Raw genomic sequence first — 109,961 nt, forward strand, 5'->3', positions numbered from 1 at the left:
TGGCGGTCATGTGGGGATTTGCCTCGGTCGCCTATCGGGGCAGCCATATCAAGGTCGATCTGCTCGCCCATGGACTGCCGCCGCGCGTGCGGAAATGGCTCGATATTGCAGCCTGGCTGGCCCTGCTTGTCTTTACCGGCGCCATGACCTGGAAGATCGGCGGGCGACTGATCTCGCAATGGCCGCGTGGCGAACTGACCATGGATCTGCGACTTCCGCACTGGCCCTTCCTCGCCGCAATTCTCGTGGGGCTGATCATGGCGCTCGCCATGACGGTTGGCCGGCTCTGGCGGATCCTGCGCCATGGCGAGGGGCTCGAAGCCCATGAATCCTACGATGGTCAGGACGAGGGGGCTGGTCATGGCTGAGGCCGATCTTGTGGCGCTGTCAGGGTTTGCGGCGCTCTTTGTTCTGATGCTCATCCGCGTTCCGATTGGCGTTGCCATGGGTCTTGTCGGCGTCGGAGGGTTCGGGCTCATTGCCGGTTGGGCGCCGGCCCTCAACCTGTTGGCGACCTCGCCCCTGCGCACGGTTACAGATTTCAACCTCACCCTGATCCCGTTTTTCATCCTGATGGGCGTGTTGGCCACACGATCGGGCATGAGCCGTGAGCTGTTCCGGGCGGCCAGCGCCGTCACCGGCTCGATGAAGGGCGGGCTGGGCATGGCCACGATCGGCGCCTGTGCGGGGTTTGCCGCCATTTGCGGCTCGTCAGTTGCGACAGCGGCAACCATGACCAACATCGCCTATCCGGAAATGAAGCGGGCAGGCTACGGCGATGATGTTGCCACCGGGATCATCGCGGCCGGCGGCACCCTGGGCATTCTGATTCCGCCGTCCGTGGTGCTTGCGATCTACGGGTACATCACCGAGCAGGATATCGGCGCGCTTTTCATCGCCGGCATCGTCCCGGGGCTTCTCGCCGTCATCATGTATCTGGTGACCGTACGCTTGTGGTACGGGCGGCACTTGCCCAAGGGAAGCGCCTTTTCGTGGCGCGAAGCCCTGGCCGCGATGCGCGACGTATGGGCGATAGCGCTGTTGTTTGTTGCCGTCATCGTCTCGATCTATCTCGGCGTGGTCACCGCCACCGAAGCGGCAGCGGTAGGCGCGGTGCTCACCGGTCTGATCGGGTTCGTGAGGCGCCGCCTGGATATGCGCTCGTTGATGGAGAGCCTTGTCGAGGCGCTCAGGACCTCCGTCGCTGTTTACACAATTCTTATCGGGGCGATCATCTTCGGATATTTCCTGGCGGTCACCCAGGTGCCTCAAAAACTCACTCAGACCCTGGTTGATCTCGGTTTGGGAGCCTATGGCACACTTGGGTTCATTCTTGCCCTGTTCGTCGTGATGGGATGTTTCCTCGACGCCATGGCGATGATCATCCTCATGGTGCCAATCGTTTATCCCGTCATTATCGCCCTCGGCTTCGACCCGATCTGGTTCGGTGTGATTGTTGTCATGACCGTCGAGTTGGGCATGATCACGCCGCCCGTCGGGATGAACGTCTTCGTGATCAAATCGATTGCGCGTCAGGTCGGCCTGGTCCAGATATTCAAGGGTGTCCTTCCCTTTGTGGTCACCGACGTCCTTCGGCTGGTGCTCCTGGTTGCATTCCCGGCGATCGTCCTGTTTCTGCCCCAAACGATGGGATGAAGAGTGTGCCCGTTTGACGACTTCACGCGCTCTCGGCTCTGCCCTTGCGACACAACGGCCATGAGCAGGATAACGCGCCGGGCCGCGCGGAGGCGATGGGAAGCCGGCGGGCGATCTGACACAGACTTTCCTGTGCAGCTCTAGTGTGCACTTGCTGCCGGATAGCCGATGCAGATCAGAACAAGGGGCATGAGTGGGCTGGGCAGTCCGAGTATGTCGGCGCATGCTTCATCGTCGAAACCTCCCACCCAGACGCACCCAAGCCCCTCCGCCACGGCTTGAAGATGAAGGTTCTGGGCTGCGGCTCCGGCCTCCAGATACACATACCGCGTACCGCGGCTTCCGAACGGCCTCTGGTCGGCGAACGCACGGCTTGGAGCGACCATGTCCGCGCAGACCGCGACGATGCATGCCGCTTGGGTGATCCAGGACGGGGCATCAATACAAGCGTGTCTTAGCCTGTCGCGGAGATCATCTCGTGCATCGATGTGTCTAAGGTCCAGATCGCTCGAGTCAAGCTGATAGAGGCTCTGGGACAAGCCCTCTACGCGGTTTGGAAGGCAAAAAAGTTCAAGGGGATGGAGCGCATGGGCCGAAGGGGCCGTCCGCTTGCCGTCTGAAGATGTGATGCCTTGCGCTGCCCAAGCCAGCCGCTTCAAGGCCTCGAGAGGAATTTGCTCGTCGCTGAAGTCCCGAACGGTGCGGCGGCGGGCGAGGGCATCATTGATGGTAAGGTCGGTCATCGGTCCGTATAATGACGATCGCACTGCCAGACACAACCCCTGGCTGCAACATCGGTGAGAATGGGCCAAAGCGCACATTCAAACGGCGGCTGCGGGCATAAGGGGTCATCTCCCGCGTCGGGGTGGTCGGGCTTCCATGGGCAGAACGAGGCCCCACGGCGTTTGCTGTTCGGCGCCGACAATCTGAAATCCGAGCTTTTGATAGACCGCGATGGCCCTTGTGTTTAGCGGATGCGGATCGACGGCGATTATGGGAACGCCGGCGGCAAAGAGGTAATCCATCCTTTGTCCGATAAAGCCTGTGCCGTGACCGAGACCGATCATCGCCGGATCACCGATATACTGGTCTATCCCGCGCGACCGCGGAGGAAGGTGTCCGAAATGATGCCCTGGCCATCCATGAACCGAATAGTCCTGCATATATGCGAACGGGTTTCCATCCAGTTCGACAATCCATCTTGAAACGCGGGTGTCGCGCAACTGCTCCTCGTCGAAAGGCTCGTCGTTGCCCCACCATGCGCGGACGTGTGAAAAGCCCTGCCAGGTTACGAGCAGGGGCAAGTCGCTCATTGCCGCGGGTCGAAAACGATAATTGGCCAATGTCATGGGTTCACTTTACCAGGAGGTGTGACTTAGGTCAGCTTTGGCGCAAAGCAGGGCATTTGGGAGAGAAATGGATGAACCTTCTCGCGATTTCGGGCAGTGGCCGAAAAGCATCCACAAACACGGCGATGCTGCGGGCGGTGTCGGCGATTGCGCGACCGGGCCATGAGGTCACGGTGTTTGATGCGATTGCCGATCTGCCGGTCTTTTCGCCCGATCTCGAATCCGGCTCCCTGCCGGAGCCGGTTGAAAACTTTGCCGCCCTTGTGGCCCGCAGCGACGGGGTGATCATATCCAGTCCTGAATATGTCAGAGCAATTCCGGGCGGTCTGAAGAATGCCATCGACTGGCTGGTGTCGCGCGATGAGATCATCGACAAACCCATTGCTCTCATGCACGCCTCGCACCGTGGAGACGATATGCTGGGCCAGATCCGCACGGTTTTGTCGACTGTGAGCACACGTTTTTCCCAAGATCTGTTCGTGCGCTTCCAGCTCATGAAAAAGTCGCCCGAGGAGATCGCCGCCCATTTCGAACAGCCCGACAACCGCCAGGTGGTCGCCGCGTTTGTAGAGAGTTTCGCTCGATATTGCGGGCGCTAAAAAGTTCGAAGAAGACTTTCGACCGCCAGCAAAACAATGCCAGTTCTTGACAAAGCTAATATCATTAGGTTTTAACCTGATTGGATTAGCTTTGAGGTTGAACATGCCCCGAGCAGGGTTGAACAAGGACGTTCTGGTGCAGGCGGCGGCGGAGATGGCCGACGAGATTGGGTTTGGCAATCTCACGCTGGCCGCTCTGGCACGCCGGTTCGATGTCAAGCTGGCGAGCCTTTATTCGCACCTGGAAAACTCGGATGACCTCAAGGTGCGCGTGGCGCTGTTCGGGCTCGACCTGCTTGCAGATCGCGCCGAAGAGGCCGTGGCCGGCCGGGCGGGCAAGGACGCGCTGGTGGCGGTGGCCAATGTGCACCGCGATTTCGCCCACCATCATCCCGGCCTTTTCGAGGCGGCGCGCCATCGGCTGGACCAAAGCGCGGCCAGAGAGAGCGGCGGAGCGCGCGTTTCGCGTATCACCCGCAACCTCCTGCGCGGCTACGGGCTGAGCGAAACCGATCAGGTTCATGCGGTCCGCCTGCTGGGCAGTGTCTTTCTGGGGTATCCGATGCTCGAACTGGCCGGCAGTTTTGCTCACAGCGATCCCGACGCCCGGCTTTCCTGGCAGTACGCGCTCGATGCGCTCGATGCCGCCTTGCGAAGCTGGTCCAGAGCCTGAATGCGACGAACTTCCCTCAATTGCGAAGACCGAGAATGACCAAAGACCTGATTACAACGCCGCATTCGGATGTGTTCATCCGAGGGGCCATCGAGATTGAGCGCACCTCGGCGGGACTGTTGCCGCACCGTCTTCTGCAATGGGCGCGGGCCCAGTGCGCCGATGGACAGATCCTGATGGTGGAAGCCCAACCCTCGGGCGTGCGGCTTGTCTTTCGCACGACGGCGAGCATAATCGAACTCGACACGCTGCCCACCAAACGGGTTTATGTGGGCCTGCCGGCACGGCCCGACGGGGTGTACGATCTGGTCATCGATGGAAAGCTGGATCGTCAGGGGAGCGTTTCAGGCGGCAGGATCCTCAGGATCGATCCGGCCACCGGGGCCGCCAACCTGGAACAGGGCGGGCCGGGAACGCTGAGATTTTCGGGCCTTCCTGTGCGGGAAAAGATCGTGGAAATCTGGCTTCCCCATGACGAGACGACCGAGCTGGTTGGTCTAAGGACCGACGCGCCGGTCGAACCGGTGACAGATTTGAACCGCCCCGTCTGGCTGCATCATGGCAGTTCGATCAGTCAGGGATCCAACGCGGGGACGCCGACAGGAATATGGCCGGCGGTTGCGGCGCTGAGGGCCAAGGTGGATCTTGTGAATCTGGGCTTTGGCGGCGGTGCGCTGCTCGATCCGTTTACGGCGCGCACCATGCGGGACACGCCGGCCGACTTCATCAGCCTCAAGATCGGCATCAATATCGTCAATGCCGACCTCATGCGCCTGCGTGCCTTCGGGCCGGCGGTGCATGGGTTTCTCGATACGATCCGCGAAGGGCACAAGCATACCCCGCTGGTTGTTGTGTCTCCGATCTATTGCCCCATTCACGAGACAACGCCGGGGCCGGGGGCCTTTGACATGGAGGCGCTCGGTGAGGGCAGGGTGGCGTTTGTCGCTCGAGGCAATTGCGATGAGGTGGCGCAGGGCAAGCTCACGCTGTCGGTCATTCGCGAGCAGCTTGAAGCAATTGTTGCCCGGCGGGCGGCATCCGATCCCAATATCGTCTATCTCGATGGCAGGATGCTTTATGGCGAGGCCGACACCAAGATTTTGCCGTTGCCCGATGCGCTCCATCCCGATGGCGATACGCACAAAATGATGGGTGAGCGTTTTGCCGATGCCATGTTCTCTGAAGGCGGCATCTGGCGCGGTCAATTGAAATAGGCGCCCGATTTCAGACCGACAGGCGGTTATCTGGATGGTATCAAGGTTGCATGCTGTTTGATCTTCCAGACCATGAAACACTTTACCGGGCGCTGATTGAGCGCGATGCGCGGTTTGACGGGCAAGCTTTTGTCTGTGTGTCTTCGACCGGGATTTTCTGCCGGCTGACCTGTCCGGCGCGCAAGCCGTTATCGGAGAACTGCATTTTCCGGGCGAGCATCGGGGAATGTATCGAAGCGGGGTTTCGGCCCTGCAAGCGCTGCCACCCGATGCAGGCGGCAGCGGCGGACGATCCTGTGGTCAAGGGGCTGCTCGAAGCGCTCGATGGGCGGCCCGAGAGGCGCTGGACGGAGCGTCATGTTGTGGAGATGGGCTATGACCTTTCCACGGTGCGGCGCAGTTTCAAGCGGCATTTCGGCATGACGTTTCTCGAGATCGCCCGCCAGCGCAGGCTGCGCGAAGGGTTCGAGACGCTGGCCGAAGGCGGCAAGGTGGTGACGGCGCAGCACGAGGCCGGGTTTGATTCCCCCAGCGCGTTCCGCGCCGCCTTTGCCCGTATCCTTGGCTGCGCGCCGGGGGATCTGAGCCGGGACGGGCTGTTGCGGGCAAGCTGGATTGCGACCCCGCTGGGCGACATGATCGCGGTCGCGAGTTCGACCCATCTCCATCTTCTCGAATTTATCGACAGAAAGGCGTTGCCGGGAGAGCTCAAGCGACTGAGGGCAGCGGCCAAAGGGAGCATCGGGCTGGGCCGGACCGGGCCGATCGAGCAGGTGGCGGCCGAGCTGGGCGATTTTTTCGCGGGGCGCTCGGCGCGGTTCGAAACGCCGCTTCATCAGGAGGGCAGCGCGTTTACCCGGAAGGTGTGGGCGGCGTTGCGCGCCATACCGGCCGGGCAGACGCGGAGCTATGGGCAGATCGCCGAGGCAATCGGGCGGCCCTCGGCGGTGCGGGCGGTTGCGCGGGCCAATGGAGCCAATACCATTGCCCTGGTCGTGCCATGCCATCGGGTGATCGGGGCGGACGGGGCGCTGACCGGCTATGGCGGCGGGTTGTGGCGCAAGCAGCGGCTGCTCGAGATCGAGCGCCAGTACCGGGCGGAGCGGCGGGACGCCGAGAGGGAATCTGGGGCTAAAGCCCCACACCTATCGGTTTGAAGAGCATCCAGAGCGCCATGGCGACCATCATGAGATTCTCGGTGAGTGAAACAAAGCCCAGAGGCACGTTGCTGTCGCCACCGACGCAGGCGCATTTGAGCTCACGCTTGTCGACATAGACGGCCTTGAACACAGAGACCGCGCCGATGGTGCCGATGAACAGGGCGAGAGGAATGGAGAGCCACATGAGAGCGCCGGAAATCATCAGTATGCCGGCCAGACCCTCGGCGAAGGGATAGACCTTGCCATAGGGCACCCAGCGCTGGGCCAGCAAGTCGTAATTGAGGAACATTGTGGCAAAGCCATCGACATCGCGCAGCTTCTGAAGGGCCAGAAGACACATGGAAAAGGCGATGAACCATTCGGCGGCCTGGACGGTGACAAGGGAGCCGAACGCGGCCCAACTGGTGGCAAGGGCCATCAGCGCGGCCATGGCGAACAGCGCGATCACCGGGGTGTAGGTGGGCGCGTCCTTGTCCTTTGGCGCCTTGCCGAAGAATTCCTCAAGCTCTTCATAGCCGCCGATCCGCTGGTCGTTGATGAAGGCCTGGGGCGTGGTTTCAACGTTATGCTCGGACTTGAAGGCGTCGGTCTGCTCGCGTGAGGTCAGGCGGTGATCTTCGACCTCAAAGCCGTTGCGCTTGAGCAGGTCGAGGGATTTCAGACCCCACGGGCAGGTGTGCTCGGTGGTGTCCATGCGGTAGAGCTGGGCGGTTTTCGAGGTCATCTGAAAAACTTTCCTGCGGCTCAATGGCTGCGTTCGGCCAGCCATTGCCGCATTTTTTCGATTTCCGCTTCCTGTGCGGCAATCACCTGGATGGCCAAAGCGCGACCCCGCGGGTCGGTTCCCAAAAGGCAGTGACGGCCATGACGATGGGCGCGGGGGTTTTCGCCATCCTCGCCCCTGTCAGGATTTGGTTGCGGGATAGCCGGCGGCGGCCAGCGCGGCTTCGACGTCGGTGAGCCTGGCGGACGTCTTGATGGCGATGGTCTTTCGCTCCAGATCGGGGGTGACCTGGCTGGAGGCGTCGAGCGCCTTGAGGGCATCAGTGATGGTCTTTACGCAGCCATCGCAGGACATGCGCGCGATATGATACTCCATGAGAGCCTCCTTTGCCGTGTCTCATGGAGCAACCGATAGACCTTCCCATCATGGGAAGGTCAAGAGGCAATCGTCGCCGTGTCAGGCCGACGCCGGAGCGGTGGCCGTCGGGGATCCGTCCACCTGTCTGGGCGGCGGGAAGGCGAGGGCCATCAGGGCGGCGGCGACGCCGATGGCGGCCGAGGCGATATAGAGGAAATGATAGCTGCCATAGGTATCGTAGAGCCAGCCACCCCCGACAGGGCCGAGGGCCATGCCGATCGATGAGGTCATGACGGCTGCGCCCAGAACGGTGCCCATGACGTGGGCTCCGAAATAGTCGCGGGCCAGCACGGCATAGAGCGGCATCACCCCGCCATAGGCCATGCCGAGGACGACCGCCAGCATGTAGAAGTCGGTCAGCTGGGTGACGTAGATATAGGCGTAGATGCCGACCGATTGCAGCGCGAGGCCGGCGATGATGACTTTCTTGACCCCCAGCCGGTCGGCGGCAAGCCCGAAAAGGACGCGTCCAAAGAGACCCGCAAGACCTTCCACGCTGTAGATCGAGGCGGCGGCAAGGGCGGGCACGCCGCACAGCATGGCATAGCTCACCGTATGGAAGATCGGGCCCGAATGGGCGGCGCAGCACAAAAAGAAGGTGGCGGCGAGAACGATAAATTGCGGCGTGCGCAGGGCGGCAAAGGCTGTGGTTGGCGCGGGCTTTTGCGGGGCGACATCCTGGCCGGGAGCCGGTTCGGCGTTCTCGGAAGTTTGAGGTGCGCGGCGGATCAAAAGGCCGGCGGGCAACAGAAGCGCCGTGGCGCCGATGGCGGTCATCGACATGGCGCTGCGCCAGCCGAAGGCTTCGATCAGAACCGATGCAAACGGCGTCATGATCATGGGGGCGACACCGGCGCCCAGCGAGACCAGGGACACGGCGAGCGAGCGGTGCTTGTCGAACCAGCCGACGGTGGTTGCCATGAGCGGGGCAAAGAACGCGCCGCCCGCCATGCCGACAAGCCCGCCATAGGCGAGCTGGAAGACGACGAGATCGGATGTGGTGCTGGAAAGGAAAAGGCCACCGCCCAAGATCAGGGCGGCGATCAGGACGACGGGGCGGGCGCCGATCCGGTCGGTCAGGGTGCCCCAGACAAAGCCGGCGACGCCCATGACGACAAAGCCGATGGTCATGGCCATGGAAATGCCGGCGCGCGTCCAGCCGGTCTCGTCGGCGATGGGTTGAAGATAGACGGGCAGGGCAAACATCGCCCCCATTGCCACGCAGGTGATTATCGCGCCCGTGGCGACGATCACCCAGCCATAGTGCAGCCTTGCCATTTTGAGGTTCCCTCCATGCGACATTGAACCGAGGACGCATGGGATGAGCGGTCGCCGACAGGTCTTTTGAAAAAAAATATTGCACGGTCTTTCGGCAGCCAGCCGCAGTGTAACCGGTTTCAGCGATATGGTTAGGAATTCTTAAACGCTTCATGGACAAACTGCGGCCAATTAAACCACAGGGCGGGAGACGGCCGAAAAATGGCGAAATCGCAAGTTCAGTCCGTGGCGCTGCCCCGGATTGTCGATCTCGATGCGCTGGACGACGTTGCCGAAAAGCTGATCGGCGCATTGTCGGCAGGATCGGTCAATGTCGACGCCTCAGGTGTCGAACGCGTCTCCACCAATGCCCTGTTCATGCTTTTGAGCGCCGCAGAGACGGCCAAGAAAGCCAAATTTGCCTTCACAATCTCGGGCGCGAGCACCTCGGTTGTCGCGGCCATCGAAAAGCTGGGGCTAAACCCGGCGTTCGAACCCGTTCTCAAGGGATAGTATCGATATGCGCGTTCTTACTGTCGACGATTCGCGGACCATCCTCGCGATGCTGCACCACACGCTCACCAATGCCGGGTTCGAGGTGCTTCAGGCCGAGAATGGGCAGGTGGGGCTCGATGTCCTGGCGCGTGAGGCCGTCGATGTGGTGATCACCGACATCAACATGCCGGTGATGGACGGCATCGAATTCATCAAGAACGTCAGGGCGACCGGCAAGCACCAGAGCCTGCCGATCCTGATCCTGACCACCGAAACCAGCCAGGACAAGCGCGACCAGGGGCGCGCTGCGGGCGGGACCGGCTGGATCGTCAAGCCGTTCGATCCCGAAAAGCTCATTTCGGTCATCAACAAGGTCGTTCACTGAACGTGATCGCGATAACTTCGCCAATGGGGGCTGTGGCTACAAGATGAGTGACCTCGACGAATTCAAGGCCACATATTTCGACGAATGTTCCGAACTGCTGCTCGAACTCGAGGAGCAGTTTTCGGCCATCCAGGAGGGTGACCGGGACGGGGACAGGCTCAATGCCGTGTTCCGGGCCATCCACTCGATCAAGGGCGGTGGCGGGGCCTTCGGGTTCGACGCGCTGGTCAAGTTCGCCCACAGCTTTGAAACGCTGCTCGACTATGTGCGCGACGGAAGGGTGGAATTGAGCGAAGACGTCGTCGTTCTTTGCATCCGCTCCATCGACATCGTGGCCGATTTCGTGACGGCGGCGCGCGAGGGGGAAACACTGGCGGCCGATTACGGCGCCGTGGAAAAAGCCCAGTTCGACGCGTTGGCAAGGGGCGAAGCGGCTCCGGGCGCAGACCCGGCCCAGGACGAAGAACCGATGGACGATTTCGACATCGATTTCACGCCCGTCGCTGTCAATTTCGACGCCGACAAGCCCATGGCCTCGGTTGCGCCCTCTGCCGACGGGGCGAGCGTGTGGACGATCAAGTTCACGCCCTTTTCCACGCTCTACGAGCGGGCCAATGATCCGCTGCTGCTGTTCCGCGAACTGGGTTTGCTGGGCGAGATGAGCGTCGAGCCGAACCTCTCCCCGATCCCGGCGCTGTCGGCGTTCGAGCCGTTCGGGGTCTATTGCTCGTGGACGATAACGCTCGTTTCGGACAAGGCAAGCGAAGAAACGATCCGCGAGGTCTTCGAGTTCGTGGATGGCGATTGCGAAATCGTCATCGAAAAAGGCGGTGCCGCGCCCGTGATGATCGAGGATGACCTGCCCAGCTTTGCGGCGCTGGCCGAAGAGGCCAAATCCGAGCGCAAGTTCATTCCGAGCGGGGAACCCGACGATATCGTCGTGCCCGAGATTGCGGACTTGCCAGAGCCGCCGGTTTCAGAGGAGACCCGGGATGCACCGGCACCGTCCGCTGCACCCAATGTGGTGCCGATGGCGACCAAGCCGGCTGAACCTGCCGAAGAGTCCGGATCGGGACGCCCGGTGGGCATGAGCTCGATCCGCGTCGATCTCGACAAGGTGGACCGCGTGGTCAACATGGTGGGCGAACTTGTCATCACCCAGTCGATGTTGACCCAGCAGATGGATGACGCCATCCGTGACCGCTATCAGGAGCTGGTGCGGGGCATCGAGGTTCTGGCCCAGACAACCCGCGGGCTGCAGGACGCCGTGATGGCCATCCGTGCCCAGCCGGTCAAATCGGTGTTTTCACGCATGCCGCGCCTGGTGCGCGAGCTGGCGTCCAAGACCGGCAAGAAGATCAAGCTCGAAACCATCGGCGAGAACACCGAAATCGACAAGACGGTGATCGAGCAGCTTTCCGATCCGCTGACCCATATGGTGCGCAATTCGGCCGACCACGGGATCGAATCCCCCGAAAAGCGCATGGCGAGCGGCAAGCCCGAAATCGGCACCGTGCGGCTCTCAGCCGAACAGGCGGGCGGCAATATCCTGATCATCGTCGAAGATGACGGGGGCGGGATCAATCGCGAGCGGGTGCTCGAAATCGCCCGCGAGCGCGGCGTGGTCGGACCCGACCAGCAATTGACCGAGGAGCAGATCGACAACCTGATCTTTGCGCCGGGCTTTTCGACCGCGTCGGAGGTTTCCGACATTTCCGGCCGTGGCGTTGGCATGGACGTTGTCCTGTCCAACATCAAAAAGATCGGCGGTTCGGTGCATGTGAGAAGCTGGACCGGCAAGGGCACGCGGATGACGCTGCGCCTGCCCTTAACGCTGGCCGTGCTCGACGTCATGCTGGTCAAGGTGGCCGGCAGCCCCTATGTGATCCCGCTCTCTTCCATTGTCGAAACGATCCAGAATTCGCGCGCCGATTTCGGGTATATGCCCTCGGGCGGCAAGGTTTTGCAGGTGCGCGGGGAATATGTGCAGGTGGTCGATCTGGCCGACCGGTTCCAGATGGTCTCGCAAAAGGACGACGCGGAGGGGTTTGTCGTGCTGTGCGAGGCAGAAGGCAATTCCAAGATCGCGCTGGTTGTGGACGACATCATCGGCCAGCAACAGGTGGTCATCAAATCGCTTGAAGAGAATTTTGAACGCATCGACGGCATCGCGGGAGGCACGATCCTTGGCGATGGTAACGTTGCGTTGATTGTTGATGTGCAATCTCTCAAGTCGGGAAATGCGCATCAGAATGCTGCATAGATCATTTCACCGTTTCATGGAAACGGCGCAACGATCTAGGTCTTTGTTTTGTCGCGTTTCTTAAACCGGATAAGTGGGACCCACTTATCCAGGAAACGCTCTAGGGGCCGCAAGGCTCGACACCTTGGGGGGCAGAACGCTCCCCGTTCCAGTGAGGTCACGACATGGAAGCGCTTGGTCTTCGCGACGAATATTCGGACACAACGGCAGGAGCCAGCCAAAATTCGCTGCAGCTGATTGCCTTTTCCATCGACGAACAGATCTATGGCGTCGAAATTACCACAGTGCGCGAAATCCGCGCCTGGAACGGGGCGACGCCATTGCCCAATACGCGCGAATATGTGCGCGGGGTCATCAATCTGCGCGGCACCATCGTGCCGATCTTCGATCTGCGCGCCCGGTTCGGGGATGGCAAGACCAACCCCACAAAGAACCATGTCGTGGTGGTGATGAGCGTGGGGGAAAAGTGGATCGGCATCCTGGTCGATGCGGTCTCGGACATCCTGACGGTTTCCAAGGACGACATCCATGCGGTGCCCGAGGGCAATTCGGTCGATACCGAGCTCTTGAACGGGATCGTCACCCATGACAGCCGCATGGTCGGGCTGATCGACCTGGCCGCCGTTGTTTCGGGCGCCAAGATCGACGCCTGAGAGAGCAGCAAGAACGATTTGACGGACCCGCCTGCGCGAGCCGGCGGGTTTTTTCGTGTGGGAATGGTGGGCCATGAGGGGGTCGGGTCGGTCGGGCGGCGACTTTGCCGCCCGACAAACGTTAGCCGATCAGCCGTAAACGTGCATTTTCGAACGGGTAGCCTTCGTCGTCGATCAGGCGTCGAGAAAGCTCCTCAAAACCTAGCGCACGATAAAAGCCCATCGCCTGCTGGTTGCGCGTGTAGACTTCAAGCAAAAGCTCTCCCTTCAAGCCCAGCGCGTGCGCGATGAGATGGCGCCCGATGCCCATGCCTTGCCATTTCGGGGAAACAAACAATCCTCCGATGAAGGTTTCAAGCAGGCTGATGAAGCCGGTGGGTTGATCGCTCAAAGTCGCAACCCATGTTTCAGCACCCGGCAGATATTGCTCTTCAATAAGCGCGCGTTGTTCCATCAAACGGCTCTCGCCGATAAAAGGATGTGCAACCAGTGAGGCTTCGAGCCAGATGCGGGAGAGCTTGGTAGTGTCCGTCGCCTCGAAAGGCCGGATTACAACGTTCTCGTTTTTCATGAGAACTCCGAAGAAAACATATGCAAAGAGGTCCGGCGACCATTGTTTTGGTGCCGGGCGATACCGCTATTTGCGGCTACGATCACAAGCCTCTGCGCATAAATCTCCTTCTGCAGCCGGCTGGCTTTTAGGACGTCAAGGATAACCGATCAATAGCCGGGGCGGGGTGGAAGCCGAACCTGTTGGTGACTTTGGCAAATGCCGTGGGCGGCCGAGCGGTTAGTCCCGCCTTTCACCAAACCCCTAGAAAAACTCGACTTCGCCGGTATTGGTGCGGGCGGCGATGCCCGAGAGGGATTCGTCGCGCAACTCGTCGAGAGTGAGGGTCGACCAGACGCCCTCGGCGGCCTGGGCGTCGTTGCCATCGGAGAGATCGGCGATCTTGCGGGCGGCGTCGGCCATGTTGCGGCAGCGCTGTTCGATGCGGTCCTGCATCTGGAGGGCGACGACGATCTGGCGGATGGCGGTGGAGCGGGCGGCGCTGCAATCGATCGAGGTGTCGCCGAGCGTGAGGAGGCTGGCGGTGATGCCATCAACCATTTCCGCCGTCTGGCGAGCGGTTTCTTCCAGCTCTCTGGCCAGTTTGTGCAAGCTCATGCACGTAACCCCCGATTCACAATCATGGCGATCATAATGGCAGACTTCTAAACCGATGCTTGCCAATTTCCCCTATCCGTACTCATCGCCGGTTAGGGTTAGCAAATGGCTAACGAATGGCGCGATAGGTTCGGAAAAATTCCAATGGGAAACCCGGGCCATGCCGGGTTTTCGAAAAGCTCCAGGGAAGCGGTTAATGCCGTTTGAATTGTCTTGATGCCCGATACCTTCACCCGTGGCGTGGTGACCACCGTCCACCAGGGTGATTGTGTAATATCGAACGAGCCCGATGCGACGTTTTCGACGATTCTGGGATCGTGCATTTCGGCTTGCGTGCGCGACAGGGTGGCGCAAGTGGGGGGCATGAACCACTTTCTATTGGCCAGCCAGTCAGGATCGTCCAAGGACAGGTTCGGGGAATCGGCACGCTATGGCGCGTTCGCCATGGAGCAGCTCATCAACATGGTTTTGAGCAAGGGCACCGGGCGCAAGAGCAATCTCGAATTCAAGGTGTTCGGGGGCGGCAACATTCATGCGGGCATGCATGATGTGGGCATGAAGAACATCGAGTTCGTGCGCGAGTTCCTGAGCAATGAAGGCTATGTGCTTTCGAGCCAGGACATGGGGGGCAATTATGCCCGGCGGGTGATGTTCCAGCCCTTTGCCGGGCGGGCCTTTGTCAAACGGCTCGATTCAACCGACAACGCAAGGCTGGTGCGCGAAGAACTGGCGATCGCCAAACAGCAGCCCGCCAAGCCTGTGCTCGACGATATCGAATTGTTCTAGCCCTGAGCTGAATGTCGACTGGTCCTAACGGCAGTCACGCAAAGCGCCGGGCCAGGGCGACGCAGACGACGATGATGGCGGTGGCTGCCAGCATCGCGGCGGCGATGGGTTCGCCCAGAACCAGACCTGAAAGCGCCAGCCCGAAAAAGGGCTGGAGCAACTGGAGCTGGCCGACGCCGGCGATGCCGCCGAGCGCCAGGCCGCGATACCAGAAGACAAAGCCGACCAGCATGGAAAAGACCGAGACATAGGCAAGGCCAAGCCAGGCGGGCGTGCCGATGGCCTGCCAGGAGGACGGCAGGGTGGCGAACGCCAGAGCTGCCATGAGCGGAGCCGAAAGCACCAACGCCCAGCAGATGACCTGCCAGCCGCCCAGCCGCCGCGAAAGCCTGGCCCCTTCCGCATAGCCCAGGCCGCACACAATAATGGCGGCGATCATGTAGAGATCGCCGATCAGCGATCCCGCGCCGCCGCCGGAGATGGCAAAGGCGATGACGATGGCGCTGCCCAAGCCGGAAAACAGCCAGAAGGCGGGGCGAGGGTTTTCGCCGCCGCGCAGGACGGCAAACCCGGCGGTGGCGAGCGGGAGCAGGCCGATAAAGACGATCGAACGCGCCGAGGTGATGTGCTCGAGCGCCAGGGCCGTCAGCAACGGAAAGCCGACAACGACGCCGATGGCGACGATGGCCAGCGAGACGAGGTCGGCGGGCCGGGGGCGGGGCTGGCCGAGCGCGACAAGGCAGGCTGCAGCCAAAAGCGCGGCAATGGCGGCGCGGGCCGAGGTGAGAAACAGCGGAGTGAAATCGGCGACGGCGACGCGGGTGGCCGGCAGAGATCCGGAAAAGATGACGATGCCGAGCAGACCGCTGCCCCAGCCCTCAAGAGATGTTTTCACTGTTATGCCGACCTTTTGCACATGACCGCGCGACCCTAGGAGCGAAGGGCTGGTCAGGACAGACACAGATCAATACAATAGTGAAAAATTGTATTGGCAAGAGCAGGCATACATTGAACGCGATCGGGCAAATCGGCAGGCGGACGGAAACCGTGATGCAGGCGATCAGGGGGCGGGTGGCCAGCCGGGCGCTGGTGGCCGGCGACCGGTTGCCCTCGATCCGCGCGCTGGCCGCAGAGACGGGCGTTTCCCCATCGACGGTGGTCGAGGCCTATGACCGGCTGGTGGCCGACGGGGTGATCCGGGCGCGGCGGGGAGCGGGGTTTTTCGTTTGCGCCACGGCGCTGCCGCCGCTGGCGCTCGCTCAGGAGATCGCGCCGCAGGAACGCGATATCGATCCGTTCTGGGTGTCGCGGCAATCGCTCGATGGGGACGCCGAAGCGCTCAAGCCCGGTTGCGGCTGGCTTCCGGCGGACTGGATGCCGGTCGAGGCGATCCGCAAGGGGATGCGAGCTTTGGCGCGGGGTGGCGATGGAGCGCTTGTCGATTATGGTTCGACGCGGGGATCGGCGACGCTGCGGCGCATCATAAGGGGGCGTCTGGCGGCGGACGGCGTGGAGACGTCACCCGACCAGCTCATGCTGACCGCCTCGGGAACGAGCGCCATCGATCTGGTGTGCCGTCTCGTTTTGCGACCGGGCGACACAGTGGTGGTGGACGATCCGTGCTACTTCAACTTTCGGGCCCTGCTGCGCGCCCATCAGGTGAAAATCGTCGGTGTGCCTTATACGCCGAGCGGACCGGATATCGAGCGGTTCGAGGCGGTGCTGGCGGCCGAGCGGCCAAAGCTCTATGTCACCAACAGCGGCCTGCACAATCCGACGGGGGCGATGGTTACGGCCCAAACCGCCCACAGGGTGCTGTCGGCGGCGGCCCATGACGTCACGATCGTCGAAGACGACATTTTTACCGATTTCGCGCCTGAACCCTTGCCGCATCTGGCGGGGCTGGACGGGTTGGACCGGGTGGTTCGCATCGGGAGTTTTTCAAAGACGGTTTCGGCCTCGTTGCGCTGCGGGTACATCGCCGCGCGGCCCGACTGGATCGAGGGGCTGATCGACCTGCAAATCGCCGCGGGGTTCGGCGGACCGAGCCCGGTTGCCGCCGAAATCGTTGCCGGGGTCCTGGCCGGTGGTGGGTATCGTCGGCATATCGAGGAGGTGCGGCGCAGGCTGGCACGGTTACAGGGCGACACCGCGGCGGCGTTGCAGCGCATCGGGATAAAGCCCTGGATCGTGCCGCGCGGCGGGTTCAACCTCTGGGGGCAATTGCCCGAGGGGGTGGATTCGGCGCGGGTGGCGCGGACGGCGCTGGCGGACGCTATCGTTCTGGCGCCGGGCAATGTCTATAGCGCATCGCGCACCGCCGGGCGGTTCATGCGGTTCAATGTTGCGCAATGCAAGGACCCGACGATTTTCACGGTGCTGGAAAGAGCCATCAAGGACCAGCCGGGGTAGAGCGAAAACCTTCCCATAATGTTACCGGGATGGGGGGATGCTCACAAAGCATTAACCATAGGCTTTTAGGGTGGCGCGACGCTTTCTTATTGTCGGCAGACCATTGGCTCGAACCCGCCTCGTTACCGCATTACTGGCCCTCTGGTCGGCGACCCTCGCGGTCTGCCTGTTTCTTGCCGTCAATTTCTCGTCCCTTTCGTGGTGGCCGCTGGCGGTTGGCGGGATCTGGGTGGCGGCAATCGCCGTCAGTTTTGCGGTCGCGATCCTTGCCGACCGGGCACAGCGGCGTGTGCTCTCGAGCCTGGGCGAGGCGGTGGGGAGCGGGCCGATCGGCAAGAGCCGCGAAATCGAGCATATGCGGGCCATCACCGCCAATCTGTGCCTGCGGCTGGAACGCGCCATGACCTATTGCACAGCGTTCGAAACGCTGGCGCGTCCGGCCATGCTGGTCGATGGACAGGGCATTATCGTCAAGATGAGCGCGGGGCTGACGGCGCTTGCGCCTGAATGTGCCGAGACCGATACGGCGGCCGCGCTGCTGGGCATAGCCGTTGAGCTGGGGGAAACGCCGACAAGTCATGCGGTGGCGCTTTCAGGGCAACGCCATATCGCAATCGCCAGCCCGCTGGCTCCGGATCGCTGGCTGATCGAGTTCGACCGGCCGGGGCGCGTGGTTCCCGCGAGTGTGCTCGATGAGATCGGGCAGGCGCTGGCGGGAGGGCACACAGGCTATCGGATTGCTGCGGACGTCGTCGAGGACGTGCCTGAACTGGACCTGGTCAATGCGGGGCTGGCAACGCTCGATGCGGCGGCGGCGCGGCTCGATGCCCTGGCGCAGGGTGCCCCGATCGACGATGAGGGGGCCAATGACGGGCTGGCGGCGCGGATCACCGGGCTGGCGCGGCAGATCGAGGGAATCGATGCCGAACGCGAAACGGCGCTCGACATGCACAGGCGGGCCCGCGAGCGGCTGGAAAAGGTCGGAGCGCTTGTTGAGATCTGCCGTGAAGCGGCGCAGACCCTGACACGGTCGGCGGACGATGCGCGCAATCACATGGAAACGGTGCGCGGCGAGATCGATGCCGGACGCTCGCTTGCCGGACGCACAGCCGAGGGTGCGAGGGGCCTCAGCGCGGATTTTGAAAAGGCCAGGGCGTCGGCGGAAGAAACAAGCGAGCGGGTTGCGGCGGTAACCGGGCTGGTGGGCAAGATCGACAAGCTGGTGGCCGGGATCGAGGAAGTGGCTTTCCGCACCAATCTTTTGGCGCTGAACGCTGCCGTTGAAGCGGCGCGGGCCGGGGAAAAGGGCGCAGGGTTTGCCGTGGTGGCCAGCGAAGTGCGCGAGTTGGCTCAAGCCAGCGCCAAGACCTCCAAGGACATAAGGGCATTGGTCAAGACCGGGCTGGGGGAAGCCGATGCCGGGGCGCAAGGGGCGCAGGTGCTGGCCGAGACCATGAGCACCGTTACCGCTCATTTACTGAATTTAAGTGAGGAGACGGCAATGATCGGCTCCAGTCTCGCAAGCGGCCATGAAGCGCTTGCGGCGGCGCGCTCCGATGTCGATCTGATCGGGGAGCGGGCACAACAACAGGCCGAGGCGCTCCAAGCGCAGCCGGCGGGGAAATCGGTCGGCAGAGCCTAGGTTTTCTGGGCGTTAACCGGCATTGGGGAGTCGGAACTTGTATGGACAATGGTGAATTTCCACTCAGCGAAAGAGAATTTTCGCGAATCCGCGAGCGCGTCTATCGCGTAGCGGGCATTTCCCTTTCCGACGCCAAGCGCACGCTGGTGATTTCGCGTCTCTCCAAGATCGTGCGCAGCTTGTCGTTATCCGGGTTCGACGCCTATATCGATTTTCTCGAGACGCGGGGACAGGCCGAGGACGATCAGGATTTCGTCAACGCGCTCACCACCAACCTGACACGGTTCTTCCGCGAGGATCATCATTTCGATCATCTCACGAGCTATGTGGCCGGACTGATCGCCAAGCCGCAACGCGTGGGCAAGGGCGCCAGGCCGCGCTTGCGCATCTGGTCGGCGGGATGCTCGACCGGGCAGGAGCCCTATACGATCGCGTTGAGCCTTCTGGCCGCGTTTCCCGAGCTCAAGCGCTGGGATTTCCGCATCCTTGCCACCGATATCGATTCCAACGTCGTGAACAAGGCGGCGCGAGGCATCTATCCGGCGAGCGAGCTCAATGGGCTCTCTGCGCAACGGGCCGGGTTGTTTGAAAAGACGGCAACCGGGGACATCCTCATCCCGAGCGCGGCGCGGGAGCTTGTCACCTTCAAGCTGCTCAATCTCATCGAACCCTGGCCGGTCAGCGGCCCGTTCGATGCCATTTTCTGCCGGAACGTGGCGATCTATTTCGACAAGCCCACCCAAGGGATGCTGTTTGACCGGCTCGGCCAGGTGCTGGCCCCGGACGGGTTCTTGTATATCGGTCACTCAGAAAACCTTCAGGCCGTTTCCAAGGGCTTCAGACTGGTGGGCAAGACTGTCTATCAACGCAAGGCAAATGCCGATGCAAAGGATGCAGCATGAGCAATATCAGGGTCCTGGTCGTTGACGATTCGGCACTCATTCGGGACGTTCTTTCAAAAACGCTGGCGCAAGAGGGCGATATCACGGTGGTGGGCACCGCCCACGATCCGCTGGACGCACGCGACAAGATCAAGGCGCTCAACCCCGATGTCGTGACGCTCGATATCGAAATGCCCAACATGAACGGGCTGGCCTTTTTGCAAAAGATCATGCGGCTGCGACCGCTTCCCGTGGTGATGGTATCCACGCTGACCACCAAGGGCGCCTCGGAAACCATGCTGGCGCTTGAACTGGGCGCTGTCGATTTCGTTGCCAAGCCTGGCACCGAGGCCGCGGGCGGGCTCGATGCGTTCGGTGCGACGCTGCGTGAAAAGGTGCGCTTTGCGGCGCAGTCGGACGTGCAAGCCTCGGCGCATCGCGCCCCCGCGCCCGACCTTCCGCTCAAGACGGCGGCGGCGCCCGAGGGCGCGCTGATTGCCATTGGCGCTTCGACCGGTGGTGTGGAAGCGATCCGGCAGGTGCTCTCCTGGATCCCCGCCGATTGTCCGCCGATCGTGATTGCCCAGCACATGCCCAAGGGGTTTACCGGGCGGTTTGCCGCGCGGCTCAACGAGTTGGTGCCGGTGCGGGTGATCGAGGCCGCCGACAGGATGGCGCTCGAGCGGGGCACGGCTTATGTCGCGCCGGGCGATTTTCATCTGCGGGTGGAAAAGACTTCCGGCCAGCTCAAATGCCGGGTGACCCAGGACGAGGTGACTTCGGGGCACCGGCCGAGCGTGGATGTGCTTTTCAACTCGGTGGCGCGAGTGGTGGGACCGATGGCGGTGGGGGCGATCCTGACGGGCATGGGGCGCGACGGCGCGGCGGGTCTTAAGGCCATGCGCGAGGCCGGAGCGTTCACCATCGGGCAATCGCGCGGTTCGGCGCTGATCTATGGCATGCCCAAGGCGGCGTTCGAGATCGGCGCGGTGGTCGAGGAGGCGCCCGTGGAAAAGGTCGCCGGGCGGCTGGTCGCGGCCCTGATGAAGCTCAAGGCCGCAGCTTGATGGTTTGCATTGAGATTATTGTAACGGTTGTCGCCTAGTTTTGAAGGCTGATCATTCCGGAAGAAGACCGGATTTTAAGGCGGAGAATCCATGCCAAAGGCCAGCGCAGTCAGCGTCCTCATTGTCGATGACCAGCAATCGATGCGGGGCATCTGTAAATACATCCTCACTCAGCTCGGGTTCAAGGACATCGTGGAGGCTAAATCGGGCCGCGATGCGCTGACCAAGCTTGAAAAGACCAGTGTCGATCTGATCATTTCCGACTGGAACATGGACGATGTCGACGGGCTGACGCTGCTCAAGGTGATCCGCAAGCACCCGCGCACGCAAGGGATGCCCTTCATCATGGCGACCGGCCGCTCCGACAAGGAACAGGTCAAGGAAGCCATCGAGAGCGGCGTGAACAATTACATCATCAAGCCCTATGACGCCGGAACGATGAAGAAACGCATCGAGGCGGTTATCGGCGCGCTGAGCTGAACGACCGCGATATTTGCGTTTGCAGGGGCGTCCATCGGGGCGCCCTTTTGCTTGGGTGGGCTTGGCAAGGCCGCCAGCCCATGGTTGAAGAGCAAAACGGGTGAGGGCGGCAAAGGCCATGACCACAAAGACCATCGGGCTGGTGGCCCATGATGAAAAGAAGGACGACATGGTCGCCTTCGCGCAGGCGCACAAGGACCGGCTGAGCGGTTTCACGCTGGTGGGCACGGGCACGACGGGCGGGCGCGTGGCGCAGGAAACCGGGCTCGCCGTCCTGGCGCTCAAGAGCGGTCCGCTGGGCGGGGATGCGCAGATCGGGGCGATGATCGCCGAGGGGCGGCTGGACGCGCTGATCTTCTTTATCGATCCCATGAGCGCCCTGCCGCACGATGTGGACGTCAAGGCGTTGACGCGGCTTGCGACGCTCTATGACATCCCGGTTGCCTACAACAAGTCCACAGCAGAAGCGGTGCTCAAAGCGCTTTGAGTTGACCGGAAGGCGCTGTTGTGAACAGATGCCGCAATTCCGGGGCTTTTTGACCTTTTGGTCCAACAAAAATTTGAGGGGCTGAGCATAAGCGTGGCGTTTGACGCGGTAATCGAGGTGCGTTCCGTTTCCAAGCGGTTTGGCGGACTTCTGGCTGTTTCCAATTGCTCGCTCGAAGTCGAGCGCGGGTCGATCACCGGGTTGATCGGGCCGAACGGGGCGGGCAAATCCACCCTGTTCAACATGGTGGCCGGCAATTTCGCGCCCACCAGCGGGCAGATCATCTTTGACGGGCAGGATATTACGGGGCTCAAGCCTCATGAGCTGTTCAGGCTGGGCATGTTGCGCACCTTCCAGATCGCGCATGAATTTTCCCAGATGACGGCGCTGGAAAACCTGATGATGGTGCCGGGCGACCAGCCGGGCGAGAGTCTTTCGACCCTGTGGCTCCAGCCGGGCAAAGCGGCGGCGCGCGAGGCCGAGGTGCGGAGCAAGGCCCTCGATGTCATCGATTTTCTCAAACTCGGGCACGTCAAGAACGAGTTGGCCGGCAATCTTTCGGGCGGGCAGAAAAAGCTGCTCGAACTTGGCCGTACCATGATGGTGGACGCCAAGATCGTGCTGCTCGACGAGGTGGCGGCGGGGGTCAACAAGACCCTGCTCAACGATCTGGCCGCCAATATCGAGCGCATGAACAAAGAGCTCGGCTATACCTTCTTTGTCATCGAGCACGACATGGATCTGATCGCGCGGCTGTGCGATCCGGTGATCGTGATGGCGCAGGGCGAGGTGATCGCCAAGGGCAATATGGAAGAGCTGCGGGCCAACCCGATGATCGTCGAGGCCTATTTCGGCGGCCCGGTGGAGGCAACGAAATGAGCCTTATCGATCTTAAGGACATCGTGGCCGGCTATGGCGGCGCGCCGATCCTGAATGGCGTCAATATGGCGATCGACGCCTCCGATATCGGGGTGATCGTCGGGCCGAACGGGGCGGGCAAATCCACGACGCTGAAAGCGATCTTCGGGCTTATTACGGTTGCGGGGGGCACGGTGACGTTCGACGGGCAGGACGTGACCAATTTCGAGGCCGACCGGCTGGTGCCGATGGGGCTCTCGTTCGTGCCCCAGGAGCACAACGTGTTTACCTCCATGTCGGTGCATGAAAATTTCGAGATGGGCGCGTTCGTGCGGCGCGACGACATCACTGAAAGCCTCGATATGGTCTATGAGATGTTTCCCGACCTCAAAGCCAAGCGCAAACAGCCGGCGGGCGAATTGTCGGGCGGGCAGCGCCAGATGGTGGCCATGGGGCGGGCGCTGATGAGCAAGCCCAAACTGTTGATGCTCGATGAGCCATCGGCCGGGCTTTCGCCGCGCTACATGATGGAAATCTTTGAACAGGTGGTCAAGATCAACGCCGCGGGCGTGGGGATCCTGATGGTCGAGCAGAATGCGCGCCAGGCGCTGGCATTCGCGACCAAGGGGTTCGTTCTGACCAGTGGACAGAACAGGTTCACCGGGACCGGGCAGGAACTGCTCGACGATCCGGATGTGGCCAAGAGCTTTCTTGGGGGGTAGCCGGGGAGCGCGGCCGGCAAAAGTGGCAACCGGTTTTGCGGTTCGGTCGCGCGACGAGGACGAAAAGACATGAACGATCTGATCTTTTTCTTCAATCAGGCGGTGATCGGGGGCGTTGTCCTCGGTTCTATCTATGCGCTTGGCGCGGTCGGTGTGACGCTGATCTTCGGCATTCTGCGGTTTGCCCATTTCGCCCATGGCGACATGATGACCATGGGGGCGTTCATCGCTTTCGTTCTGGCCGGCGTTTTGGCCGCGATGGGGATCGTGACGCCGATTCCGACCGGCGTGCTGGTCGTGCCTTTGGCCATGGTGCTGGCGGCGGGACTGGCGCTGGGGATCGACAAGGGGTTTTATGCGCCGCTTCGGGCGCGGGGCGCCAAGCCGGTGACATTGCTGATCGCCTCGATCGGGGTCACCATGATGATCCAGGGGCTGATCCGGCTGTTTTTCGGGGTGGAAACGCGCTCGTTTTTCGATACCGAGCCCAAGCAGATTTTCCGGCTCGAATTGCCCTTCGAGGGCGTGACGCGGCCGATTACCTTTACCGAGCCGCAGGTCTGGCTGGTGGCTTCGACTGCCGTTGCGGTGATCGCGCTGCATTACTTTCTCACCCGCTCGCGGCTGGGCAAGGGGATGCGGGCCATGGCCGACAATCCCGATCTCGCCAAGGTTTCAGGCATCAACACCAAGCTCGTCGTGCGGGTGACGTGGGTGATTGCGGGCGCTTTGGCGTGCCTGGCGGGCACCATGCTGGCGCTCGATGTGACGCTGAAACCCGATCTGGCCTTCAATATCGTGTTGCCGATCTTTGCCGCCGCCATTCTGGGCGGGCTTGGACATGCCTATGGGGCGATCGCCGGCGGGTTCGTTCTGGGCTTTGCCGAAACGCTGGCGGTGTTCAACTGGTCGGTGCTGTTGCGCCCGTTCCGGGACGTCTTGTGGTTCGACATCCCCAGTTCGCTGACGCTGGTGCAGTCGGAATACAAACTCACCGTCGCCTTCGTGATCCTTGTCGTCGTGCTTCTGGTGCGGCCTACGGGCATCTTCAAGGGAGCCTCCACATGACCGCGCGCTATATCGGGCTGTTTGCGGCGCTCTTTGCGCTCATCGTTTTCGTGGGTGTGATGATGGGCACCCCGTTCACCGTGCGGCTGATGGTGGAAGCCTTCGCCTTTGCGCTGATCGCCATGGGGCTCAATATCCAGTGGGGCTTTGGCGGGCTGTTCAATTTCGGCATTCTGGGGATGCTGATGGTGGGCGGGTTTGCCGTTACCTTCATCTCGTTCCCGGTCAATATGGCGTTCTGGGAGTCCGAGGGGCCGATGCTGCTCGGGCGCTCGGCGATCGCCGCGGCCATCGGGGCGGTGCTGATCTTTTTCGCCCATCGGGTGCAGCGGTTCGGGATCAGGGGGAAATGGCGCGGGGCGGTGATCGTTGTCGCGTGGTTTGCCGCCTATGTGATCTTCCGCACGCAGATGGACCCGGCGGCCAACACCATCACTTCGACCGCTGGCTGGGTCGGCGGGCTGGGCCTGCCGGTGATCCTTGGCTGGGCGTTCGGAGGTGTTCTGGCCGGGCTGATCGGCTTTCTGGTCGGCAAGGTCAGCCTCGGGCTGCGGGCCGACTACCTGGCGATTGCCACCATCGGAATCGCCGAGATCCTGCGGGCGGTGATCCGCAACATGGAATGGCTGACGCGCGGCACACTGACGGTTTCGCCCATTCCCTGGCCGGTGCCCAATCCGCAATATTATCAGGAGCTGGGCGTTTCGATTTCCGACAGTTTCGTTTACGCGCGCGGCGGGTTCCTGGCGCTGGTGGTGCTGATCGTGATCGCCGGGCTGTTTCTGATCCACAGGGCCTATCAGGGGCCGTGGGGCCGCATGATGCGAGCCATCCGCGACAATCACATCTCGGCGGCCTCAATGGGCAAGGACGTGACGGGACGGCAACTGGAAATCTTCATTTTCGGCTCGGTGCTCATGGGCATCGGCGGGGCGATCCTTGTCTCGTTCGTGGGCATATTCGATCCCTCGAGCTACCAGCCGATCAATCACACCTTCATCATCTGGGTGATGCTGATCGTGGGCGGCGCGGGCAACAATTTCGGGGCGCTGTTTGGCGGGCTGTTCATCTATATCGTGTGGATGCTGTCCGAACAGCTGGCGACGGGCCTGTTCGGGGCGGTGAGCAGCTGGTCGTCCTCCATGGGTTGGGGTGAAATTCCCGATATCGAAACCCGCGCCGTGCAGATGCGGATTTTCGTTCTGGGGCTGGTGGTGACCATTGCCCTCCGGTTTGCGCCAAAGGGGCTGTTGCCCGAGCATATCAGCCGTAAGGACTGAAGCTGGGGCCAGTCTTTCCCGATCCCATTTCGCGGCGGCGCTGCGAGATGGATTCCGGGAATAAATCCCGGAATGACAGTGGGTTAAGGAGCGGTTGGAGAACCAACTGGCAGGAAAAGAAAAAGCCCGGGATCGCTCCCGGGCTTTTTGTATTGGGGTCCTGGTCGGCTTATTCGATGACGCCGACTTCGACGAAGGAGCCGCCTTCGACGGTCAATTCGACGATCACGCCATCAACGTCGCCCGCTTCGTCGAAATCAAGATCGCCGCCGGCGCCCTGATAGTCGATGTCGGTGCCGGCCGCGATGAGTTCCTTGGCCTTTTCCCACTCGCCCGGCAGGATGGTTTCACCCGGAGCCGAAGAGACTTCACGCAGGGCAGCCGAGAGGCCTTCACGGTCGGCCGAGCCATTCTTTTCGATGGCCAGCGCCAGAAGGAAGGCGGCGTCGTAGGACTGGGGAGCGTAAACGTCGTTGGGGGTCAGGCCTGCGGCGGTGGCCAGTTCGGCGTAAACCGTGGCGCTTTCGCCTTCGAACGCACCGGCGCGGGTGGCGATCATGCCTTCCACGCTGCCCGCATCGATACCGGTGAACAGATCGTCGCCGACCATGCCGTCACCGCCAACGAAGGTAAGGAAGTTGCCCGATTCCAGTGCCTGGCGCAGCAGGGTCTGGCCCGAGGAATTGGCATAGGCGAGAACGACAAGGGTTTCAGCGCCCGAGGACGCGAGGTTGCCCAGTTCGGCGCGGTAGTCGGCCTTGCCATCTTCATGGGCGAGGTTGGCCGCGACGGTGCCGCCGCCGGCTTCATAGGCCGAAACCACGGCATCGGCGAAACCCGAACCATAGTCGTTGTTGACATAGGTCAGCGCGATTTCGGTGATGTCCTTGGAGAGCAGCAGCTCGGCGAGCTTTTCGCCCTGGAAAGCATCGGAGGGGGTGGTGCGGAAGACAAGGTCGTTGTCTTCGAGCGTGGTCAGCGCCGGGGCCGTGGAGGCCGGCGAGATCATGACCACACCGCCGGGAATGGCAGCGGAATTGGCGCCGCCGATGGTTTCACCTGTACACAGGCCGCCCACAATGGCGGTAACCTGATCGGTGTTGACCAGACGGTCCGTGGCGTTGGCTGCCGCTGTCGCATCGCAGGCCCCGTCGGCCGAAACGATCGTGAGCGTGCCGCCATCAAGGATGCCGCCCTGATCGTTGATCTGCTGGACGGCGAGTTCGGCGCCAGCAAAGATCGGCGGGGTCAGGCTTTCGATGGGGCCGGTGAAGCCGCCGACAAAGCCGAGCGTGACGTCCTGTGCTACGGCGGGCGACGCGGCCGACAGAACACCCGCAGCGACCGCAAGGGTCAGAGATTTTTTGATATGACGCATGATATCCCTCAAAAGTTTGGTCGTGCCATGCCCCTCCCGTGCCGCTTGGCGATCTTTTCGGTTCGGGCAGCCCAACAGGAAAAAGGCCCACTCGCTGGACCCGCTCCAAGCGATACCATTGCACAGTTGCGTTTATGGAGTCATCAGGTTTTGGCAGGAATTTTCGTGAGCCTACAGTTGCTTAACGGGCGGGCTTTTGCCAGTTATGATCTTTGTCCATCCAGGGAGGCCGGGACAGCCGATGCGCGCTAAGAAGGTCCTGTTGCTTGTGGCGGCGCTGAATCTCGCACCGATGGCCGCTCCGGCGCAAATCCAGACGCTCGATACCACCGGCGGCGCGCGGGCGGGCGAGGAGCGCCCGGACGGGTCGGAACACACCGATGCCTCCGCTCCACCCGCGCCGTGCGGCACGGCCGAGATCACCATTGCCGAGATGGGCTGGCCCTCGGCGGCAATCTTAGCCAATATCCACGCCACGCTGCTGCGCGCCGAATATCAATGCGCGGTGCGGCTGGTGCCCGGCGAGCCCGAGGCAATGCTCTCGTCGATGGCGACGACGCAACAGCCGGCGGTGGCGCCGGAGTTGTGGGTGTCACGCCAGGCCGAAGTGTGGAACGGGGCGATGCAGGCGCGCAGCGCCAGGGCCGCAGCACCGGCCTTTAGCGGTGGGCCGCTCGAAGCGTGGTTCGTGCCCTCCTATGTCATCGAAAACAATCGTGGGCTGGATGGCGCAAGCGATATCCTGGATCACTGGCAGGTGTTCGTTCCGGCGGGCGAAAGCCGCGCCAAGCTCCACTCATGTCCGGCCGAGTGGGCCTGCGCAATCATCAACAGGAACATGGCGGCGGGGCTGGGCCTTGATGAGCGCTTCGATATCGTCGAGCCGCTTGACAGGTTCGCCATGGACGGGGCGCTGACCGATGCGGTGAGCCAGCGCCGGCCCGTTCTGACCTATTATTGGCAGCCCAACGCGTTGATCGACCGGCTCGATCTGGTGCCGCTCGACATGGGCGGGTTCGATGCCGGCAATGCCCAATGCATGGCGATCCGCGATTGCGTGCCGTTCGGCGGATCGGGATTTGCGCCCGACACGGTCGTGATCGCCGTGGCCGAATGGGTGTTTTCCGATACGCCCGACATTGCCGATTATTTGGCGCGGGCTTCGATGCCGCTTGATGAAATGAACCGGCTCTTGGCCTGGCAGGCCGAGAACGAGGCGAGCCCGGAGGCCGTGGCGCAGCATTTTCTCATCACGGGACAAGATATCTGGCAGGGCTGGGTGGGCAATGGCGCTGACACGGTGCCGGCAGGCGAGGATGAGACCCAATAAGAAAACGCTAACCATCAGGACGGCTGATCGCACCATTGTCGCAAGACTGTAACACAGCGGGCCGACACTGAAAGATTGCAGGGTTTTGTTCTCGTGCTAAGCTTAAGCTATTGATTTCATAGAAATATATCCAGCGGCGTTCACTCCCCGTTAAAGCCGGGCCCGTAAGGTCCGGTCGAACAAGTGGTCGTGGCGTTGCATGCGTACAGAACTTTCCCTCACCAATATCCTGGCCGTTTATCGTGGCACTGCGTTGGCCGCGGGTGGCGCCGGTTGCCTGATCGCGGTTGCTGCTGTTGAAGCGCTGATTGCCCGATGGCTGGGGCTGTCGCACGAGAGCGTGGCGCTGCCGGCGGTGGCGATGGGCGGGATGGCGCTTCTGGCCGTCGTGATCTGGGGCTATTTCTCCCTGCGCAGAGCACTGGTGCTTGCCGAAGCGCAGCGGCGCGAATTGCTGGCTTCGCTCAACCGCGACGCGCTGACGGGCGCTTTCAACCGCAAATATTTTCTCGACCGGCTGCGTGAGATGGTGCGGGCCGCCGAGCGGATGCCCGTGGCCTATATCCAGATCGACATGGATCATCTCAAAGCGATCAACGACGGAACGGGGCATGCGGCGGGGGACCAGGCGCTGGTGCGGCTGGTGCGCACGCTTGAGGACCTTGTGCCCGGAGCGGTGATCGGCCGGCTGGGCGGGGACGAATTCGCTCTCGCTCTGGCCGGGGTCAGCTCCAAGGCCGCGCTGAAGCGGCTGGGAGAGCGGGTGCTCGAAGCGCTCGACCGTCCGGCGCCGCTGGCCGGACGCGACACGCGGCTTTCGGCCACCATGGGCATTGCAACGGCGCCCGGCGACGCGGGGGATGCCGATACGCTGATCTCGAAGGCCGATCTGGCGCTTTACAAAGGTAAAAATGGCGGGCGCGGCAGAGTGATCGCCTTCGAGCGCGAATTGCTGAGCGAGGAACGCTATCAGCGATTTATCGAGCGCGAATTGCGGGCGGCGATCCTGATGGATGAGCTAGAAATCCATTATCAACCGGTTTTCGGCAGGGACGGACGCAAGCGATCGGTGGAGGCGCTGGTGCGCTGGCGCCATTCGGTGCGCGGGATGATTTCGCCGGGGGCGTTCGTGCCGATCGCCGAACAGTCCGATCTGATCGCCAAGCTGGGGCAATGGGTTTTGCGGCGGGTGTGCGCCGACGTTTCACGATTGCCGACCGACGTTGTGGCGATCAACGTTTCGGCGGCCGAATTGCGCCATCCCGACTATGCGGCGCGCTTTGCCGAGGAGATTGCCGCCGCCGGACTGCTGGGCGAACGGTTCATCGTCGAGATCACCGAGACGGCGCCCTTGCACAAGAATTCGGTCGAACGGACCAATCTGGAATTCCTGCGGGCGCTGGGGGTACGAATTGCGGTCGATGATTTCGGGGCCGGGCATGCCAGCCTTGGATATCTGCGCGATCTCTCCTTTGATATCCTGAAAATCGACAGGGCGTATGTGTCCGAGATCACCTCGCGGCCCGTGGATTCGATGATCGTTGAATCGATCTGCAAGATTGCCCAGGGGCTGGGGATCGAGGTGATTGCCGAGGGCGTGGAAACGCCCGAGCAGCATGCGGCACTGGTGGGGCTGGGCTGTACGGGGTTCCAGGGCTTTCTTTTGGGCCGGCCAGCGCCGCTTGAAGCTGCGATGGGTCCCCAGGACGCGGATGTCAAAGCAGCCTGACCCTTATGGGCTCTGTTGCGCACCGGTGGCCTTGATGGCTATAAGAGCGGTGAGTGATGGGAACTTTTCCGCGCCAGGGAGAACGGGTTTTGGATATCAGGAAGATAAATGACCGCGTGAGCGTTTCGGGGCAGATCCTGCCGTCCGATATAGAGACGATCAAACAGGCGGGCTTTGTCTCGATCATCAACAACCGCCCCGATGGCGAGGCGCCCGACCAGCCGGCGGGTGCCGAAATCGCGGCAGCGGCAAAGGCCGCGGGCCTTGGCTATTATGAAATTCCCATGGGCCGCGAGGGCGTGACCCCGGACATGGTGGCCGCCACCCGCGCCGCAATGGACGAGAGCGATGGGCCGGTGTTTGCGTTTTGCCGCTCGGGCACGCGCTCGACAACGCTGTGGGCGCTCAGCCAGGCGGGCACTGACCCTTCGGATGTGATCATCGATTCCGCTGCCAAGGCCGGCTACGACATGAGCCATCTGGCCGCCCATCTGGACAAACCGATCTCCTGATCGGGTGGCGGAAGGGATATTTTCCCTTCGGTCCGTCTTTCTTGCGGCCGGCCTGGTTAGGACATTACGATCAGCGGACGCGTATCCCGTGTATCTCAGGCCCGGCCGGAATGTTTCCGTCTTTCGTTCAATTGTGGAAATGATCCAAGTCGTTGTCTCATCGCGCGCCCGAACGGCAAAACCGGTTCCGCTTTTTGGCTGGAGGCGCTTATCCTAACCAATATAGTGTCCACCGATCCGGGCACGCTCTAGCAGGGGGTTTCCCAGTCCATGACGATCAAGAAGATTCTCGTCGCCAACCGCTCTGAGATTGCGATCCGGGTGTTCCGGGCCGCCAACGAGCTGGGGCTGAAAACGGTTGCGGTGTTTGCCGAGGAGGACAAGCTGGCGCTGCACCGGTTCAAGGCGGACGAGGCCTATCTGATCGGGCAGGGCAAGGGGCCGGTGGAAGCCTATCTGCAGATCGACGAATATATCCGCGTGGCGCGGATTTCGGGCGCCGATGCGATCCATCCCGGTTACGGGCTCCTGTCGGAAAGTCCCGAGTTTGCCGATGCGTGCGAAGATGCCGGGATCATCTTTATCGGGCCGAAAGCGCAGACCATGCGCGATCTGGGCAACAAGGTCGCGGCGCGCAACATGGCGATCAAGGCGGGCGTGCCGGTGGTTCCTGCCACGGACCCATTGCCCGACGATCTCGATGAAGTGGCCAAAATGGCCGATGCGATCGGTTATCCCCTGATGCTCAAGGCAAGCTGGGGCGGGGGCGGGCGCGGCATGCGGCGCATCACCGATCCCAAGCAGTTGCGGGCCGAAGTGTCCGAGGGCAAGCGCGAGGCCAAGGCGGCGTTCGGCAAGGACGAGATGTATCTCGAAAAGCTCGTCGAAAAGGCCCGGCACGTCGAGGTGCAATTGCTTGGCGACGATCATGGCAATCTGGTGCATCTGTTCGAGCGCGACTGTTCGGTGCAGCGGCGCAACCAGAAGGTGGTTGAGCGGGCGCCGGCGCCTTATCTTTCGGAAGAGACCCGCAAGGCGCTGACCGACGCGGCGCTGAAGCTGGGCAATGAAGCAAATTATCGTTGCGCGGGGACTGTCGAGTTCCTGATGGATGCCCAGACCGACGAGTTCTATTTCATCGAGGTCAATCCGCGCATCCAGGTCGAACATACCGTGACCGAAGAGGTGACGGGCATCGATATCGTCAAGGCCCAGATCAGGGTGATGGACGGGGCGGTGATCGGGACGCCACAATCGGGGGTGCCTGAGCAAAAAGACATTGTCTTGCACGGCCATGCGCTGCAATGCCGGGTGACCACCGAGGACCCCGAAGAAAACTTCATCCCCGATTACGGCCGGATCACCGCCTATCGCGGGGCGACCGGGTTCGGGGTGCGGCTCGATGGCGGGACGGCCTATTCGGGCGCGATCATCACGCGGTTCTACGACCCGCTCTTGGAAAAGGTGACCTGCTGGGCGCCGACGCCCGAGGAAGCGATTGCACGGATGGACCGGGCGCTGCGCGAGTTCCGCATTCGCGGGGTTTCGACCAATCTGGCGTTCCTCGAAAACATCATCTCGCACCCCAAATTCTGCGACAACACCTATACGACCCGGTTCATCGACACGACGCCCGAACTGTTCGATATCGAAAAGCGCAAGGACCGGGCGACCAAGCTTTTGACCTATATTGCCGATGTGACGGTGAACGGGCACCCCGAAGTGCGCGATCGGCCCAGGCCGCCGGCAAATGCGGCGGCGCCTGTGGTGCCGGAATATCCGCCGCTTTCGGTGGTCGAAGGCAGCCGGCAAATCCTCGAGCGCGACGGCGCCAAGGGGCTGGCCGACTGGATGAAGGCGCAAAGCCGGGTGCTGTTCACCGACACGACGATGCGCGACGGGCACCAGAGCCTTCTGGCCACGCGCATGCGCACGTTCGACATGGAAAAGATCGCCAAGGCCTATAGCCGCGGCTTGCCGGACCTGTTCTCGCTCGAATGCTGGGGCGGGGCAACGTTTGACGTTTCCATGCGGTTTCTGAACGAAGACCCCTGGGAGCGGCTGAAAAAGATCCGCGAGGGTGCGCCCAATATCCTGACCCAGATGCTGCTGCGTGGCGCCAATGGTGTGGGCTACACCAATTATCCCGACAATGTGGTGCAGTTCTTCGTCAAAAAGGCTGCCGAGGGCGGGATCGATATCTTCCGGGTGTTCGACTGCCTGAACTGGGTCGAGAACATGCGGGTGGCCATGGATGCGGTGATCGAGAGCGGCAAGGTCTGCGAGGGCGTTGTGTGCTACACCGGCGACATGCTCGACCCGGACCGGGCCAAATACGACCTCAAATATTACGTTGGGCTGGCCAAGGAACTCGAAGCTGCGGGCGCGCATGTGCTGGGCATCAAGGACATGGCCGGGGTGATGAAGGCGCCGGCGGCCAAAAAGCTGTTCGCGACGCTCAAGGACGAGATCGGGCTGCCGATCCATTTCCACACGCACGATACCTCGGGGGCTTCGGCGGCGACGGTTCTGGCGGCCTGCGAGGCGGGTGTGGATGCCGTGGATGCGGCGATGGACTCGTTTTCGGGCACCACGAGCCAGCCCACGCTTGGATCGCTGGTGGCCGCGCTTGAGGGAACCGAGCGCGATTCGCAGCTTTCGCCCAAGGCGATACGGGAAATCTCGTTTTACTGGGAAGCGGTGCGCACCCAGTATCGCGCCTTTGAGAGTGACTTGAAGGGCGGCGCTTCCGAGGTCTATCTGCACGAAATGCCGGGCGGGCAGTTCACCAATCTCAAGGAACAGGCCCGCTCGATGGGGCTGGAAACCCGCTGGCACGAGGTTGCCCAGACCTATGCCGACGTCAACCAGATGTTTGGCGATATCGTCAAGGTGACGCCAAGCTCGAAGGTTGTGGGCGACATGGCGCTGGCCATGGTGTCTTCGGGCCTCAAGCGCGCCGATGTGGAAAATCCCGACAAGGACGTCTCTTTCCCCGATTCGGTCGTGGGGTTCTTTGCCGGGGATCTGGGCCAGCCGACCGGCGGGTTTCCCGAGGCGCTGCAAAAGAAGGTCCTGAAAGGCAAGAAGGCTCTGACCGAGCGGCCCGGCAAGGGTCTCGCGCCGGCCGACCTTGAAGCGGAGCGCAAGAAGGCCGAGGAGGTCTCGGGGATGGAAATCGATGATTTCCGGCTCGCCTCGTATCTGATGTATCCGAAGGTTTTTGCCGAGTTCGCCAAGGCGCAGGAGCTTTACGGCCCGACCGAAGTGCTGCCGACCCCTGTCTATTTCTACGGGCTCAATCCGGCCGACGAGATTCTCGTCGATCTGGAAAAGGGCAAGACCATGGTGGTCCAGTTCCTCGGACAATCGGAAACCAATGAAAAGGGCATGGTGCGGGTGTTTTTCGACCTCAACGGTCAGCCGCGCGCCGTTGCCGTTCCCGATCGGCTCAAGGCCGGCGACATCGTTGCCCGGCCCAAGGCCGTAGCGGGGGATGCCAAGCAGGTCGGGGCGCCCATGCCGGGGGTCATCTCGTCACTGGCCGTTCAGGCCGGCCAGAGAGTTCAGGCGGGCGACGTGCTGCTCTCGATCGAGGCGATGAAGATGGAAACCGCCCTGCACGCCGAGGCGGACGGGACGGTGGCCGAAGTCCTGGTCAAGCCCGGCGATCAAATCGATGCAAAGGATCTTTTGGTCCGCATCGAATAGCCAAAACCTCTCATTGGGCCATGCTCCCGGCCAAGAAAAAGGACGGCGCGGAAATCCGGGCCGTCCAAGGCAAGGGGGAGGAGATCAATCATAAAGTCCGGACAAAACCGGGAAAGGACGACCCGCGCCGGAAGGAAACGCGGGTCGCCAAAGCGCTAGATCGTGCCCATCAGCATGAGGATGAGGACGACAACCAAAATGACGCCAAGAATGCCCGTGGGGCCGTAGCCCCAGGCGCGCGAATATCCCCAGGTGGGCAGGGCGCCGATCAAAAGCAAAATCAAAATGATAATCAGAATCGTCGAAAGGCCCATTTTTCAAATTCCCTCACAGTGACCATTATGGCCTGTAAAACTTACGTGAAGGGCAAATGGTTCCCGCGGACAGGCTTTTTCAGACTCTGCGCGCCGTTCCATCGATGATCGGCCCGTCTCTTCGGGCACGAACCGGCGCTGTAACCGGCAGGCGCGAAACGATCCAGCTGACGATGAGCGGCACCAGAATGAGGTCATCGATCCAGCCGAGAACCGGAATAAAATCGGTAATCAGATCGACGGGCCAGACCAGATAGGCCGCGGCCGCAACGGTCGCGAACTTGAGATAGAGCGGGGTGCCCGGCGACCAGAAGGCCTTCCAGAGCAGAAACGCTTCCTTGCGAAACCGCAGGAAGCGAGGCAGCAGGAGGGAAGCGAGATTTTTTATCATGGGTTTTAGATAGGGACCGGCGAACCCCTTTCAAGACCGCCAGAGCATTTCAGCGCTTCCTGGAATCGCTTCAATCGCTCGGGGTCTTTGCTGGTCGCGCTTCCGAACCGGATAAGTGGTGCCACTTGTCCTGGAAGCACTCTTGGTCGCATAGGCGCAACATTGCACTGATGTTTGCTAGGGCTTATGTGTTCGGCGAGAACAAAGAGTACGGGTCATGGCAGGTCCAGAGCAGCGCAAGAAAACGGTCGGAGTCGATGTCGGCGGGGTTGTGGTCGGGGGTGGCAATCCCATCGTCGTCCAATCGATGACCAATACCGACACCGCCGATATCGAATCCACGGTCCGGCAGGTGGCGGCGCTGGCCCGAGCCGGCTCGGAGATCGTCCGTATCACCGTGGACCGCGACGAGGCCGCCGCGGCTGTGCCTCATATCCGCGACCGGCTGATGGTGCGCGGCATCGACGTGCCGCTGGTGGGCGATTTCCACTATATCGGGCACAAGCTATTGTCCGACCATCCCGCCTGTGCAGAGGCCTTAGCCAAATACCGGATCAATCCGGGCAATGTGGGGTTCAAGGACAAGCGCGACAAGCAGTTTTCCCAGATGATCGAAATCGCCAACCGGTATGAAAAACCGGTGCGGATCGGGGTCAACTGGGGGTCGCTCGACCAGGAATTGCTGACCGTTCTGATGGATGAAAACGCAGGCCGCGCCGAGCCCTGGAGCGCGGCGCATGTGCAGCGCGAAGCAATCATCCGTTCGGCGATCCTTTCGGCCGAGCGGGCCGAAGAGCTGGGCATGGGGCGCGACAAGATCATCTTGTCGACCAAGGTGTCGGACGTCCAGCAACTGATTTCGGTCTATGAGGAGCTGGCGGCGCGCTGCGATTATGCGCTGCATCTGGGACTGACCGAGGCGGGGATGGGATCGAAAGGGATCGTTGCCTCCTCGGCTGCGCTGGGCATTCTGCTCCAGCAGGGGATCGGAGATACGATCCGCATTTCGCTGACGCCCGAGCCCGGCGGTGACCGGACGCTGGAAGTCAAAGTCGCTCAGGAACTGCTCCAGACCATGGGGTTCCGGCAGTTCGTGCCGGTGGTTGCCGCGTGTCCAGGCTGCGGGCGGACGACATCGACTACGTTCCAGACCCTGGCCAAGGACATTCAGGATCATCTTTCGACATCGATGCCGGAATGGCGGGAGAAATATCCCGGCGTCGAGGCGATGAGCGTTGCCGTGATGGGCTGCATCGTCAACGGGCCGGGGGAATCCAAACACGCCGATATCGGCATCTCGCTGCCCGGTACCGGTGAGGCGCCCTCGGCGCCGGTGTTTATCGAGGGCAAGAAGGTGACAACGCTCAAGGGGGCGGATGTGGCCGACCAGTTCAAGGCCATGGTGGCCGACTATATCGAAAACCGGTTCGGGGCGGGGCGAGCCAAACCGGCGGCGGAATGAGCGCCGTTCTCCTTGATGCCATCGTAGCGCTTGATGCGAGGGTTCTGGCTGGTCATACGGCACAGGCGGGCGACGCGTTTGATGCTGCGGACCATCGGCAAAAGGTTGCGGCATCGCTCGAGACGTCGCAACTGATCTGTGTCGAGCGGGATGGCCGGCACGTGGCTCACACCTATTTCAGGCCGCTGGCGGAGGGGCGCTGGTTTGTCGGTGCGTTCAGTGTCGATCCGGCGCATCGCAACGCTTCGGTTCTGGCCGAAATCGGGCGGCGGATGGCGGCGATCATGGAGGATGAGGGTATCGAGACGCTCGAAAGCCATGTCTATCGCACCAATGAATTGTCATTGGCTTTTCATGAAAAGCTGGGATTTGAGCGGTTCATGGAAAACGAGAAGGGGTTTGCCTTGCGCATCGAGCGGGCGCGTCTTGCAACATCGGCGCTCGGCAGGCGCCTGGGCGGGCGGCGATGAGCGCGATTTCCATTCGCCCGGCACTGGCGGGGGACGCTAAAGAGGCGGCCGCGCTTCTGCGGCGCTCGATTGTCGAGCTTTGCGTGCCCGACCATGGCAATGATGCCGAGCGGCTGGAGCACTGGCTTTCCAACAAGACGCCGGAACATTTTGTGAAGTGGATCGACGATCCGTTCAATACGATTTTTGTGGCTTTCGCCAACGGCCGGATGGTCAGTGCCGGAGGGGTTCGGGACGGGGAGGGGATCGTCCTCAACTATGTGCATCCCGAGAGCCGGTTCATGGGCGTATCGGGGGCGATGATGGTTCATCTCGAAGAGATGTTGCGGGGGCGGGGCGTTCCGGTGGCCAATCTTGTCAGCACGATTACGGCGCGCCGGTTTTACGAGGCGAGAGGTTATCGCGAGCGCGATCTGTTGCCCGAGCAGCGGCCGCCTTTCGGGATCGCGATGGAAAAGCGGCTGTAGGACCGATCGACATTCAACCGTCGGTGCCAAAAAGAACCGCTTGTCGATTGTTGAAATGCTGCTGGACCCCGGGAACAAGTCCCGGGGTGACAAGGAGGTGGGTATGAAGACGGCGTTGCCTCAAACTCACCCTGTCATTCCAGAATGCTCCGCAGGGCAATCGATCCACCGGATCGATTTCTGATCCTGCTCCAATCCCACAATCCGGTGTGGCGCCAACCAAAAGTGCCTGAATGCCGGTTCAGCCTAGAGCCTTCGCCATCGACCGCGGGGGGGTGCTGGTTGCCTCAAAACCGGATGTGCTAGGCTGCCGGTCATGGCAATGCCCGACCATACTCCCGATCCCCAAGTGGTGGCCGCGTCCGATGCAATGATCGCGGGCGTGCCGGGCGTTGTGCGCAAGGGCGCGCAGATGCCCTATGTCTCGATCAATGGCAATATGTACGCGTCTGTCTCCCAGGCCAATGTCATTGGACTGCGGCTTGGGAAGGCCGACCTTGCCAAATTTCTCGAGGCGTTCGAGACGACGTTGTTCGAGGGCGTGCCGGGTCATTTCATGAAGGAATATGGTGCGGTGCCTCACGCCCTCCTTGCCCAGCCGGATACGCTGCGCGCCTGGTTTGCAAGGAGCTACGCCCATGCGTCGGCCCTCAAGCCCAAGGCGACGAAGCGTTAGAGCCGTATTTAGCTTTGCCGCGCGGCGAAATGGCGGATCAGGGCACGCAGGGGATCGGCGCTGGGGCCGAATGGGAGGAGGGCGTCGATGCCGTTTGCCACGGCGCCATCGAGGACCTGACGGGCGGCGTCCAGGCCCTTGCGGGCGACGATTGTGGACTTGTTCTGTGCCACATCCTTTCCGGCGGTCTTGCCCAGAGCGTGGGAGGTGGCGGTGACGTCGAGGATGTCATCGGCGATCTGGAAGGCGAGCCCGGCGGCGGTGCCGAAGCGGGTCAGCCCGGATCGCTGGGCGGGGGAGGCGCCGCCCAGAATGGCGCCCATTTCAACCCCAGCCCGGATCAGGGCGCCGGTCTTTCTGGCCTGCATCGTGAAAATCGCTTCTTCGTCGAGCGGGCTTGTTTCGCCTTCGATATCGAGGACCTGTCCGCCCACCATGCCGGCGGGGCCGGCGGCATGGGCGAGGGTCAGAACCAGCTCGGCGCGGATGGCGGGATCGGGATGGGTGCGGGGATCGGACAGGAGCGCGAAGGCTTCGGTCAAAAGCGCGTCGCCGGCCAGGATGGCCAATGCGGGGTCGAAGGCTTTCCAGACCGTGGGTTTGCCGCGACGCAGCTCGTCATTGTCCATGTCGGGCAGATCGTCATGGACGAGGGAATAGCAATGGATCATTTCGAGCGCAGCGCCCGCAGCGAGGCTCTTTTCGTGCGGTACGGCGAACAGCGATGCGGACAGACGCACGAGGAAAGGGCGCAGTCGCTTGCCACCATCGAGCGCGCCATGGGCCATGGCGGCCAAAAGGTGCTCGGGGGCGTCGAGCGTTGCAAGGTGGGCGGCCAGAAACACTTCGGTTTCGATGGCGCAGTCGGCGAGCTGAGAATCGAATTGATCTTCGGTCATGGCAAGATTTGCTAAAGCCTCCCTGTCCATTCTACAAGCGCGCTCATTTGCGATTGAACCCACGAGACGATAGTGGCCGGACGGCGGAAAAAGCGGGGCTGGAAATTCTGGGTAGCGGTCCCGCTGATGCTGGCCGCAGCGCTGGTGGCCATTCCACTGGTGCTGGTGCCGCTCTATTGGGTGGTGCCGCCGGTCTCGACACTGATGATCGGGCGATATGTCACCGGCCAGCCCGTAACGCGCATATGGCGCGATCTCGATGAAATTTCCGACCGGCTCAAGACGGCGGTGGTGCTTTCAGAAGACGGGCAATTCTGCACCCATCATGGGATCGATGTTGCAGCGCTGCAGGCCGAGATCGACAATTTTCTGGCCGGGCGCGAGGCACGTGGGGCGTCCACCATCACCATGCAGGTGGCGCGGAACCTGTTTCTGACCAATTCGCGCTCGGTGGTGCGCAAGGCGCTCGAGGTGCCGCTGGCCATCTATATCGATCTTGTGTTGCCCAAGCGGCGGATCATGGAGATCTATCTCAACATTGCCGAATGGGGCCCTGACGGGCAGTTCGGGGTGGAGGCGGGCGCGCAGGCGGCGTTCGGGACGAGCGCTGAGAGCTTCACCTGGCGGCGGGCGGCGCTGATGACCGTGACGCTGCCCAATCCGCATGTGCGGCGCCCCGGAAACCCAACCAACGGGCTGTTGGCGGTGGCGGGAATCGTCGAGGGGCGGGCGCAGCGGTTTTCATCGCACGCCAATTGTCTTTTCGAGGGGGCACCTGCGCTATGAGCGCATACGATTTTCGTGATCGGCGGACTAGCCAAGGCCCCGGTGATCCTGTATAGAGCGCCACGATCCCGATAGGGTAAAACGGTTTTGGCGTGGCCGGCGCGGCAGGGTTCTATTGCCTGGGCAGGGTGCGCAGCATGAAAATGGAGTAGTCAAATGGCAGTCCCCAAAAGGAAGACGACGCCGATGAAGCGCGGGTTCCGCCGTTCGGCCGATGCGCTTAAAGGCGCAGCTTATGTTGAAGACAAGGACAGCGGCGAGCTTCGCCGTCCGCACCATGTGGACCTGAAGTCCGGCATGTATCGCGGCCGTCAGATTCTCGAGCCCAAGGGCAACTGATTGCCCAGAGGGTATGACGCTTAGACCAAAGCGCCATTGACGGGCATGCCCGTCCAGATTACGGCCAGTCCTTGAAAAAGGGGCTGGCTTTTTTCTTGGCCAATTCCAGACTTATCCCCGGAGGATTTCAGATGAGCACGCGGACCGAAACCGACTCGATGGGCCCGATCGAGGTTCCAAATGAGAAATATTACGGGGCCCAGACCGCGCGCTCGCTGATGAATTTCGATATTGGCGGCGAAAAGATGCCGCTCGAAATCGTCCATGCCTTCGGAATTCTGAAAAAGGCCGCGGCGGTCACCAATACCAAGCTCGGGCTCATGGACGAAGCGACCCGCGATCTGGTGGTGGCGGCGGCCGATGAGGTGATCGCGGGCAAGCTCGACGATCATTTCCCGCTGGTGGTATGGCAGACCGGGTCGGGTACCCAGTCGAACATGAACGTCAACGAGGTGATTTCCAACCGCGCCATCGAAATGGCCGGTGGGGAGATGGGCAGCAAGAAGCCCGTGCACCCCAATGACCACGTCAATATGAGTCAAAGCTCCAACGACACCTATCCCACCGCCATGCATATCGCGGCGGTGACGATTGTCGAGGACATGCTGTTTGCCAAGGTCAAGCTGTTGCGCGACACGCTGGCCAAAAAGTCCGAAGAGTTCATGGATGTGGTCAAGATCGGCCGCACCCATCTTCAGGATGCGACGCCTCTGACGCTGGGCCAGGAGATTTCGGGCTGGGTGGCCCAGATCGATCTGGCGCTCAAAGCGATTGAAGCGACGCTCCCGCAATTGCGTGAACTGGCGCTGGGCGGGACGGCGGTCGGGACCGGGCTTAACACCCATCCCGACTATGCGCGCATGGTGGCCGAGGAAATCTCGAGCCTTTCGGGGCATGAATTTGTGACCGCGCCGAACAAGTTTGCGGTTCTGGCCGGGCATGATGCGTTCGTTGGCGCTTCGGGGGCATTAAAGCAACTTGCCGTTGCGTTCATGAAGATCGCCAATGACGTGCGCTGGCTGGCCTCGGGGCCGCGCTCGGGGCTGGGCGAAATCACCATTCCGGAAAACGAGCCCGGCTCCTCGATCATGCCGGGCAAGGTCAACCCGACCCAATCGGAGGCCATGACCATGGTCGTGGCGCAGGTCATGGGCAACGACGCGACCATCGGGTTTGCGGCGAGCCAGGGCAATTTCGAGCTCAATGTCTATAAGCCGGTCATCGCTTTCAACTTCATCCAGTCGGTGCGGCTTCTGGCCGATGCGGCCAAATCGTTCAACGACAATTGCGCCATCGGGATCGAGCCGGACCGCAAGAAGATCAACGAGCATTTGAACAATTCGCTGATGCTGGTAACCGCGCTCAACCGCAAGATCGGTTACGACAACGCCGCCAAGATCGCCAAGACGGCGCACAAGAACGGCACGACCTTGCGCGAGGAGGCTATCGCGCTGGGGCTTTTGACCGGCGAAGAGTTCGATGCCGAGGTGCGGCCCGAACAGATGGTTGGGCCGATTTCGGTCAAGAAATAAGAGACGAGAGGGCCGGTCAATGACCGGCCTTTTTTCTGGTCAAATCGGGGGTTTTGAGGCAGGGTCGCGGTCATGAGACCTCCCATTGGACGGAACCCATCAATGTTCGTGCCGCCGCTTCTGGCCCTGCCTTTGATCGTTTACAATCTAATGGCGCTGTTCGGTTTTGCCGACGGTGCTGCCTGGATGTCGCCACTGACCACGATTTCGATGGTTTCGGGTGGCGTGTGGGTGCTGAGCGTTGGAGACGTTTTCGTTCTCGTCTCGCTGCTGCTGTTGTTTGGCGAAATCCTCAAATCGACGCGGTTCGGCAATGCATCGGTGGTCGATCACATGCTCTCTACTGCCGTGTTCGTCATCTGCCTCGTGGAATTCCTGCTTGTCGGTTATGCGGCCACGTCGGTGTTTTTTATCCTGATGGTGATGGCGCTTATCGACGTGATCGCCGGATTTACCGTTTCTATCCGCGCCGCGGCGCGGGACGTTCAGTTCGGTGGCGTCGAATAGATCAGGCCGAGACCGATTTGCGGTAGCCCATGGGGATGCGCTTGAGATCGCTGGTTTCGGCCGAGCGATAGAACCGGCTGGCCTGGGTTTCCCGAGATGCCGAAGCCGGCGTGCCGGCACGGGCGGATTCGATCAGCTGGGCGAGGAAGGCGGCCGGGGGCGCTGAGCCGGCCAGGGACGGCCGGGCGCGCGGAACGGAGAGGCTGACGGGGAGATGGTGTCCCGAAATCGTCCGTTTTTCTGGCTTGCTCGTGTCCACTTGCGCGGTTCCGTTTCAAAGTGGGACATGTGTCCCGTTCTGGCACGCACCCGGTGCCCTTCTTCCCCAGACGTCGCAATCGCCATGCCAGTTGGCAATGTTTTGTTAACGATTGCCACAGGCAAACCGGCATATGGTTAACGGCGGAGACGGGTTTTGGTTCTGGGCGGAGAGCGCGGTTAACGAACCGGTAAGGGATGCGCCGCAATTTCGCGGCTTTGTTGCGCTTTGAGGGGGCGAGAGTTTTCCCGGACGAGAGAGGCCGAACCCATGACCCCACAGATAGCTCCCGCCCGCCTGAGTGCCGCTGCGTTCCTATTGATCTGCATGGGCGCGCTGGCCGCCTGTTCGGGAGCTCCCTCGACGGGCGGCGGGCTGGCGCCCGGCCTTGTCGCCCAGATCAACGCGCCGGGGGCGCAGATGGACCGGTCGGCGGCGCTGGGGATCATCAACCAGTATCGCGCGACGCGCGGTGTGGCTCCGTTAAGCCCAGATCCGGCGCTCGATGCGCAGGCTCAGACCGTTGCGGCGCAATATGCGAGCACGGGCAACCCTCCGGCCCGCCCTGCAGGGGCAACCAATATGCGGCTATCGGCCGGCTATACCAATTTCGCGGAAACCTTCTCGGGCTGGCGCAACAGCCCGGCCGACGCAGACGTTCTGGCGCTGGCCGACGCGCGGCGTGCCGGGTTTGCCGCCGTATATGATCCCAATTCGGCCTATGGCACACATTGGGTGATGCTGCTGGGGCAATAGTGGCCCCCCCGACACACGAAGCGACCGGAAGCGCTGAAAGCCTCTAGGCGTTCTCGATGAGCCGCTTGCGCAGTTCGGACCGGGGACAGATGAGCTTGTTCTCGAGGCTGTCGAAATCGACTCGGGTCAGAAATTCTATGGCAAAGCCGGGGTCGAGCAAGCGCACGACGCGGCCGACCACTGTTCCCAGAGCCATCGGCATGCCGATGGTGACGTCGAGATCAGCGGAAATGGCGGCGCCGGTCATCGAGATGTCGATCACGAAGCAATCGATCATCACGCCATCGGCCAGGATAATGGTCGATTGGGGATCCTTGGGCGTGATACGCCGGTAGCGGCGGTTGTCGGAAACTTCGTAGTTCTTGTGCTTTTCGAGCCATTGGACGTGGGAGGCGAGGCGTTCGCGTTCCTCATCGGTCATATCGAGCGACATGGTAAAGCCAAAACCCATGGGCCGGGTGATCTGGCCGCGCAGGACGCCGAATTCGTCGAAATGGGCGGTCACCCAATCCCCAACCGCACCGCCGATCGGTGCCGCCATGGACATGGTCACTGGCGAAATGCGTTGCACGCGGCACGCGAAATAGGGTGTCTTGCCGTTTGCGCTCGTCCACTTTTCGAGGTGATATCGCCCGGGCATATTGGTCATGAGCCGCAGGCGATCGTCCATTCGGGGGCGGCTCATTGGAGCCGCGAGGTTTTTCCCCTGTGTCATGGTATTGCTCCGCCAAGAGGAACTTACCTTATAGTATTAATCCTTAATAAATATTGTCTTTAAGCATTTACCTATTATGGCAGTCGTCTTTCTGCCCCTGTTGAGCGTCCTTGGGAGAGTAAAGTTGTGAGTGATACTGTTGTCGATGCGCGCGGGCTCAAATGTCCGCTGCCGGTGCTCAAGCTTGAAAAGGCGTTGGTCGGGGTCGGGGCGGGGGAGACGATCGCCGTGCTTGCAACCGATCCCGTCGCACGGATCGACATACCGCTCTATTGCCGGCAGCAGGGGCTGGCGCTGGATATCAGCCAAGAGGGCGCAGCCGTTCGATATGTGGTGACCAAGTCGCCAGCCGCGGGGTAGTCGCGTCAGGGAGCGGGGGTCAGCGAGACGATCGAGGAATCGCCAAAACCTGTCGACAGGGTCTGATCGGGCAGGCTGTCGGCCGCCATGGCAGCCGTTCCGGGCCTTGGACGGGGCAGGGGCACATCGGCCAGCCGACCAAGGGTGGCAATGGTATGGGTGGGGGGAACGATGGTATCGTTAAGATAGGAAATCTGGCCATCGAGCCCGGCAGAAAAGATCTCGGCGCGTTGCTCGGAGTATTGGGATGCGTTGGCGCCGCAGATATCGGGGCGCATGTCGACGGGCAGAAGTCCGGGTTGGTTGACGACCGCGTTGACGGTTTTACCGGTGCCGCGATAGCCGCCGGCAAAACCGGAAAACAGCATCTGGGCGGTCATCTCCCCGCGTTCGCGCGAGGAACTGGCGCCCAAGGTTATGGCCATCAACTGGCGTCCGCCGCGGGTTACCGTGGCGACGATGTTGAGACCGGAGGCGCAGACATAGCCGGTCTTCATGCCATCGGTGCCGGCAAAGCCGGTCAAAAGCTCGTTGTTGGAATGGGACCGCGAATCGCCGAGCGCCACGGTGCGGGTGGAAAACAGCGCATCATACTGGGGAAAGCGCGCCTTGATGGTGAGCGCGATCATGGCGATGTCGCGCGCGGTGGTGACCTGGGCGGGGTCGTGCAGGCCGTGGGGATTGACGAAATGGGTGCCGCTCAGTCCCATGATCGCGGCGCGGGCGTTCATCATCTCGACAAAGGCCGGTTCGCTGCCGGCGATGGTTTCGCCTATGGCAACGGCAATGTCATTGGCCGATTTGACGACGAGCATATAGAGCGCGTCCTCGAGCGTGATTGCCGTACCTTCGGGCAGGCCCAGCCTGGAAGGCTCCACCGACAGAGCATTGGCTGAAGTGATGACCGGGGTGGAGAGCGTTGCCTGTCCGGTTTCAATCGCCTCAAAGGCGATGAGCGCGGTCATCAGCTTGGTGAGCGAAGCGGGATGCCAGGGAATACCGGCTTCGTTCTCGTACAGCACCTCGTTGGTGCGCATGTCGATGAGCAGTTGAGGAAGCGCGAAAGCGTTGACGGCGGTGGCGGCAAGAATACCGAAAACCAGAAGGCAAATGGACAGCAATCGCCGGACAGACTGCACCGCGCTCACTCCGTTATCGTTTCGCTGGAGCATGATCGGGCCCGATGGAATCGGTCCGGAGCTCCAAGGTTTTGCTTTGTCGTGCGGCCGAACCGAAAAAGTCCGCAACGCTTTCTGGCCGCACGCCGGTGATCGGATTGATCCATAACAGGGCAAATTTGGCTAAACAATGCCCGCCTGCCATGGCGGAGATTTCTTGCCCGGCCTTTTGCACCCGGCCAAGGGTTCCCTTTGGTAACCAGGGGTATTATATGTACCTTAAATCAATCTGGAAGGTCTTGTGGCCATGGCCAATGTCGAGCCTGACGAAGCAGCCGTATGCACGGCAATGGGGGACATCCTCAACCGGATCGGCGACAAATGGAGCGTGATGGTGGTGGGTCGGCTCAAGGGCGGCACCATGCGGTTTTCCGAGTTGCGCCGGGCCATCGACGGGGTTTCCCAGCGTATGCTGACACTCACCCTGCGCAATCTGGAGCGCGACGGGCTGGTAACGCGCACCGTTTACGCAGAAATCCCGCCGCGGGTGGAATATACGCTGACGGAAATGGGCTGCACGCTCACCGGACCGATCGGGGCGCTTTGGGACTGGGCCGCCGAGCACCAGGACCAGGTGGCGCAGGCGCGGGCCGTTTATGATCGTGCGCAAGCGGGGGCCGAGGAGCCTGAGCGCAGGCGGGCGTGAGCGCTCGACCGGTGCTTAACGGGACACGGCGATATGCAGGTGATCCTGGTGCAGCCGGTCGGTAAATGATCGGCCGCCGACGCCGTCGAGGGCCCAAGGGGAGCCGATCTGGCGGATTTCGGGTTGCTGGTAGAGCCATTGCACGGTCTGGTGGATCATTGATCCTTGCGCCCTGCCATCGATAACCAGCGTGTCGCCGAGCCTGTAGATATCGAAGGCCCGGCCTCTGGTGTGATCGGACTGACGATTGGTGCCGAACACTTCATAGGGGTGACCCTGGGAGAGCGTTACGACGCCGAAGGGCGTCCGGTCGGCGAGGCGCGCCATTATGGCGAGCAGATCGGGGGAGATGCTCCCCGAAAGAATGTCCCAACGGGCCGAGTCGGGCATTTCGATGCGGGGGTCATTGAGGACCGCAAGGGCCTGAGGCGAGGGCGCAGCGGGCTCGGTGACGAGCGTGCCGCCGATCGAGGCGAGCTCGGCAAACCGCCAGCTGGTGCCAGAGAGCACGAGCCTGATGTCGAGGGTGCGTATAAAGACCTGTATGCCCTCGGCCGTGCCGACCATCTGTTCGACCACAACCATAACCGAAGCGGCGTCGGCGCCCAGGCCACCCAGTTGGGGATAGATGATGCGTCCCCGCGACCAAGCACCCGGAACGTGAAAGATTGCCGCGAGTTCGGATGCGGCGGCGCCTGCAAACTCGAGTCGCGCGGCAATTTGCTGTGTCGTTTCGCCTGCCGAATAGGTGGTCAGCGCCAGCGCGGCCTGGCTGGCCAGGCGCTTGGCGTTGGGATGGGTTTCGTTGGGCGATAGGGGTTCGACACCGTTCTGATGGGTGGGCGGGGCGACAATCTCAGGGGCGTTCGGGAAGGATGCTGGCTGAGCCCAGCCGCTTTGGATAGGCGTGCACAACAGTATAAGCGCGGCGATCGCCTGCCAGATCCTCATAGGCACCTTCCTCATCCAGTATCAGCCTGTATTCCCTTAAAATTGCGCCATCGTGACTTTTGTGCTGACCGACCAGCCGGCAGCCCAGCCTTTCAAAGAACGGGGTGCCAAGTCCACCCTCCTCGGTGACCAGCAGCGCGCGGTGGACCCCGCGTGCGGTCGCGCGATTGGCAAAACCTTCGATAAGCCGCCGGCCGACACCCCGCCGGCGCATGGTTGCGTCGGTGACGATATGGCTGAGCACCGAAACCGGGCGGGACGCACGGGGCTGGGCGGCGGAGGCGGAGGCGGAGGGCAGCACGCCCATGTGGCGGGCGACGCCTCTGGCGTAACGCCCCATCCGGGTGCGGGCGAAATCGAGTGCCACCTGGGGGCGGGTGAGCATGGCGCCGCATCCGGCCAGCGCCAGTCTGGAGCCGAAATTGTGGGTCACCCAGCGGTAGTGCTCGGCGTTCGCGGTTGTGCCGAACAGGGCGCCGACGACGTGATCGTCATCGTCACGGGCGACAAGCGCGATGCCATAGGGAGAGCGGGCAAAGCTTTCCTGATAGAGACCGAGGAAATGCCGACCGAGCTTTGGAAACAGGCCCAGCCGCAGATTTTTCCGATGCAGGGACGCGGTCGCCTCAATGTCGGATGTGCGAAGCGGTTCAATCGACAGCATGGCCGGGGCCCCTGACGCGTTAAGTTTGGTTGCCGAAAGGTTAATGCCAAACCGGCTGAGCCGTTCCCGATTGCTCCAAAATGCATTTCATGTTCGGAATGGGCCTTTCCCGATCCGATGGAAATTGCGATGGGCAAGGAAATCGAACTCAAACTGCAGGTTGCCCCCGAGGCCGTGGGGCTGGCGCTTCAATGGGGCGAGGCGCAAGGAGAGATGAGCCGGCGGGACCTGCACTCGGTCTATTTCGATACGACAGGGCGCTCGCTGGCCATGGCGGGATTGTCGCTGAGGACGCGATATGACGGAGCGCGATACGTCCAGACCGTGAAGGCGGCGCAGGGCAGAGCGGCGGGGCTTTTCGCGCGCGAGGAGTGGGAAAAGGAGGTGGCGTCCGAGTGGCCCGAACTGGGATCGGACACACCGTTGGCCGGCCTGCCGCCGCAGACACTTGATGCGTTGGCGCCGCTTTTTTCTCTCGAGGTGGTGCGGAGGGGCATCGATATCGCGCGCGGGAGCAGCATTATCGAATTGGCGCTCGATACGGGTGTTGTGGTTGCCGACGACCGTAGGACCGAATTCTGCGAAATCGAACTCGAACTCAAATCGGGCGAACCGCATGCGCTTTTTGCGTTGGCGCGCGAGCTCGACGCGCTGGTCAGCCTGCGGCTTGAAGTGATGACTAAATCGGAGCGGGGGTATCGCCTGCTCGATGCGGCGGCGGAAAGCGCAAAGGCTGAATTCATACCCCTTTCGGCCGGCCAGGGCGTGCAGGAGGGCTTTGCCGCGATTGCGGCTGCGTGCATGCGGCAATACAGGCTCAACGAGGATATCGTGCTTCGGCGCCGTTCGCCCGAGGCGCTGCATCAGGTGCGGGTGGGGCTGCGCCGGCTGCGTTCGGCTCTTGCGCTGTTCAAGCCGGTGGTTGATGATGACCGATATGCCTATTTCCGGGACGAGCTGAAATGGCTGGCGGGAGAATTGGGCGATGTGCGCGATTTCGACGTCCTTTTCGGCCGGGCCCGCTCCAATCAATTGCGCATCGCGGTGGCCCGCCTGCGCGAGGAGGCCCATGACACGCTCGAGGAAATCCTGGCGTCGGCACGGGCGCGGGTGCTGATGATCGATCTGGCTGAATGGGTGGCGGTGGGGCCGTGGCGCAGCGCCGCCCAGCATGCGGATGGCGAAATTTCGGTCGGGGAATTTGCCGCCGATGCGTTGGAAAAATCGTTTCGGAAATTCAAAAACAGCAGCAAGGGGCTCGCTGGACTGGGCGAAGAGGACCGGCACGAGGCGCGCAAGCTGGCCAAGCGGTTGCGCTATGGCAGCGAATTTTTTGCCGGGCTCTATACCGGCAAGAAAGCCGCCAAACGTCATGGCCGGTTCATCGATGGACTGCAGGCGATCCAGGATCAGTTGGGCACGCTCAACGATGTTGCGGCGGCGCCGGGTCTTTTGGCAAAGAATGGGCTGGGCGACACCGAAGGCGCCGACGGTGTGCTTTCGGGAGCCGACACGACCGATACGCTCGAGAAAGCGGAAACGGCTCGTGACGGCCTGATTGGTCTCAAACCGTTCTGGCGCTAGCCCATTGCCGCCCGGTAGATGCCCAGAACGTCCTCCACGCTCATGGGGCGGGGATTGTTGTCCATGAGGCGGCGAATGGCGTGGGCTTCACTGGCCCAGGCAGGCAGGGCATCGGGCAATGCGCCGTGGCGGGAGAGATCCATTTCGACGCCGAGCTGTTTGCAAAAGCCATGGGCTGACTGGAGAACGCCGGCCGCACTGGTATCGGCGCCAAGGTTGAGCAGCGAGAGGATTTCGCCGGTTTTTTCGGTGCAAAATGAGGCGTTGAAGGCCAGAACATGGGGGAAGATGATGGCATTGGCCAGCCCGTGGGGGAGTTTGAGGCGGGTGCCGAGCGGGTAGGCGAGCGCGTGACCGCTGGCTGTGTTGACCGGACCGAGGCAAACCCCGCCATAGTATGAGGCCAGCATCATGCCGGCGCGGGCCTCTGTGTCGGTGCCATCGGCGACGGCGCGGGGCAGATAGCGTCCGACCAGTTCGATCCCCAAGCGGGCATAGCCATCGATCAGGGGGTGCGCCTTGATATTGGTGAAGGCCTCGACGCAATGGGCCAGGGCATCGACGCCGGTTGCCGCGGTGACGGCAGATGGCACCGAATGGGTCAGCTCAGGATCAAGAATGGCGATGTCGGCAAGCATGTGCTCGCTTTCGACGGCCAGCTTGGCGAGGGTTTCGGGGTCGGTCACCAGCGCGCGCGTTCCGGCTTCCGAGCCGGTGCCCGATGTGGTGGGAACCTGAACCAGCGCGGTGCGGCGTCCATTGATCTTGCCCGCGCCGACCACCTCGGGGACCGATTGTTCGGCATCCCAGAGGACGGCGACAAGCTTGGCAACATCCATGACCGAGCCGCCGCCCAGCCCGATCACGAGATCGGGGCGGAACTGGCGGGCCTCGGCAAGCACGGCCTCGACCGCGGGCAGGTCTGGCTCGGGGGGCAGGTCGAGATGGACATGGACCGAAGATTTGATGCCGATGCGGTCAACGAACGGTGCGGTGGGCGCCATGGCGACGACGAAGACACGGGAAAAGCCGTTGACGAAATCTTGCAGCCGGGACAATGCACCGGCGCCGATTTCAAGGCGCCTGGGCTGGGCGAGCGTTATGGGGCGGGCCATCGAGAGCATCGGTTCAGCCATTGTCCTGCTCCTCGAGCGCGGCCATCTGCGCCCAGACGTCGTTGCACTGGGCCTCGTCCAGCGGGACGAGGGGCGGGCGGACGCGCGTCCAGCCCTCATGGTTGCGGCGGCGGGCCAGCATGGCCTTGACGGTGGGGAGCTGAACATAAGCGTTGGAGAGATTGCGCCAGGCCTCGATACGGGACTGGGCGTGATCGACTTCGGCGGCGCGCGTCGCGTCGTGCCAATTGTCAAAGACCACCCGCAAATGGTTGGCGATCAGGTTCGAGCTCGAAGTGATGCAGCCGGCGCCGCCCGAACGCAGCAGCGGGAGCATGAAGGGATCGGCGCCCGCAAAAACCGAGAAGTTTTCAAAGGCATTGGCGAAGGCCTGCATGCTTTCGAGTTTGCCCGAGCTGTCCTTGATGCCGATCACCGTGCCGGGGAAGCTTTCGAGCAGCCGGCCCACGAGCTCGAGCGAAAGCCCGACCTGAGCGATGGGCGGGATATGATAGAGAACGATGCGCAGATCGTTGCTCGCCACGCCCTCGATCAGCTCGGCATAGAATCGGAACAGGCCCTCGTCGGTGACGCCCTTGTAATAGAAGGGCGGCAGGACGACCGTTGCGGCAACGCCCGCTTCGACCGCGTGCCGGATGAGGGCGACGCTATCGGCGACATTGGTCTGGGAGGTGCCGGGCATCAGGCGTTTGGGGTCGATGCCCGAAGCGATGACATGCTCGAGCAAAGCCTGGCGCTGGGCAATGGAAAAAGAATTGGCCTCGCCCGTGGTGCCCAGAAGCGCGATGCCGTCGCAGCCTTCTTCGAGCAGCGATTTGGCGTGGATCGCAAAGGCCGCGTGGTTGGGTTCGCCAGAGGCAAGGACCGGGGTTGCGGCGGCGCAATAGACGCCGCTTATGGGAAGATTGCGGGCGGGGTTCATCATTTGCTCCCGGCAGCCAGCCGGCGCGCATAGGCGATGGCGGCATTCATGTTGGTGTGGTTGGCCTTGCCGGTGCCGGCAATGTCGAAGGCCGTGCCGTGATCGACCGAGGTGCGGTCGATGGGCAGGCCGAGCGAGACATTGACCGCGGTATCGAAGGCAACGAGCTTGATGGGGATGTGGCCCTGGTCGTGATATTGGGCGACCACCAGATCGAAAGCGCCATTATAGGCCCGGTGATAGACGGTGTCGGCGGAAATGGGGCCGGTGACGTCGATCCCTTCGGCGCGAGCCATGTCGACGGCGGGGACAATCTGTTGGTCATCCTCGGTGCCGAACAGGCCGCTTTCGCCGCAATGGGGATTGATCCCGGCAACGGCGATGCGGGGCTTTTCGTATCCGATGCGCTTGAGATGATCGTTGCCGGCGCGGATGGTGTCGAGAATGCGGGCGGGGGTGGCGCGGTCGATAGCGGTCTTGAGCGAGACGTGGGTCGAGACGTGGATGACTTTCAGCCGCTCGGACGCCAGCAGCATGAAGGCCGATTTTTGCCCCGTCAGCGCGGCGAGCATTCCGGTGTGGCCGTCATAATGGTGGCCCGCGAGATTGAGGGCCTCCTTGTTGATCGGTGCGGTGACGATGCAGCCGATGGCATCGTCAAGGGCGTCGGTGACGGCCCCCGCGATAAAGCGGTAGGCGGCATCGCCGGCGCGGGCGTCGAGCTTGCCCCAGGGGAGGGCGCCGCCTTCAATTTCGAAATCGATGACCAGTGCATCTAGATCGAGGCTGACGCCGGTGGCGCGGGCCGCGGCTTCGAGGGTGGCGCGATGGCCGTAGATGCGGGTGCGTTCACGCCCGGCATCATCCATTTCGGCCACGGCGCGCACCGTGATCTCGGGGCCGACGCCGGCGGGGTCGCCCATTGTAATGCCGATGATGGCGCTCACGCTGTTTCTCCGTCGATCCAGCCCTTGGGCAGGTGGACATATTTGATGGCCCTGCGGAAATAGGTGTAGGCCACGTGCAAATCACCGTCCTCGCCTTCGAGAAGATAAGGGTAGGACAATTCCTTGTTGCGCCCGTCCTCGGAATTGTTCGAGAGGCAGGTTCCGGCGCTGTCATCGATGACGCGGCGGAGGGGAAAGGTCTTGCCGCCATCGGTCGAAATGCAAAGGCTGAGTGGCGCGCGCGGCACGCCCCAGACCGGAGCGCAACCGCCGGTCGCGTCTGGGCGGTCGTCGCCTTCTTCGATCTCGTCATAAAGGGAGGTCCGGCGGTCGGGCGAGGTGGCTGCGGACGCCGGGTTGCAGACCATGGCCAGCCGGCCGTCGGCGAGGCGGATGACGTTGATCGATGAATTGTTGTTGGGCACGTCGGTGGGGCGCGGTTCGGACCAGGTGTGTCCGCCATCCTGGCTTTCCGAGCGGTGCACGAAATCGGACTGGCGGCGGCGATAGAAGGCGACCATCTCGTTTCCGTCGAGTGGCACTATGGTCATGTGAACCGAGCCGATGGAGCCGGGGACCTCCTCGAGCGTCCATGTGTTTCCATCGTCGTGGCTCGTGGCGACGGCGGCGGTATCGTGGCTGCCGTTCCAGCGCTGACCGGGGCGGGGAATGCAGCGGAAGACCGGCATCATCCATGCGCCATCGGCGCGGCGAACGAAACGGGCACGGATGAAGCTGCCGAGCGGCAGATCGATGGTGCGCGGCTCACCGGCCGTGAGGATGCCGTCGGTCAAGGTGATGTTCCGGGCCCGCAGCAGGCATTCGTCCTGATTGCCGGCGGGCTGAGCCGTATGGAAGAGCTGCCAATGGTGCCCGTTATGGGCGAGCACCGGGTTCTGCTCGGAACGGTTCGGATCGTCCGACAGCCGGACCGGTGCGCTCCATGTGTCCGACCCTGGGGCGAGCGTGCTCGCAAAGATCGAAATGTCTGATTTGCCCTCGAGCGTCCCGCCAAACCACAGGCAGGCCAGCGTCCCGTCTTCGAAGCGCTCGATGAAGGCTGCATGGTTCTGTACCATTGGCGAGGGCAGAAGGGCTTGCCGGCCGCCATCAGGGCGATCCGAGAGCTGTCCTGTCATGTTCCTGGCGATGTCGTCGGGAGACATGGCTCCTCCTTGTTTTTCCCGTCATACCTCCACTGCCGCAATAAAGTTGTCAAGTTATCCAGCTATAAAAAGTTGTAAGATATTTTTGCAGATTTGCAAAATAGGTAATAAGAACAGAGATTTATATCAACGATATGCGTGAGCAAATATGACAATATGGATTTGCGTTTGACAAATTGGTGCGGGCTGTGAATAGTGGCGGCCGGTCCTTTCGGTACGGAAAGGTCCAAAAAATTGCGGCTGAGCGCCCGGCAGCGCCGGTCAGCCGCTCGATGAAGCTGCCAAGGGAGGAAGCCTTGACCCTGAGATATCTGATTGCCGGCGCGCTTGTTGCGTCTGTTGCGACAAGCCCGGCCCTGGCCCAGGACAATACCGACATTACGGTGGTTCTGAGCGAAGAACTCGATCTCGTCGAACCGTGCATGGCCACCCGCTCCAATATCGGGCGCGTCATCATGCAGAATGTGAGCGAAACGCTGACCGAACTCGACGTTCGCGGCGACGAGGGGCTGATGCCGCGTCTCGCCGAGAGCTGGGAAGACATGGGCGATGGCGTGTGGCGCTTCAATCTGCGTCCCGGCGTGACCTTTTCGGACGGCTCGGCTTTCGACGCCGAGGACGTCAAGCACTCGTTCGATCGGGTTTTCTCCGATCAGATCACCTGCGAGAGCGCCCGCTATTTCGCCGATACGGAGCTGACATTTGACGTCGTCGACGATCTGACAGTCGACGTGACGGCTGATCCGGCTCAGCCGATCCTGCCGCTGCTCATGACGCTGGTGACCATCGTTCCCTCGGAAACGCCGATGGAATTCGTGCGCGAGCCTGTTGGCACCGGTCCTTATGCCCTGACCGAATGGCAGGCGGGACAGCATATCCTGCTCGAGCGCCGCGATGATTACTGGGGCGAGATGCCGGAAGTGACTTCGGCGCGCTATGTGTTCCGGTCCGAGCCCGCGGTCCGCGCCGCAATGGTGGAAACCGGGGAAGCCGATATCGCTCCGCAGATCACCGAGCTTGAAGCCACCAACCCGGCGACCGATTTTTCCTATCCCAACTCGGAAACCGTTTATCTGCGCATCGACAGCTCCGACGCGCCGACCAACGACATCCGCGTGCGTCAGGCGCTCAATGCGGCGATCGACCGCGAGGCGTTCATTGGCACGCTGTTGTCGGAAGGAACCGATCTTGCCGTAGCGATAGTGCCGCCGACGACCCTGGGCTGGAATGGCGATCTCACCCCGCCCGCCTATGATCCCGACCTCGCACGGCAATTGCTGGCCGAGGCCGAAGCGGATGGCGTGGATGTGAGCCTGCCCATCGAAATCATCGCCCGCACGGAAAACTTCCCCAATGTGACCGAAGTCACCGAGGCGCTGACCCAGATGCTGACCGAAGTGGGGTTCAACGCATCGCTGCGCATGGTGGAAGTGGCTGAGCACGAGCAGTTCTACTCCAAGCCCTATCCCGAGAGCGAAGGCACGCGGCTGATCCTGGCCCAGCACGACAATGGTCGCGGCGATCCGGTGTTTTCGATGTACTTCAAGTACCACAGCGATGGGACGCAGTCGGGCATTGCCGATCCGCATGCCGACGATTTGATCGAGCGCGCAACTGCGGCGACCGGCGAAGAACGCGAAGCGCTCTGGTCTGAACTGTTCGCCTATGTGCAGGACGAAGTGGTGGCCGATGTGCTGCTGTTCCACATGGTCGGCCATAGCCGGGTCAGCGAGCGGCTGGACTTCATGCCCTCGATTGCCACCAACCAGCAATTGCAGCTGTCGCAAATCGGCTTCAACTAGAGGCTGGACATTGTGTCGGGCGGCGCGGGATCATCTCCCGCGCCGCCCTTTTTCTAAAATCGATTGGTGAACCGCAATGATGAAACTGATCGGCCAGAGAGCGATCGCCAGTCTGCTGTCGCTCATCGTCCTGATGGTGCTCGTGTTTTTTCTCTCGCGACTGACGGGTGATCCGGCGGCGCTGTTCCTGCCGATCGATGCGACCGAGGAGATGAAGCAGCAGTTCCGGGCGCTTAACGGGCTGGATCGTCCCATCATCGAACAGTTCGGGCTCTATGTCTGGGATCTGATCCATCTCGATTTCGGGGAATCGCTGCGACGGGCCCGTCCGGCCATCGATGTGGTGATCGAAGCCTATGCCTGGACCCTGCCGCTGGCGCTGATCACCATGACGCTGGTGATTGTCGCCGCCATCGTTTTGGGCTCGATTGCCGCGTTCAATGTCGGCGGGCTCATCGATCGCGGGATTTCGGTGGTTTCGCTGATCGGGGCGTCGGCTCCCGATTTCTGGATCGCCATTGTCGCCATCGTGCTGTTTGCGATCAACCTGGCGTGGCTGCCCACGTCGGGGGTGGGGACGCCCTGGCACTGGATCATGCCGGTCGCCGTGCTGTTCATCCGCCCGTTCGGGCTGATCGTGCAGGTGGTGCGCGGGTCCATGCTGCAGGCGCTATCGGCGCCCTATGTGAAGACGGCGCGGGCCAAGGGCGTCAAGAACCGGCCGCTCATTTTCGTGCACACGCTGCGCAACGCCATGCTGCCGGTGATCACGGTGATCGGGGATCAGGCCGCCGCGCTGCTCAATGGCGCCGTGATCGTCGAAACGATCTTCGGGTTTCCCGGAATCGGCAAGCTGATGATCGATTCGATCCTGCAGCGCGATTTCAACGTGGTGATGGCCGCGATCCTTGTGACCGCGATTGCCATTTTCATCATGAACATCCTGATCGACATCGCCTATTCGGTGCTCGATCCGCGCATCCGGCAATAGGAGGGATGTCCGTGACCGATATCACAGCTTCAAAATCCATTCCCGAAGAGCCAAGAAGCGGGGCGAGGGCACTGATTTCGATGGTCTGGCGCGACAAGTTCGCACTGGTTTCCGCATTGTTTCTGCTCGTGGTCATCGTGTGCGCGATCATCGGGCCGGCGCTGCTGGGCGATCTTGCGACCTCGCAGAATCTGCGGGGGCGCAACAGCCCGCCTTTCGACCTGACGCGTGGCTGGATCTTCGTTCTGGGAGGAGATTCGCTGGGGCGCCCCATGCTGGCCCGGCTGGTTGTCGCGGCGCAAAGCACAATGCTGGTCGCTGCCGGAGCCGTGGCGCTGGCGCTCAGTGTCGGGGCGCTGTTCGGGCTGATTGCCGGCTATATGGGAAAGAACGTCTCCCAGCTCATCATGCGGCTGGCCGACGTCATCATGAGTTTCCCCTCTCTGCTGTTGGCCGTGGTGGTGCTTTACGTTCTGGGGCCGTCGATCCCCAACATGATCCTGGTGCTGGCGATTACCCGCATTCCGATCTATCTGCGAACGACGCGCGCCGAGGTGCTCGAAGTGCGCGAGCGCATGTTCGTCCAGGCGGCGGTGGTGATGGGGGCGTCCAACATCCGGATCGTGCTGCGCCATATCCTGCCGGTGATCGCGCCGACGCTGGTGACCATTGCCACGCTTGATTTCGCCTTCGTGATGCTGGCCGAATCCTCACTGTCGTTTCTGGGTATCGGCATCCAGCCGCCCAATATCACCTGGGGCCTGATGGTCAGTCAGGGGCGGCCCTATCTCAATACCGCCTGGTGGCTTTCGTTCTGGCCCGGCCTGATGATCGTCCTGACGGCGCTGTCACTGAACCTGCTGTCCAACTGGATGCGCGTGGCGCTCGATCCCGCGCAGCGCTGGCGCCTCGAAAGCCGGAAGTCCGCCAATGACTGATGCCCTGCTTACCGTTCGTGACCTTTCGGTCGACTTTCACACGGTCCGCGGCACCGTGCATGCGGTGCGCAATGTGTCCTGGTCGGTCAACAAGGGCGAGACCCTGGCCATTCTTGGCGAAAGCGGATCGGGCAAATCGGTCTCCGCCTCGGCGGTGATGAATTTGCTCGATACCCCGCCAGCGGAAATAACCAGCGGGGAAATCCTGTTCGAGGGCAAGGATCTGCTCAAGGTCAGCTATGAGGAGCACCGCGCGCTCAACGGCAAGCGGATCGCCATGATCTTCCAGGATCCGCTGGGCCATCTTAATCCGGTCTATACGGTGGGCTGGCAGATCGTCGAGATGATGACAGCGCATGGTCGCCCACTCGATAGGGCCCGGGCAAGGGCGCTGGAGCTGGTGACGCGGGTGGGGATACCCGAGCCCGAAAAGGCGCTGAAGAAATATCCGCACCAGTTTTCGGGCGGCCAGCGCCAGAGGCTGATGATCGCCATGGCGCTGATGCTCAAGCCTGACATCCTGATCGCCGATGAGCCGACCACAGCGCTGGACGTGACAATCCAGGCCGAGGTGCTGGCGCTGCTCAAGGAATTGCAGGCGGAAACAGGCATGGGGCTGGTGCTGATTACCCACGATCTGGGCGTGGTGGCGGAGATCGCCGACCGGGTCGTGGTGATGAGCCAGGGCGAAATCGCCGAGCGCGGCACGGCCCGCGAGGTCTATCACAACCCCCAGCATCCCTACACCAAAAAGCTGATCGGGGCGGCGCCGGGCAAGGGCGCGATCAAGACGCTCCAAGCCGATGCGCCGGCGCTGCTGGAAATTTCCGAATTCGTGAAAACCTATGGCGAATTCACCGCGCTCAAGGGCGTATCGCTCACGCTGGCGCGCGGCCAGAGCCTGGCCGTGGTCGGGGAGAGCGGATCGGGCAAATCGACGCTGGCGCGGACTCTGTTGCGGCTCGAAAAGCCCGACAGCGGCAAGGCGCTCTGGAAGGGGCGCGATCTGGTCACCATGCCGGCGCGCGACCTTCTTGCGGTGCGGCGCGAAATCCAGATGGTGTTTCAGGACCCCACCCAATCGCTCAATCCGCGCATGTCCGTCTATCAGCTGATCTCTGAGGGCTGGGACATTCACAGGTTGATACCCGACCGCAGGGCAAGGCGCCAGCGGGTTGCCGAACTGCTCGAACAGGTCGGGCTGCTGGCTGAACACGCATCGCGCTATCCGCATCAGTTTTCGGGCGGGCAACGCCAGCGCATCGCCATTGCGCGGGCCCTGGCGCTGGAACCGGACCTTATCATCTGCGACGAGGCGGTTTCCGCGCTCGACGTTTCGGTGCAGGCACAAGTGATGGCGCTGCTAGACGACCTGCGGGAGCGGCTGGGCATTTCGTATCTGTTTATCGCTCACGACCTTGGTGTGGTGCGCGATTTTGCCGATACAGTCGTGGTGATGAAAGCGGGCGAGATCGTCGAGCGTGGGCCGACCGAGGCGATTTTTTCGGCGCCCCGGCATCCCTATACGCAGCGGCTTTTGGCCGCCAATCTCGATCCCGACCCCGATGTTCAGGCGCAGCGGCGGCTGGCCGGCGCCGCAACGCAATGACCGATCTGGCGATTATCGCCGATGATCTGACCGGGGCGCTCGATGCGGCAGCACCGTTTGCCATGCGGGGGCTCAAGACCGTGGTCGCGCTCTCACCCCACGGGTTGCCCGAGGCGCTTGCGGCGGGCGCATCGGTGGTCGGTGTTTCAACCGACAGCCGGGAGGTCGATCCCGATACGGCGAGGAGTCGCATGGGCGCGGTGCTTGAGGGGCTGCCCGAAACGGTGGGACTGTTCAAGAAAATCGATTCCCGCCTCAAGGGAAATGTTGCGGCCGAGCTCGATATGATTGGCTTTGAGCGCGCGCTGGTCGTCCCGGCCATCCCCGAATTCGGCCGCTGGGTGAAGGCCGGCAGGCTGGGCGGATTTGGCGTGGATACGCCAATCGATGTGCGTGAAAGGCTGGGTCGGCATGCACAAAGGGCGTTCGTGCCCGACGTGTCGGATCGGGCTGACATCGAGGCGGCGCTCGAGGTTGCGCCGGACGACCTTGCGGTGGGGGCGCGGGCGCTGGCCGAAGCGATGGCCGGGCGGATGGGGGGAGAACGCGTTCAGCCAGTTCCCGATATCTCCGCCAGGCGCGTGATTTTCGTTCTCGGATCGCGCGATCCGATCACGCTGGATCAGATCGGGCGGTTGCGCCAGGCGTGTCCGGAGGCGGCCTATGTCGCGGCGCCGGGCGGGGCGGTTGTTGATGGATCGGGAGCCGGGAGCGATGTCATCATTTTTCATGCCACGCAGGGGCAGCAGTCCGACGATCCGGCGGATGTGGCGCGGCGGCTGGCCGAGGGGCTTGCGAGTGCGGGACCGCTCGATGACACCCTTGTGGTGCTTTCGGGCGGCGCGACGGCACAGGCGGTGCTCGAGCATTTGGGGATCGGGATGATCGAGGTGCTCGGCGAGGTGCTGGCTGGCTTGCCTATTGCCCAGACTTTAGGGTTCAAGCTAATCACGAAGTCCGGGGGATTTGGAGAGCCCGATGCCTTGGTCAGGATTGTGAACAGGGGCATTCAGGCGCGGGGTAGGTCTTAGATGTCGATGTCGGATGGTCTCAATGTGCGGCGCAGTCTTTCAGACGCTGTGTTCGACCGCATCCAGAAGGCAATCAAATCTGGCGCCTATGGCGTCGATGAACGCCTGCCGACCGAGCACGCGCTGGCTGCCGAGTTCCAGGTGTCGCGCCCCGTTGTCCGTGACGCGCTGCAACGGCTTCGCGATCAGGGGCTGATCTATTCGCGGCGCGGGGCGGGCTCTTTTGTGCGCGAGCAGGGGATCAAGGAACCTCTGGGATTCGGGCAGATGGAAAATCTGTCGGATCTGGAGCACTGCTATGATTTTCGCCTCACGATCGAGCCTGAAGCGGCGGCCATGGCCGCGGCGCGACGGTCGGATGAGGCGCTGGTCAAGATCAAGACAGCGCTGGCGCTGCTGCGCGACGCCACGAACCGACAGGCGCACCGCGCCGATGCCGATTTCATGTTCCATCTGTCGATCGCTCAGGCTTCGGGCAATCCCTATTTTGCCACGGCGATGCAGGCGCTCGAGGACCACATCGCGGTTGGCATGCGATTTCACGGGCTGTCGCTGAAAAGCACCCATGACGGATTGCAGCATGTGTTTACCGAGCATACCGCCATTTACCAGGCGATCCTCAATCAGGATGCGGCAGGGGCGCGAGCGTTGATGCGCCAGCATATAACGGGATCACGGAACCGGTTGTTTGCCCCGCGCGATACGCAGGGAAGCTAGATCAAATCGTGGTGCGGGTGGCCGGAATCGAACCGGCACTCCTTTCGGAACTGGATTTTGAGTCCAGCGCGTCTACCAATTCCACCACACCCGCAGCAGATTTGTCGCGGCGGACTATAGGCAAACAGGACGCGGCGTCAATTGCCCTGATGCGCCCTTTTTGAACGTGATGGTGATTTTGTTGCCGGTGAGGACCGATCAGCGCGAGAGGGATCGGACTACCTTGGCGATGCGCTTTTGCTTTGCCGGCTGGGCGACAGATGTCACCCGCCTCTCAAGGATGGCAAGAAGCCGCGCGCGTTCGGGGCCGGCAACGACCGAGGCTGCAATCTCGGCATAGGCGGGCAATTGATTGACTGGGGCCGTTTCGATCCGATCGAGCATGATCGGGGCCGCTTTTTTGTACTGGCCGGAACGGGCCAGCCCCGCGAGAATCCCCATCGTTGCGTCTTTGGCAATGACCGACCCGGCGTCAGCGGCGGCCAGTATGGTATCGAGATGTTCGCTCAGCAATCGCGGTTCGAGCGGTGCCAGGGTTTCGAGGGCTTTCAAAGCGCCCCAGACTTGACGATTGGCGCCGGCATCGAGGCGGGAAAGAAATGCACCGGCGTGGGGCGCGATGAGCTCGGGTGCCCTGTAGCCGATTTCGTAAAGGACCTTGATGGCGTCATTTGCGACGGCCTTGCCGGCATTCTGCAGCGCATCGGCCAGCGTGGCGATTGCCGCGTGGTCCCTTTGCGCCACGAGCTGTTCGGCAAGAGCAATATTGGGTTGCTCGTCATTGCGGTCCAACGCACAGGCGAGCTGATCGAGAACGCCCAAGGCTAGCTCCGCCAGCGCTGCAGACGCGGCAGGGATCGGGTAAATGCCCACGCCATCACGCGTGGCATGCCCTGCTTGCGCAATTGGTCAATGCAATATTGCTGCATCTGCGCGACCGTAAAGCCGGGCTGGGTGAACGCCCCGTCCTCAAAGCACAGCGAACAATAAAGAGTAGAACGACTGCCATCGGCATTGGTGCCTCCGCCTTGGGGGTCCTTGCTCATGGGCATTGAGCAGCTCTGACAAATCGGTCCCACAGCGGTCTCCATTGTTTTTGGCCCGATCGGCCATCTTGACACCGTCGGGTGTGAACCATAGTAAAACCATGGAGTGCGGTCAATGGTTTTGGAGTCATGATGCGAGTCGGCGCCCTGGCAAAGCAAACAGGCATGACGCGGGATACGATCCGGTTTTATGAGCGCAGGGGACTGATTTCCTCCCGACCGTCCAGCGACCCTTCCAACAGCTATCGCGACTACCCCGACGACACCGTGGAACGGCTGGACATGATCGCGCAGGCTCGGGCTGCCGGGATGAGTATTTCCGAGCTTGAAATGCTGGTTCAGGTGATGGAAACCGGCGATCTCGAAGCGTTTGATGCCGACAGCTTTCTCGCGGAGAAAATCGGGGAAATCGAAGCCTCGATCGCCCGATCGCGGCGTTTTGTGGCGCTTCTGAGGGCAACCCGAACGGCGCTGGCGCGCGCGGTGCGATAAGAGAGCCTTGGCGCTTTTTGAACCTTTTGCCGATACAGATATCGAAGTGCTCGCAGAGTGCGCCGTAAATCCGGCGTGATCGCGATTGAAAAGTTGGTGCGGATGGAGCATGGCTTGCCGGCCCGCCCGCCCGCCAGTTGGGGACGACCAATATATGCTGCGCCGCCTTTATGACTGGGCCATGAAAATGGCCATGAGCCGACAGGCTCCCTATGCCTTGGCCGGGGTGAGTTTTGCCGAAAGTTCGTTTTTTCCGCTGCCCCCCGATGTGATGCTGATTCCCATGGTGGTCGCGGACCGCAAATCGGCCTGGTGGAACGCGACGATCTGTACGGTCGCCTCAGTGCTGGGGGGGATTTTCGGGTATGTGATCGGGGCGTTCCTGTTCGAGCCGCTGGCGCGACCGATCATCGATTTTTACCACTACGGGCCGGCCTTCGAGCAGCTTCAGCAGTGGTTTGCCGATTACGGGCTGCTGATCGTCTTTGTCGCCGGGTTCACACCGGTGCCCTACAAGGTCTTCACTATCACTTCGGGGTTTGCCGGGTTGTCGCTGCCGGTCTTCGTAATCGGCTCGATCATCTCGCGCGGCGCGCGGTTCTTTCTGGTGGCGACGCTTTTGTACTTTTTCGGCCCTCCGATCCGCGATTTCATCGAAAAGCGGCTCGGTCTGGTCACAATCGTCTTTACCGTGCTGTTGATCGGCGGTTTCGTCGCCATTCGGTATCTGAACTAGGATTTTCGCCTCATGTCGCAGACTTCTCAACTTTCACCGGCATCGGACCGGGCCAAGGCCGGCGCGGCGTTCGTTCTGGGGCTTGCCGCCATTCTCGGGGCGCTGGCGTTCCAGTTCATCGGCGGGCTTTATCCGTGTGAATTGTGCCTGACCCAGCGCTGGCCCTATTATATCGGCCTGCCGTTGCTGGCCCTGGCGCTGATCGTGTGGACCAAGCTTCCAACCCCGTTCCGGGTTGGGTTGATGGGCGTGGTTGCGGCGCTGTTTGCGTGGGGAACCTGGGTCGGGGGCTATCACGCGGGCGTTGAATGGGGCTGGTGGCCGGGGCCGCAAAGCTGCACCGGGGTCGGCGACGACGCGATCAGCCTCGATATGCTTTCAGACATGAGCGATGTGCGCATCGTGCCGTGCGACGCAATTCAGTGGGAGATGTTTGGCATCTCGCTGGCCGGGTTCAATGCGCTGATTTCGGCAGCCATCGTGGTGCTGCTGGTGCTGGCCATTATCGGGCAGTTGCGCAAGGCGTAAATCGGCTTACGGCTCCAGTTCGATATCCCAATAGAGATAATCGAGCCAGCTATCGTGGAGATAGTTGGGCGGGAAGGCCCTGCCGTTGTTGTGCAAATCGTGCACCGTGGGCTGGTAGGGCTTCTGGCGCGGGATCATGCCGATTTCGCGCGGGGTGCGATTGGCCTTGCGCAGGTTGCAGGGCGAGCAGGCGGCAACGATGTTTTCCCAGGTCGTGCGGCCACCCTTGGAGCGGGGCAGGACGTGATCGAAGGTCAGATCGTGACGCGAGCCGCAATACTGGCACTGGAAACGATCTCGCAGGAAAACGTTGAAGCGGGTAAAGGCGGGGTATTTGGCGGGCTGGACATAGTCTTTGAGCGAAATGACGCTCGGCAGGCGCATCTCGAAGCTCGGACTTCGGACCACCTTGTCATATTCGGAAACGATGTGCACACGGTCCAGGCACACGGCCTTTATGGCGTCCTGCCAGTTCCACAAGGACAATGGATAATAGCTGAGCGGCCTGAAATCAGCGTTCAGGACTAGAGCGGGACAGGCCTGAGGTGACACGTGGATTGTCACAAAATCCTCCGGGGCATGGACTTAACCTCCCCGCAACGCTTCCAATCCTGAATGCGCTCTGACCGCTGCCGGAAGCGCTCCGGCGATTCCATGGCTATATTCTACGCCTCTTGTGACAGGGCTGTGAAGAACTTTGTTGAAAAGCTGTGGGGAATCCAACTCGCTAGATCTAGTCCGCTTTTCTTCGAATCGCGGACTGGATCTAGGTCCTTGTTTCGTCGCGCGTCCGAACCGTAAAACCGTTTCCACTTTTGCTGGACGCGCTCTAGAGGATCCCGCGCAGGAACGTCGTGGCGGTCTCCAGCCCGTCCTGAGCGATGGTGTGACCGGAGCCTTGAGAAATATGGAGCCGCGCGTCTATTCCGAGATCGATGAGTTTGGGCAGCGCGGTTTCGCTGCCGATGACCGGGACCACATCGTCCAGATCGCCATGGATCAGCAGCACGGGCGGCTTTGAGGCGATTTCGGCCTCGAGCTTTTCCGGCGCGACGATGAGGCCGGAAAAGGCGATGATGGCCTTGACGGGTTCGGCAAGACGCAGGCCGGTATAGAGCGCCATCATGGCGCCCTGGGAGAAGCCCACGAGGATCGTGTCGGCGGGCCCCAGGCCGGTCTGGGCCCACAGGTCGGTGAGGAACGCGTCGATCACGGGCCGGGCGGTGTCGGCGCCGGAGAGGCGCGCAAGGGTGCGGTCTCCCTCAAGGTCGAGGGGAAACCATTCATAGCCGAACGGATTGCCGCCGCAGACATGGGGGGCGTTGGGCGCGACGAATATCGTATCGGGGAAACTGTCGCGCCAGAACTGGCCGAGGGCGATGAGGTCGCGGCCGTCCGAGCCATAGCCGTGCAGGAGCACGACGAGACTTTTCGCGGATCCCGAGGCAGCGGGAAGCATGGGGCCGGAGAGCTTTACGGGTTCGGTCATCAATGGTCCTTGGGGTTGGAAAAATTTAGAGCGCGTCCCAGGCGTCAGAATTTTTCATGGCCGAGAAATAGCGCCAGAACATCAGGGCGGCGGCGCCCCGATGCGGCGACCATTGGGCGGCCAGGGGGATCAATTCCTTGGGCAGTGGGCGAGCGGGAAGATTGAAGGCGTGCTCGACCGCCTTTTGCAGAGCGAGGTCGCCGGCGGGGAAGATGTCGGGGTGGCCGGCGCAGAACAGGAGGTAGATTTCCGCGGTCCAGGGGCCGATGCCCTTGAGGCGGGTGAGGGTTTCGATGGCGGCGTCGGGCTCCATTACATCGACCTGGGAAAAGTCCAGGCCCTGTTCGGTGATGGCCAGGGCGACGCCGCGAATGGTTTCGAATTTCCCCCGCGAGAGTCCGGTCTTGCGCAGGGTTTGCTCGTCGAATCCGAGATAGGCATCGGGGGTTATGGCGCCCAGCGCTTCGACCCGGCCCCAGATGGCGCGGGCCGAGGCGACCGAGAGTTGCTGGCCGCAAACGATCCGGGCCATGCCCTCGAACCCCGATGGAGAATTGCGCAGGGTGACTTCGCCGGCCCGGCTGATGGCAGCGGCAAGGCGCTCGTCGCGCTGGCTCAATCCCTCAAGATGGACAGCCAGCGCCTGGGCGCTGTCGAGCCGGGGTGGAGTGGCGAGGGCGCTCATGGTAGGGGCTTTCAACGAGGATTTGCGGTTGGTCATGTCGTTCCCATCTCAACGTATTTTCCGCTTCGCGCCAAGCCCGAACGGGCGGTTGCATCTGGGGCATGCCTATTCGGCGCTTTATACCGATCATTGGGCAAGAGCGCTGGGCGGAGCGTTTGTGCTGCGGATCGAAGACATCGACACGGTGCGGTGTCGACCCGAATTTGTCGAAGCGGTTTTTAAAGATTTGCAATGGCTTGGGCTTGAATGGCCCGAGCCGGTGCGGGTCCAATCGGCCCATTTCGATGACTACCGTGTGGCGGCCGATGCCCTGCGGAGCAAGGGTCTGCTCTATCCGTGCTTTTGTACGCGGGCCGAAATCCGGGCGGCGGCGGATGGGCGGACCGATCCGGACGGGGCACCGATCTATCCGGGGACCTGCCGGCATCTTCCGGGGGCTGAAAGACTGGAAAAGCTCGAGGCCGGCGTGCCGGTGCAGTGGCGGCTCGACGTGGGACGAGCGCTTGACGGAAAAGGGGAACTTTCTATCCGTGAGGCGATGCCCGACCCCGCCAGTGAAGTGGTCAAGCGCCGGGCAGAGCCCGAGCGGTGGGGGGATGTGGTGATCGTGCGCAAGGATACGCCGACCAGCTATCATCTCTCGGTGGTGGTCGACGATGCCATTCAGGGCATAACGCATGTAACGCGCGGCATGGATCTTTACGCCTCGACTGACATTCACGTCCTTTTGCAGGTTCTCTTGGATTTGCCGAGCCCGGTCTATACCCACCATCCGCTGATCGTCGGTGAGGATGCGGAAAAGCTGTCCAAATCTCGCGGCTCGGAAAGCCTGGCCGGGTTGCGGGCGCTGGGGATTGCGCCCGGGGAGATCAGGGCGCAGTTCACGTTCTGAATCCTGGCGCAAACCAGGCGTGGAAAGCTACGGCCCGGTGCGTTCGGGACCCCGATATCTGCAATCAATGCCGCGATGGGTGGAACGGGGCGACAAAATGGGGCATGACCCGATAGCGATGCCGTGTTCTACACATGCGTATCGAGACAGTTTAGGAAAGCGATCCCATGGAAACCTCCCTCAACATCCTGATCGTCCTGGCCGTGGCCGCAGTGGCGATCATTTTGGGCATGGGGCTCTACAACATGTTCAAGGGCGGGTCGGGCAACACCAGCCAGAAGCTGATGCGGGCCCGCGTCATCATGCAGGCCATAGCGGTAGCCTTGCTGATGGCGGCATTGTATTTCTTTGGTCCTCAACGCTGATCCCGCTCCCACACCGCAGGTACTTATTTATGGTCAAGCTCAACAAGATCTACACAAAGACCGGTGATGACGGGACGACGGGGCTGGTGGACGGGCCGCGGCGGCAAAAGGACGACCTGCGGGTCGAGGCCTATGGCACGGTGGACGAGGCCAACGCAGCGATCGGGCTGGCGCGGCTCAATACCAAGGACATGGCGCGGGTCGATCACGCGCTGGGGCGCATCCAGAACGATCTGTTCGATCTTGGGTCCGATCTTGCAACGCCCGGCCCCGATGAGGGGCGATCCTACACGGCGTTGCGGGTGACGGCGCGGCAGGTGGAATGGCTCGAGGGCCAGATCGATGCGTTCAACGAAGCGCTCACCCCGCTGACGTCGTTTGTCCTGCCGGGCGGGACGGCCCTTTCGGCGGCGCTGCATCTGGCGCGCACCATAACGCGGCGGGCCGAACGGGTGTGCGTTGCCACCAAAAGGGCCGAGCCCGACCTCAACCCCGAAGCGATCCGCTATCTCAACCGGCTTTCGGATCTGCTGTTCGTTCTGGGCCGGGTGGCCAATGGAAACGGGAGCAAGGACGTGTTGTGGGAGCCAGGGCGCAATACGGGGACGACCAAGGACGGGTAAGGGTCTGTATCGCCCGGTGAGCCTGGAATTATCGGCTTTTCCGAAGCAATTTTCAGGCGTATTGTTGGCACCAGGGCGGCGGAGACTTCGAGGGGAGGTTGAGTTCGCCCTGGAGGGTTTAAAAAATGCCCAAGGTCTCGCATCTGTTTTTCCAGAGCGGCATCGTCTTTCTCATTGTCGGCATCGGCATGGGGTTGCAGATGTCCATTTCCGGTGTCCACAACGTCACCGGCGCCCACGCCCATCTCAACCTGCTCGGCTGGGTGACCAGTGCGCTGTTTGGCGCCTATTACGCACTCAATCCGGCCAAGGCGGCGTTGCGTCTGGCGATGATTCACTACGGGGTCTATACGCTCGGGGTCATCGCCATGATCGTGGGGCTCTATTTCCTGCTTCAGGGGAACACCAGCTTTGAGCCTCTGGTCGTTGTGGGGTCGCTGGTGACTTTCGCCGGGGTGCTGATTTTCGCCTACACGGTTTTTGCGCCGTCCCGCACCGCTTCGCCGGCCCGACCCAGGCCCGCGGAATAGCCGAAGGGGCGGCGAGGCTGACGGAAAGCCTCTCGCCCCATGCGCAAATGGACATTTCGAGCGCCGGGCGCGGCACGCACCGGCCTGCGCGGATGGTCTTGTTTTTGCGCGCGCCCTGGGTGCAAAAATGGTATCGGGTGGTTCGAAGCGCTCCGGCACACCGGGCGCCAGCCCGGGGACTGCGCCGATGTTTCTGCCGCTCTATGACAGCAACAAGATCGCTCATATCGAGCGGCCCTTCGTCAATTACGGATTGATCGGGGTCAATATCGTCGTGTTCCTCATGCAATGGGCCGGCGGGCAGGACGGGCTCTATTTCGGCCAGATCACCTATGGGATGATCCCGGCGGTGGTGAGCGGGGTCGTGGAAGGGCCAGCGCCCTGGCTGCCCGATCAGGCGACGGTCTTCACCTATATGTTTTTGCATGCCGATTGGCTGCACCTTCTCTCCAACATGTTGTTTTTATGGGTGTTCGGCGACAATGTCGAAGACGCCATGGGGCATTGGAAATATCTGGTCTTTTATATTGCCTGCGGGGTGGTGAGCGGGCTGGCCCATCTGTGGCTGTTTCCAGAGGCGATGGGGCCGCTGGTGGGCGCGTCGGGCGCTGTGGCGGGGATCATCGGGGCGTATCTTGTGCTCTATCCGAAAGTGCGGGTGTTCGTTCTCAACCGACTGGTCATCACCTTTCCCCTGGCGCTGCCAGCCTGGGCGGTGCTGGGGCTGTGGGTGGCGACGCAGCTTTTCTATGTGTTCATCTGGGGCGATGACGGGGTGGCCTGGTGGGTGCACCTGGGCGGGGTTGTGGCCGGGGCGGCGCTGGTGGTGGTGTTCAAGCGGCGACAGGTGCCGCTTTGGGGCGGGTGAGGCGGTGCGTTTGAGCTGGCGCTCAAGGCGCCACGCTGGCTTGCTCTCTGCGATCATCCCGGGGTGACGGGTAGTGGATTGGGGAAGGGGACAGCCCCAATGCGAAATCAGAAAATACCGGAGGAGTGCCGCGGCGATGGCCGTCGGGCCAATGGTTAATTCGGGGTAAGGTTTTTTTAGGCGCTGGCGTTTAGATTGGGGCGTGAACGCAGAAGCGATGAGGATGGGCGAAAATGAGCGATATTGCCGCGACAGCGGTGGCCATGAAACAGGCCCAGACCGTTCAGACCGCCCAGATGCTGATGGTCAAAAAGCAGCACGAAATGGAAATGAGCATGATTTCCATGCTGACCGAGGCCGTCGAGAATGCTCCGGCGCCGGCGCCCGCCGGGATGGGAGCCAATGTCGACAAGCGGGCCTAGGTTGCATGGACAGTCAGGTGATGGCGGCCTGCAAGTGGCAATATTCGCTGACGTGGCCCTTCGGGTCTGCGCTTCCGGTGCTCACGTACCCAATGTACGCTCCGCTCATAGCCCGCGAGCTTAAGTTCGCCGGGCGTTCTTCCCTACAGAAGGTCCACTGGATCTTCTGTGGCCGGTCATCACTCTCGAAAATCGCCACTTTCGGCTCGCCCTGACCTGACTGTCCACGCAACCTAGAGCGTGAGCCGCGAGGGTATATTGATCCTGATCCAGCATTCGGCCGAAATCCTTTTGCACCGCATGGCCAGGATCGAGGCCGGCAATCTTGAGGCCACAACGGCGCTGATTGCCAGGGAGCGTGGGGCGATGATGATCGAGAAGGCTATCGAGCGGCTCGACGCGCCCGTGTCGGCCAAAGCCGAGCCAACCCATCAGATCGACAAGAGCGCCTAAGGTCGGTCTTCTTTTGCTCTGTCTTGCAGAGGTGAGGGGATTGGCTGGCGCCCAAGGCTCCCTCACCGGCCTGCCGGCCTTCTTTCTCCTTGGGTGTGAGGGGTTTTTGAGCGGCCGTGTACTGGATATGGCCCCTAGCCCGTCTCCACCGCCTGGCGCAGGGCGCGGACGAGGGCGGTTTCGAGCTTGCCGGCGACGCACATGTCTTCGAGGATGGCCAGCGCCTGGGCGGGAGGCATGGCGGGCTTGTAGGCGCGGCGTTCGCTGAGTGCGCCATAGATATCGCAGATGGTGACGATGCGGGTGAGATCGCCGATCTGGGAGGCCATGAGGCCATCGGGGTAGCCGCTGCCGTCGAGATATTCGTGGTGGCCCCGGACGGCGGCTAGAATATCGGGGCTGAGATCGGCGTGGGCGGTAAGATAGTCAAAGCCTTCGATCGGGTGGCGCGCGATCTCGGCAAATTCTTCAGCGGAGAGCTTGCCGGGTTTTTCGAGGATGGCGACGGGGATCGTGGCCTTGCCGATGTCGTGGAGGAGGCCGGCGGTGGTGAGCTTGGAGACATCGGCCTGGCTCATGCCGACTTTCTGGGCGAAATTGGTGAGGACGCCGGTGACCAGCAGGCAGTGCTGGTAGGTGCCCTGGTGATGGGCGCGCACCGTATCGAGCCATTGACCGAGCCCGCCCGCGCCGACACTGTCGACGATGTCGTTGCTGGCCCTGGCGACGGTGGTTGAATCAAGGGCGGTGTTGGACCGGAGTGATTCAAAGGCGCTGCCGAGGGCCCTGGAGGCCGCCCGAGCTATGGCAGCGCTTGACGTGTCGGCCGCCTCGTCGACGGGTTGGGGCAAGGTGCTCGAGAGCAGGCGCTTGAGCCCCTCGGCTGTTAGCGGCCGCGTTTCAGTGGCGTGGGCGCGGAGCACATTGGCCTGAACCATCTCCACGCGCCGACCCTCGGTGACGAGGAAGTAGCGTGGGATGTTGCGCTCGAGGGCCTGCAGGCTCTTTTTGAGCCGGTCGATGGTGGCGGTGCTGGAGAGATCGGCGTCGACCAGGATGGCCGAAAAGGCCGAAAGGTCGAGCGCACCGATTTCGCTCAGTGGCGCGACTCGCGCTATCGCCGACCAGTGGGCAGCCGGGTGCGGCTCCCTTGCAGGACTGTCGGTGACCATCAAAACGGCAACGCTCGAACCGGTCAAGCTGGTGATCCGCTGTTTCGCCGCCGCGGGTGGCGGCTCCTCCGCCAATCAGTGTGCGCCCGATCCCTCAATTTTTAGTAAGCAGAAATTCGGCCTTGCCCGGTCAGATTTCGAGAAGGGTTTCGACGACCCTGTGGCCGTCGGGGGTGTCCCAATGGGCGGGGCCCTGGAGGACGGCCAACTCGCACCCTTCATCATCGACGAGAATGGTAGCGGGGAGGCCCAGCGTTACCGCTTCATTTCGCAGGCGCTCGAAGAGTTTGTAGCTCGGATCGGCAAAGAGCTTGAGATTTTGCGCGCCGATCTCTTCAAGGAACAGGGCAGCGGCGGTGGGACCGTCGGCGCCGATATCGAGGCTGATGGCGACCACTTCGAAATCGTCCCCGCCATATTGGGCTTGGAGCGCATCGAGGAAGGGCATTTCCTCGCGGCAGGGCGCGCACCAGGTGGCCCAGAAATTGATCAGCAGCTTCTTACCGGCGAAATCGGCGAGCGTGACGGGGTTTCCATCCTCGTCCTGGAAGGCAAGATCGGAATAGTCGCGCCATTGGGACGAGGGTAAAAGAGCGGCGAGTTCGCCGGTTGCGGCATCGTCGATGGCTTGTGCGGCCTCGGCGCGCACCGGGCAGGTCGCGGCGTTGGCGCCGCCATTGCTAACCCAGACGGCCACGGCTATACCTACCGCCGCTGCGAAAAGGCCCGTGCCAAGGATGATGGGGCGGGGTGATTTTCGCTTTTCGTCCTGATCCATAAAACCATCACTCGCAAATTTATTTAAGTAAGAGGCGCCGATGAGCAATCGCATGTGGGGAGGCCGGTTTTCCTCCGGCCCCGACGCCATCATGGAAGAGATCAACGCTTCTATCGGCTTCGACAAGCGCCTTTACAAGCATGACATCGCCGGATCGATAGCGCATGCCACGATGCTGGAGGCAGCCGGCATTCTGACGCGCGACGATAAGGATGCCATCATCTCCGGTCTAGAGACAGTTCGGGGGGAAATCGAGGCGGGGGAGTTCACCTTCTCGCGAGCGCTCGAAGACATCCATATGAACGTGGAAAGCCGCCTCAAGGATCTGATCGGGGAGCCGGCCGGGCGACTGCACACGGCACGCTCGCGCAACGATCAGGTGGCGACCGATTTCAAGCTCTATGTGCGCGATGGGCTGGACATGCTGGCCGCGCAGGTCGAGACGCTGCAAAAGGTCTTGGTCGAGAAAGCCGAGGCCGAAGCGGACAGCGTGATGCCAGGGTTCACGCATCTGCAGAGCGCCCAGCCGGTGACCTTCGGGCATCATATGCTGGCCTATGTGGAAATGCTCGAGCGCGACAAGGGGCGGCTCCTCGATGCGCGGGCGCGGCTCAATGAAAGCCCGCTGGGGGCGGCAGCGCTTGCGGGGACTTCGTTTCCGATCGATCGGGAGATGACGGCGCAGGCGCTGGGGTTCGATCGGCCGATGGCCAATTCGCTCGATGCGGTCTCGGACCGCGACTTCATCCTCGAAACGCTTTCGGCGGCGTCGATCTGTGCGATGCATCTGTCGCGGCTTTCCGAAGAGCTGGTGATCTGGTCGTCGGCGCAGTTTGCGTTTGTGCGGCTTTCCGACAAGTTTTCCACCGGGTCTTCGATCATGCCGCAAAAGCGCAATCCGGACGCGGCAGAGCTGATCCGGGCCAAGGTGGGGCGGATTTTTGCGGCGTTCACATCGCTTTTGATGGTGATGAAGGGGCTGCCGCTGGCCTATTCAAAGGACATGCAGGAAGACAAGGAAATCGCGTTTGACGCGCTCGATAATTTCTCGCTGGCGCTGGCGGCGATGACCGGGATGATGGGCGATCTCACCGTCAATCGCGAAAAGATGGCGGCGGCGGCGGGGGCCGGGTTTTCGACGGCGACCGACCTGGCCGACTGGCTGGTGCGGGCGGCGAACGTTCCGTTCCGCGATGCGCACCACATCACCGGGCGCGCGGTGGCGACGGCCGAGGCCAAGGGCTGCGGGCTGGAAGGGTTGACCATCGAGGATTTCAAGGAAATCGACGAGCGCATCACCAGCCAGGTGTTCAAGGTGCTGGGGGTGGAAAATTCGGTCAAGTCGCGGACGAGTTTTGGCGGGACGTCGCCGGCAAACGTCAAGGCGCAGGTGACAGGCTGGCGCGAGCGGCTGGGGAATTAATCGGTGCATCATTTTACCTATCGCGGCGGCTGGATGTTTGCCGAGGATGTCGATCTGACGGCGGTGGCCGAGGAGATCGGCACGCCGTTCTATTGCTATTCGCGGGCGACGTTTACCCGGCATATCGACGTGATGATGGGGGCGTTTTCCGGCACCGACACGCTGGTCGCCTATGCCATGAAGGCCAATTCGAACCAGGCGATGCTGGCCATTGCCGCGCAAAAGGGCATCGGGGCGGATGTGGTGTCGCTCGGTGAGCTCGAGCGGGCGCTGCGGGCGGGGATCCCGGCGGAAAAAATCATCTTTTCGGGCGTCGGCAAGAGCCGGGCCGAGATGCGGCGGGCGTTGGACGTGGGGATCTTGTGCTTTAACGTCGAAAGCGAGCCCGAGCTGGAACGGCTCAACGCGGTGGCGGCCGAGATGGACAAAATCGCGCCGGTTTCGGTGCGGATCAATCCCGATGTGGACGCGAAAACCCACGCCAAGATTTCGACGGGCAAATCGGAGAACAAGTTCGGCATTCCCTACGCGCGGGCCGAGGCGGTCTATGAGCGGATCGCGGCGTGCAAGAATTTGAAGGCGGTGGGCGTCGATATGCATATCGGCAGCCAGATCACCGATCTCGATCCGTTCGACAACGCCTTTAAGCTGCTGGCCGAACTGGTTGAGCGGCTGCGGGCGGCGGGACATGCAATCGAGCATGTGGACGTCGGGGGCGGGCTGGGGATTCCCTATCAACAGGACAATTCGCCACCACCCGATCCGGTGGAATACGCCAAGCTGGTGCGCCGGCACACCGATGCTCTGGGGTGCCGGGTGATCCTTGAACCTGGCCGGCTGATCGCGGGCAATGCCGGGGTGATGGTGACGCGGGTCGAATACGTCAAAAAGACAGAGAAAAAGAGCTTTGTCATTGTCGATGCGGCGATGAACGATCTGATCCGCCCGACGCTTTATGAGGCTCATCACGATATTCTGCCCATGCAGGAAGCGGGCGCGGGGGCTGAGACCATCCGCGCCGATATCGTGGGGCCGGTGTGCGAGACGGGGGATTATCTCGGGCTGGATCGGGAGATGGCCGATGTGGGCGAGGGCGACCTGCTGGTTGTGATGAGCGCGGGCGCCTATGGCGCGGTGATGAGCTCGACCTACAACACCCGCCCGCTGATCGCCGAAGTTCTGGTGGATGGCGGCAAGTGGCACGCGGTGCGGCCGCGGCAGACGCTCGATGAGTTGATTGGGCTCGATAGTGTGCCGGAGTGGGTGAGGGCGGGCGACTGAGGGGGAGAGCCGATTTGAGGTGGGTTCCTGCCCGTCCGCTTCCGGGCGGCGGGCTTAGGAAAGCGGCCATTCAGGTGGTCGCTGAGCTTCGACAGCAGCGCGCCCTCTTTTAGGTCATCAACAACGCCTCTTGGATTCCCTGAATGCAGGCGGTCGGGGCAAGTCGAGGCGATGGCGATTTGGGGCAATTTCCGCCCGACGGCAGAATAAAATGGTGTCTATAGGGTAGACTAGAATTGCTCCCAATCAGCGGCGAGGGCGGTATTACCTGATATCTGCGATACGGGTCGAACAGCCTGTGCGGGTTTGGCCAACTTCTGCGACTGCGGTACCGACTGATCGGGACCGTTCAGTCGGAACACCGCCACAATCTGATCGAGTTCAATCGCCTGGGCTTCGTTCTGCTCAATGGCGGCATTGGTTTCTTCCACCAGCGCTGCATTGTGCTGGGTCATCTCGTCCATGGTCCGCACCGCGACGTTCACCTCTTCAAGCGCCTGCGACTGCTCGCCATTAGCCCTGGCAATGGCATCGATCAGCCCCGCGCTTTCCTCGGCACGGGTCTGGATATCGAGCAAGGTCTCGGCGGCGCGCGCAACCAACTGGGTGCCGTTGCGCACCTCGCCCGCGCTGGCGTCGATCAACTGCTTGACCTCGCTGGAGGCCTGGGCCGCGTTCTGCGCCAGGCGTCGCACTTCCACTGCCACCACGGCAAAGCCCTTGCCGGCTTCGCCGGCGCGCGCCGCTTCCACCGAAGCATTGAGCGCCAGCAGATTGGTCTGGAAGGCGATGTCGTCGATCATGCCGATGATATTGGAGATCTTGGCCGAGGAGGTTTCGATGGCGCTCATGGCCTGATTGGCTTCGCCCATCACCGCGCCGCCTTCGGTCGCGCTGCGCGACAATTGGCGAGCCGTGTCGCTGGCGGTTGCTGCCCGCCTGGCATTTTCCACTACCGCCGTGGAAAGCTGTTCAACCGATGCAGAGGTCTGCTCAATTGTCGCCGCCTGCCGCGTGGTGCGGTCGGCCAGATCATTGGCGCCGGCCAGAATTTCTCCGGTCGCCGTCTTGAGTGAGCGGGAGGTCTGCTGCAATTGCCCGACGATCTCGGTAAGCCGTTCCGCTACCGCATTGGTGTCCTGCTTGATCTGGTCGAATTCGGGGTCGAGGGCCTCGGTCACCCGGCTGGTGAGATTGCCCTGGGCCACATCACGGAGCACCGCCCCGGTCGCGGCGACGGCCTTGTCGATTTTTGCGCGCGCGGCGTCATCGGCCTCTCGGGCATCGGCCGTCAGTTTGTCGAAATAAGCGGATACGCCAATGTCGACATCGAGCAGCATGGATTTGAGCACGGCCACCAGCATGTCGGCCATGGCATCGGCATCAGCCAGCACGGCCTCGGCCGTGCGCGGCACGGAACGGCCGAAGCGGCCTTTTTCCGGCTCGAGCGCTGCCGCCATGGTGTCGTGCACCAATCCGCGCACCAGTGTTTCCATGATCAGGCCATAGCCGCCGATATGCCAGCGCGGCTCCAGCCCGATCTTGGCATGGCGGAGCCCCACCTTGCTGCTTGCCTCCATATAGGCTTGATCCAACTGCCCGGTCGCAATGGCCGACCAATGTCCTAGCTGCTTGGACTTGGCCCGATCCATCTGTGGCTTGCCATCAAAGAAGCGGGCCACGGCCGGCACCTCGGCGATCTTGGCGTAAAACCGGGTCAGGGCCGGTTCGAGATGAGCCTCGATCAGCGGCTGGGCGCGGGGATGCTGCCTCGCGCAGCGTCATCAAGACCGATAAAGTCGAGACGGGACTGGAGAAGATCGGCGGTATCGGAGGTCATGGTGAGAGGCTTCCAGATTGGCGTCTGTGATGTTCTATGCCAATCGAGATTCCCAAATCTTGATCTGGGTCATAGTCCCGGAGAACATAGCCAATCGTGGTAAAGGACCGGTTATCGCGTGTGGGGATAATCAGTTTTCCGTAAGGTTGGAGCGGGCAGCGCTTCGGTGTTTTTTCAGGTCGACGGCACGGCCCTGCGCTCCAGAATAGCTTAGGGTCGGCCTGCGTTCAGTTCTGCCATTCGGCGAAAGGTGAACGGCAGGTTTCGTCCTGCGACGGATACGCTCGGCATGACCGAAATGGCGTCGGAAGCCGCCCCCAAGCAGTGAGATCGGATCAGCTCACAGCGCTGATCTTGCCAGCGGGATGATCTCGGCGGGCTTTCCCGCCAGTGCGTCGTTAACTTTTTCAATCAATTGGGCGAGCGAGAAGGGTTTGCCCAGGACGTCATAGATCAGGGCGTCCAGGCCATGGGCGCGTTCGCGTTGGTCAGCGAAGCCGGTCATCAGGAGGATGGTCATGGCGGGGTATTGGGCGCCGATGGCGAGGGCCAGGCCGATGCCGTCCATGACGGGCATCTTGATGTCGGAGACCAACAGGTCGAAATTGCCATTGTGCTCGTTGGCGATTTCGAGGGTGAGGCCGCCATCGGACGCGTCGATCACTTCGTGGCCGCTCATTTCGAGGGCGCGGGTCACAAAGGCGCGGACGTTGTCGTCGTCTTCGGCCACCAGAATGCGTGCCATGGGGCTCTACCCTTATTCTTTGGAGCAATGGCTTGATTGCTCAATCTCGGTGTGTCGTGTTTCCGAACCGCAAAAGTGGTAGCCACTTTTTTCTGGAAACACGACCAGTCTCGGTTTGGTCTTTCAGTTGCCTGCCGCCGAACCGTTGGCGCCGTCGACAAAGCTCAGTCTAATATTTGTCACGCCTTGCGGCGGTCCGATCAGTTGCGCGTCGATTGCCAATGTATCACCGGGCAAAACGTTGCGTGTGGCGGGCGTTACCGTCCATTCGTAAACAATGGTGCCGGCGGAATCGAGCAGGCTTACCAGCACCGATGGCACGTAGGTTATGCGATTCGTGATGTTGGAAATCTTAGCGTTGACCACAATGGCGGGGTTTCCATTCTGCGTGGTTCGCAAAGTCTTAATTTCGGTGAAATCGAGCCCGACGACATTGGTTTTAAGCCCCACTAGGCGATAGAGCCCGTCGAGCTGGGGGATTGCGGAAACGATCTCTGTGCGCAGGGCGAAAGCGGCGACAACGCTGGCGATCATCAGGACAATGATGGCGAAGCGGAACATGCGGCGGAACCGGGCGATCGGGTGCGCGGCGAGCATGCCGTTGCGGCGGCGGGCCAGGGCCTCGATACGGGCCTGGTTGGCGGCGCTGTCGATCGGGGGGCGTTGATCTCCGGGATCGGGCAATGGCGCGGGGTCGTTTGGAAACGGGTGTTCGGGTCCGGGCTCTGCGGGCTGACGGGCAGGCTGGTTGCGCAGGAAGGAGGCGTCGAGCATCTCCTCGTCGGCGGCGGAAAACAGGGTATCGGTATCGGCGCGGAAGATCAGCTCGTCGTCTGTGGGTTCGGGATCGCGGCGCGGGGCAGAGGGCCCGGGAAAGCTCGGGGTGGCGTACCAGAGTTCGGAACACGCGGCGCACTGAACCTGCCTGCCTGCGGCGCTGAGCGCATCGGAGCCAAGCTTATAGCGCGTCTGGCAATTTGGGCAGGTGATGATCACGCGCGAGGAACCGAACGGGTTGAGCGAAAAATCGAAGTCCCGACCGTAAGCGGGCCGGGTTAAAACTCTTGAAACGCCGCCTTGATGCGGCCATTGGGAGGTGATGGCTGGTAGGATAGTGTCCAGCCAGATGATTCGCGGAGAAAAGCGGTTTGATCGCGTTCGAAAATGTGGGCCTTCGATACGGACACGGGCCGGAAATCCTCAAAGACCTGACCTTTGCGATCTCGCCGGGTTCGTTTCATTTTCTCACCGGACCCTCGGGGTCGGGCAAGACGTCGCTTTTGCGGTTGTTGCTGCTTTCGCTCAAGCCCACGCGTGGCTCGGTTTCGATGTTCGGGGAAGACGTCACCGCGCTCGACCGCGACAGGCTGTTGCAAATGCGGCGTCATATCGGGATCGTGTTCCAGGAATTTAGGCTGCTCGACCATCTGACCACCTTTGAAAACGTCGCCCTGCCGCTGCGCGTGCGCGGACAGGCCGAAGCAAGCTATCGCGGCAATGTTGAAGAACTGCTCGACTGGGTGGGGCTGGGCGACCGGATGGACGCGCACCCGGCGGTGCTTTCGGGCGGGGAAAAGCAGCGCGCGGCGATTGCCCGGGCGGTGATCGGCAATCCCGACATCCTTCTGGCCGACGAGCCGACGGGCAATGTGGACCCCGAACTGTCCGAGCGGTTGCTGCATCTGTTCGAGCAGCTCAACAAGATGGGCACGACGATAATCCTGGCCACCCACGAGGTGGCGTTGCTCGACAAGTTCGGCTATCCGCGCATGCTGCTAAACGAGGGGGAGCTGACCATCCATGAGTGAGGGGTTAAGGCTCAATTTTTCCCGTCCCAACCCAATCGTTCCAGCCCAATCGGTGGCGGGGCGCACCCTGATGCTTTTGATCGGCATCATGACGTTTTTGTCCTGCGTGACGTTTGGCGGCGTGCTTTTGGTCCAGAAGTCGGCGATGGGCTGGTCGGCCGATGTGGGGCGCGAGCTGACCATCCAGATCCGCCCGCTCGATGGCGAAGTGATCGATTCCAATCTGCGGCTTGCCGTCTCGCTGTCGGAAGCGGTGCCTGGCGTTGCGAGCGCGCGGGTGGTGTCGATCGAGGAAAGCGAAGAGTTGTTGCAGCCCTGGCTGGGCGAGGGGCTGGACCTTTCGGATCTGGCCATTCCGCGGCTGGTGATCGTGCAGCTTGCCGATCCCAACGCTGCCGACATCTCGCGGCTGGAAAGCGAGATTTCGGCCATTCCGGGGGCGACGCTGGAAACGCACGCGGCCTGGCGGGTGCAGCTTAACACAATGGCCGGTACGATCGTTGTTTCGGGGATATTGGTGCTCGCGCTGATCCTTGTGGCGACGGCGCTGGCGATTGTCTTTGCGACGCGTGGGACCATGTCGACCAACCGGGAAATCGTCGATGTGCTCCATTTCATCGGGGCGTCCAACACGTTCATCGCCGGGGAGTTCCAGGGGCGGTTTTTGCTGCTCGGGCTCAAGGGCGGACTGGTGGGCGGGGTGGCGGCCATCATCTTTTTCATCATAGCAGGAACGGCGATGAGCACGGTTGTGCCCGAACAGTCGAGCGCGCAGCTCGGGGTCTTGTTCGGGCAGTTCGCGCTGGGGATCAGCGGAATTCTGGGCATCATCGGGGTCGTTCTGGTGATTGCCGGACTAACCGCGATCACGTCGCGCTTGACGGTGCGGCGCTTCCTCTCGCAAATTTCCTGACGGTCCGGGGAGGACCTTGCCATGATCGTTCAGGCCATCCGCTCGGCGGTGTTCTATCTGCTGTTTTTCGCCCACACGATCATTCTGGCGATCATTATCGGATTAATGTCCAGGCTGACACCGAACCTCAAATCGGTGGGCTGGAGCCTGGCACAATACTGGAACAGTGCGAATCTGTTTTTCCTGCGCTGGATCGTGGGGATCAGAACCGAGGTGACCGGGGCTGAAAACATCCCTGCGGGCGGATGCATCATCGGCGCCAAGCACCAGTCGGACTGGGATATCTTTGCCGTCTTGCCCCATGTGGGGCACCCCGCATTCATCGCCAAAAAAGAACTGCTCGACATACCGCTTTTTGGCTGGGCGGCGCGCTGGATGGATACGATTTCGGTCGATCGCAAAAAGGGCAAGGATGCGTTGCCCGCCATGATGGACGAGGCCAGGGCGGCCCTGGGCAAGGGTTGCCGGGTGATCATATTCCCCGAAGGCACGCGCCGCGCGCCGCTCGATACGCCGGCCTACCGCTCGGGGATCGTGCGGATGTATCTGGCCATGGATGTGCCGGTGGTGCCCGTCGCGCTGACGTCGGGGCTCTATTGGGGGCGCAACAGCCCCGTTTTGTGGCCGGGGACGGCGCGGGCCAAATTTCTCGAGCCGATCCCGCCGGGGCTACCGGGGGATGAGTTTTTGAAAACTCTGATCGCGCGCATCGAAACCGAGACCGACGCCATGGTGCTCGAAGACGCGAGAAAGGGCCTTGCACGGCCGATCTCGCCACGGCTTCGCGCTCGGCTCAACGAACTTGAAGCCAAATCGGGCGCCTCGTCCTGACCTCTCGCGCTCATCGGTGTTCCAGTCATCAAAATGCGATAGATTGTGTTTTGCCGTAATCGGGACACAATATCTTGACATCGCTTATGAGGAATGGGACGATTTGGGAGTGCATGGGATTGACGCTTCCTCCATTTTGTTCTAATTTTGTTCTCATTGGGCCGGTTCGGTCGGAGTGACTGCCGGTCACCAAATGAATTTTTCGCCTTTGGTGGCGGGATAGCGCGGGGCCGTTTTCGAGGGGGCCATGATCGGATTGAACAGCATTGCGGAAGCCGGCATTGGCGAGAGCGCCAGTGTGCTTTGGACCGGACGGTCGGGCCGGCGTTATCTGATGGAGCGCGAGCGGGAGGCCGGGGTCGCCATGACGCCGACCCGGCTTTATGCGCTCGAAGACAACGGAGTGATCGGCTGGGCCGGCACCGCCGAAGATCTTATCGGCGACCATCGGGCACGCGAAAAATTCCGCCGGTTGAGCGCGAGCGGGGCCAGCATGCTCTCGCTTGCCGCTCCGAGCGATCCGCTGGCGGTGATGACGCTTGTGTGGGATCTCGAAGGCAGCCGGAGGGCGCTAGGCCGGGCTGCCTGAACCGGAATATCAAATCGAATCCATGATCGCATTAGCTGCAACACCGTTTGCTCAACGGTACGGTTTATGCTGGACGATTGCGTGTTTAGACGTTGTTTCTGCGAGGACGAAATAACGGCTTGGGACGACATGGGCCAGGGGAGTAATAGTGTCTTGCCGTGGTCAAATAAACAGTGCGGCTCGTGCGGTGAAGATGTGAATACAGTTACAGGTTTGCCAGATACAGTGAAATGCTCTTAAATACAAATGTGTGAGGGTCTTCGGGGGACGGGGCATGTTGCCGGAGGGTGTTCGTGCGGCAGTTGACGGGCTTTATGAGGCCGGATTCGAGCGCGGATTGTGGCAGGCAGGTCTGGCGCGATTGTGCGATGCCATTGGGGCGGATTCGGCCATCACCGTGCCGAGGGTGGCTACCGAGGACACGATCAACCTGCCGTTCTCGTCCGACCTCACCGAGTTCGCCGAGCGCTTTGTGGTTGATGGGTGGCATCTCGACGACTACCGCGCCAACCGAGGCTGGCCGCTGACGGACCGCGGACAAACCATCGTGCTCGAGCAGGATATCGCGACCGAGGAGGATCATCAGCGCGAGCCGATCTACCAGGAGCTCATGTTGCCTTACGGCAAAAAGTGGTGGGGCGGAATAACCTTCAAGTCGCCCAGCCGCCAATATGTGCTGTCGGTGTTTCGCGGTGCAAAGGGCGAAATGTTCTCGGAGGACGACCGGTTGCTGTTCGGGGCCATTTCAGGTCACCTAGCGCGAGTCGTTACGACGGCCGAGCGCGTGGGCTGGGTGCAGACGTCGCTTGGGCTGGGCATGCTTGATGCCCTCAACGATGCGGCCATCCTGCTCGACAGCCAGGGCCAGGTGATCGAGATGACACGCGGCGCAGAGCATATGATGGGAGATAGTCTAACTGTGCTCGGCCGCAAGGTGACCTCCCACAACCGGACCGTTGCCCGCAGCGTTTCGGCGGCGATAAGCAAGGTGGTTGCGGAGGGGCCGGATGCATCGGGACCGCTGCGCATCGAAAGACCCGGTCGGCGTCCATTGCTGCTCGATGTGCTGCCGGTGCCCACCCGGTTTGACGGCGTGTTCTTTTTTGCGCGATTCATCGTGTTGTTGACCGATCTTGACCGCCAGCCAATGCCCAGCGCCGCGCTGCTCAAACAGGCGTTCGGCCTTACCCCGGCCGAAGCGCGCGTCGCCCTTGAGCTTACATCGGGATTGAGTCTGTCCGAGGCAGCGGAGAAGTGCGGGATAGCCCGTGAGACCGCCAAAACCCATCTTAATTCGATATTCTTTAAAACCGACACTAACCGGCAAGGCGCCCTTGTCGGGCTGATCCGATCCGTTATGGCCCGGCGCTCCGGCTGACAATCGGTGCGGGTCTGACGTTTTTTCGCCGCCGCCGCCCAACCCTCCCCCGGGTGGGGGATACTGAGGTGTTCGACCGGTCGTTAGCGTCCCTTCTGACAGAAATCTGATCGCGCACCGGCACTGACCGCGGCGCTTTTGGAGACAACTTCAGGGGAACCCCATGCAGAGATATACTCCGTTTTTTGTTATCGGCCTTTCCGCAACGCTGTTGGCGGGATGCTCCTCGACCGGCAGCACAGGGGGCGGCGGAGGCGGGGGGACGCCTTCGCCGGCAGTGTTTGCCGTATCGGCTGGAACCGCGAGCGAGGCGTTGGCGGACGGCCAGACCCTGATGGCCTATAACAGCCTGATGAGCGCCGCTGTCGAACACGACTTCGACGCTTTAGAAACGAGGGCGCTCGAGGACACGGCATTTTCGATTGCCGCCAATGACCAGGGCGGCCTCGATGTGACCATCGACGGCCTCACCCACAGCTTTGCCGCCACCGATATCAGCGGCGGAACCCTTGAGTTTGATGGTCTCGGGCCGGGGCCATACTACAGGCTCGACAGTTGGCAGGGAGATGTCGTCGATGTGCTCGATGTGTCCAACGCCGCGCACCATCAGGTGTGGAGCTATTTCTGGGATCCTGCCGGAGAAGCGATCAGCGGGTTTGCGGTCGTGGGCACCGAAACCATGCCTGGCGATGTGCCAAGCACAGCAACCGCCACATACTCGGGCTTTGCGGGCGCAGCCCTGACCGACAGCGGCACGTTCAACGACACGACCCGCATTGTGGGGGACCTGACGATGTCGGCTGATTTCAATGCCGGTCAGATATCGGGGCTGGTCGACAATATCGAGGTGCTTGGCGGTTCTGCAGTCAGCGGCACCGTGGCCCTTGACAGTGCGGCGATCTCGGGCACGGGGTTCAGCGGGACAATCACCCCGGACAACGACCTTCTAACGGCGTTCACTCTCACCGATCTGGGGGGCACCTATAGCGGCAAATTCTATGGCGCGAGCGGCGAGGAAGTGGGCGGCGTAATGGCTATCAGTGGCGACGAAACGGTCGGCACCGGTGTTTTCTCGGCAATAAGGGACTGATTGCGAACCTCCAACCTGCAAAGGGTACGGCATCAGTGTGTCGTACCCGTCTTTTTGAGGGGACCTGGACGATGCGCATTCCGATCTTCTTCATGGCGCTTGTCCTGGGCATGGCAGGGACGGCAGCGGCTAGCGGACCGGACGGTAAGCTTCTGGCACGGCTTCTGGCGTGGGGTGACCACGACGGTGCGCGCGCCCATCTTGCCGCCACTGTCTCCGAACCGGCACTGCATGCCCTCCATCGCACCCATCTCGAAGGGCTGATCGCCCGGCAGCAAGGTCGGAACGCTGACGCCGTTGCGCTCTTTCGTTCCGTTTTGGTCATCGATCACGATTTCGTGGCGGCACGCGTTGAGTTGTCCAGAACTCTGCTTGCGATGCGCAATTTCGAGGGCGCGGCGCATCATCTCGACATTCTCGCACTCAATGCCAATGACGGGATCCACAGCCTTGCGCAGTCCGGTCTCGACCATATCAGGGCCAATCGGGGCTATGGCGCACAGATGCATTTTTCCATCGCGCCGTCGAGCAATCTCAATCGGGGAAGCGGCCACCAGACCTTCAACGCGGGTGGGCTGGCGTTTGCCATCGATCCGGGTTCACGCCAGACGGCCGGCATGGGCGTAACGATTGGGGCGAGTGCATATAACAGCTTTATTCTTGGCAACGGGCAGGCCCTCGTCGCAAGCGCCTCAGCCGATCTGACCACCGATATCGAGGGAAGCCGCGCCGAACAGATTTCGCTCAATGCCGGGCTCAGCTGGCAGGGCCGCGTCGGCGGCGCCCGATTTGCCATTGGTCCGATCATCAATGCAACATTTTCAGCCTTCGAGCCGCATCTGATGCGCTATGGACTAAGCGGAGACTTCGCCGCTTCCGCAGGTGCGCAAAATCTTGTGGGGTTGAGCTTTACCGCACTGGGGCAGGACTATGCATCCGAGACCTATCGCAACGGGTTTCGGGTTCTGGCGGGCGCGCAACTGACCCATGCGTTCATGCCTGCCTTGCGGGCAAGCGTTGAAACGGGCGTGGATATCGAACGCACTCAAAGCGCCCATCTCGACAGAAACGGAATTTATGGGGAAGTGAGGGTGGAGCGCGATTGGCGGGGCGGGTTCTCGACCTCGATCTTTGCGCGCTACGCCAGAGAACAGTATCTGGGAAATTACCCCGGCACCGGCGCCCCACGCGTCGATGACCGGCTAAGCGCAGGCGTCACCGTTTCGAACAGCCAGATCGATCTTGGCGGTTTTACGCCGACGCTGGGCTACAGTTATACGCGGCAGTTTTCCAATGTGAGCTTTTTCGATCATGACAGCCACGATGTCACGTTTGGGCTGACCAAAGCCTTTTAAGTCGTGATCCTGATCGTGCCCCCGCCGCAATTGCCGGTTCCCATCAACCTCCGATTTTGCTAAGCGAAACGCCGTGGTCCCGTAGCTCAGCAGGATAGAGCATCAGATTCCTAATCTGAGGGTCACTGGTTCGAATCCAGTCGGGATCACCATTTCCTGCCTCGCGGGCCGCATCGGCTTTTCATGACGCGCCGGCGCCATGAAAAAGCCCGGACCGCGGTCGCGGCCTTAAGCAGACCTGTCCGGGCTTGCGGTTTTGCCGCGGGCCGCCATCATTTTGCTCTGTCCCTGGAGACGCCTCATGTCCGCCCCCGCCCTGGCCAAACTGACCCGCGCTATCGAGGAGCTCGAGCGGACGGTGGCGGTCAACAGCTATACCGCTGCCCAGCGTATCGCGCTCAAATCCGAGCTTGAAACCCATATCCAGCGCATCGACGAGTTGCGGCAGGGGCTCTAACCGTTCGCAAGACCGCCGGCTTAGATTGGACGCCCGCTAGAAATTGTCCTTGGCCTTGCGGATGGCGCCGAAGATCTGCCAGGCGGGGGCATCTTCGTGGTTCATGGCGTGGGCCATTTCCGGCGTGTCGGCGCGCAGGAAGGGATTGGCGGCAAGATCCTCGCCCAGATTGAACGGGATCGTGGGCTGGCCGGCGTCGATCTGGTCCTGAGCCTGTTTTGCACGAGCCTGAAGAGCGGGGTTATCAGGATCGATCGATAGGGCGAACTTGGCGTTGGCCAGAGTATATTCGTGGCCGCAATAGACCATGGTTTCCGGCGGCAGCTTTTTGAGCCTTTCAAGACCGGCCCACATCGAGTGGGCGTCGCCCTCGAACATGCGGCCCACGCCCATCGAGAACAGCGCGTCGGCCGAGAACAGAACCTTTTCCTCGGGCGCGAAAAACGCGATGTGGCCCAGCGTATGACCGGGCACGTCGATCACTTCAAAAACTGTTTCACCCAAAGTCACCGTGTCGCCCCCGCCAACCAGCGTGTCGAGCCCGGCGATCTTACCCGCTTCGCCCTTGGGGCCGATGACGTTGCAATCGAAGCGCCGCTTGAGCGGGGCGATGGCGTCGGTGTGGTCGGAGTGATGGTGGGTGATGAAAATGTCGGTGAGGGTCCAGCCGCGCTTGTCGAGCTCGGCGAGAATAGGGGCCTGTTCGGGTGCATCGATGGCAGCGACCCGGCCTGACGCAGAATCGCGGACGAGATAGCCGAAATTGTCGCTGAGTGCAGGGAAAACGGCGATTTCGAGGGACATGAGCCAGGCCTCCTGTTTGATTTTGCGCCGAGGGTATGGCGGGGGCCCGTCACATGCAAGGTGTGAACGCATCGGGTTTGACCTTGTCGTGCAAACCGCCCACATAGAGATTGATCGTTCCGATTGAATCGGGACGGCGGCTCCAAGTCTTTGTCTTGGCGCGAGATCGAACCGGAAAACTCTGCAGCTATTCCCGATCTCACGCCAGGATGAATGTGTTTGCATCTGGCGCAAGTGAACCGAAATCGATGACACCTGACGTTGACGGGCTGATCCGCTTTTACAAATCGCCGCTGGGCCGGCTGACGCGGCAATCGATCCGTCAGCAGGTGAGCGAATTGGCCGGAGATGTCACCGGATTGCGGCTTTTGGGGCTGGGGTTTGCCACGCCCTATCTGCGCGGGGCGCTCAAGGGGGCGGAGCGGGTTCTGGCCTTCATGCCGGCTCGGCAGGGCGCTTCGAGCTGGCCGCGCGAAGGGCCTTCGCACACGGTGCTCTGCGATCCGCTGGAAATGCCGCTGACCGACGCAGCCATGGATATGGTCATCGTCATTCACGGTTTCGAGCACGTGGTGGACCCTGAAGATATGATGCGTGAGTTGTGGCGGATCTGTGCGCCCAATGCGAAGGTGATCATCGTCGTGCCGCGGCGGCGCGGCCTGTGGGCAGGGCTGGACACCAACCCGTTCGGATATGGCCAGCCCTATTCGCGCGGGCAGATGGACAAGCTGTTGCGCGATCATTCGTTTACGCCCGAAGTCTGGCGCGACGGCTTGTTTTTCCCCCCCATTCATTCCGGCCCCATCCTGCGCTCGGCGCGGATGATCGAAAAGGCCAGCAAGATGTTCGGCCCGACCTTTGCGGGGGCGATGTGTGTGCGGGCAAAGAAGGAACAGTTTCCCGCCATCGCGCGGCGCAAGCGGGCCGAAAAGGCGCTGGGGGCGCCGGAGCTGAGCCCACAGACTGCGCGGGAAGGGGTGTGAGGCAGCAGTCGGCGACAGGCAAACGTTCAGGATCGGCCGAACGACAGGGTCGACGTCATCGCTTCCATCAATTATCTATAATTTATGCCGACGCCCAAATCAGACACCATCGCCACACAGATAAGCAAAGCACTCGCCGGACGCATTATTGCCGGCGAGATCGAGGCCGGCGCCAAGCTGCGGCAGGACCAGATCGCCGAAGAGTTTGGCGCAAGCCATGTTCCGGTGCGTGAGGCGTTTCGACGGCTCGAGTCGCAAGGGTTGGTCGTGAGTGCGCCGCGCCGGGGCGTGCGGGTCGCCGGGTTCAGTCCGGCCGAAGTGCGCGAGGTGGCGGAGATGCGCGCCGCTCTCGAAACTTTGGCGCTGCGCAAGGCGATACCGCACTTGACGCGGGCCATTCTCGACCGGGCCGAGGAGGCCAACAGTGCGGCCGATCGGGCGCTCGACGTCGAAACCTGGGAAGAGGCAAATCGCACCTTTCATCGCACGATTCTGACCCCATGCGGCATGCCGCGCCTGCTCAGAACCATCGATGACCTGCACACGGCGAGTGCCCGGTTTCTGTTTTCGGGCTGGCGGGCCGAATGGGAAGCCCCGACCGACCGCGACCATCGCGCCATCCTTGACGCCCTGCGGGCCGGACAGACCGAGACGGCCGTGTCCGTGCTGGCCCGGCACGTCCAGACAATAGGCCAGAACGGTCCCAAATAGGCTTCCAACGCTCGCTCCAACCTCCGATCCAAGGAGGGCCGGTTCAACCGGCCTTGCCATGTTTGTACTTTTGTGGATTATTTAGCGATAGATTCTATAAATTATCTATAATTTATCATCAGGAGAAATATCGTGAACACTGTCAGCGCGCCCACAGCCAAATCTGTCTATAGTCCGCTCGATCTGGATCGCCGTTCGGTCGCCTGGCAAGTCGGAGCGGTGGTGGTGGGCACGCTGTTTCTGGCGCTGTGTTCGTATATCGAAGTGCCCATGGTGCCGGTTCCGGTCACCATGCAGACCTTCGGCGTCGCACTTATTGGTGCCCTTTTTGGCTGGCGGCTGGGTGCGATAACGGTCTGTGCCTGGCTGGCGGAGGCCGCTGTCGGCCTGCCGGTTCTGGCCGGGGGCGCTGGAGGGGTGCAGCATTTCGCCGGTCCGACCGCCGGCTATCTCCTGGCTTTCCCGGTTTGTGCCGCGCTGACGGGCTGGCTGGCGGAGAAAGGCTGGAACGGAAAACACCCCATCCTTGCCTTCGTCAGCATGCTGGCGAGCAATGGAGCGTGTCTTGTCATCGGTGCCGCGTGGCTTGCCGTCCTGATCGGCGGCGAACAGGCGGTCATCCACGGAGTCATGCCTTTCCTTTTGGGTGGCGTGCTGAAGTCGGGGCTCGGTGCCGCCGTGCTCGCCCTGGGCGAGCGGGGCAGCCGGCGCGCGGGCCAATGACGATAAGGCTTCGGCCCCATCACCTGCTTTGCGTGCTGGCCTATGTCGGCAAAGGTTATAGCGCCCGGTTTACGGCCAATTATGATTTGGTCGTACAACGCATCGCGGAGGGCGAAGACATCGTGATTGTCGGTGGGCCGGACGATATCTGCGCACCGCTCCTCGGTGATGCAGAACCCCATTGTTGGCGCGAAAGCGTCATCGAACGGGATCGCGCGGCGGCGCGCGATCTCTCCACGTTGCTGGGTACGCCCATCGACGCGGGAGTCTCGTTATCGCTCGAGAGCGGGCGTTTGAAGCGGATGCGGGCGGCATTTGCCGAACGCTCAATCCGTGGGGCCTGCGCAGGATGCGAATGGCAAGAAATGTGCAATGCGATCGCTGCCAGCGGTTTTGTTGACGTCGTGCTGCCCACCTCGCGGGAGTGAGGCCGGGCCGGCACGACAAACGGCCGCTATTGCTGTTTGCCGATACGGCCCAGATGGGTGACGGAAAAGCCTTCGGGGGATTTGAGCCCATAGCCGAACATGCGGTCGAGGCCGCAATGGGCCAGCCACAGGGCGCCGAGCACGGTCAGCAGCGGGATGGCGGCCAGAACGCCCACGGCCAAAAGGGCGGCGCCGAAGCCATAGATATGGACCAGATTGTAGCAGAATGCGCCAACGCGCGGGCCGAAGGCATAAGCGATAAAGCTCAGATCGGGGGCAAAAAAGATCAGCAGAGCGACCCACCAGGGCATGGTGTCGTTGAAATGGAAAAACAGTGCGAGCCCGGCGGCAAGGACGAGCAGTCCTTCGATGCGTTGCCAGAGAACGGCGTGGATCATTGGGGAGCCCTCCGGCGGATTTGATTTCCCAACTTATCGAACGCCATCCTCCGAGGCAATGTCGGGGTCCCGGAACCAGCCGCCGACGATGTCGCGATAGGTGCCGGCGCGGGTGAGACGCTCGGTGAGGGCATCGAGCTCGGGTTCGGTCCAGCCCTCGGGTTCGGTCACTTCGATCCAGGCCTTGAGATAGTGCTGGGGCGCATAGACATGACCGTAGCCGACCGGGGTGGCCTGGGCGAGGAGCAGATCGAAGGTCACCTGCAGGAAGGTGACCACCGGATACCAGTTGAGATCGGGCGAGACATCGGGCGCGCGCCGACCCTCCAGCCATGCGGGGCTGCGATAGACCATGCCGGGGTCGAAAAATACCACGGGGTCGGACCCATATTGCAGGTAGAACAGGCGCAGCGGCCCCCAATTCCCGGCCCCGGTCTCAAGGCCCTCAAACTGGTTGGCGTAGCGCACGATGGAGCCATCGCCCACTTGCGGCAGCCAGGCTGGGCTCAGGGGATTGCGGGCGCCGGTGACGTCGCGCCAGATCTGGCTGGCAAAGGGTGGGCCGACCCAGAGCGCGCCCGCTATGGGGTTGGACAGGATATCGAAAAGGTTGATCGAGGCTTGGGAAGAATAGGCGCCGAGGCTGAGGCCGTGGAGGTACAGTTCGGGCCGGGTATCGGGCGGCAGCTCGCTCCAATAGGCATAAACGATATCGAACAGGGCGCGGGCTGCCTCCACCCCGACATTGGGTTCGGACACCAAAGAGAGCGAGCTGGTGAGGTAGGAATATTGCAGGGCGACGCTGGCTACGTCGCCGCCGTGGAGAAATTCGAGCGTGTCGATGGCTGGCGGCTGCACCCAGCCGGTGCCCACCGGCATGATGATAACGAGAACTGAGCGCTCGAAGGCGCCGACGCGCAGCATTTCATCGAGCGCCAGCCTGGCGCGTTCCTCGACGGTTTCGGCCGAGCGCAAGCCCACATAGACGCGCAGCGGATCGATGGCGGGCTTGTTGGTGACTTCCTCGATTTCTGCGGCGGTGGGGCCGGACTGGACATAGACGCGGGCATCGAGCCCAATGGTCGACCAATCGACAAGCGAGGCCGCGCTGCCCGAGCGCAGGGGATTTTCGGGCTGTTCCTCGTAGGCGCCGGCCAGGGTATCGAGATTGGCATAGAACCTGTCGGCGGCTGCAAAGGCCCAGCGGGCGAGCACGCCATTGACGGTGATGTTGGTAAGGATAGTGACCACCACGATGCCGACCACCAGTGCGACGCGGGGCGGGATAATCGGCCGCAGCCAGCCCGAGATCAGCCGCACGCCCGAGACGAGCAGCGTGCCGAGCGCGATCAGGATCAGAGCCGGGAGGACAGCGATAGCGACGACATAAATAGGCTGGTTGGACTGGACCGAAGGCATGTCCATGACCGCGCGGATCGAATTCTGCCAGCCGGTCGAAAGCCACAGGCAAATGAATGTGAAGGCCACTCCAGCGCCAATCATCGCCCATTGGGCGTACCTCACCCAGCGGCGGCGGGATGGCGGCTTGAGGCCCATGAAATTCCAGAGCCACTCGAGAAACACCCCGATGCCATAGCCGGCGGCGAACACGCAGCCCGACAGGACGCCCTGGATTAAAAAATGGCGGGGGATGAGTGAGGGGGTGAGCGAGAGGGCGAAAAACACCAGCCCGAGAAACACCCCGCCAGCGGGCAGGTTCAGGATATACCGGCGAACCGGCCGTATGGGCCGGAAAACGGGCATCATTGCACGGCTCCCACAGCCGCGTTGGCCAGGTGCCAGACGCCCCAGATGGCAGCCGCAGCGATCGCGAGCCCCAACATTGCGATGACAATTCCGGCGATGATGACGACGGCGTCGCGGTTGATCCAGCCCAGGCACAGGATGCAGATGCCGGTGTTGGGGATCGCGTTGATAAAGGGGATGGGCAGCATCATGGGAAGGCTGACCGTGATGATGAACAGGGCCAGCAGCGGCTGCATGGACGGGGCGGAGATGAATGTGTAGCGGGGCCGGGAAAAGCGAGCCATGACCGCGGCCATGCGGGCAAAGAGCTTGGTCACGCGCGTCAGCGCCTTGGCCGGGAGCTTTCGGCGCCGGATCCATCCGGGGAGCGTCAGAGGCGCATTGAGCAGCATGGCAATGGAAAAGCCGATGATGGCAAAGGCGATCGTGCCGCCATAGCCGGGTGGGCCGGGCACCATGTTGAGGACGGAAAAGACCAAAATGACAACGATATGGGAATGAACGCCCAGCGCGGCGATGAGGCTGGCAACGGTGAAGCGCGGATCGGGCTTTTGCTGGGAGGCATGAAGGGCGTCGAGCAAGCCACCGATCTGAACTTCCACGGGCGTGGGTTCGGCTTCGGTGGATGTCATGGGCTTGCCTTGCGAAAGACGGTGGTTGCAGGTGAGGCGATCATGCCGTCATGCCGTGTTCCGATCAACCGGCAAAGGGCGCATTCCGGGTCCTTGCCGGAGGCGATTGCTTTACAGGTTGGGGTTCACTATGGTCCGCGCGGCCCCGTAACAGGGGGTACGCCAGTCTCAATTGTGTGAGCGCCATGAGTGACAAACCCGTTCCGCAACCGGGGATATTGACCATTGCCCCCTATGTGCCGGGCCGCTCGAGCGCGCCGGGCAAAAAGGCCGGCGATACGATCAAGCTCTCGGCCAATGAATCCCCGTTGGGGGCGAGCCCCAAGGCCATCGAGGCGGTAAGGGCGGCGGCCGAAAAGCTCGAGATTTATCCCGAGGGGTCTTCGCGCGATCTGCGCGCGGCGCTGGGGGAGGTGCATGGCATCGATCCGGAACGGATCGTCGTGGGTGCAGGATCGGACGAAGTGCTGCACCTTCTGGCCCAGACCTATATCGGGGATGGGGATGAGGCGGTGATGAGCCAATATGGCTTCATGGTCTATCCCATCATCACCCGCGCTGCGGGCGGCACCCCGGTGGTGGCGCCGGAAACCGATTATTGCGCCGATGTGGATGCGATCCTGGCGGCGGTGACGGACAAGACGAAAATCGTCTTTCTGGCCAATCCCAACAACCCCACCGGCACCTATCTGAGCGCCGAGGCACTGGATCGACTGCATGCCGGGCTGCCCTCGAACGTCTTGCTGGTGATCGATTCCGCCTATGCCGAATATGTAACGGCAGCGGACTACGGCGTGGGGATTTCGCTGGTCGAGCGCAGCGAAAACGTCGTCATGGTGCGCACCTTTTCCAAGATGGGACTGGCGGCGGCGCGGGTGGGCTGGCTTTTTGGCCCGGCTCATCTTGTCGATGCGGTCAACCGGATCCGCGGGCCGTTCAACGTTTCGGTACTGGGGCAGGTGGCGGCGGAAGCGGCAACGCGGGACGTGGCGTTTACCAAGGCGTTGCGCGAGCACAACGACAAGTGGCGGGTCTGGCTGAGCCAGGAGATCAGCTCGAACCGGCTGCGGGTTCTGCCCAGCCAGGGCAATTTCGTTCTCGTGCTGTTTGATGATGCGGAAGCGGCCAAGGCGGCCAACGGGGCGCTGCTCGAGCGCGGACTGGTGGTGCGGGAAATGGGCGGCTACGGGATCGCCAACGGCTTGCGCATTTCGATTGGCAGTGAAGCGGCGATGAAGGCTGTCGCCACGGCGTTTAAAGACTTTATGGAATCAAAATGATCGAGAAACTCGCCCTTATCGGTATCGGGCTGATCGGGTCGTCCATCGCGCTGGGCGCGCGGCGGGCCGGGCTGGCCAAGACCATCGCCATTTCGACGCGGCGGCAGGAAACGCTTGATGAGGCGCAGGCGCTCGGGCTGGGGGACATCTATACGATTGACGCAGCCGAAGCGGTCAGGGATGCGGACCTTGTGATCCTGTGCTCTCCTGTGGGGAGCTATGAGGCGATTGCAGCTAGAATCGCACCCCATCTCAAGCAGGGCGCGATCCTTTCCGATGTGGGTTCGGTCAAGGGGCATGTTGTCGATGTCGTGGGGCCGCATGTCCCCGAGGGCGTTCATTTCGTGCCCGGCCATCCGCTGGCGGGCACCGAGCATTCGGGGCCATCGGCGGGGTTTGCCGATCTGTTTGAAAACCGCTGGTGCGTTTTGACGCCACCCGAGGGAACCGACCCCAAGGCAGTGGAAACGCTGAAAGCGTTCTGGAAGGGGCTGGGGTCCGATGTCGAGGCAATGAGCCCGGCCCACCACGATATGGTGCTGGCGATCACCAGCCATGTGCCCCATCTGGTGGCCTACAATATCGTGGGGACCGTTGACGATCTCGAACAGCACACCAAATCGGAAGTCATCAAGTTCTCGGCTTCGGGGTTTCGCGATTTTACCCGTATCGCGGCGTCCGATCCGGTGATGTGGCGCGACGTGTTTCTGACCAATCGCGACGCGGTGCTCGAAATGCTGGGAAGATTCCTGGAAGACCTTTCAGTGCTCCAGCGTGCTGTGCGGGTTGGCGATGGCGAGGCGCTGGAAGCGCTCTTTACCCGCACACGTGCGGTGCGCCGTTCGATCATTGCCGCGGGGCAGGAAACCGAGGCGCCCGACTTCGGACGTCCGCATGGTGATGCCAGGCCCGCCGAGCCTGGCTCAGAATAGAGGCGGCAGGCTGGCGACCGGAATGATGCCGACAACAACGGTGCCGTCATCGATCCTCAGGGTCTGATGGGAAACGCCGTCTTCGCCGGGGCTGCCGAGCACGATCTGGGCGACCGATGGGTCTCCGACCAGCGCGGCGATGCGTTCGGCTACACCTCGGGACGCGATATCGAGCGTGCCGTTGACCAGTCCGGTATTGGTGAGGCTGGCGGCGCCCTCGGCGGTGAGTGAAAGCCCGTCGGCGTTCGCTTCGATGCCGCGCAGGACCAGTTCGCCCCCCAGCGCCTGCCAGAAGCCAAGCACTTGCGGATCGCTCCAGAGCGCGGGGTCGGGCAGGCCGGACAGTCTGGCGTCGATGACGAGACTGCCGTTGGCTATGGCGTGGTCCTGGCTGGTGACGTCTTCGAGCGTGGCGTAGGTGTCAAAGATGGCGCCGGCTCCGGGCTGTGCGTCCTGGGGTGTGGCGTCGAGCAGGTGGATTTCGCCATGGGTGGCGGTGCCGATGATTGTTTCCCCGATCAGCATGTCGGCATAGACCAGATCGTCGGCGAGGGCCGAAAAGCGTTCGATCATGCCGCCGTCGAGCCGCAGGCTGGCATGCAGGTTCGACCAGCGCATCTCCTGGGTGGCACCAGTGAAGGCATCTGTGATCTGCGCGGGGCCGGTGGCGAAAAGCTGGATGTGGGTGGGGCTGTAAAACAGCGCGGTGCCGCTCAGCTCGGTCAAAGTGATCGCCATATCGCCCGAGGTGATCTGCGCATTGGTGCAATGGGGGGAAAAGGAAAAGGGCGCGCCGCCCACATCGAGCCGGTCGCAGACCAGGCGCGGCTGGCTGACGCCATTAGCCAGGGCGAGATATTCGATCTCGGCGCGGATCTGGCCGGCGATGTAGAACCAGCCAACCATCCAGAGAACCGAGACGGCGACGACGGCGACGATCATTGTGACAAAGCGCTTCATAGGCGCTTCTTATAGGGTTCGCACGTGGCCGTCATGAGGCAATTGGTTTTAGCTGTTGATGAGACCGCATGCCGGTGGTTGCCGCCGCCGTCGCGCCTGTTACAAGGGCGGGCGGAGGACGCATGGAAGAATTTCTGCTCATCATCGTTATTGTGCTGGCCGCTGTGGTTTTCAGCGCGCATCGGAACATCAACAGGCTGAAAAAGCGGGTAGAGGCACTCGAGAACGGTGGGGGCGTTGCTGCGGCCCGGGCCAAGCCGGCGGCGGGGGCCGAACCCGCGATCGAGCCCATCGCGCGCGCGAAGGCGGGCAAAGACGACGATGACGAGGGCGATATCGGATGGGCGTCGAACGTGGCGCAGGGGCCCTGGATGCGGGCTCAGGCGAGTGAGGTTGCGGCCAACGACCGGTCTGAACGCGCGGCGGTAAATTGGGAGCACATGCTGGGGGTGCGCCTGCCGGTCTGGGGCGGGGCGGCGTTGCTGTTGTTCGCGGCGTTTCTGTTTGCCGCCTACGCCATGGAACAGGGTATCTTTACGCCGGCAGTGCGGGTGTGGGCGTGCGGGATCGGGTCCGGAGTCTTTCTGGCCGCGGCGGCGCTGGTGCGCTGGCGGGGAATCGCCAATTTCGAGCGGATTTCGGGGGCGCTGGCCGCCGTCGCCATCGGGTTGGGCTATGCCACCTGCTATCTGGCCACTTCGGTCTTCCACTTCTGGCCGGTGGCCTGGGGCGCTGTGGGAAGCGGGCTGGTGGCGCTTGTGGCCATCGCAATCGCGCTGGTGTTCGGCCGGATGGTGTTGGTGCTCGGCTTGCTGGGGGGCTATCTGGCCCCCGGCTTTCTGGGCGAACTGCCCGATGGATGGACGCTGCTGGGGTATCTTTGCATGGTGCTTGTTGCCTCTCACGCGGTGGCGGCATGGCGCGGGTGGTGGACGAGTGCGCTGTTTTCAAGCGGGCTGGCGCTGCTCTGGGGATTGGGCTGGGGCTGGCTTTCCTTCGGGTTTGGGCAATGGGCCGACGGCCTGCCGCTAACGCTCTGGCTGCTGGCCGTCGCGATGGTGCCGGTTGCAGCCGAATTGATAATGCCGTTGAGCGAAAAATCCGAAATCATGCGTCGCGACGGACCGATTGCGGCTGCGGGTGGATCGGTTCTGATGCTGATCCTTCTGGGAATTGAAAGCCAGATCGGAACCCCTTTCTGGCCGGGATTTGTCGCGTGGCTGGCTTTCAATTCCCTGGCATCGGTCTTGCGGCCAAGACGGATGGATCTGGCCGGTGTGGCCATGGTCGGGTTTGCTGCGGCGCTGGTGATCTGGCGCGATCCCGAACCGGGGGTGCGGGTGGGGGTTTTGATCCCGGCGCTGCCGATTTTGCTTGGTGCTGCGGTCATCCATATCGTGGCGGGGCGTGCGCCAAGGATCTGGGCGAGTGCCGGAATGGCGACGCTGATGGTGGCGCTTCTCACTGCGCTCGTCGATTTCGATGGCTGGGCGGGGGCGCGCGATGTTCCGCAAGTCTGGGCCGGCCTCTGCGGGGGGCTGGCGATTGTGGTTGTCGGTATCCTGTTTGCCGTGCGCAGGACGAGCGCCTCCACCCAGATAGCGCCGCCGCTGGCGGCGGGGGCGAGCGGGTTGGTATCGGTGGCGATCGGGCTTTTGGTCGAGCCGGGCTATTATGCGCTTTCGGCGGCGTTGCAAGTGGCGGGACTGGGGCTGGTGTTCTGGCGCTACGGGCTTCGCATACTGCTCTATCTTGCCGTTTTGTACCTGGTGGCGTATCTCGGCCTGATTGCGCTGGGGCATGCCATTGCCACCGATTTCGCGGCCGATGTGTCGCAATGGCCGTATGGCGAATTCGTTCCTGTTGTGGCGCTCGACGATGCGCCGTGGATGGTCTTGATCGTGCCGGGGCTGGCGCTTTTGGCTGGAGCGACGCTGTTTGCCTCGGCCGCCAGAGACAGGCTGATCGGAGCCATCGATTTTGTTGGCATATCGACACTGGCGCTCGGGGTGCATCTGGTTATCGCGCCGCTGGCGGGAGACGATCCGGTGCGCAATGTCTTTGAGTACGGGCCATTGTGGTTCCCGCTGCAATTGGGGATCGGCGCGGCGGGGCTTTGGGTGGCGGCGCGATCTGACCGGCAGGGGCTTTTTTTGGGCGGGTCGATCGTTGCCGTTCTGGCCGGGCTGGCGCTGGTGCGGCTGGCGATCGTGCCGGTCGCCGATTTCTGGCCGGTGATCGCAGTGCGCGGCATTGCGGCGTTTAACCTGGCGACTCTTACGCTGGTTTTGGCCAGTGCGCTGCTGGTGGCGATCGGAAGGCTGATGAGGCCGACCGGAGGGGCGGCGGGCCGCTGGGCCGGAAACGGGTTTCAGGCGCTTGGTGGGGTCACGGCATTTGTCGCGATGCTGATTGCCATCCGGCACGGGTTCCATCCCGATCTGTTGCAGGGCGAAACGCTGCGCGTCGAGCGCTATGCCTATACGGGCGGCATGCTGGCCTTTGCGTTCGGCCTGTTGTGGCTGGGCACGGTGCGCGATGCGCAGGCGATCCGCATCGCCTCGCTCGGCGTGGCGCTGGCGACCGTGGGCAAGCTGTTCATTTTCGATATGGGCGGGCTCGAAGGGCTTTGGAGGATCGGCTCGTTCCTTGGGCTCGGGTTGGCGCTTCTGGCCGTGAGCTGGTTTTACGCACGCTTCGTCTTCGGGGTGGGCGGGCATCAGACCGGCGGGGATGGCGCGGGTGGGCACATGGCACACGCTCGCCCGTAGGCGCATCTTGCGCGCTGGGAATGCGCGTGCCAAACCTTGAGCCATGTCCATACCTTTAGAACCATCCTCGCCCTGGGTTTTCGGCTACGGATCGCTGATCTGGCGGCCCGGCTTCGTGTTCGAGCGCGCTGAGCGGGCGCTGTTGCGCGGGGTGCATCGGCGGTTGTGCATCTATTCGCACCGCCACAGGGGCACCGAAGAGCGGCCGGGGCTTGTGTTCGGGCTCGAAAGGGGCGGGGCGTGCGTGGGCATGGCATTCAAGATCGCAGCAGCCGACTGGTCCGATGTGCGCGAATATCTGCGCGCGCGGGAGCAGGTGACCGGGGTTTATGTGGAGACCAATCGTCCCGCCAAGCTGGCCAATGGCGAAATTGTCGAAACGCTCACTTTCGTTGCCGATCCCAAACATCCCCAATATGCCGGGCGGCTGACACTCGAGGAACAGTTCGCGCTGGTCAATGGGGCGGTGGGAGAGGCGGGGCCCAATGTGGATTATGTGATCAACACGGCCCGACACCTCAAGGAAATGGGGATTGCCGACCGGCAGGTGCAGGCGCTGGCAGCAATGATCGGCAGAAGCCGGGCGCATACCGAGGACCAATCGGCATTGAGCTGATGGCGGCCAGCAAAAACGGCTTGCGCGGACAATAGTGATGATTTTTGCCGCAATTGAGTGCACAGTGGGGCACAGTCGAATCCGAAGCATCGCGGGGAATGTGGAGGGTCAGTCCGAAAAATTGCCGCTCGAGGCCGAATTTGCTCAGACGTTTGCTCGTGACGACACTTCTCATGACCGTGCCGGGCGTTGCGCCTGCCCTTTCCCAGACGTGCGATGAACTGCAAGCCGGGCCTTCGGGCCGGGTGGTTTCGATTTCGGACGGCGATACATTCGATCTCGACAGCGGACTGACCGTGCGGCTGGTGGGTATTCAGGCGCCCAAACTGCCGCTGGGACGGGAAGGGTTCGAGGCCTGGCCGCTGGGCGATGAGGCCAAGGCCACCATCCAAGACCTGGTGATGGGGCAAGAGGTTGCGCTCTATTACAGCGGGGAAAACCGCGATCGCCACGGGCGGGCGCTGGCCCATGTAATGGTTGAACGCGATGGGGAAATGATCTGGGTGCAGGCCGAAATGCTGCGTCTGGGCCTCGCTCGGGTTTATTCGTTCCCCGACAACCGCTCTTGCCTCGATGTCCTTTATGCCGCCGAGGCGCAGGGGCGGGCCGATCGGCTCGGCATCTGGCGCGATCCCTATTACGCGATCCGCAACGGCGCCGATCCGCAATCCCTGCTCGATCGGGTCGGCGGGTACGAACTGGTGGAAGGTCGGGTGCTCAACGCCGAACGGGTGGGCAGTCGGGTCTATCTCAATTTCGGGCGCATCTGGCGCGAAGATTTTACTGCCGTAATCGAGAGCCAAGGATTGCGGGTCTTTGAGCAAGCGGGTATCGATCCGCTTATGTTCGATAATGGCGTCATCCGGGTGCGCGGCTGGATCGAGAGCGCCGACGGGCCGCGCATTGATGTTACCCATCCCGAGCAGATCGAGGTTCTGGCAAGGCCATGAGCGAGAGGACACTGACACGTCGCGCCTTTCTGTCGGGCACGGGCCTTGTGCTTGTGGCTTCGGTCGCCGGCTGTTCGGGACTGATCGGTGGATCGGACATCGCCACGCGCCAGACGGGCGGCTCGGCACCGGCGGTGCCGGCGGGAACTGACCCCGAGGATGCCGTGATCGGGTTGCGAGAGCACCCGCGCATTATCGCTTCGTATGGCGGGGTGTATGAGCACCGCGCCACCGAACTGATGCTGGCGCGGATGGTCTCGAAACTTCTGGCGGCGGCGGGCCAGCCGGCGACGCAATTTACGATCACCATTCTCGACTCATCGGAAGTGAACGCCTTCGCCTTGCCCGGCGGGTTCATCTATGTGACTCGCGGCATTCTTGCCCTCGCCAACGACATGAGCGAACTGGCGGCGGTCATCGCCCACGAGATCGCCCATGTGACCCTGCGCCATGCGCGGGCTCGCTCGGCGCGGGTGCGGACCACCGAGCTTGTCGATCGGGTGATCACCGGGGTTCTGGGCGGGGTGATCGACGCCAATGCCACAGCGGAGCGCTCGGCGCAGAACCTTGCGGCGTTCTCGCAGAACCAAGAGCTCGAAGCCGACCGCGAGGGCATCAAGATCGCGGCGAGGGCCGGGTACGATCCGCATGCGGCGGCACGGTTCTTGACCGCAATGGGGCGGTTTGCGCAATTTGTGAGTGCGGCGAACGGAGGCGAAGATTTCCTCTCCACGCATCCTTCGACGCCCGACCGTATCCAGCGGGCGATCAACGAAGCGCGCAATTATGGCGAACCCGGCGTGGGGATTACTGACCGGCAGGGCTATCTTTCCGCCGTGGACGGGATCACCTTTGGGGATTCCAACAAGCAGGGTGCGATCGTCGGGCAGCGCTACATCTCGCCGCAATACCGGCTGACCTTCACCGTGCCGTCCGACTATACGCTGCAGATGTCCAATCAGGCCGTTGTGGCGGTGGCTGGCGATGGGGCGGCGTTGCGGTTCGACAGCGCGCAGGTGCCTTCTTCGACATCGCTGGCCGATTACCTGCGCTCGGGCTGGATTGCCGGGCTGCAGCCGGAAACGGTAACCACGCGCACCATCAACGGCATCGAAACGGCGACGGGGCGGGCCCAGACCGACGAATGGTACTTCGATGTGACCGTGGCGCGGATCGACGATGCCGTGTTCCGCTTCATCTTTGCGGGGCGCGCCGACACTTCGGCGTTCCGCAGCGCAGCGCAGCGCACCATCGAAAGCCTGCGGCGCACACAGCAAAGCGATCTTGCCGCCATACGCTCCATCAAACTGGGGCTGGTGCGGGCGGGCAGCAACGACAATGCCGATACGCTGGCGCAGCGCATGAGCCAGCTCAATCGCGGGCGCGAGCTGTTTTTAGTGCTCAACAATCTGCTGCCGGGCGATCCGGTGGAGACGGGTGCGTCCTACAAGGTCGTGCGGGTGGATTAGCGCAGGTCGCGCGGATGTGGCTCCCGGCCGGCCCGGGACTGCGATCCTGGCTTTGAAGACCGATGTGCCCGCCTCACCCATCAAGCACAAGACCTTAACCGAAATTTTGACATTACCCGATCAAGGGTTCTGCTGAAGGCGCATAAATTGCGCTTGTACCTTTTTGAGCCGGTTGGGGGCAAAGTGAAAAGAACAGTCATTGTCGGTCTCGCAGCGATCATTCTATCCGGATGCCAGACGGTTTCACCGGAAACGCGCCTGAAAAATCTTCGGCAACTCTGCGATATGAGCGGGTTCTCCGAAAAGAACCTCCCGCAGGCAAACGAGGTTTGCGTGGGGTATCTGGTGGAAGATGCGGGCCAAAAAGGTCAGATTTCGGCTGAAGACTACGCGACGCTGCGGGCCTTGATATCGGAGCCGCGATAGGCAGAAAAAAAGGCCGGTCGCTGGGACCGGCCTTTTTCGTATTGATCGCAAGCCTTGCAAATTACGCTGCGGCTTCCTCGGCGGGATCGGCTGCGTCGGATTTGCCGCGGCGCGGGCTCTTGGCGAGGTTCTTGGTGATGAGCTTGACCGCTTCGGTCAGCGTGATCTTGTTTACAGAAGCGATTTCGCGGCTCATGCGGTCCATGGCCTGCTCGAAGAGCTGGCGTTCGGAATAGGACTGCTCGGGCTGTTCCTCGGAACGGTAGAGGTCGCGGACCACTTCGGAGATCGCAATGAGATCGCCCGAATTGATCTTGGCCTCGTATTCCTGCGCGCGGCGGCTCCACATGGTGCGCTTGACGCGGGCACGGCCTGTGACGGTTTCGAGCGCCTTGGTGACTTCTTCAGGTTCGGCCAGCTTGCGCATGCCCACGGAGTTGATTTTGGCAACGGGCACGCGGAGCGTCAGCTTGTCCTGTTCGAAGCCGATGACGAACAGTTCGAGAGAAAGTCCTGCGACTTCCTGTTCCTCGATGGACTGGATCAGGCCAACACCGTGAGATGGATAAACGATATACTCGCCGGTCTTGAAGCCCGCGCGCTGCGTGGTCTTTTTAGTTGCCATATTGGCTACTCCTGTTGACGCCTTGTTCCGTTCAGCATTCAGGTGAAAGCTGAACGGACCCAATTCTTGTTTGTCGCGCTTCCGAAACGGAAAAGTGTTTCCACTTTTCCTGGAAGCGCTTTTGGCGGACGCGCTCATTGCGGCAGACGCGTCTCGCCCAATTTCCTGATCCCAGGTCAGGATCATTTTTCAGTCGCACAACTCTCCCGGCCGGTTCCGCTGGCTTCCGGTCGGTTGGTTATCTTTTTTTGGCTTGTTTCACAAAAAAGTGCCCTTCGGGGCACAGGTTAGCGTGAGGGCTGATGCAACTGGTTGTGGGCACAATACCACAGTTTGATGACAAAATCAAAAGTTACGAATCAACCGCCGCGCAGCGCCTATTCCTATGGCGTGCGGCTTGCAACGTCATATGGTGCGCCGGCGCGCAATTTTCAAGACAAGCGCCTGTTGACCGCCCGAAGCCGGCCACAGCTGATTTGCGCGGATGTCTTTATGGCCAGGGATAATCGGCGGTTTCGATACCCATGGTTTGCAGCAGAGCCGCCACTTGGCGACGGTTTTCCACAATGTCAGGTATGGCGATGGCGCGGCGTTCGGTCACCTCGGCCGCCGTGAAGGGTTCGTAGGGCTCGGGCAGGGAATCACCAGCCCAGGTTTCCATGACATAGTTCATGACAGCGGCGATCTCGGAATCGGACAGCCCCGATCCGGCGACGCCGGGGACGTGCATGAGATAGGTGCGGCCCTCATCGATGCCGGCAAAGGCGCCGACCATTCCGTTGAAGTCAAATATTCCGGCGGCAGGGGCGCCCGACCCGCTCATGCCGTGGCAGCCGGCGCAGCGCAGAACATAATTTGTGTGCGCCGATTTCTCCTGGGCCTGACCGATGGTGGCAAGGCTGAGCAGCGCGATTGTGGACAGCACGATGAGCTTCACTGGCTACCCTCTCGCATTGTTCTGAGGTCGGCGTGGGAGGGCGGGGCCTGGCGCAGCGCCGCAACCATCTCGATGTCCAGTTCAAGGCTGGTGCCGTTGATGGTTGTGAGCAGATAGGTGCCCAGCGCGGCGATCTGATTGTCCGAGAGATGGGTATGGGGCGGCATGACGAGACCGGCATAAATTTGACCGTTGACGGTGACGGTGCCGGCGAGGCCCGAAAGCATCACACCGGCAACGTAATGGGGTGCGTCATCGCCCAGGCTTTCAAACAGCGCGGGATCGTTGATCGGTGGGGCGAGCCCGGGCACGCCCGATCCATCAGGCATGTGGCAGGCGCCGCAGACCGCGCCGAACTGGCCCGCGAAATCGTCCTGGGAAAATCCCGGCGCCGCACAAAGCAGCGCCGGGAGCAGGACCAGGCTGGCAATCCTGATCACTCGGCAAGGCCCACGACGATGGCGACCGTGCAGTGATAGCCCTTCGACGCGTTGGCCATGCACCAGTTGATGTCGTTGTAGAGCCCCATGCGATAGCCCGGCCGTTCGCCTTCGGAGGTGAAGCAGAACGAGCCCGAGCAGGACGCCTTGCCGCAGCAATCGTTGTAGGAAACGAGGTAGTCACGGCCGTCATTGGGGTTGGCGCAGGTGCCGACCCAGGCAACCGAGGACGCTTCCGAGCCCGGCGGGCACTGGTCGATGGCACCGCCGCAATCATTGCACAGATTGCCGTCCAGCGCGCAGTACCGCCAGTATTCGCAAGCGGTCTGGTCGCCATCGGCAGAGGCGCCTTCCTGGCCGAATGCCATGCCGAAATTGCGGTCATAGGGCAGCATGGGCAACATGGTGCCGCCCACGACACCACCGACAACAGCGGCGCCGGCTTTGGCAAGGAAGTTGCGCCTGCCTGTCTTTTGGGCGACCTGACGGGCGGAGTTTTCGGCCCGCTTGTCCATCCAGGCCAGAAGAGAGTCGATCAAACCGTTCATATCTAGTGCTCCCTTAAGCGCGTTCAGTTGGTGGCCGGAATTGGGGCGTCGAGGTAGTTCTGGATTGAGCCGACGCCCATTTCGGAGGCGTTGAACAGGCTCTCGAGTTGTTCGCGATTGTTGATGAGACCCTTGGCCTTGATGGTGCCGTGCTCATCGAACAGCACGGCAAACGGCAGGCGCGAGACGCGATAGGCAAGGCCGAGCTCGGTGGACACCACATAGGGGAAGTCCGTGAGCTTTGCGGTGTCGATGAAGCGCTTGTGCTTGTCGACCTCGCCATCGCTGGCCAGCACCACATCGAGCCATTTGCCCTCGTCGGATTTGACCGAGCGCAGGATGGGCAGGAGCTTCTTGCACACCGGGCAGGTGGGCGAGACGAAAAAGACCAACGTGGAACGGTTGGGTTTGGGGCCGATGGTTACCGCGCCGCCATTGAGGTTGGGCAGGGTGTAAACCGGCGTTGTATCGCCGATTTTGGGGCCGGAATCGTTGACCAGGGCGCCCATGGGGGAAACGCGCTCAAACAGCACGCCTATCTGGCGGGCGAGGGCAAAGACGACGACGATCAGGGCGAGTACGATCACCCAGAGGACGCCAACGGCAAAAATCAGTGCATTCATGTCATTCATCCAAAAATTGGCCCTTTAGCGCTTCAAAGAAAAGCGCGCGGCGTTGGCCAGAAGCTGTTCGACGGCGATAAAGCCCAGCCAGAGCGTGAACCCGGCTCCGATCGCGGCAATTGCGCCTTCGAGATTGAGGGTGATGGGGGCGAACAGCGCGCTGGCCGCCAGCGCGGCAATTGCGATGTTGCGCCCGATCAGCGACCAGGAGAGCGGCTGTGCCGCGCCACCACAACCGCATTCGATCCGGTCCCTGCCCCGCCGCAGGTTGATCGCCATGCCGCCGGCATAGCCGAGCAGCAGGGCCATGGCGATCAGGGCGCCGAACGGTGCCCCGCCGGGTAGAAGGAAGGCGAGGACGACTGCGGTTTCGGTGGCAACGATGGCCGCCGAAACGGGCCGCACCATGCTCTCGGGCACCAACTGATAGTCAGCGACAAAGCCGGTGAACTCGGTGAAGTCGGCCAGCTTGTGCCATGCGGCGCGGGCAAAGAGCAGCGCGATAAAGGCGCCGGCCGTGCCCGCGAGCAGGGTCAGAAAATCGGCGCTGCTCATTGGGCCACCGACACAAGGGTCGCCCAACCGCGCGAGTCGGTGGAGGCCTCGTGCTTGAGGACGTATTTGGCTTCCGGGTCGGACGAGAAGATCTCAAGGGTCGCCTCGTGCTCGTTGACGGCATAGAGCATGGGAGCTTCCGCGTCGGTGGCGGAGAGCGAAATGACGCCTTCGACATGGGTGCGGTAGAGCACCGTGTCTTCGGAAACATCATAGGCCCAGATTTCCTCGGACGCGTTCTTGTGGGAACCGTCATAGGGCTCTGAGTGCATCGTCACGAACAGGATGTCTGCAGTGGGGCTGTAGGCGAACAGATCGTAGCCGCCAGGTGCCCAGGCATCCTCGACATCGTCGGTGATTGAAGCCGTGTCGAGCAGAGCAACCGCCTCGCCCGAATCGTCAACTGTAATCAGATCACCATGGTAGGTGATGAAGGCCAGGGCTTCGCCGATGCGTTTGCCGGGAATGAAGATGGGATTTTCGTCGGGATCGAATATGGCTTCGGAAACCGAACGGGTCGCCTCGCTGCCGTCGGCGCCCAGATCGAAGCTGGCAAAAGTGCCATCGCCGCAGGCGGTGGAAAAGCCATACCCTTCGAGGGTGGGATAGATGCCGAAGCAACCGGGCGTCGGGACTTCCTGGATCACTTCACCGGCCTCGACATCGACCACGGTGACCGATGTGGCAGGGGTGGCGTTCTGGACATAGACCAGTTTGCCGTCGGCGCTCATGGCCAGATATGGCGCGTAGGCTGCCACCATGGCCGCCTTGGCGGGCAGGATGATTTCGGACGTGATGGACAGGGTCGCGACGTCATAGATTTCGAGCACGTGCTCGATATCGCCATGGGTGATACGGGTCATGTAGGTGGACTGGCCGTAAGCGGTGGTCCCGTCGGGCGAGATCAGCATCTGGCCCATGGCGCCGGCGGTGAGGTTGCCCTTGTAGGTCAAATCTTCGGCCGACCAGACCTGAATCGACCCGGCACCATCCCAAGACTGGGCGTTGGAAAATATGTTTGGACCCGGATCGATCGTCTCCTTGACCGTAAGGGTCTCGGGAGCGATCGGTTCGGGCGTATCAGCATTGTCCTGCGCGTATGCCGGAAGCGTCAGGGCAGTGCCAAGAGCCAGTGCCAGAAGATAGGGTTGCCTCACCATGCGGGTCTCCATCGCGTTCAATGGCGGCAAGCTTAGGCAGGGCGTGCGCGCCGGCGCTATCCAGTTTGACTCTGATTGGTGCATAAATTTTGGGCAATAAAAGTCATTGACCAATTTGAAGGCTGGTGGCTAGCATGGCTGCGGATCAACCTCTGGTCGCCCGTCTATGCTTGCCTTCCATCACGCTGATTATGCCGACGCCTTCGAGCAGGAAACTGGACTCGTGGGCTGGTCGCAGCATTACGACCAGCTCGGGCGTGGCCGGTACTCAGGCAGTATCGATACGCTGGCCCTGCCAGGCATGACGATCTATCGCGAAAGGATCGGTGTTCCGATCCTGCAGGAATCGGCCGGACCAAAGGGACGGGTGCTGTTTGCCATTCCACTGGGGGCAGACGGGAGCTGGCGGGTGGAGGCAAGCGCGCTGGCCAGCCGGTCGCTGGCGATCGCGCCGGGCGGACAGGAGGTGGTGATCGTAGGCAGCGCGCCGTCGGACCTTTTGATCGTGAGCGTGGAAACCGAATTGCTCAAAGCCCATCTCCCCGAGATGGATTTTTCAACGCCAGCCATGCTCGAGCGGTGCCCGCAGGTGCAAGGGATGACCGACTGGCTGCTGTCGCTGCTTGAGGCGCATCGGACCGGGCGGGCACCGGCCGGTGCGCAATACGACCAGGTGCTCAAGGGCTTGCTGCTCGATCGCCTTGTGAGCTTGGCAGGAAGCGCCAAAGGCGCTGGCATATTGTTCTGCCCGACCGTCGCAAGCAACTACCGGCGTGTCCGCGACTATATCGCAACCCAGGCAGGCGAGCCGTTATCGGTGGGGGAAATGGCCCAAGCCATCGGGATGGAGCCGGTGCAATTGCGGGCGCTGTTCAGGCACGTCACCGGGTTGTCGCCGAGCGAATGGATACGGATCAAACGTCTCGACGCGGTACGGCGGGAATTGTCGAACGGCGTAGGGGCGGGCCAGACCGTATCTGATGTGGCGATGAACTGGGGGTTCTGGCATCTGGGACGATTTGCCCAGTATTACGCCGCCAAGTTTGGCGAGACGCCGTCCGAGACGCTGGCCCGAAGCCGGACCACCTGATTCCGGATCAATCGCCTTCGCCGGGCTCTTCGGAGAAATACTTCTCGAACTTGCCTTCGACGCCATCCATTTCCTTGGCTTCAGGCAATTCGTCCCGCTTTTCGGTCAGATTGGGCCAGACCGATGCGTATTTGGTGTTGATCTCAAGCCACTTTTCCAACCCCGGCTCGGTATCGGGCTTGATGGCGTCCGCGGGGCACTCAGGCTCGCACACCCCGCAGTCGATGCACTCGTCGGGGTGGATGACCAGCATGTTTTCACCTTCATAAAAACAATCGACCGGGCAGACTTCCACGCAGTCGGTGTATTTGCATTTGATGCAATTGTCGGTGACGACATAGGTCATGGGGCAATCCTGATAGCTGGCTGGTGTGAGGAAATGGCCAAGCGCATGCTTGCTAAACGGTTTTGGCGCGGCTTTCAAGGCACCCGCTTGCCAAGAAAGCGCGGCAAAAGCGATCAGGATTCCGGTTTTTCCAGGGTCGGCAGATTGTCGTTTCTTTCGAAACGCCGATCTGCCTCCCTTCTTAGTTTTCGGGCTTCCGAACCGAAAAAGTGGGAGCCACTTTTTCTGGAAGCCCTTGAGGCGAAATATCCTCGTAAAGGGTTGCCGCAACGGTTGCCGAACCGCGCCGATCGGCATTTGCCACGATGCGCAACACCCGCAATCTCGTGTGGATCTGGATCGTCAATCCGTCGCCTGCACCAACCTTGCGATCAGTGTCGAGAACGCGCTGGCCATTGACCCGCACGGCGCCGGATTCAATGAGTTTCTGGGCCAGTGTGCGGGTCTTGGTGATGCGGGCATGCCAGAGCCATTTGTCGAGGCGCTGGCGGTCCGGCGTCTCGGCAGGCATCGGCCCTATTTGCGGGTCTTGAGCGCGGCGAGCGCTGCAAAGGGCGAATCGGGATCGATGGGCTTTTCGCGGCGTTCGGGGCGGGGCCGATCGTTTCCACGGTTCTCATGGCCACGATTGTCATGATGTCCGCCCTTGCCGGGTTGGCCCGATTTTCCGCCCTTGCCCTTGAAACGCTGCTGGCCCCCGGGGCGCGGAGGACGATTGCCCTCACGCTTGCCGCGTTCGGGACGGGTGCGCTCGGGACGGCGACCGGCCGGGAACCACACTTCGTCGAACTCGGGTTCGGCGGGTGTCGCTGCATCAGATTCGGCAGGCACCGGTGCGGGTTCGGCATCGGCGGTTGCCTCGGGAGCGGGCACGGACTCGTCAGTGACGGCTTCGGTCACCGCCTCGACGGGAGCCCCTTCGAGCGCCGCTTCGGCCAGGGGTGTGGCAGGTGCGGCTTCGGCGTGAGCGACATCAGCAGAAGGCGTTTCTGGCGCCTCAGCGGGCGTTGTTTCGGCCGGCGCCTTGGGGGTGCGGCGAAGGCGGTAGCCCAAGGATTTCAGAATCGAGGCAAAGTCCTCGCCAGCACAGCCCAAAAGCGAGGTCATTTCGACGGTGACCCGGAAGCCGTTGGCCTCGGCGGCGCCTTCGGGCGGCGGCGTATCGACGGGGCGGTTGGCGTCATAGGCGACGAGCGGGCGAATGATGTCGGCGAGGCGCTCGAGGATATCGACGCGCACGATGCGCTCGCCGGCGACCTTGAAGCCCGCGACCTCGTATAGGCGGCGGTCGAAAGTGGGATCGATGGGGAAGGAGGTGCGGCCCGAGAGGATAATGTGGGGCAATTCGGAAATGCCCGGCTGGCGCACGCCGCCATGTTTGAGCCCCCAAAGGATCAGAGCCAGCTCACGCGGGGCGGGCTTGAGGGTCAGGGGCAGATAGATATGGTGGGCACCAAATTTCACGCCGAGCTTGCGCAGCTTGGCGCGGGTGTCCTGATCGAGACCTTTGACCTCTTCAGCGATTTCGGGGCGCGCAATGATGCCCAGATTTTCGGCCAGCCGGAAAGCAATGCCGCGGGCGGCGCCTTCGAGTTCGGCCGGTTCGAGCAGGGCAATGACCTGTTCAAGCTGGGTGTTGATGTGGTGGCGCAGCCAGAGCGAAAGCCGATCCTCGACCTTTTCGAGATCAGGGCTCGAAAGACTTTCATCGGCCAGGATGATGACGCGGGGGGCAAAAAGCGTTGCGCCTTCGGCCAGTTCGGCAACCAATTCACCGCGCCAGCGGATCACGCCATCGGTCGCCAGCACGAACTCCTCATTGGGAGCGCCAGCCAGGCGGTCCGCGCGCCGGGCGATTTCCGGAGCGACGACGGAGGTGGCCGCGGTGCGCAGGTTTTTGGAATCGGCTTCGCCGTCGATGCGCGAGAGCGTGAATCGGAACCCTTCGATCGTGCCGATGACATGGCCTTCGATCGCAAGTTCGCCTTTTTCGGTGATTTCTGGTGATACCATCTGCTTGTCTCTAAGATGACGCATCAGCACACTGGTCCGCCGGTCGACGAAACGCTGGATAAGCCTTTCGTGCAGGGCGTCGGACAAAGCGTCCTCGATCGCTCGGGTCGTTTTCTGCCAGTGAGTGGGGTCTTCCAGCCAGTTCCTGCGGTTAGAAATGAAGGTCCAGGTCCGAATCTGGCGGATTCGGTTGGACAGCGTATCGATGTCGCCAACCGTATTGTCGCAGAACCTGACCTGCTCGGCAATCCAATCAGCGTCTATCCGTCCAGCTAATGCAAGGCCGGAAAATACGCGGGTGACGATTTCCCCATGGGCGGCGGGAGAAATGTCGCGGAAATCGGGGATCTGGCAGCAAGCCCAGGCCATCTCGACCCGTTCACGCGAATTGGCCAGTTGTCCTTCTTCGCGGCG

Annotated in this window: 121 protein-coding genes and 2 tRNA genes (2 of these 123 running past the window's edge); 76 read left to right on the forward strand and 47 right to left on the reverse strand. The window is 62.0% G+C overall.

Features of this window, described 5'->3' with window-relative positions:
* Together OF122_RS02560 and OF122_RS02565 are read left to right on the forward strand one after the other, a co-directional pair.
* On the forward strand, positions 1–368 hold the 3' portion of the coding sequence (locus tag OF122_RS02560; protein ID WP_264226291.1) for a TRAP transporter small permease. Its footprint begins 151 nt before the window's first position; 368 of the gene's 519 nt are visible here — the last part of the coding sequence; the start codon falls outside the window, past its left edge; the stop codon is at positions 366–368.
* Positions 361–1,656 carry a TRAP transporter large permease gene (locus OF122_RS02565; RefSeq protein ID WP_264226292.1) on the forward strand — a complete coding sequence of 432 codons (1,296 nt, stop codon included), beginning with the start codon at positions 361–363 and terminating at the stop codon, positions 1,654–1,656. The genes OF122_RS02560 and OF122_RS02565 overlap by 8 nt, the downstream gene beginning before the upstream one ends.
* 140 nt (positions 1,657–1,796) lie before the next feature.
* On the opposite strand, the gene OF122_RS02570 is transcribed toward OF122_RS02565, so the two are convergent.
* Together OF122_RS02570 and OF122_RS02575 are read right to left on the reverse strand one after the other, a co-directional pair.
* A complete protein-coding gene (locus OF122_RS02570) occupies positions 1,797–2,399 on the reverse strand; it encodes a nitroreductase family protein (protein WP_264226293.1) in 603 nt (200 codons plus the stop codon).
* Positions 2,400–2,504: 105 nt separating this feature from the next.
* Entirely contained in the window at positions 2,505–2,969 is a 465-nt protein-coding gene (locus OF122_RS02575) for a GNAT family N-acetyltransferase (RefSeq protein ID WP_319019385.1), read from the reverse strand.
* A 107-nt stretch (positions 2,970–3,076) separates the two neighbouring features.
* On the opposite strand from OF122_RS02575, the gene OF122_RS02580 reads away from it, so the two are divergent.
* The 4 genes from OF122_RS02580 to OF122_RS02595 all read left to right on the forward strand — a co-directional run bounded on the left by OF122_RS02580 (position 3,077) and on the right by OF122_RS02595 (position 6,648).
* The gene (locus OF122_RS02580; protein WP_264226295.1) at positions 3,077–3,604 is read left to right on the forward strand and encodes an NADPH-dependent FMN reductase; all 528 of its coding nucleotides are present in this window, start codon (positions 3,077–3,079) and stop codon (positions 3,602–3,604) included.
* Between the two features lie 103 nt (positions 3,605–3,707).
* The gene (locus OF122_RS02585; RefSeq protein ID WP_264226296.1) at positions 3,708–4,277 is read left to right on the forward strand and encodes a TetR/AcrR family transcriptional regulator; all 570 of its coding nucleotides are present in this window, start codon (positions 3,708–3,710) and stop codon (positions 4,275–4,277) included.
* Positions 4,278–4,312: 35 nt separating this feature from the next.
* Entirely contained in the window at positions 4,313–5,491 is a 1,179-nt protein-coding gene (locus OF122_RS02590; protein ID WP_264226297.1) for an SGNH/GDSL hydrolase family protein, read from the forward strand.
* Positions 5,492–5,541: 50 nt separating this feature from the next.
* Positions 5,542–6,648, forward strand: coding sequence for a bifunctional transcriptional activator/DNA repair enzyme AdaA (locus OF122_RS02595; protein WP_264226298.1), 1,107 nt, complete (start codon positions 5,542–5,544; stop codon positions 6,646–6,648).
* On the opposite strand, the gene OF122_RS02600 is transcribed toward OF122_RS02595, so the two are convergent.
* The 3 genes from OF122_RS02600 to OF122_RS02615 all read right to left on the reverse strand — a co-directional run bounded on the left by OF122_RS02600 (position 6,623) and on the right by OF122_RS02615 (position 9,070).
* Positions 6,623–7,375 (reverse strand): glutaredoxin family protein, encoded by a 753-nt coding sequence (locus OF122_RS02600; protein WP_264226299.1) that lies wholly within the window; start codon positions 7,373–7,375, stop codon positions 6,623–6,625. The two genes, OF122_RS02595 and OF122_RS02600, sit on opposite strands and share 26 nt — an antisense overlap.
* Positions 7,376–7,555: 180 nt before the next feature.
* Positions 7,556–7,750 (reverse strand): heavy-metal-associated domain-containing protein, encoded by a 195-nt coding sequence (locus OF122_RS02610; RefSeq protein ID WP_264226301.1) that lies wholly within the window; start codon positions 7,748–7,750, stop codon positions 7,556–7,558.
* An 81-nt stretch (positions 7,751–7,831) separates the two neighbouring features.
* Positions 7,832–9,070, reverse strand: coding sequence for an MFS transporter (locus OF122_RS02615; protein ID WP_264226302.1), 1,239 nt, complete (start codon positions 9,068–9,070; stop codon positions 7,832–7,834).
* A 201-nt stretch (positions 9,071–9,271) separates the two neighbouring features.
* Between OF122_RS02615 and OF122_RS02620 the strand changes: the two genes are divergently transcribed.
* From OF122_RS02620 to OF122_RS02635, 4 genes are all read left to right on the forward strand, one after another.
* Positions 9,272–9,562, forward strand: a complete 291-nt coding sequence (locus tag OF122_RS02620) for an STAS domain-containing protein (RefSeq protein ID WP_264226303.1) — start codon at positions 9,272–9,274, stop codon at positions 9,560–9,562.
* Between the two features lies 1 nt (position 9,563).
* Positions 9,564–9,929, forward strand: coding sequence for a response regulator (locus OF122_RS02625; RefSeq protein ID WP_264227738.1), 366 nt, complete (start codon positions 9,564–9,566; stop codon positions 9,927–9,929).
* A 43-nt stretch (positions 9,930–9,972) separates the two neighbouring features.
* Positions 9,973–12,192 carry a chemotaxis protein CheA gene (locus tag OF122_RS02630; protein WP_264226304.1) on the forward strand — a complete coding sequence of 740 codons (2,220 nt, stop codon included), beginning with the start codon at positions 9,973–9,975 and terminating at the stop codon, positions 12,190–12,192.
* A 164-nt stretch (positions 12,193–12,356) separates the two neighbouring features.
* Positions 12,357–12,845 (forward strand): chemotaxis protein CheW, encoded by a 489-nt coding sequence (locus OF122_RS02635; protein ID WP_264226305.1) that lies wholly within the window; start codon positions 12,357–12,359, stop codon positions 12,843–12,845.
* Between the two features lie 121 nt (positions 12,846–12,966).
* Here OF122_RS02635 and OF122_RS02640 read toward each other — a convergent pair whose 3' ends face one another.
* A complete protein-coding gene (locus OF122_RS02640; protein WP_264226306.1) occupies positions 12,967–13,416 on the reverse strand; it encodes a GNAT family N-acetyltransferase in 450 nt (149 codons plus the stop codon).
* Positions 13,417–13,659: 243 nt separating this feature from the next.
* On the reverse strand, positions 13,660–14,013 hold the full coding sequence (locus OF122_RS02645) for a hypothetical protein (protein ID WP_264226307.1): 354 nt from the start codon (positions 14,011–14,013) through the stop codon (positions 13,660–13,662).
* 216 nt (positions 14,014–14,229) lie between these two features.
* On the opposite strand from OF122_RS02645, the gene OF122_RS02650 reads away from it, so the two are divergent.
* A complete protein-coding gene (locus OF122_RS02650; protein WP_264226308.1) occupies positions 14,230–14,799 on the forward strand; it encodes a chemotaxis protein CheD in 570 nt (189 codons plus the stop codon).
* A gap of 34 nt (positions 14,800–14,833) precedes the next feature.
* Here OF122_RS02650 and OF122_RS02655 read toward each other — a convergent pair whose 3' ends face one another.
* On the reverse strand, positions 14,834–15,694 hold the full coding sequence (locus tag OF122_RS02655) for a DMT family transporter (protein WP_264226309.1): 861 nt from the start codon (positions 15,692–15,694) through the stop codon (positions 14,834–14,836).
* A gap of 155 nt (positions 15,695–15,849) precedes the next feature.
* On the opposite strand from OF122_RS02655, the gene OF122_RS02660 reads away from it, so the two are divergent.
* The 10 genes from OF122_RS02660 (at position 15,850) to OF122_RS02705 (ending at position 25,696) form a co-directional block, all read left to right on the forward strand.
* The gene (locus OF122_RS02660) at positions 15,850–17,211 is read left to right on the forward strand and encodes an aminotransferase-like domain-containing protein (protein WP_264226310.1); all 1,362 of its coding nucleotides are present in this window, start codon (positions 15,850–15,852) and stop codon (positions 17,209–17,211) included.
* 103 nt (positions 17,212–17,314) lie between these two features.
* Positions 17,315–18,853, forward strand: coding sequence for a methyl-accepting chemotaxis protein (locus OF122_RS02665; protein WP_264226311.1), 1,539 nt, complete (start codon positions 17,315–17,317; stop codon positions 18,851–18,853).
* 41 nt (positions 18,854–18,894) lie between these two features.
* Positions 18,895–19,755: a CheR family methyltransferase gene (locus OF122_RS02670; RefSeq protein ID WP_264226312.1), complete on the forward strand. Its 861-nt coding sequence runs from the start codon at positions 18,895–18,897 to the stop codon at positions 19,753–19,755.
* A complete protein-coding gene (locus tag OF122_RS02675) occupies positions 19,752–20,801 on the forward strand; it encodes a protein-glutamate methylesterase/protein-glutamine glutaminase (RefSeq protein ID WP_264226313.1) in 1,050 nt (349 codons plus the stop codon). The genes OF122_RS02670 and OF122_RS02675 overlap by 4 nt, the downstream gene beginning before the upstream one ends.
* Positions 20,802–20,891: 90 nt before the next feature.
* A complete protein-coding gene (locus OF122_RS02680; protein WP_014132207.1) occupies positions 20,892–21,281 on the forward strand; it encodes a response regulator in 390 nt (129 codons plus the stop codon).
* Between the two features lie 118 nt (positions 21,282–21,399).
* Complete coding sequence (locus OF122_RS02685) at positions 21,400–21,768, forward strand: methylglyoxal synthase (protein WP_264226314.1); 369 nt, start codon at positions 21,400–21,402, stop codon at positions 21,766–21,768.
* Between the two features lie 93 nt (positions 21,769–21,861).
* Positions 21,862–22,647, forward strand: a complete 786-nt coding sequence (locus tag OF122_RS02690) for an ABC transporter ATP-binding protein (RefSeq protein WP_264226315.1) — start codon at positions 21,862–21,864, stop codon at positions 22,645–22,647.
* Positions 22,644–23,348, forward strand: coding sequence for an ABC transporter ATP-binding protein (locus OF122_RS02695; RefSeq protein WP_264226316.1), 705 nt, complete (start codon positions 22,644–22,646; stop codon positions 23,346–23,348). Before OF122_RS02690 ends, OF122_RS02695 begins: the two co-directional genes overlap by 4 nt.
* A 69-nt stretch (positions 23,349–23,417) precedes the next feature.
* Positions 23,418–24,416 carry a branched-chain amino acid ABC transporter permease gene (locus OF122_RS02700; RefSeq protein WP_264226317.1) on the forward strand — a complete coding sequence of 333 codons (999 nt, stop codon included), beginning with the start codon at positions 23,418–23,420 and terminating at the stop codon, positions 24,414–24,416.
* Positions 24,413–25,696, forward strand: a complete 1,284-nt coding sequence (locus OF122_RS02705) for a branched-chain amino acid ABC transporter permease (RefSeq protein WP_264226318.1) — start codon at positions 24,413–24,415, stop codon at positions 25,694–25,696. The genes OF122_RS02700 and OF122_RS02705 overlap by 4 nt, the downstream gene beginning before the upstream one ends.
* 169 nt (positions 25,697–25,865) lie before the next feature.
* Here OF122_RS02705 and OF122_RS02710 read toward each other — a convergent pair whose 3' ends face one another.
* Positions 25,866–27,074 (reverse strand): ABC transporter substrate-binding protein, encoded by a 1,209-nt coding sequence (locus OF122_RS02710; protein ID WP_264226319.1) that lies wholly within the window; start codon positions 27,072–27,074, stop codon positions 25,866–25,868.
* A 241-nt stretch (positions 27,075–27,315) separates the two neighbouring features.
* On the opposite strand from OF122_RS02710, the gene OF122_RS02715 reads away from it, so the two are divergent.
* From OF122_RS02715 to pyc, 4 genes are all read left to right on the forward strand, one after another.
* The gene (locus tag OF122_RS02715) at positions 27,316–28,404 is read left to right on the forward strand and encodes a glycine betaine ABC transporter substrate-binding protein (RefSeq protein WP_264226320.1); all 1,089 of its coding nucleotides are present in this window, start codon (positions 27,316–27,318) and stop codon (positions 28,402–28,404) included.
* A gap of 199 nt (positions 28,405–28,603) precedes the next feature.
* A complete protein-coding gene (locus tag OF122_RS02720) occupies positions 28,604–30,133 on the forward strand; it encodes a putative bifunctional diguanylate cyclase/phosphodiesterase (RefSeq protein ID WP_264226321.1) in 1,530 nt (509 codons plus the stop codon).
* An 89-nt stretch (positions 30,134–30,222) separates the two neighbouring features.
* Positions 30,223–30,645 (forward strand): TIGR01244 family sulfur transferase, encoded by a 423-nt coding sequence (locus tag OF122_RS02725; protein ID WP_264226322.1) that lies wholly within the window; start codon positions 30,223–30,225, stop codon positions 30,643–30,645.
* Positions 30,646–30,915: 270 nt separating this feature from the next.
* Entirely contained in the window at positions 30,916–34,356 is a 3,441-nt protein-coding gene (gene pyc, locus OF122_RS02730) for a pyruvate carboxylase (protein WP_264226323.1), read from the forward strand.
* Between the two features lie 155 nt (positions 34,357–34,511).
* On the opposite strand, the gene OF122_RS02735 is transcribed toward pyc, so the two are convergent.
* Both OF122_RS02735 and OF122_RS02740 read right to left on the reverse strand, forming a co-directional pair.
* Complete coding sequence (locus tag OF122_RS02735) at positions 34,512–34,670, reverse strand: DUF3309 family protein (protein ID WP_014132194.1); 159 nt, start codon at positions 34,668–34,670, stop codon at positions 34,512–34,514.
* A gap of 79 nt (positions 34,671–34,749) precedes the next feature.
* A complete protein-coding gene (locus tag OF122_RS02740; RefSeq protein WP_264226324.1) occupies positions 34,750–35,061 on the reverse strand; it encodes a YkvA family protein in 312 nt (103 codons plus the stop codon).
* Positions 35,062–35,278: 217 nt separating this feature from the next.
* Between OF122_RS02740 and ispG the strand changes: the two genes are divergently transcribed.
* The 4 genes from ispG to OF122_RS02760 all read left to right on the forward strand — a co-directional run bounded on the left by ispG (position 35,279) and on the right by OF122_RS02760 (position 38,136).
* Positions 35,279–36,523 (forward strand): flavodoxin-dependent (E)-4-hydroxy-3-methylbut-2-enyl-diphosphate synthase, encoded by a 1,245-nt coding sequence (gene ispG / locus OF122_RS02745; RefSeq protein ID WP_264226325.1) that lies wholly within the window; start codon positions 35,279–35,281, stop codon positions 36,521–36,523.
* Positions 36,520–36,993 carry a GNAT family N-acetyltransferase gene (locus OF122_RS02750; RefSeq protein WP_264226326.1) on the forward strand — a complete coding sequence of 158 codons (474 nt, stop codon included), beginning with the start codon at positions 36,520–36,522 and terminating at the stop codon, positions 36,991–36,993. Before ispG ends, OF122_RS02750 begins: the two co-directional genes overlap by 4 nt.
* Positions 36,990–37,460, forward strand: a complete 471-nt coding sequence (locus OF122_RS02755; RefSeq protein ID WP_264226327.1) for a GNAT family N-acetyltransferase — start codon at positions 36,990–36,992, stop codon at positions 37,458–37,460. Before OF122_RS02750 ends, OF122_RS02755 begins: the two co-directional genes overlap by 4 nt.
* 316 nt (positions 37,461–37,776) lie before the next feature.
* Positions 37,777–38,136, forward strand: coding sequence for a hypothetical protein (locus OF122_RS02760; RefSeq protein ID WP_264226328.1), 360 nt, complete (start codon positions 37,777–37,779; stop codon positions 38,134–38,136).
* A gap of 8 nt (positions 38,137–38,144) precedes the next feature.
* On the opposite strand, the gene OF122_RS02765 is transcribed toward OF122_RS02760, so the two are convergent.
* On the reverse strand, positions 38,145–39,035 hold the full coding sequence (locus OF122_RS02765) for a polyprenyl synthetase family protein (protein WP_264226329.1): 891 nt from the start codon (positions 39,033–39,035) through the stop codon (positions 38,145–38,147).
* 126 nt (positions 39,036–39,161) lie between these two features.
* On the opposite strand from OF122_RS02765, the gene OF122_RS02770 reads away from it, so the two are divergent.
* From OF122_RS02770 to OF122_RS02785, 4 genes are all read left to right on the forward strand, one after another.
* The gene (locus OF122_RS02770; protein ID WP_408636341.1) at positions 39,162–39,821 is read left to right on the forward strand and encodes a transglycosylase domain-containing protein; all 660 of its coding nucleotides are present in this window, start codon (positions 39,162–39,164) and stop codon (positions 39,819–39,821) included.
* Between the two features lie 156 nt (positions 39,822–39,977).
* Entirely contained in the window at positions 39,978–40,160 is a 183-nt protein-coding gene (gene rpmF, locus OF122_RS02775; RefSeq protein ID WP_041528804.1) for a 50S ribosomal protein L32, read from the forward strand.
* A gap of 131 nt (positions 40,161–40,291) precedes the next feature.
* On the forward strand, positions 40,292–41,692 hold the full coding sequence (gene fumC / locus OF122_RS02780) for a class II fumarate hydratase (RefSeq protein WP_264226331.1): 1,401 nt from the start codon (positions 40,292–40,294) through the stop codon (positions 41,690–41,692).
* 72 nt (positions 41,693–41,764) lie between these two features.
* The gene (locus OF122_RS02785; RefSeq protein WP_408636292.1) at positions 41,765–42,199 is read left to right on the forward strand and encodes a hypothetical protein; all 435 of its coding nucleotides are present in this window, start codon (positions 41,765–41,767) and stop codon (positions 42,197–42,199) included.
* A 1-nt stretch (position 42,200) separates the two neighbouring features.
* Here the strand turns inward: OF122_RS02785 and OF122_RS02790 are convergent, their stop codons facing one another.
* The gene (locus OF122_RS02790) at positions 42,201–42,458 is read right to left on the reverse strand and encodes a hypothetical protein (RefSeq protein WP_264226332.1); all 258 of its coding nucleotides are present in this window, start codon (positions 42,456–42,458) and stop codon (positions 42,201–42,203) included.
* A gap of 270 nt (positions 42,459–42,728) precedes the next feature.
* Here OF122_RS02790 and OF122_RS02795 point away from each other — a divergent pair, with 270 nt between their 5' ends.
* Entirely contained in the window at positions 42,729–43,214 is a 486-nt protein-coding gene (locus OF122_RS02795) for a CAP domain-containing protein (protein WP_264226333.1), read from the forward strand.
* 43 nt (positions 43,215–43,257) lie between these two features.
* Here the strand turns inward: OF122_RS02795 and OF122_RS02800 are convergent, their stop codons facing one another.
* Positions 43,258–43,899 (reverse strand): PilZ domain-containing protein, encoded by a 642-nt coding sequence (locus tag OF122_RS02800; RefSeq protein ID WP_264226334.1) that lies wholly within the window; start codon positions 43,897–43,899, stop codon positions 43,258–43,260.
* A 156-nt stretch (positions 43,900–44,055) separates the two neighbouring features.
* Here OF122_RS02800 and OF122_RS02805 point away from each other — a divergent pair, with 156 nt between their 5' ends.
* The gene (locus OF122_RS02805) at positions 44,056–44,289 is read left to right on the forward strand and encodes a sulfurtransferase TusA family protein (protein WP_264226335.1); all 234 of its coding nucleotides are present in this window, start codon (positions 44,056–44,058) and stop codon (positions 44,287–44,289) included.
* Between the two features lie 5 nt (positions 44,290–44,294).
* On the opposite strand, the gene OF122_RS02810 is transcribed toward OF122_RS02805, so the two are convergent.
* Positions 44,295–45,461 (reverse strand): D-alanyl-D-alanine carboxypeptidase family protein, encoded by a 1,167-nt coding sequence (locus OF122_RS02810; RefSeq protein ID WP_264226336.1) that lies wholly within the window; start codon positions 45,459–45,461, stop codon positions 44,295–44,297.
* A 253-nt stretch (positions 45,462–45,714) separates the two neighbouring features.
* Here OF122_RS02810 and OF122_RS02815 point away from each other — a divergent pair, with 253 nt between their 5' ends.
* A complete protein-coding gene (locus tag OF122_RS02815) occupies positions 45,715–46,113 on the forward strand; it encodes a winged helix-turn-helix transcriptional regulator (RefSeq protein WP_264226337.1) in 399 nt (132 codons plus the stop codon).
* Between the two features lie 15 nt (positions 46,114–46,128).
* Here the strand turns inward: OF122_RS02815 and OF122_RS02820 are convergent, their stop codons facing one another.
* On the reverse strand, positions 46,129–47,064 hold the full coding sequence (locus OF122_RS02820; RefSeq protein ID WP_264226338.1) for a hypothetical protein: 936 nt from the start codon (positions 47,062–47,064) through the stop codon (positions 46,129–46,131).
* Positions 46,970–47,728, reverse strand: a complete 759-nt coding sequence (locus OF122_RS02825; RefSeq protein ID WP_264226339.1) for a GNAT family N-acetyltransferase — start codon at positions 47,726–47,728, stop codon at positions 46,970–46,972. The genes OF122_RS02820 and OF122_RS02825 overlap by 95 nt, the downstream gene beginning before the upstream one ends.
* A 129-nt stretch (positions 47,729–47,857) precedes the next feature.
* Between OF122_RS02825 and OF122_RS02830 the strand changes: the two genes are divergently transcribed.
* Positions 47,858–49,312, forward strand: coding sequence for a CYTH and CHAD domain-containing protein (locus tag OF122_RS02830; RefSeq protein ID WP_264226340.1), 1,455 nt, complete (start codon positions 47,858–47,860; stop codon positions 49,310–49,312).
* On the opposite strand, the gene OF122_RS02835 is transcribed toward OF122_RS02830, so the two are convergent.
* The 4 genes from OF122_RS02835 to OF122_RS02850 are packed head-to-tail and all read right to left on the reverse strand — an operon-like array spanning position 49,309 to position 53,483.
* The gene (locus OF122_RS02835; RefSeq protein WP_408636294.1) at positions 49,309–50,448 is read right to left on the reverse strand and encodes an iron-containing alcohol dehydrogenase; all 1,140 of its coding nucleotides are present in this window, start codon (positions 50,446–50,448) and stop codon (positions 49,309–49,311) included. The two genes, OF122_RS02830 and OF122_RS02835, sit on opposite strands and share 4 nt — an antisense overlap.
* Positions 50,441–51,370 carry a dihydrodipicolinate synthase family protein gene (locus OF122_RS02840; RefSeq protein ID WP_264226341.1) on the reverse strand — a complete coding sequence of 310 codons (930 nt, stop codon included), beginning with the start codon at positions 51,368–51,370 and terminating at the stop codon, positions 50,441–50,443. The genes OF122_RS02835 and OF122_RS02840 overlap by 8 nt, the downstream gene beginning before the upstream one ends.
* A complete protein-coding gene (pdxA, locus tag OF122_RS02845; RefSeq protein WP_264226342.1) occupies positions 51,370–52,317 on the reverse strand; it encodes a 4-hydroxythreonine-4-phosphate dehydrogenase PdxA in 948 nt (315 codons plus the stop codon). The genes OF122_RS02840 and pdxA overlap by 1 nt, the downstream gene beginning before the upstream one ends.
* On the reverse strand, positions 52,314–53,483 hold the full coding sequence (locus OF122_RS02850) for a sialidase family protein (RefSeq protein ID WP_264226343.1): 1,170 nt from the start codon (positions 53,481–53,483) through the stop codon (positions 52,314–52,316). Before OF122_RS02850 ends, pdxA begins: the two co-directional genes overlap by 4 nt.
* A gap of 296 nt (positions 53,484–53,779) precedes the next feature.
* Between OF122_RS02850 and OF122_RS02855 the strand changes: the two genes are divergently transcribed.
* The 6 genes from OF122_RS02855 (at position 53,780) to OF122_RS02880 (ending at position 60,571) form a co-directional block, all read left to right on the forward strand.
* Positions 53,780–55,285, forward strand: a complete 1,506-nt coding sequence (locus OF122_RS02855; RefSeq protein ID WP_264226344.1) for an ABC transporter substrate-binding protein — start codon at positions 53,780–53,782, stop codon at positions 55,283–55,285.
* Positions 55,286–55,361: 76 nt separating this feature from the next.
* The gene (locus tag OF122_RS02860) at positions 55,362–56,276 is read left to right on the forward strand and encodes an ABC transporter permease (RefSeq protein ID WP_264226345.1); all 915 of its coding nucleotides are present in this window, start codon (positions 55,362–55,364) and stop codon (positions 56,274–56,276) included.
* Between the two features lie 5 nt (positions 56,277–56,281).
* On the forward strand, positions 56,282–57,214 hold the full coding sequence (locus tag OF122_RS02865) for an ABC transporter permease (protein WP_408636295.1): 933 nt from the start codon (positions 56,282–56,284) through the stop codon (positions 57,212–57,214).
* Positions 57,207–58,823: an ABC transporter ATP-binding protein gene (locus OF122_RS02870; RefSeq protein WP_264226346.1), complete on the forward strand. Its 1,617-nt coding sequence runs from the start codon at positions 57,207–57,209 to the stop codon at positions 58,821–58,823. The genes OF122_RS02865 and OF122_RS02870 overlap by 8 nt, the downstream gene beginning before the upstream one ends.
* Positions 58,820–59,854, forward strand: a complete 1,035-nt coding sequence (locus OF122_RS02875; protein WP_264226347.1) for a four-carbon acid sugar kinase family protein — start codon at positions 58,820–58,822, stop codon at positions 59,852–59,854. The genes OF122_RS02870 and OF122_RS02875 overlap by 4 nt, the downstream gene beginning before the upstream one ends.
* Positions 59,855–60,571, forward strand: a complete 717-nt coding sequence (locus tag OF122_RS02880) for a FadR/GntR family transcriptional regulator (protein ID WP_408636296.1) — start codon at positions 59,855–59,857, stop codon at positions 60,569–60,571.
* Between the two features lie 9 nt (positions 60,572–60,580).
* On the opposite strand, the gene OF122_RS02885 is transcribed toward OF122_RS02880, so the two are convergent.
* The 3 genes from OF122_RS02885 to OF122_RS02895 all read right to left on the reverse strand — a co-directional run bounded on the left by OF122_RS02885 (position 60,581) and on the right by OF122_RS02895 (position 61,662).
* Positions 60,581–60,665, reverse strand: a tRNA-Leu gene (locus OF122_RS02885).
* A gap of 104 nt (positions 60,666–60,769) precedes the next feature.
* A complete protein-coding gene (locus OF122_RS02890; protein WP_264226348.1) occupies positions 60,770–61,393 on the reverse strand; it encodes a hypothetical protein in 624 nt (207 codons plus the stop codon).
* Positions 61,394–61,395: 2 nt separating this feature from the next.
* Positions 61,396–61,662 carry a zinc ribbon domain-containing protein gene (locus tag OF122_RS02895; protein WP_264226349.1) on the reverse strand — a complete coding sequence of 89 codons (267 nt, stop codon included), beginning with the start codon at positions 61,660–61,662 and terminating at the stop codon, positions 61,396–61,398.
* Positions 61,663–61,749: 87 nt separating this feature from the next.
* On the opposite strand from OF122_RS02895, the gene OF122_RS02900 reads away from it, so the two are divergent.
* The 3 genes from OF122_RS02900 to OF122_RS02910 all read left to right on the forward strand — a co-directional run bounded on the left by OF122_RS02900 (position 61,750) and on the right by OF122_RS02910 (position 63,373).
* A complete protein-coding gene (locus tag OF122_RS02900) occupies positions 61,750–62,109 on the forward strand; it encodes a MerR family transcriptional regulator (RefSeq protein ID WP_264227743.1) in 360 nt (119 codons plus the stop codon).
* A gap of 154 nt (positions 62,110–62,263) precedes the next feature.
* The gene (locus tag OF122_RS02905) at positions 62,264–62,845 is read left to right on the forward strand and encodes a YqaA family protein (RefSeq protein ID WP_264226350.1); all 582 of its coding nucleotides are present in this window, start codon (positions 62,264–62,266) and stop codon (positions 62,843–62,845) included.
* Between the two features lie 12 nt (positions 62,846–62,857).
* Positions 62,858–63,373, forward strand: a complete 516-nt coding sequence (locus OF122_RS02910; protein WP_264226351.1) for a disulfide bond formation protein B — start codon at positions 62,858–62,860, stop codon at positions 63,371–63,373.
* A gap of 6 nt (positions 63,374–63,379) precedes the next feature.
* Here OF122_RS02910 and OF122_RS02915 read toward each other — a convergent pair whose 3' ends face one another.
* The 3 genes from OF122_RS02915 to OF122_RS02925 all read right to left on the reverse strand — a co-directional run bounded on the left by OF122_RS02915 (position 63,380) and on the right by OF122_RS02925 (position 65,583).
* Positions 63,380–63,937 carry an HNH endonuclease gene (locus OF122_RS02915; protein WP_014132137.1) on the reverse strand — a complete coding sequence of 186 codons (558 nt, stop codon included), beginning with the start codon at positions 63,935–63,937 and terminating at the stop codon, positions 63,380–63,382.
* Positions 63,938–64,202: 265 nt separating this feature from the next.
* On the reverse strand, positions 64,203–64,862 hold the full coding sequence (locus tag OF122_RS02920) for an alpha/beta hydrolase (protein ID WP_264226352.1): 660 nt from the start codon (positions 64,860–64,862) through the stop codon (positions 64,203–64,205).
* A 25-nt stretch (positions 64,863–64,887) separates the two neighbouring features.
* Positions 64,888–65,583 (reverse strand): DNA-3-methyladenine glycosylase family protein, encoded by a 696-nt coding sequence (locus OF122_RS02925; RefSeq protein ID WP_264226353.1) that lies wholly within the window; start codon positions 65,581–65,583, stop codon positions 64,888–64,890.
* Here OF122_RS02925 and gluQRS point away from each other — a divergent pair.
* The 7 genes from gluQRS to OF122_RS02960 all read left to right on the forward strand — a co-directional run bounded on the left by gluQRS (position 65,582) and on the right by OF122_RS02960 (position 69,700).
* On the forward strand, positions 65,582–66,439 hold the full coding sequence (gene gluQRS / locus OF122_RS02930) for a tRNA glutamyl-Q(34) synthetase GluQRS (protein WP_264226354.1): 858 nt from the start codon (positions 65,582–65,584) through the stop codon (positions 66,437–66,439). The two genes, OF122_RS02925 and gluQRS, sit on opposite strands and share 2 nt — an antisense overlap.
* A gap of 167 nt (positions 66,440–66,606) precedes the next feature.
* A complete protein-coding gene (locus OF122_RS02935) occupies positions 66,607–66,804 on the forward strand; it encodes a twin transmembrane helix small protein (protein ID WP_264226355.1) in 198 nt (65 codons plus the stop codon).
* A gap of 29 nt (positions 66,805–66,833) precedes the next feature.
* Positions 66,834–67,427, forward strand: coding sequence for a cob(I)yrinic acid a,c-diamide adenosyltransferase (locus OF122_RS02940; protein WP_264226356.1), 594 nt, complete (start codon positions 66,834–66,836; stop codon positions 67,425–67,427).
* A 125-nt stretch (positions 67,428–67,552) separates the two neighbouring features.
* A complete protein-coding gene (locus OF122_RS02945) occupies positions 67,553–67,957 on the forward strand; it encodes a heme-copper oxidase family protein (protein WP_264226357.1) in 405 nt (134 codons plus the stop codon).
* A 187-nt stretch (positions 67,958–68,144) separates the two neighbouring features.
* The gene (locus tag OF122_RS02950; RefSeq protein WP_264226358.1) at positions 68,145–68,825 is read left to right on the forward strand and encodes a rhomboid family intramembrane serine protease; all 681 of its coding nucleotides are present in this window, start codon (positions 68,145–68,147) and stop codon (positions 68,823–68,825) included.
* A gap of 233 nt (positions 68,826–69,058) precedes the next feature.
* Positions 69,059–69,247: a YjfB family protein gene (locus tag OF122_RS02955; RefSeq protein ID WP_264226359.1), complete on the forward strand. Its 189-nt coding sequence runs from the start codon at positions 69,059–69,061 to the stop codon at positions 69,245–69,247.
* A 240-nt stretch (positions 69,248–69,487) separates the two neighbouring features.
* A complete protein-coding gene (locus tag OF122_RS02960; protein WP_264226360.1) occupies positions 69,488–69,700 on the forward strand; it encodes a hypothetical protein in 213 nt (70 codons plus the stop codon).
* Between the two features lie 134 nt (positions 69,701–69,834).
* Here the strand turns inward: OF122_RS02960 and OF122_RS02965 are convergent, their stop codons facing one another.
* Positions 69,835–70,899: an HD-GYP domain-containing protein gene (locus tag OF122_RS02965; protein WP_264226361.1), complete on the reverse strand. Its 1,065-nt coding sequence runs from the start codon at positions 70,897–70,899 to the stop codon at positions 69,835–69,837.
* Between the two features lie 103 nt (positions 70,900–71,002).
* Positions 71,003–71,650 carry a TlpA disulfide reductase family protein gene (locus OF122_RS02970; RefSeq protein ID WP_264226362.1) on the reverse strand — a complete coding sequence of 216 codons (648 nt, stop codon included), beginning with the start codon at positions 71,648–71,650 and terminating at the stop codon, positions 71,003–71,005.
* Positions 71,651–71,690: 40 nt separating this feature from the next.
* Between OF122_RS02970 and argH the strand changes: the two genes are divergently transcribed.
* Entirely contained in the window at positions 71,691–73,073 is a 1,383-nt protein-coding gene (argH, locus tag OF122_RS02975; protein ID WP_264226363.1) for an argininosuccinate lyase, read from the forward strand.
* A gap of 3 nt (positions 73,074–73,076) precedes the next feature.
* Positions 73,077–74,354, forward strand: coding sequence for a diaminopimelate decarboxylase (gene lysA, locus OF122_RS02980; RefSeq protein ID WP_264226364.1), 1,278 nt, complete (start codon positions 73,077–73,079; stop codon positions 74,352–74,354).
* Between the two features lie 230 nt (positions 74,355–74,584).
* Here lysA and OF122_RS02985 read toward each other — a convergent pair whose 3' ends face one another.
* The 3 genes from OF122_RS02985 to OF122_RS02995 all read right to left on the reverse strand — a co-directional run bounded on the left by OF122_RS02985 (position 74,585) and on the right by OF122_RS02995 (position 77,935).
* On the reverse strand, positions 74,585–76,102 hold the full coding sequence (locus OF122_RS02985) for a methyl-accepting chemotaxis protein (protein WP_319019406.1): 1,518 nt from the start codon (positions 76,100–76,102) through the stop codon (positions 74,585–74,587).
* Between the two features lie 432 nt (positions 76,103–76,534).
* Positions 76,535–76,939 (reverse strand): response regulator, encoded by a 405-nt coding sequence (locus tag OF122_RS02990; RefSeq protein ID WP_264226365.1) that lies wholly within the window; start codon positions 76,937–76,939, stop codon positions 76,535–76,537.
* Between the two features lie 123 nt (positions 76,940–77,062).
* Entirely contained in the window at positions 77,063–77,935 is an 873-nt protein-coding gene (locus tag OF122_RS02995) for a zinc-ribbon domain-containing protein (RefSeq protein WP_264226366.1), read from the reverse strand.
* A gap of 152 nt (positions 77,936–78,087) precedes the next feature.
* On the opposite strand from OF122_RS02995, the gene ftsE reads away from it, so the two are divergent.
* The 9 genes from ftsE (at position 78,088) to OF122_RS03040 (ending at position 85,360) form a co-directional block, all read left to right on the forward strand.
* Complete coding sequence (gene ftsE, locus OF122_RS03000) at positions 78,088–78,747, forward strand: cell division ATP-binding protein FtsE (protein WP_264226367.1); 660 nt, start codon at positions 78,088–78,090, stop codon at positions 78,745–78,747.
* On the forward strand, positions 78,740–79,660 hold the full coding sequence (locus tag OF122_RS03005) for a cell division protein FtsX (protein WP_264226368.1): 921 nt from the start codon (positions 78,740–78,742) through the stop codon (positions 79,658–79,660). The genes ftsE and OF122_RS03005 overlap by 8 nt, the downstream gene beginning before the upstream one ends.
* A 21-nt stretch (positions 79,661–79,681) precedes the next feature.
* Positions 79,682–80,491, forward strand: coding sequence for a lysophospholipid acyltransferase family protein (locus OF122_RS03010; protein ID WP_264226369.1), 810 nt, complete (start codon positions 79,682–79,684; stop codon positions 80,489–80,491).
* Positions 80,492–80,738: 247 nt separating this feature from the next.
* Complete coding sequence (locus OF122_RS03015; protein WP_264226370.1) at positions 80,739–81,080, forward strand: hypothetical protein; 342 nt, start codon at positions 80,739–80,741, stop codon at positions 81,078–81,080.
* A gap of 274 nt (positions 81,081–81,354) precedes the next feature.
* Positions 81,355–82,458 carry a helix-turn-helix transcriptional regulator gene (locus OF122_RS03020; RefSeq protein ID WP_264226371.1) on the forward strand — a complete coding sequence of 368 codons (1,104 nt, stop codon included), beginning with the start codon at positions 81,355–81,357 and terminating at the stop codon, positions 82,456–82,458.
* A 163-nt stretch (positions 82,459–82,621) separates the two neighbouring features.
* Entirely contained in the window at positions 82,622–83,548 is a 927-nt protein-coding gene (locus OF122_RS03025; protein ID WP_264226372.1) for a transferrin-binding protein-like solute binding protein, read from the forward strand.
* 71 nt (positions 83,549–83,619) lie between these two features.
* The gene (locus tag OF122_RS03030; RefSeq protein ID WP_264226373.1) at positions 83,620–84,903 is read left to right on the forward strand and encodes a surface lipoprotein assembly modifier; all 1,284 of its coding nucleotides are present in this window, start codon (positions 83,620–83,622) and stop codon (positions 84,901–84,903) included.
* Positions 84,904–84,978: 75 nt separating this feature from the next.
* A tRNA-Arg gene (locus OF122_RS03035) sits at positions 84,979–85,055 on the forward strand.
* Positions 85,056–85,204: 149 nt separating this feature from the next.
* Complete coding sequence (locus OF122_RS03040) at positions 85,205–85,360, forward strand: BREX-1 system adenine-specific DNA-methyltransferase PglX (RefSeq protein ID WP_264226374.1); 156 nt, start codon at positions 85,205–85,207, stop codon at positions 85,358–85,360.
* A gap of 36 nt (positions 85,361–85,396) precedes the next feature.
* Here OF122_RS03040 and gloB read toward each other — a convergent pair whose 3' ends face one another.
* Positions 85,397–86,164 (reverse strand): hydroxyacylglutathione hydrolase, encoded by a 768-nt coding sequence (gene gloB, locus OF122_RS03045; RefSeq protein ID WP_264226375.1) that lies wholly within the window; start codon positions 86,162–86,164, stop codon positions 85,397–85,399.
* A 248-nt stretch (positions 86,165–86,412) separates the two neighbouring features.
* On the opposite strand from gloB, the gene OF122_RS03050 reads away from it, so the two are divergent.
* From OF122_RS03050 to OF122_RS03065, 4 genes are all read left to right on the forward strand, one after another.
* Positions 86,413–87,147 (forward strand): class I SAM-dependent methyltransferase, encoded by a 735-nt coding sequence (locus tag OF122_RS03050; RefSeq protein WP_264226376.1) that lies wholly within the window; start codon positions 86,413–86,415, stop codon positions 87,145–87,147.
* Between the two features lie 84 nt (positions 87,148–87,231).
* The gene (locus tag OF122_RS03055; RefSeq protein ID WP_264226377.1) at positions 87,232–87,858 is read left to right on the forward strand and encodes a GntR family transcriptional regulator; all 627 of its coding nucleotides are present in this window, start codon (positions 87,232–87,234) and stop codon (positions 87,856–87,858) included.
* 132 nt (positions 87,859–87,990) lie between these two features.
* Positions 87,991–88,581, forward strand: coding sequence for a biotin transporter BioY (locus tag OF122_RS03060; RefSeq protein ID WP_264226378.1), 591 nt, complete (start codon positions 87,991–87,993; stop codon positions 88,579–88,581).
* Positions 88,582–88,613: 32 nt separating this feature from the next.
* The gene (locus OF122_RS03065) at positions 88,614–89,009 is read left to right on the forward strand and encodes a DUF1284 domain-containing protein (RefSeq protein ID WP_319019386.1); all 396 of its coding nucleotides are present in this window, start codon (positions 88,614–88,616) and stop codon (positions 89,007–89,009) included.
* 26 nt (positions 89,010–89,035) lie between these two features.
* Here the strand turns inward: OF122_RS03065 and OF122_RS03070 are convergent, their stop codons facing one another.
* The 3 genes from OF122_RS03070 to OF122_RS03080 are packed head-to-tail and all read right to left on the reverse strand — an operon-like array spanning position 89,036 to position 91,806.
* Positions 89,036–89,407: a DUF4260 domain-containing protein gene (locus tag OF122_RS03070; protein WP_264226380.1), complete on the reverse strand. Its 372-nt coding sequence runs from the start codon at positions 89,405–89,407 to the stop codon at positions 89,036–89,038.
* Positions 89,408–89,440: 33 nt separating this feature from the next.
* Positions 89,441–91,174, reverse strand: coding sequence for an alpha/beta hydrolase (locus OF122_RS03075; protein ID WP_264226381.1), 1,734 nt, complete (start codon positions 91,172–91,174; stop codon positions 89,441–89,443).
* Positions 91,171–91,806 carry an exopolysaccharide biosynthesis protein gene (locus OF122_RS03080; RefSeq protein ID WP_264226382.1) on the reverse strand — a complete coding sequence of 212 codons (636 nt, stop codon included), beginning with the start codon at positions 91,804–91,806 and terminating at the stop codon, positions 91,171–91,173. The genes OF122_RS03075 and OF122_RS03080 overlap by 4 nt, the downstream gene beginning before the upstream one ends.
* Positions 91,807–91,991: 185 nt before the next feature.
* Between OF122_RS03080 and hisC the strand changes: the two genes are divergently transcribed.
* On the forward strand, positions 91,992–93,086 hold the full coding sequence (hisC, locus tag OF122_RS03085) for a histidinol-phosphate transaminase (RefSeq protein ID WP_264226383.1): 1,095 nt from the start codon (positions 91,992–91,994) through the stop codon (positions 93,084–93,086).
* Positions 93,083–94,018 carry a prephenate/arogenate dehydrogenase family protein gene (locus tag OF122_RS03090; protein WP_264226384.1) on the forward strand — a complete coding sequence of 312 codons (936 nt, stop codon included), beginning with the start codon at positions 93,083–93,085 and terminating at the stop codon, positions 94,016–94,018. Before hisC ends, OF122_RS03090 begins: the two co-directional genes overlap by 4 nt.
* On the opposite strand, the gene OF122_RS03095 is transcribed toward OF122_RS03090, so the two are convergent.
* Positions 94,010–94,978 carry a DUF2125 domain-containing protein gene (locus tag OF122_RS03095; RefSeq protein ID WP_264226385.1) on the reverse strand — a complete coding sequence of 323 codons (969 nt, stop codon included), beginning with the start codon at positions 94,976–94,978 and terminating at the stop codon, positions 94,010–94,012. The two genes, OF122_RS03090 and OF122_RS03095, sit on opposite strands and share 9 nt — an antisense overlap.
* Positions 94,979–95,100: 122 nt before the next feature.
* Between OF122_RS03095 and OF122_RS03100 the strand changes: the two genes are divergently transcribed.
* The 5 genes from OF122_RS03100 to OF122_RS03120 all read left to right on the forward strand — a co-directional run bounded on the left by OF122_RS03100 (position 95,101) and on the right by OF122_RS03120 (position 101,210).
* On the forward strand, positions 95,101–97,749 hold the full coding sequence (locus OF122_RS03100; RefSeq protein ID WP_264226386.1) for a DUF2339 domain-containing protein: 2,649 nt from the start codon (positions 95,101–95,103) through the stop codon (positions 97,747–97,749).
* A 43-nt stretch (positions 97,750–97,792) separates the two neighbouring features.
* A complete protein-coding gene (locus OF122_RS03105) occupies positions 97,793–98,365 on the forward strand; it encodes a gamma-glutamylcyclotransferase (protein ID WP_264226387.1) in 573 nt (190 codons plus the stop codon).
* Between the two features lie 158 nt (positions 98,366–98,523).
* On the forward strand, positions 98,524–99,315 hold the full coding sequence (locus tag OF122_RS03110) for a thermonuclease family protein (RefSeq protein ID WP_264226388.1): 792 nt from the start codon (positions 98,524–98,526) through the stop codon (positions 99,313–99,315).
* Positions 99,312–100,784 (forward strand): M48 family metalloprotease, encoded by a 1,473-nt coding sequence (locus OF122_RS03115; RefSeq protein ID WP_264226389.1) that lies wholly within the window; start codon positions 99,312–99,314, stop codon positions 100,782–100,784. Before OF122_RS03110 ends, OF122_RS03115 begins: the two co-directional genes overlap by 4 nt.
* Before the next feature lie 153 nt (positions 100,785–100,937).
* The gene (locus OF122_RS03120) at positions 100,938–101,210 is read left to right on the forward strand and encodes a hypothetical protein (protein ID WP_264226390.1); all 273 of its coding nucleotides are present in this window, start codon (positions 100,938–100,940) and stop codon (positions 101,208–101,210) included.
* 61 nt (positions 101,211–101,271) lie between these two features.
* Here the strand turns inward: OF122_RS03120 and OF122_RS03125 are convergent, their stop codons facing one another.
* The 7 genes from OF122_RS03125 to OF122_RS03155 all read right to left on the reverse strand — a co-directional run bounded on the left by OF122_RS03125 (position 101,272) and on the right by OF122_RS03155 (position 106,098).
* Complete coding sequence (locus OF122_RS03125; protein WP_264226391.1) at positions 101,272–101,835, reverse strand: CarD family transcriptional regulator; 564 nt, start codon at positions 101,833–101,835, stop codon at positions 101,272–101,274.
* 490 nt (positions 101,836–102,325) lie between these two features.
* A complete protein-coding gene (locus OF122_RS03130; RefSeq protein ID WP_264226392.1) occupies positions 102,326–102,772 on the reverse strand; it encodes a c-type cytochrome in 447 nt (148 codons plus the stop codon).
* Complete coding sequence (locus OF122_RS03135; protein ID WP_264226393.1) at positions 102,769–103,212, reverse strand: c-type cytochrome; 444 nt, start codon at positions 103,210–103,212, stop codon at positions 102,769–102,771. Before OF122_RS03135 ends, OF122_RS03130 begins: the two co-directional genes overlap by 4 nt.
* Positions 103,209–103,760: a methylamine dehydrogenase light chain gene (locus tag OF122_RS03140; protein WP_264226394.1), complete on the reverse strand. Its 552-nt coding sequence runs from the start codon at positions 103,758–103,760 to the stop codon at positions 103,209–103,211. The genes OF122_RS03135 and OF122_RS03140 overlap by 4 nt, the downstream gene beginning before the upstream one ends.
* Positions 103,761–103,783: 23 nt before the next feature.
* Positions 103,784–104,383 (reverse strand): methylamine dehydrogenase accessory protein MauD, encoded by a 600-nt coding sequence (gene mauD, locus OF122_RS03145; RefSeq protein ID WP_264226395.1) that lies wholly within the window; start codon positions 104,381–104,383, stop codon positions 103,784–103,786.
* A 24-nt stretch (positions 104,384–104,407) separates the two neighbouring features.
* Positions 104,408–104,938 carry a MauE/DoxX family redox-associated membrane protein gene (locus OF122_RS03150; protein WP_264226396.1) on the reverse strand — a complete coding sequence of 177 codons (531 nt, stop codon included), beginning with the start codon at positions 104,936–104,938 and terminating at the stop codon, positions 104,408–104,410.
* The gene (locus OF122_RS03155) at positions 104,935–106,098 is read right to left on the reverse strand and encodes an amine dehydrogenase large subunit (protein WP_264226397.1); all 1,164 of its coding nucleotides are present in this window, start codon (positions 106,096–106,098) and stop codon (positions 104,935–104,937) included. The genes OF122_RS03150 and OF122_RS03155 overlap by 4 nt, the downstream gene beginning before the upstream one ends.
* A 166-nt stretch (positions 106,099–106,264) precedes the next feature.
* Between OF122_RS03155 and OF122_RS03160 the strand changes: the two genes are divergently transcribed.
* Positions 106,265–107,188, forward strand: coding sequence for a helix-turn-helix domain-containing protein (locus OF122_RS03160; RefSeq protein ID WP_264226398.1), 924 nt, complete (start codon positions 106,265–106,267; stop codon positions 107,186–107,188).
* Positions 107,189–107,195: 7 nt separating this feature from the next.
* Here the strand turns inward: OF122_RS03160 and fdxA are convergent, their stop codons facing one another.
* From fdxA to OF122_RS03175, 3 genes are all read right to left on the reverse strand, one after another.
* Positions 107,196–107,534: a ferredoxin FdxA gene (gene fdxA, locus OF122_RS03165; RefSeq protein ID WP_264226399.1), complete on the reverse strand. Its 339-nt coding sequence runs from the start codon at positions 107,532–107,534 to the stop codon at positions 107,196–107,198.
* 181 nt (positions 107,535–107,715) lie between these two features.
* A complete protein-coding gene (locus OF122_RS03170; protein WP_264226400.1) occupies positions 107,716–108,045 on the reverse strand; it encodes an RNA-binding S4 domain-containing protein in 330 nt (109 codons plus the stop codon).
* Between the two features lie 5 nt (positions 108,046–108,050).
* On the reverse strand, positions 108,051–109,961 hold the 3' portion of the coding sequence (locus tag OF122_RS03175) for a helicase-related protein (RefSeq protein ID WP_264226401.1). Its footprint extends 1,035 nt past the window's final position; the window shows 1,911 of its 2,946 coding nt (coding positions 1,036–2,946); the start codon falls outside the window, past its right edge; it ends in the stop codon at positions 108,051–108,053.

The sequence above is a fragment of the Pelagibacterium flavum genome (assembly GCF_025854335.1).
GTDB lineage: Bacteria > Pseudomonadota > Alphaproteobacteria > Rhizobiales > Devosiaceae > Pelagibacterium > Pelagibacterium flavum.

Excerpts from the sequence above, each read along its gene's own strand:
- OF122_RS03050 (WP_264226376.1), top strand. The coding sequence starts at position 86,413 with ATGACACCTGACGTTGACGGGCTGATCCGCTTTTACAAATCGCCGCTG.
- OF122_RS03155 (WP_264226397.1), bottom strand. The coding sequence starts at position 106,098 with ATGGTGAGGCAACCCTATCTTCTGGCACTGGCTCTTGGCACTGCCCTG.
- OF122_RS02875 (WP_264226347.1), top strand. The coding sequence starts at position 58,820 with ATGACCGATCTGGCGATTATCGCCGATGATCTGACCGGGGCGCTCGAT.
- mauD (WP_264226395.1), bottom strand. The coding sequence starts at position 104,383 with ATGAATGCACTGATTTTTGCCGTTGGCGTCCTCTGGGTGATCGTACTC.
- OF122_RS03070 (WP_264226380.1), bottom strand. The coding sequence starts at position 89,407 with ATGATCCACGCCGTTCTCTGGCAACGCATCGAAGGACTGCTCGTCCTT.
- OF122_RS03080 (WP_264226382.1), bottom strand. The coding sequence starts at position 91,806 with ATGACATCCACCGAAGCCGAACCCACGCCCGTGGAAGTTCAGATCGGT.
- OF122_RS02810 (WP_264226336.1), bottom strand. The coding sequence starts at position 45,461 with ATGCTCCAGCGAAACGATAACGGAGTGAGCGCGGTGCAGTCTGTCCGG.
- OF122_RS02940 (WP_264226356.1), top strand. The coding sequence starts at position 66,834 with ATGGTCAAGCTCAACAAGATCTACACAAAGACCGGTGATGACGGGACG.
- OF122_RS02660 (WP_264226310.1), top strand. The coding sequence starts at position 15,850 with ATGCAGGCGATCAGGGGGCGGGTGGCCAGCCGGGCGCTGGTGGCCGGC.
- OF122_RS03095 (WP_264226385.1), bottom strand. The coding sequence starts at position 94,978 with ATGAAGCGCTTTGTCACAATGATCGTCGCCGTCGTCGCCGTCTCGGTT.
- OF122_RS02880 (WP_408636296.1), top strand. The coding sequence starts at position 59,855 with ATGTCGATGTCGGATGGTCTCAATGTGCGGCGCAGTCTTTCAGACGCT.
- OF122_RS02945 (WP_264226357.1), top strand. The coding sequence starts at position 67,553 with ATGCCCAAGGTCTCGCATCTGTTTTTCCAGAGCGGCATCGTCTTTCTC.
- OF122_RS02670 (WP_264226312.1), top strand. The coding sequence starts at position 18,895 with ATGGACAATGGTGAATTTCCACTCAGCGAAAGAGAATTTTCGCGAATC.
- OF122_RS02950 (WP_264226358.1), top strand. The coding sequence starts at position 68,145 with ATGTTTCTGCCGCTCTATGACAGCAACAAGATCGCTCATATCGAGCGG.
- OF122_RS02695 (WP_264226316.1), top strand. The coding sequence starts at position 22,644 with ATGAGCCTTATCGATCTTAAGGACATCGTGGCCGGCTATGGCGGCGCG.
- OF122_RS02635 (WP_264226305.1), top strand. The coding sequence starts at position 12,357 with ATGGAAGCGCTTGGTCTTCGCGACGAATATTCGGACACAACGGCAGGA.
- OF122_RS02770 (WP_408636341.1), top strand. The coding sequence starts at position 39,162 with ATGCTGGCCGCAGCGCTGGTGGCCATTCCACTGGTGCTGGTGCCGCTC.
- OF122_RS02575 (WP_319019385.1), bottom strand. The coding sequence starts at position 2,969 with ATGAGCGACTTGCCCCTGCTCGTAACCTGGCAGGGCTTTTCACACGTC.
- OF122_RS02585 (WP_264226296.1), top strand. The coding sequence starts at position 3,708 with ATGCCCCGAGCAGGGTTGAACAAGGACGTTCTGGTGCAGGCGGCGGCG.
- OF122_RS02920 (WP_264226352.1), bottom strand. The coding sequence starts at position 64,862 with ATGACCGAACCCGTAAAGCTCTCCGGCCCCATGCTTCCCGCTGCCTCG.
- OF122_RS03105 (WP_264226387.1), top strand. The coding sequence starts at position 97,793 with ATGTCCATACCTTTAGAACCATCCTCGCCCTGGGTTTTCGGCTACGGA.
- OF122_RS02715 (WP_264226320.1), top strand. The coding sequence starts at position 27,316 with ATGCGCGCTAAGAAGGTCCTGTTGCTTGTGGCGGCGCTGAATCTCGCA.
- OF122_RS02710 (WP_264226319.1), bottom strand. The coding sequence starts at position 27,074 with ATGCGTCATATCAAAAAATCTCTGACCCTTGCGGTCGCTGCGGGTGTT.
- OF122_RS03090 (WP_264226384.1), top strand. The coding sequence starts at position 93,083 with ATGATCGAGAAACTCGCCCTTATCGGTATCGGGCTGATCGGGTCGTCC.
- OF122_RS02615 (WP_264226302.1), bottom strand. The coding sequence starts at position 9,070 with ATGGCAAGGCTGCACTATGGCTGGGTGATCGTCGCCACGGGCGCGATA.
- OF122_RS03150 (WP_264226396.1), bottom strand. The coding sequence starts at position 104,938 with ATGAGCAGCGCCGATTTTCTGACCCTGCTCGCGGGCACGGCCGGCGCC.
- OF122_RS03040 (WP_264226374.1), top strand. The coding sequence starts at position 85,205 with ATGTCCGCCCCCGCCCTGGCCAAACTGACCCGCGCTATCGAGGAGCTC.
- hisC (WP_264226383.1), top strand. The coding sequence starts at position 91,992 with ATGAGTGACAAACCCGTTCCGCAACCGGGGATATTGACCATTGCCCCC.
- OF122_RS02860 (WP_264226345.1), top strand. The coding sequence starts at position 55,362 with ATGATGAAACTGATCGGCCAGAGAGCGATCGCCAGTCTGCTGTCGCTC.
- OF122_RS02760 (WP_264226328.1), top strand. The coding sequence starts at position 37,777 with ATGGCAATGCCCGACCATACTCCCGATCCCCAAGTGGTGGCCGCGTCC.
- OF122_RS02610 (WP_264226301.1), bottom strand. The coding sequence starts at position 7,750 with ATGGAGTATCATATCGCGCGCATGTCCTGCGATGGCTGCGTAAAGACC.
- OF122_RS02830 (WP_264226340.1), top strand. The coding sequence starts at position 47,858 with ATGGGCAAGGAAATCGAACTCAAACTGCAGGTTGCCCCCGAGGCCGTG.
- OF122_RS02800 (WP_264226334.1), bottom strand. The coding sequence starts at position 43,899 with ATGAGCCGCCCCCGAATGGACGATCGCCTGCGGCTCATGACCAATATG.
- OF122_RS02895 (WP_264226349.1), bottom strand. The coding sequence starts at position 61,662 with ATGGAGACCGCTGTGGGACCGATTTGTCAGAGCTGCTCAATGCCCATG.
- OF122_RS02700 (WP_264226317.1), top strand. The coding sequence starts at position 23,418 with ATGAACGATCTGATCTTTTTCTTCAATCAGGCGGTGATCGGGGGCGTT.
- OF122_RS02970 (WP_264226362.1), bottom strand. The coding sequence starts at position 71,650 with ATGGATCAGGACGAAAAGCGAAAATCACCCCGCCCCATCATCCTTGGC.
- OF122_RS02620 (WP_264226303.1), top strand. The coding sequence starts at position 9,272 with ATGGCGAAATCGCAAGTTCAGTCCGTGGCGCTGCCCCGGATTGTCGAT.
- fdxA (WP_264226399.1), bottom strand. The coding sequence starts at position 107,534 with ATGACCTATGTCGTCACCGACAATTGCATCAAATGCAAATACACCGAC.
- OF122_RS02750 (WP_264226326.1), top strand. The coding sequence starts at position 36,520 with ATGAGCGCCGTTCTCCTTGATGCCATCGTAGCGCTTGATGCGAGGGTT.
- OF122_RS03020 (WP_264226371.1), top strand. The coding sequence starts at position 81,355 with ATGTTGCCGGAGGGTGTTCGTGCGGCAGTTGACGGGCTTTATGAGGCC.
- OF122_RS02850 (WP_264226343.1), bottom strand. The coding sequence starts at position 53,483 with ATGTCTCCCGACGACATCGCCAGGAACATGACAGGACAGCTCTCGGAT.
- OF122_RS03055 (WP_264226377.1), top strand. The coding sequence starts at position 87,232 with ATGCCGACGCCCAAATCAGACACCATCGCCACACAGATAAGCAAAGCA.
- OF122_RS03030 (WP_264226373.1), top strand. The coding sequence starts at position 83,620 with ATGCGCATTCCGATCTTCTTCATGGCGCTTGTCCTGGGCATGGCAGGG.
- OF122_RS02680 (WP_014132207.1), top strand. The coding sequence starts at position 20,892 with ATGCCAAAGGCCAGCGCAGTCAGCGTCCTCATTGTCGATGACCAGCAA.
- OF122_RS02955 (WP_264226359.1), top strand. The coding sequence starts at position 69,059 with ATGAGCGATATTGCCGCGACAGCGGTGGCCATGAAACAGGCCCAGACC.
- OF122_RS02870 (WP_264226346.1), top strand. The coding sequence starts at position 57,207 with ATGACTGATGCCCTGCTTACCGTTCGTGACCTTTCGGTCGACTTTCAC.
- OF122_RS02905 (WP_264226350.1), top strand. The coding sequence starts at position 62,264 with ATGCTGCGCCGCCTTTATGACTGGGCCATGAAAATGGCCATGAGCCGA.
- fumC (WP_264226331.1), top strand. The coding sequence starts at position 40,292 with ATGAGCACGCGGACCGAAACCGACTCGATGGGCCCGATCGAGGTTCCA.
- OF122_RS02645 (WP_264226307.1), bottom strand. The coding sequence starts at position 14,013 with ATGAGCTTGCACAAACTGGCCAGAGAGCTGGAAGAAACCGCTCGCCAG.
- OF122_RS02795 (WP_264226333.1), top strand. The coding sequence starts at position 42,729 with ATGACCCCACAGATAGCTCCCGCCCGCCTGAGTGCCGCTGCGTTCCTA.
- OF122_RS03100 (WP_264226386.1), top strand. The coding sequence starts at position 95,101 with ATGGAAGAATTTCTGCTCATCATCGTTATTGTGCTGGCCGCTGTGGTT.
- OF122_RS02600 (WP_264226299.1), bottom strand. The coding sequence starts at position 7,375 with ATGACCTCGAAAACCGCCCAGCTCTACCGCATGGACACCACCGAGCAC.
- OF122_RS03025 (WP_264226372.1), top strand. The coding sequence starts at position 82,622 with ATGCAGAGATATACTCCGTTTTTTGTTATCGGCCTTTCCGCAACGCTG.
- gluQRS (WP_264226354.1), top strand. The coding sequence starts at position 65,582 with ATGTCGTTCCCATCTCAACGTATTTTCCGCTTCGCGCCAAGCCCGAAC.
- OF122_RS02735 (WP_014132194.1), bottom strand. The coding sequence starts at position 34,670 with ATGGGCCTTTCGACGATTCTGATTATCATTTTGATTTTGCTTTTGATC.
- OF122_RS02740 (WP_264226324.1), bottom strand. The coding sequence starts at position 35,061 with ATGATAAAAAATCTCGCTTCCCTCCTGCTGCCTCGCTTCCTGCGGTTT.
- OF122_RS02825 (WP_264226339.1), bottom strand. The coding sequence starts at position 47,728 with ATGCTGTCGATTGAACCGCTTCGCACATCCGACATTGAGGCGACCGCG.
- OF122_RS02820 (WP_264226338.1), bottom strand. The coding sequence starts at position 47,064 with ATGAGGATCTGGCAGGCGATCGCCGCGCTTATACTGTTGTGCACGCCT.
- OF122_RS02570 (WP_264226293.1), bottom strand. The coding sequence starts at position 2,399 with ATGACCGACCTTACCATCAATGATGCCCTCGCCCGCCGCCGCACCGTT.
- OF122_RS03125 (WP_264226391.1), bottom strand. The coding sequence starts at position 101,835 with ATGGCAACTAAAAAGACCACGCAGCGCGCGGGCTTCAAGACCGGCGAG.
- OF122_RS03115 (WP_264226389.1), top strand. The coding sequence starts at position 99,312 with ATGAGCGAGAGGACACTGACACGTCGCGCCTTTCTGTCGGGCACGGGC.
- OF122_RS02650 (WP_264226308.1), top strand. The coding sequence starts at position 14,230 with ATGCCCGATACCTTCACCCGTGGCGTGGTGACCACCGTCCACCAGGGT.
- OF122_RS02900 (WP_264227743.1), top strand. The coding sequence starts at position 61,750 with ATGCGAGTCGGCGCCCTGGCAAAGCAAACAGGCATGACGCGGGATACG.
- OF122_RS02755 (WP_264226327.1), top strand. The coding sequence starts at position 36,990 with ATGAGCGCGATTTCCATTCGCCCGGCACTGGCGGGGGACGCTAAAGAG.
- OF122_RS02720 (WP_264226321.1), top strand. The coding sequence starts at position 28,604 with ATGCGTACAGAACTTTCCCTCACCAATATCCTGGCCGTTTATCGTGGC.
- OF122_RS02840 (WP_264226341.1), bottom strand. The coding sequence starts at position 51,370 with ATGAACCCCGCCCGCAATCTTCCCATAAGCGGCGTCTATTGCGCCGCC.
- OF122_RS02910 (WP_264226351.1), top strand. The coding sequence starts at position 62,858 with ATGTCGCAGACTTCTCAACTTTCACCGGCATCGGACCGGGCCAAGGCC.
- OF122_RS03005 (WP_264226368.1), top strand. The coding sequence starts at position 78,740 with ATGAGTGAGGGGTTAAGGCTCAATTTTTCCCGTCCCAACCCAATCGTT.
- OF122_RS03140 (WP_264226394.1), bottom strand. The coding sequence starts at position 103,760 with ATGAACGGTTTGATCGACTCTCTTCTGGCCTGGATGGACAAGCGGGCC.
- OF122_RS02590 (WP_264226297.1), top strand. The coding sequence starts at position 4,313 with ATGACCAAAGACCTGATTACAACGCCGCATTCGGATGTGTTCATCCGA.
- OF122_RS02835 (WP_408636294.1), bottom strand. The coding sequence starts at position 50,448 with ATGGCTGAACCGATGCTCTCGATGGCCCGCCCCATAACGCTCGCCCAG.
- OF122_RS02685 (WP_264226314.1), top strand. The coding sequence starts at position 21,400 with ATGACCACAAAGACCATCGGGCTGGTGGCCCATGATGAAAAGAAGGAC.
- OF122_RS02785 (WP_408636292.1), top strand. The coding sequence starts at position 41,765 with ATGAGACCTCCCATTGGACGGAACCCATCAATGTTCGTGCCGCCGCTT.
- OF122_RS02580 (WP_264226295.1), top strand. The coding sequence starts at position 3,077 with ATGAACCTTCTCGCGATTTCGGGCAGTGGCCGAAAAGCATCCACAAAC.
- OF122_RS02865 (WP_408636295.1), top strand. The coding sequence starts at position 56,282 with ATGTCCGTGACCGATATCACAGCTTCAAAATCCATTCCCGAAGAGCCA.
- argH (WP_264226363.1), top strand. The coding sequence starts at position 71,691 with ATGAGCAATCGCATGTGGGGAGGCCGGTTTTCCTCCGGCCCCGACGCC.
- gloB (WP_264226375.1), bottom strand. The coding sequence starts at position 86,164 with ATGTCCCTCGAAATCGCCGTTTTCCCTGCACTCAGCGACAATTTCGGC.
- OF122_RS02565 (WP_264226292.1), top strand. The coding sequence starts at position 361 with ATGGCTGAGGCCGATCTTGTGGCGCTGTCAGGGTTTGCGGCGCTCTTT.
- OF122_RS03015 (WP_264226370.1), top strand. The coding sequence starts at position 80,739 with ATGATCGGATTGAACAGCATTGCGGAAGCCGGCATTGGCGAGAGCGCC.
- OF122_RS02935 (WP_264226355.1), top strand. The coding sequence starts at position 66,607 with ATGGAAACCTCCCTCAACATCCTGATCGTCCTGGCCGTGGCCGCAGTG.
- OF122_RS02765 (WP_264226329.1), bottom strand. The coding sequence starts at position 39,035 with ATGACCGAAGATCAATTCGATTCTCAGCTCGCCGACTGCGCCATCGAA.
- rpmF (WP_041528804.1), top strand. The coding sequence starts at position 39,978 with ATGGCAGTCCCCAAAAGGAAGACGACGCCGATGAAGCGCGGGTTCCGC.
- OF122_RS03160 (WP_264226398.1), top strand. The coding sequence starts at position 106,265 with ATGCTTGCCTTCCATCACGCTGATTATGCCGACGCCTTCGAGCAGGAA.
- OF122_RS02925 (WP_264226353.1), bottom strand. The coding sequence starts at position 65,583 with ATGACCAACCGCAAATCCTCGTTGAAAGCCCCTACCATGAGCGCCCTC.
- OF122_RS02640 (WP_264226306.1), bottom strand. The coding sequence starts at position 13,416 with ATGAAAAACGAGAACGTTGTAATCCGGCCTTTCGAGGCGACGGACACT.
- OF122_RS03010 (WP_264226369.1), top strand. The coding sequence starts at position 79,682 with ATGATCGTTCAGGCCATCCGCTCGGCGGTGTTCTATCTGCTGTTTTTC.
- OF122_RS02815 (WP_264226337.1), top strand. The coding sequence starts at position 45,715 with ATGGCCAATGTCGAGCCTGACGAAGCAGCCGTATGCACGGCAATGGGG.
- OF122_RS02675 (WP_264226313.1), top strand. The coding sequence starts at position 19,752 with ATGAGCAATATCAGGGTCCTGGTCGTTGACGATTCGGCACTCATTCGG.
- OF122_RS03075 (WP_264226381.1), bottom strand. The coding sequence starts at position 91,174 with ATGATGCCCGTTTTCCGGCCCATACGGCCGGTTCGCCGGTATATCCTG.
- OF122_RS02595 (WP_264226298.1), top strand. The coding sequence starts at position 5,542 with ATGCTGTTTGATCTTCCAGACCATGAAACACTTTACCGGGCGCTGATT.
- OF122_RS03170 (WP_264226400.1), bottom strand. The coding sequence starts at position 108,045 with ATGCCTGCCGAGACGCCGGACCGCCAGCGCCTCGACAAATGGCTCTGG.
- OF122_RS02705 (WP_264226318.1), top strand. The coding sequence starts at position 24,413 with ATGACCGCGCGCTATATCGGGCTGTTTGCGGCGCTCTTTGCGCTCATC.
- pyc (WP_264226323.1), top strand. The coding sequence starts at position 30,916 with ATGACGATCAAGAAGATTCTCGTCGCCAACCGCTCTGAGATTGCGATC.
- OF122_RS02990 (WP_264226365.1), bottom strand. The coding sequence starts at position 76,939 with ATGGCACGCATTCTGGTGGCCGAAGACGACGACAACGTCCGCGCCTTT.
- OF122_RS02630 (WP_264226304.1), top strand. The coding sequence starts at position 9,973 with ATGAGTGACCTCGACGAATTCAAGGCCACATATTTCGACGAATGTTCC.
- ispG (WP_264226325.1), top strand. The coding sequence starts at position 35,279 with ATGGCAGGTCCAGAGCAGCGCAAGAAAACGGTCGGAGTCGATGTCGGC.